Origin of the sequence: Nocardia beijingensis NBRC 16342 (assembly GCF_001612785.1) — a bacterium.
GTDB lineage: Bacteria > Actinomycetota > Actinomycetes > Mycobacteriales > Mycobacteriaceae > Nocardia > Nocardia beijingensis.
The window spans coordinates 1-97736 of sequence record NZ_BDBC01000014.1; the positions used below are offsets into that span (position 1 = coordinate 1).

The 97736-nt window shown below is 68.9% G+C and carries 82 protein-coding genes, 2 tRNA genes, 1 other RNA gene and 2 pseudogenes; 47 read left to right on the forward strand and 40 right to left on the reverse strand.

The features are described 5' to 3' along the window. The first annotated feature begins 721 nt into the window (after positions 1–721). Together bagA and bagB are read left to right on the forward strand one after the other, a co-directional pair. The gene (bagA, locus tag NB3_RS09315; RefSeq protein ID WP_067799633.1) at positions 722–1741 is read left to right on the forward strand and encodes an ATPase BagA; all 1020 of its coding nucleotides are present in this window, start codon (positions 722–724) and stop codon (positions 1739–1741) included. Between the two features lie 61 nt (positions 1742–1802). Further along, positions 1803–2942, forward strand: a complete 1140-nt coding sequence (bagB, locus tag NB3_RS09320; protein ID WP_067799637.1) for an ATPase BagB — start codon at positions 1803–1805, stop codon at positions 2940–2942. A 95-nt stretch (positions 2943–3037) separates the two neighbouring features. Here the strand turns inward: bagB and NB3_RS09325 are convergent, their stop codons facing one another. Then, complete coding sequence (locus NB3_RS09325) at positions 3038–3361, reverse strand: WhiB family transcriptional regulator (protein WP_014981178.1); 324 nt, start codon at positions 3359–3361, stop codon at positions 3038–3040. A gap of 367 nt (positions 3362–3728) precedes the next feature. On the opposite strand from NB3_RS09325, the gene NB3_RS09330 reads away from it, so the two are divergent. Beyond that, the gene (locus NB3_RS09330; RefSeq protein WP_067799640.1) at positions 3729–6095 is read left to right on the forward strand and encodes a penicillin-binding protein; all 2367 of its coding nucleotides are present in this window, start codon (positions 3729–3731) and stop codon (positions 6093–6095) included. Between the two features lie 58 nt (positions 6096–6153). On the opposite strand, the gene NB3_RS09335 is transcribed toward NB3_RS09330, so the two are convergent. Further along, on the reverse strand, positions 6154–6618 hold the full coding sequence (locus NB3_RS09335) for a GatB/YqeY domain-containing protein (RefSeq protein ID WP_067799643.1): 465 nt from the start codon (positions 6616–6618) through the stop codon (positions 6154–6156). A gap of 132 nt (positions 6619–6750) precedes the next feature. Between NB3_RS09335 and NB3_RS09340 the strand changes: the two genes are divergently transcribed. The 3 genes from NB3_RS09340 to NB3_RS09350 all read left to right on the forward strand — a co-directional run bounded on the left by NB3_RS09340 (position 6751) and on the right by NB3_RS09350 (position 9469). Next, positions 6751–7713 carry a metallophosphoesterase gene (locus tag NB3_RS09340; protein ID WP_067799647.1) on the forward strand — a complete coding sequence of 321 codons (963 nt, stop codon included), beginning with the start codon at positions 6751–6753 and terminating at the stop codon, positions 7711–7713. A gap of 530 nt (positions 7714–8243) precedes the next feature. Continuing rightward, on the forward strand, positions 8244–9335 hold the full coding sequence (locus NB3_RS09345) for a DUF8017 domain-containing protein (RefSeq protein ID WP_157111672.1): 1092 nt from the start codon (positions 8244–8246) through the stop codon (positions 9333–9335). A 60-nt stretch (positions 9336–9395) separates the two neighbouring features. Then, positions 9396–9469: transfer RNA gene (locus NB3_RS09350), tRNA-Pro, on the forward strand. 103 nt (positions 9470–9572) lie between these two features. On the opposite strand, the gene NB3_RS34935 is transcribed toward NB3_RS09350, so the two are convergent. After that, complete coding sequence (locus NB3_RS34935) at positions 9573–9746, reverse strand: hypothetical protein (protein WP_157111674.1); 174 nt, start codon at positions 9744–9746, stop codon at positions 9573–9575. A gap of 152 nt (positions 9747–9898) precedes the next feature. Between NB3_RS34935 and NB3_RS09355 the strand changes: the two genes are divergently transcribed. Next, positions 9899–10621, forward strand: a complete 723-nt coding sequence (locus tag NB3_RS09355) for an SDR family NAD(P)-dependent oxidoreductase (RefSeq protein WP_067799653.1) — start codon at positions 9899–9901, stop codon at positions 10619–10621. A gap of 54 nt (positions 10622–10675) precedes the next feature. Here the strand turns inward: NB3_RS09355 and NB3_RS09360 are convergent, their stop codons facing one another. Next, the gene (locus NB3_RS09360) at positions 10676–11134 is read right to left on the reverse strand and encodes a hypothetical protein (RefSeq protein WP_067799656.1); all 459 of its coding nucleotides are present in this window, start codon (positions 11132–11134) and stop codon (positions 10676–10678) included. A gap of 190 nt (positions 11135–11324) precedes the next feature. On the opposite strand from NB3_RS09360, the gene NB3_RS09365 reads away from it, so the two are divergent. The 4 genes from NB3_RS09365 to NB3_RS09380 all read left to right on the forward strand — a co-directional run bounded on the left by NB3_RS09365 (position 11325) and on the right by NB3_RS09380 (position 18769). Then, positions 11325–12032 (forward strand): GntR family transcriptional regulator, encoded by a 708-nt coding sequence (locus NB3_RS09365; RefSeq protein ID WP_067799659.1) that lies wholly within the window; start codon positions 11325–11327, stop codon positions 12030–12032. A gap of 12 nt (positions 12033–12044) precedes the next feature. Then, positions 12045–15656 carry an urea carboxylase gene (gene uca / locus NB3_RS09370; protein WP_067799662.1) on the forward strand — a complete coding sequence of 1204 codons (3612 nt, stop codon included), beginning with the start codon at positions 12045–12047 and terminating at the stop codon, positions 15654–15656. Further along, complete coding sequence (gene atzF / locus NB3_RS09375; RefSeq protein WP_067799665.1) at positions 15657–17378, forward strand: allophanate hydrolase; 1722 nt, start codon at positions 15657–15659, stop codon at positions 17376–17378. A 161-nt stretch (positions 17379–17539) separates the two neighbouring features. Continuing rightward, the gene (locus NB3_RS09380) at positions 17540–18769 is read left to right on the forward strand and encodes an FAD-dependent monooxygenase (protein WP_067799668.1); all 1230 of its coding nucleotides are present in this window, start codon (positions 17540–17542) and stop codon (positions 18767–18769) included. Positions 18770–18820: 51 nt separating this feature from the next. Here NB3_RS09380 and NB3_RS09385 read toward each other — a convergent pair whose 3' ends face one another. The 5 genes from NB3_RS09385 to NB3_RS09405 form a co-directional block, all read right to left on the reverse strand. Beyond that, positions 18821–19411, reverse strand: a complete 591-nt coding sequence (locus NB3_RS09385; protein ID WP_067799673.1) for a TetR/AcrR family transcriptional regulator — start codon at positions 19409–19411, stop codon at positions 18821–18823. A gap of 19 nt (positions 19412–19430) precedes the next feature. Continuing rightward, entirely contained in the window at positions 19431–20654 is a 1224-nt protein-coding gene (locus NB3_RS09390) for a cytochrome P450 (RefSeq protein ID WP_067799676.1), read from the reverse strand. 641 nt (positions 20655–21295) lie between these two features. Next, on the reverse strand, positions 21296–21547 hold the full coding sequence (locus NB3_RS09395) for a serine hydrolase (protein ID WP_067799679.1): 252 nt from the start codon (positions 21545–21547) through the stop codon (positions 21296–21298). Between the two features lie 163 nt (positions 21548–21710). Then, entirely contained in the window at positions 21711–23180 is a 1470-nt protein-coding gene (locus NB3_RS09400) for a catalase (RefSeq protein ID WP_067799682.1), read from the reverse strand. A gap of 62 nt (positions 23181–23242) precedes the next feature. Continuing rightward, positions 23243–23668 carry a Fur family transcriptional regulator gene (locus NB3_RS09405; RefSeq protein ID WP_067799685.1) on the reverse strand — a complete coding sequence of 142 codons (426 nt, stop codon included), beginning with the start codon at positions 23666–23668 and terminating at the stop codon, positions 23243–23245. 541 nt (positions 23669–24209) lie between these two features. On the opposite strand from NB3_RS09405, the gene NB3_RS09410 reads away from it, so the two are divergent. Next, entirely contained in the window at positions 24210–25448 is a 1239-nt protein-coding gene (locus tag NB3_RS09410; protein WP_067799687.1) for an APC family permease, read from the forward strand. A 527-nt stretch (positions 25449–25975) separates the two neighbouring features. Beyond that, entirely contained in the window at positions 25976–27325 is a 1350-nt protein-coding gene (locus NB3_RS09415; RefSeq protein ID WP_067799690.1) for a serine hydrolase domain-containing protein, read from the forward strand. Positions 27326–27332: 7 nt separating this feature from the next. Here NB3_RS09415 and NB3_RS09420 read toward each other — a convergent pair whose 3' ends face one another. From NB3_RS09420 to NB3_RS09435, 4 genes are all read right to left on the reverse strand, one after another. Further along, positions 27333–28250, reverse strand: a complete 918-nt coding sequence (locus NB3_RS09420) for an aminotransferase class IV (protein ID WP_067799693.1) — start codon at positions 28248–28250, stop codon at positions 27333–27335. A 62-nt stretch (positions 28251–28312) separates the two neighbouring features. Further along, entirely contained in the window at positions 28313–28570 is a 258-nt protein-coding gene (locus tag NB3_RS09425) for a Txe/YoeB family addiction module toxin (RefSeq protein WP_067799696.1), read from the reverse strand. Beyond that, positions 28567–28815 (reverse strand): type II toxin-antitoxin system Phd/YefM family antitoxin, encoded by a 249-nt coding sequence (locus NB3_RS09430; protein WP_067799699.1) that lies wholly within the window; start codon positions 28813–28815, stop codon positions 28567–28569. Before NB3_RS09430 ends, NB3_RS09425 begins: the two co-directional genes overlap by 4 nt. 66 nt (positions 28816–28881) lie before the next feature. After that, positions 28882–29304 (reverse strand): nuclear transport factor 2 family protein, encoded by a 423-nt coding sequence (locus NB3_RS09435; protein ID WP_067799702.1) that lies wholly within the window; start codon positions 29302–29304, stop codon positions 28882–28884. 108 nt (positions 29305–29412) lie between these two features. Here NB3_RS09435 and NB3_RS09440 point away from each other — a divergent pair, with 108 nt between their 5' ends. After that, on the forward strand, positions 29413–29949 hold the full coding sequence (locus NB3_RS09440; protein WP_067799704.1) for a TetR/AcrR family transcriptional regulator: 537 nt from the start codon (positions 29413–29415) through the stop codon (positions 29947–29949). A 189-nt stretch (positions 29950–30138) separates the two neighbouring features. Here NB3_RS09440 and NB3_RS09445 read toward each other — a convergent pair whose 3' ends face one another. Beyond that, positions 30139–31173 carry an aspartate-semialdehyde dehydrogenase gene (locus NB3_RS09445; protein WP_067799707.1) on the reverse strand — a complete coding sequence of 345 codons (1035 nt, stop codon included), beginning with the start codon at positions 31171–31173 and terminating at the stop codon, positions 30139–30141. Between the two features lie 3 nt (positions 31174–31176). Next, positions 31177–32442 (reverse strand): aspartate kinase, encoded by a 1266-nt coding sequence (locus NB3_RS09450; RefSeq protein ID WP_067799711.1) that lies wholly within the window; start codon positions 32440–32442, stop codon positions 31177–31179. Between the two features lie 163 nt (positions 32443–32605). Here NB3_RS09450 and NB3_RS09455 point away from each other — a divergent pair, with 163 nt between their 5' ends. Beyond that, complete coding sequence (locus NB3_RS09455) at positions 32606–33019, forward strand: secondary thiamine-phosphate synthase enzyme YjbQ (RefSeq protein WP_067799843.1); 414 nt, start codon at positions 32606–32608, stop codon at positions 33017–33019. 180 nt (positions 33020–33199) lie between these two features. Continuing rightward, complete coding sequence (locus NB3_RS09460; protein WP_067799714.1) at positions 33200–33391, forward strand: DUF1918 domain-containing protein; 192 nt, start codon at positions 33200–33202, stop codon at positions 33389–33391. 81 nt (positions 33392–33472) lie between these two features. Here NB3_RS09460 and NB3_RS09465 read toward each other — a convergent pair whose 3' ends face one another. Beyond that, entirely contained in the window at positions 33473–33865 is a 393-nt protein-coding gene (locus tag NB3_RS09465; RefSeq protein WP_169810664.1) for a sporulation protein, read from the reverse strand. 209 nt (positions 33866–34074) lie between these two features. On the opposite strand from NB3_RS09465, the gene NB3_RS09470 reads away from it, so the two are divergent. Continuing rightward, the gene (locus NB3_RS09470) at positions 34075–34533 is read left to right on the forward strand and encodes an SRPBCC family protein (protein WP_067799717.1); all 459 of its coding nucleotides are present in this window, start codon (positions 34075–34077) and stop codon (positions 34531–34533) included. Between the two features lie 86 nt (positions 34534–34619). Next, the gene (locus NB3_RS09475) at positions 34620–35831 is read left to right on the forward strand and encodes a low temperature requirement protein A (RefSeq protein ID WP_067799719.1); all 1212 of its coding nucleotides are present in this window, start codon (positions 34620–34622) and stop codon (positions 35829–35831) included. On the opposite strand, the gene NB3_RS09480 is transcribed toward NB3_RS09475, so the two are convergent. The 4 genes from NB3_RS09480 to NB3_RS09495 all read right to left on the reverse strand — a co-directional run bounded on the left by NB3_RS09480 (position 35809) and on the right by NB3_RS09495 (position 40944). Continuing rightward, positions 35809–36678, reverse strand: a complete 870-nt coding sequence (locus tag NB3_RS09480; RefSeq protein ID WP_244891826.1) for an ion transporter — start codon at positions 36676–36678, stop codon at positions 35809–35811. The two genes, NB3_RS09475 and NB3_RS09480, sit on opposite strands and share 23 nt — an antisense overlap. An 87-nt stretch (positions 36679–36765) precedes the next feature. Beyond that, complete coding sequence (locus tag NB3_RS09485) at positions 36766–38385, reverse strand: GMC oxidoreductase (RefSeq protein ID WP_067799722.1); 1620 nt, start codon at positions 38383–38385, stop codon at positions 36766–36768. A 76-nt stretch (positions 38386–38461) separates the two neighbouring features. Then, positions 38462–40081 (reverse strand): alpha/beta hydrolase, encoded by a 1620-nt coding sequence (locus tag NB3_RS09490; RefSeq protein ID WP_244891827.1) that lies wholly within the window; start codon positions 40079–40081, stop codon positions 38462–38464. A 95-nt stretch (positions 40082–40176) separates the two neighbouring features. Continuing rightward, positions 40177–40944, reverse strand: a complete 768-nt coding sequence (locus NB3_RS09495; protein WP_067799728.1) for a sulfite exporter TauE/SafE family protein — start codon at positions 40942–40944, stop codon at positions 40177–40179. Positions 40945–41213: 269 nt separating this feature from the next. Here NB3_RS09495 and leuA point away from each other — a divergent pair, with 269 nt between their 5' ends. Next, entirely contained in the window at positions 41214–43007 is a 1794-nt protein-coding gene (gene leuA, locus NB3_RS09500) for a 2-isopropylmalate synthase (protein WP_067799732.1), read from the forward strand. 352 nt (positions 43008–43359) lie between these two features. Next, entirely contained in the window at positions 43360–44886 is a 1527-nt protein-coding gene (locus NB3_RS09505; protein WP_371855891.1) for a MinD/ParA family ATP-binding protein, read from the forward strand. 24 nt (positions 44887–44910) lie between these two features. Here NB3_RS09505 and NB3_RS09510 read toward each other — a convergent pair whose 3' ends face one another. After that, a complete protein-coding gene (locus NB3_RS09510) occupies positions 44911–45840 on the reverse strand; it encodes a LysR family transcriptional regulator (protein WP_067799851.1) in 930 nt (309 codons plus the stop codon). A 110-nt stretch (positions 45841–45950) separates the two neighbouring features. On the opposite strand from NB3_RS09510, the gene NB3_RS09515 reads away from it, so the two are divergent. From NB3_RS09515 to NB3_RS09540, 7 genes are all read left to right on the forward strand, one after another. Continuing rightward, positions 45951–46892 carry an EamA family transporter gene (locus tag NB3_RS09515; RefSeq protein ID WP_067799738.1) on the forward strand — a complete coding sequence of 314 codons (942 nt, stop codon included), beginning with the start codon at positions 45951–45953 and terminating at the stop codon, positions 46890–46892. 143 nt (positions 46893–47035) lie between these two features. Then, positions 47036–48811, forward strand: a complete 1776-nt coding sequence (locus tag NB3_RS09520; RefSeq protein ID WP_067799741.1) for a hydroxysqualene dehydroxylase — start codon at positions 47036–47038, stop codon at positions 48809–48811. Positions 48812–48913: 102 nt separating this feature from the next. After that, entirely contained in the window at positions 48914–49147 is a 234-nt protein-coding gene (locus tag NB3_RS09525) for a hypothetical protein (protein ID WP_067799745.1), read from the forward strand. A 23-nt stretch (positions 49148–49170) separates the two neighbouring features. Beyond that, positions 49171–49605, forward strand: coding sequence for a hypothetical protein (locus tag NB3_RS34940; RefSeq protein WP_157111676.1), 435 nt, complete (start codon positions 49171–49173; stop codon positions 49603–49605). A gap of 235 nt (positions 49606–49840) precedes the next feature. Further along, a complete protein-coding gene (locus NB3_RS09530) occupies positions 49841–50479 on the forward strand; it encodes a pyridoxamine 5'-phosphate oxidase family protein (protein ID WP_067799748.1) in 639 nt (212 codons plus the stop codon). 65 nt (positions 50480–50544) lie between these two features. Beyond that, positions 50545–51783 (forward strand): Mur ligase family protein, encoded by a 1239-nt coding sequence (locus NB3_RS09535; protein WP_067799751.1) that lies wholly within the window; start codon positions 50545–50547, stop codon positions 51781–51783. After that, complete coding sequence (locus NB3_RS09540) at positions 51780–52490, forward strand: type 1 glutamine amidotransferase (protein ID WP_039794476.1); 711 nt, start codon at positions 51780–51782, stop codon at positions 52488–52490. The genes NB3_RS09535 and NB3_RS09540 overlap by 4 nt, the downstream gene beginning before the upstream one ends. Before the next feature lie 217 nt (positions 52491–52707). On the opposite strand, the gene NB3_RS09545 is transcribed toward NB3_RS09540, so the two are convergent. Further along, entirely contained in the window at positions 52708–53604 is an 897-nt protein-coding gene (locus NB3_RS09545) for a transglutaminase family protein (RefSeq protein ID WP_067799755.1), read from the reverse strand. Next, the gene (locus tag NB3_RS09550; RefSeq protein WP_067799853.1) at positions 53601–56606 is read right to left on the reverse strand and encodes a circularly permuted type 2 ATP-grasp protein; all 3006 of its coding nucleotides are present in this window, start codon (positions 56604–56606) and stop codon (positions 53601–53603) included. The genes NB3_RS09545 and NB3_RS09550 overlap by 4 nt, the downstream gene beginning before the upstream one ends. A gap of 278 nt (positions 56607–56884) precedes the next feature. Between NB3_RS09550 and NB3_RS09555 the strand changes: the two genes are divergently transcribed. Together NB3_RS09555 and NB3_RS09560 are read left to right on the forward strand one after the other, a co-directional pair. Next, on the forward strand, positions 56885–57091 hold the full coding sequence (locus NB3_RS09555) for a hypothetical protein (RefSeq protein ID WP_067799757.1): 207 nt from the start codon (positions 56885–56887) through the stop codon (positions 57089–57091). 21 nt (positions 57092–57112) lie between these two features. Continuing rightward, positions 57113–57757 carry a hypothetical protein gene (locus NB3_RS09560; RefSeq protein WP_067799760.1) on the forward strand — a complete coding sequence of 215 codons (645 nt, stop codon included), beginning with the start codon at positions 57113–57115 and terminating at the stop codon, positions 57755–57757. A 6-nt stretch (positions 57758–57763) separates the two neighbouring features. Here NB3_RS09560 and NB3_RS09565 read toward each other — a convergent pair whose 3' ends face one another. The 3 genes from NB3_RS09565 to NB3_RS09575 all read right to left on the reverse strand — a co-directional run bounded on the left by NB3_RS09565 (position 57764) and on the right by NB3_RS09575 (position 59400). Continuing rightward, entirely contained in the window at positions 57764–58381 is a 618-nt protein-coding gene (locus tag NB3_RS09565) for a LysE family translocator (RefSeq protein WP_067799764.1), read from the reverse strand. A 64-nt stretch (positions 58382–58445) separates the two neighbouring features. Further along, positions 58446–59054 (reverse strand): recombination mediator RecR, encoded by a 609-nt coding sequence (gene recR / locus NB3_RS09570; protein ID WP_067799767.1) that lies wholly within the window; start codon positions 59052–59054, stop codon positions 58446–58448. Between the two features lie 13 nt (positions 59055–59067). Then, positions 59068–59400, reverse strand: coding sequence for a YbaB/EbfC family nucleoid-associated protein (locus NB3_RS09575; RefSeq protein WP_067799770.1), 333 nt, complete (start codon positions 59398–59400; stop codon positions 59068–59070). 211 nt (positions 59401–59611) lie between these two features. Between NB3_RS09575 and NB3_RS09580 the strand changes: the two genes are divergently transcribed. From NB3_RS09580 to NB3_RS09590, 3 genes are read left to right on the forward strand one after another with little or no spacing between them, the layout of a single operon-like run. Continuing rightward, on the forward strand, positions 59612–60235 hold the full coding sequence (locus NB3_RS09580; protein ID WP_067799772.1) for a hypothetical protein: 624 nt from the start codon (positions 59612–59614) through the stop codon (positions 60233–60235). 50 nt (positions 60236–60285) lie between these two features. Beyond that, the gene (locus NB3_RS09585; protein WP_067799775.1) at positions 60286–61098 is read left to right on the forward strand and encodes a MerR family transcriptional regulator; all 813 of its coding nucleotides are present in this window, start codon (positions 60286–60288) and stop codon (positions 61096–61098) included. Between the two features lie 12 nt (positions 61099–61110). Beyond that, positions 61111–61458 (forward strand): VOC family protein, encoded by a 348-nt coding sequence (locus tag NB3_RS09590; RefSeq protein WP_067799777.1) that lies wholly within the window; start codon positions 61111–61113, stop codon positions 61456–61458. 55 nt (positions 61459–61513) lie between these two features. Here the strand turns inward: NB3_RS09590 and NB3_RS09595 are convergent, their stop codons facing one another. Next, positions 61514–61948: an SRPBCC family protein gene (locus tag NB3_RS09595; protein ID WP_067799780.1), complete on the reverse strand. Its 435-nt coding sequence runs from the start codon at positions 61946–61948 to the stop codon at positions 61514–61516. 206 nt (positions 61949–62154) lie between these two features. On the opposite strand from NB3_RS09595, the gene NB3_RS09600 reads away from it, so the two are divergent. Beyond that, positions 62155–63597 (forward strand): FAD-binding oxidoreductase, encoded by a 1443-nt coding sequence (locus NB3_RS09600; RefSeq protein ID WP_067799782.1) that lies wholly within the window; start codon positions 62155–62157, stop codon positions 63595–63597. Then, on the forward strand, positions 63594–64910 hold the full coding sequence (locus NB3_RS09605) for a class I SAM-dependent methyltransferase (RefSeq protein ID WP_067799785.1): 1317 nt from the start codon (positions 63594–63596) through the stop codon (positions 64908–64910). The genes NB3_RS09600 and NB3_RS09605 overlap by 4 nt, the downstream gene beginning before the upstream one ends. A gap of 10 nt (positions 64911–64920) precedes the next feature. Here NB3_RS09605 and NB3_RS09610 read toward each other — a convergent pair whose 3' ends face one another. Beyond that, positions 64921–68502 (reverse strand): serine/threonine-protein kinase, encoded by a 3582-nt coding sequence (locus NB3_RS09610; protein WP_067799787.1) that lies wholly within the window; start codon positions 68500–68502, stop codon positions 64921–64923. Between the two features lie 404 nt (positions 68503–68906). Between NB3_RS09610 and NB3_RS09615 the strand changes: the two genes are divergently transcribed. Further along, a complete protein-coding gene (locus NB3_RS09615) occupies positions 68907–69389 on the forward strand; it encodes a MarR family winged helix-turn-helix transcriptional regulator (RefSeq protein ID WP_244891829.1) in 483 nt (160 codons plus the stop codon). Here NB3_RS09615 and NB3_RS09620 read toward each other — a convergent pair. From NB3_RS09620 to NB3_RS34945, 4 genes and pseudogenes are all read right to left on the reverse strand, one after another. Then, on the reverse strand, positions 69386–70483 hold the full coding sequence (locus NB3_RS09620) for an esterase-like activity of phytase family protein (protein ID WP_067799790.1): 1098 nt from the start codon (positions 70481–70483) through the stop codon (positions 69386–69388). The two genes, NB3_RS09615 and NB3_RS09620, sit on opposite strands and share 4 nt — an antisense overlap. 113 nt (positions 70484–70596) lie before the next feature. Beyond that, positions 70597–72747, reverse strand: a complete 2151-nt coding sequence (locus NB3_RS09625; RefSeq protein ID WP_067799793.1) for a 3-hydroxyacyl-CoA dehydrogenase NAD-binding domain-containing protein — start codon at positions 72745–72747, stop codon at positions 70597–70599. Positions 72748–72787: 40 nt separating this feature from the next. Then, positions 72788–74002 (reverse strand): acetyl-CoA C-acetyltransferase, encoded by a 1215-nt coding sequence (locus NB3_RS09630; protein WP_067799796.1) that lies wholly within the window; start codon positions 74000–74002, stop codon positions 72788–72790. A 1923-nt stretch (positions 74003–75925) separates the two neighbouring features. Continuing rightward, positions 75926–77446 (reverse strand): annotated as a pseudogene (locus NB3_RS34945) (DNA polymerase III subunit gamma and tau); the annotation flags it as partial. Between the two features lie 407 nt (positions 77447–77853). Here NB3_RS34945 and NB3_RS09640 point away from each other — a divergent pair. The 4 genes from NB3_RS09640 to NB3_RS09655 all read left to right on the forward strand — a co-directional run bounded on the left by NB3_RS09640 (position 77854) and on the right by NB3_RS09655 (position 83129). Further along, positions 77854–78717 (forward strand): hypothetical protein, encoded by an 864-nt coding sequence (locus NB3_RS09640; protein WP_244891830.1) that lies wholly within the window; start codon positions 77854–77856, stop codon positions 78715–78717. A gap of 80 nt (positions 78718–78797) precedes the next feature. Continuing rightward, complete coding sequence (locus NB3_RS09645) at positions 78798–81044, forward strand: MMPL family transporter (protein ID WP_067799799.1); 2247 nt, start codon at positions 78798–78800, stop codon at positions 81042–81044. After that, positions 81041–81727, forward strand: a complete 687-nt coding sequence (locus tag NB3_RS09650; RefSeq protein ID WP_067799802.1) for a TetR/AcrR family transcriptional regulator — start codon at positions 81041–81043, stop codon at positions 81725–81727. The genes NB3_RS09645 and NB3_RS09650 overlap by 4 nt, the downstream gene beginning before the upstream one ends. Positions 81728–81812: 85 nt before the next feature. Continuing rightward, positions 81813–83129 (forward strand): ammonium transporter, encoded by a 1317-nt coding sequence (locus tag NB3_RS09655; RefSeq protein WP_067799805.1) that lies wholly within the window; start codon positions 81813–81815, stop codon positions 83127–83129. A 150-nt stretch (positions 83130–83279) separates the two neighbouring features. Here the strand turns inward: NB3_RS09655 and NB3_RS09660 are convergent, their stop codons facing one another. Beyond that, positions 83280–84131 carry a neutral zinc metallopeptidase gene (locus NB3_RS09660; RefSeq protein ID WP_244891831.1) on the reverse strand — a complete coding sequence of 284 codons (852 nt, stop codon included), beginning with the start codon at positions 84129–84131 and terminating at the stop codon, positions 83280–83282. Between the two features lie 352 nt (positions 84132–84483). Between NB3_RS09660 and NB3_RS09665 the strand changes: the two genes are divergently transcribed. Continuing rightward, a complete protein-coding gene (locus NB3_RS09665) occupies positions 84484–86115 on the forward strand; it encodes a DUF2207 family protein (protein ID WP_067799811.1) in 1632 nt (543 codons plus the stop codon). 61 nt (positions 86116–86176) lie between these two features. On the opposite strand, the gene NB3_RS09670 is transcribed toward NB3_RS09665, so the two are convergent. The 3 genes from NB3_RS09670 to NB3_RS09680 all read right to left on the reverse strand — a co-directional run bounded on the left by NB3_RS09670 (position 86177) and on the right by NB3_RS09680 (position 89205). Next, a complete protein-coding gene (locus NB3_RS09670) occupies positions 86177–87451 on the reverse strand; it encodes an ROK family transcriptional regulator (RefSeq protein ID WP_067799814.1) in 1275 nt (424 codons plus the stop codon). Positions 87452–87793: 342 nt separating this feature from the next. Further along, positions 87794–88504, reverse strand: coding sequence for a DUF8020 domain-containing protein (locus tag NB3_RS09675; RefSeq protein WP_067799816.1), 711 nt, complete (start codon positions 88502–88504; stop codon positions 87794–87796). Positions 88505–88629: 125 nt separating this feature from the next. Then, a complete protein-coding gene (locus NB3_RS09680) occupies positions 88630–89205 on the reverse strand; it encodes an HhH-GPD-type base excision DNA repair protein (protein WP_067799819.1) in 576 nt (191 codons plus the stop codon). 217 nt (positions 89206–89422) lie between these two features. On the opposite strand from NB3_RS09680, the gene NB3_RS09685 reads away from it, so the two are divergent. Both NB3_RS09685 and NB3_RS09690 read left to right on the forward strand, forming a co-directional pair. Then, positions 89423–90229, forward strand: coding sequence for a methyltransferase domain-containing protein (locus NB3_RS09685; protein WP_067799822.1), 807 nt, complete (start codon positions 89423–89425; stop codon positions 90227–90229). A gap of 8 nt (positions 90230–90237) precedes the next feature. Beyond that, entirely contained in the window at positions 90238–90678 is a 441-nt protein-coding gene (locus NB3_RS09690) for an SRPBCC family protein (RefSeq protein ID WP_067799825.1), read from the forward strand. A gap of 163 nt (positions 90679–90841) precedes the next feature. Here the strand turns inward: NB3_RS09690 and NB3_RS09695 are convergent, their stop codons facing one another. Both NB3_RS09695 and ffs read right to left on the reverse strand, forming a co-directional pair. After that, positions 90842–92131, reverse strand: coding sequence for an aspartate aminotransferase type Ic (locus NB3_RS09695; protein WP_067799828.1), 1290 nt, complete (start codon positions 92129–92131; stop codon positions 90842–90844). Positions 92132–92343: 212 nt separating this feature from the next. Continuing rightward, positions 92344–92438: signal recognition particle sRNA small type (ffs, locus tag NB3_RS09700), an RNA gene on the reverse strand. 127 nt (positions 92439–92565) lie between these two features. On the opposite strand from ffs, the gene NB3_RS09705 reads away from it, so the two are divergent. Both NB3_RS09705 and NB3_RS34950 read left to right on the forward strand, forming a co-directional pair. Continuing rightward, positions 92566–92653: transfer RNA gene (locus NB3_RS09705), tRNA-Ser, on the forward strand. A gap of 398 nt (positions 92654–93051) precedes the next feature. Next, complete coding sequence (locus NB3_RS34950) at positions 93052–93756, forward strand: hypothetical protein (RefSeq protein ID WP_157111678.1); 705 nt, start codon at positions 93052–93054, stop codon at positions 93754–93756. A gap of 124 nt (positions 93757–93880) precedes the next feature. Here NB3_RS34950 and cutA read toward each other — a convergent pair whose 3' ends face one another. Beyond that, positions 93881–94213 (reverse strand): divalent-cation tolerance protein CutA, encoded by a 333-nt coding sequence (gene cutA, locus NB3_RS09715; protein WP_067799835.1) that lies wholly within the window; start codon positions 94211–94213, stop codon positions 93881–93883. Between the two features lie 81 nt (positions 94214–94294). Between cutA and NB3_RS09720 the strand changes: the two genes are divergently transcribed. Then, on the forward strand, positions 94295–94909 hold the full coding sequence (locus NB3_RS09720; protein WP_244891832.1) for a type 2 periplasmic-binding domain-containing protein: 615 nt from the start codon (positions 94295–94297) through the stop codon (positions 94907–94909). Positions 94910–95009: 100 nt separating this feature from the next. Further along, entirely contained in the window at positions 95010–95648 is a 639-nt protein-coding gene (locus NB3_RS09725; protein ID WP_157111680.1) for a hypothetical protein, read from the forward strand. 11 nt (positions 95649–95659) lie between these two features. Here NB3_RS09725 and NB3_RS09730 read toward each other — a convergent pair whose 3' ends face one another. Continuing rightward, positions 95660–97159, reverse strand: a complete 1500-nt coding sequence (locus NB3_RS09730; RefSeq protein ID WP_244891835.1) for a WS/DGAT domain-containing protein — start codon at positions 97157–97159, stop codon at positions 95660–95662. A gap of 173 nt (positions 97160–97332) precedes the next feature. Between NB3_RS09730 and NB3_RS09735 the strand changes: the two are divergent. Beyond that, positions 97333–97736, forward strand: a pseudogene (locus NB3_RS09735) (cytochrome bc1 complex cytochrome b subunit); the annotation flags it as partial.

The following is a 97736-nucleotide window of genomic DNA, read 5'->3' on the forward strand; positions in this document are numbered from 1 at the left end:
CGCGTACGCGGCGGCCGCTCGAACGCGAGCCGGGCCGCGAACGGAACAGGCTCGGTCTCGCTTCGCTCGAAACCTGTGGTTGCGGTGCGCTGGGCACGTCGGACGGGAGTGCCCGCACCGGCATTTACCTCGCAGAGTGACTGGCTTCGGCTCTTCCAACGCGAACGGCGCATGCTCGGTCTCGCTTCGCTTGAAACCGGGAGTTGCGGTGCGCTGGGCACGTCGGCGGTAAACACTCGCATCGCGGTATGCGCGACCCGTGCTGGCGTACGGGCGGAACACCGGGCACGAACGCCTCTACCTCGCGCGGGGCTGGGTCCAGCTCTATCAGCGCGCGGCGCAGGACCGGCCTCGGTTCGCCCGAACCAGGGGTGGTGGAGCGCTCAGCACGCAGCCGGTGAACACTCGCCTGGCGGACCAACCGTTGTCCCGGCCTCCGCAGCCGCGGCAGTCGGGCGGATCCGACCGCATCGCGAACGAGCACGGTCGGTCTCGCCTGGCTCGGCGGCGTCGGATTGATCACTGGCTACCGCGCACGTTCACCCCGGGCGACTCCGTGGTTCGGTTGCTGATTTCGCCCGGTGATCGGGGGCTTCGGCGAGTGGGCTCGCAACTCGTCGCGGGGGTTGGGAACCGCTTGGGGATCAGCCCGTCTGGTACGGCCTGTGCCCGGCGGCGGCGAACCAGTTATAGGCTCGCGATCGTGGGAGTACCAACAGCAGTGCCGCTTTCGGAGGAGCCCGGAGTGGGCGCAAGGTGGCCGAAGCGCGCTGAACAGGCTCGTTTGCACTACGTCTCCGGCAAGGGAGGCACGGGCAAGTCGACGGTTGCCGCAGCGCTGGCGCTCGCCCTGGCCGCGGGCGGGCGCCGGGTGCTGTTGGTCGAGGTGGAGAGCAGGCAATCGATCGCTCAGCTGTTCGACCTGCCGCCGCTGCCGCCGACCGAGACACGGATCGCCACCGCGGACGGCGGCGGCGAGGTGGTGGCGCTGGCGCTGGACATCGAGCACGCCTTCCTCGAATACCTCGACATGTTCTACAACCTCGGCTTCGCCGGCCGCGCGATGCGCAGGATGGGCGCGATCGAGTTCGTCACCACGATCGCGCCGGGTCTGCGCGACGTCATCCTGACCGGCAAGATCAAGGAGTGCGCGGTCAGGGTGGACAAGTCCGGTAAACGCGTCTACGACGAGATCGTGGTCGACGCACCGCCCACCGGCCGGATCGCCGGCTTCCTCGACGTCACCAAGGCGATGGCCGAGGTGGCCAAGGGCGGGCCGATCGCCTCGCAGGCCGAGGGCGTCTCGCAGCTGCTGCACTCCGACCAGACGATGATCCACCTGGTCACGCTGCTCGAGGCGCTGCCGGTGCAGGAGACCGCCGACGCCGTCGCCGAACTCACCGCCGCTGACCTGCGCATCGGCACCGTCATCGTGAACCGGGCGACCGAGGGCCAGCTCCCGCCCGAGCTGCGCGCCAGGGCCGCTCAGGGCGATCTGGACGCCGACGCCATCCGCGCGGGCCTGGACGCCGCGGGGATCAGCTTGCCCGACAGCGAGTTCCAAGGGCTGCTCACCGAAACGATCGAGCACTCCGCCACTCTGCAAGCGCAGGACGACAGCGCCGAGGAACTGGCGAAGGTCGACATCTCCCGGCTCTACCTGCCCGCCCTTCCCGACGGGATGGACCTGGGCGGGCTGTACGAACTAGCCGAACACCTCACCGCACAGGGAGTCCGATGAGCGAGCGAACCATCGACACCGCCACGCCCGTGGCCCTGTCGGAGCCGAGCGAGGCGCGGGCATGAGCACGCAGGCCCATCCCGCGGCGGTCCCGCTGGATATCTCGGGGATCATCGCCGACCCGTCCGCACGCGTGGTGGTCTGCTGCGGCTCCGGCGGCGTCGGTAAGACGACCACCGCCGCCGCCATCGCGCTGCGCGCCGCCGAAGAGGGGCGCAAGGTCGTGGTGCTCACCATCGACCCGGCACGCAGGCTGGCTCAGTCACTGGGCGTCGCCGACCTCGGCAACAACCCGCAGCGGGTGGCGCTCGGTCCGGAAGCCAAGGGCGAACTGCACGCGATGATGCTCAACATGCGCCGCACGTTCGACGACATGGTGCTCGAGCACACCAGCGGGGAGAAAGCGGCGCAGATCTTCGCCAACCCCTTCTATCAGACGGTCGCCTCATCCTTCGGTGGCACACAGGAATACATGGCGATGGAGAAGCTGGGCCAGCTGGCCCACCGCGGCGAGTGGGACCTGATCGTGGTCGACACCCCGCCGTCGCGCAACGCCCTCGACTTCCTGGACGCTCCGAAGCGACTCGGCAACTTCCTCAACGGCCGGATGATCCGGGTGATCATGGCTCCCGGCCGTGGCGTGACCCGGTTGGTCACCGGCGCGATGAGCCTCGCGGTGCGCGGCGTGTCCACCGTCGTGGGGGGACAGATGCTCAAGGACGCGTCGAACTTCCTGCAATCCTTGGAGTCGCTGTTCGGCGGCTTCCAGGAGCGGGCCGAGCGGACCTTCGCGATGCTGTCGAAGCCGGGCACGCACTTCCTGGTGGTGGCCGCGCCGGAACCGGACGCGCTGCGGGAGGCGTCGTTCTTCGTCGACCGCCTCTCCACCGAACGCATGCCGCTGGCGGGGCTGGTGCTCAACCGCACCCATCCCGTGCTGAGCTCACTGCCCGCCGATCACGCGCTCACCGCCGCCGACCAGGTGGCGGACTCCGATCCGCTCACCGCGGCGGTGTTGCGGGTGCACGCCCGCCGGGTCGCCACCGACAAGCGCGAACAGCATCTGCTGCACCGCTTCACCGGAGCGCATCCGCGAGTGCCGATCGTGTCGGTCACCGCGCTTCCGTTCGAAGTGTCCGATCTCGACGCGCTGCGCGCCGTCGGGGATCAGCTGGCGGGCACGGCACGCGCGACTGCCTGATACTTAGGCGTATCCGCTATTGGTCGAACGGAAATAACAGTCCTGAAACGAAACTGAGCCCGCTTCCGCGGGCTCTGTTTCGAACGTCGCCGGGGCTACATCGCCACCTGATGCTGGCGCTGGGCCTGGAAGAAATCGGCCCACGAGGTCACTTCCGGATGCTGCTTCAACAGGGCGCGGCGCTGCCGTTCCGTCATGCCGCCCCACACACCGAACTCGACGCGATTGTCCAGCGCGTCGGCACCACACTGCATCAGCACCGGGCAGTGCCTGCAGATCGTCGCCGCTTTGCGCTGCGCCGCGCCGCGGACGAACAACTGATCGGGATCAACTTCCTTGCATCGGGCCTGGGCTACCCAGGCGATCCTCGCTTCGGCCTGCTCCACGTCCAATCGAGCGATGGGGGTTGTCATGTGCATTTGGTGTGCCCCTTTGCAGTCCGAACACCGGGTCAACGGCGCTCCAGAATCGCGTTGTCACCACGCAGCACCCAAACCCCGCTGCGAAGTGCACCACATTCCACTTTGAGTGTTAGCTCTATCACACTGGGTTCTCAATCTAGGTAAAGGTATGGCGCTTGCGCAAGACCACCTCGAGATTTTTTGGTACGTCCGTCCCTGCAAAGCCCGGCGCGCACAGGACGGGCAGGCAGATTGCGTGCGCGCCCTCTCGCGACACGCCGAGCACGATCGCGCGACACGCCCATTCCGGCTCGTGAACAACCAGTTCCGCGCTTCGGACAAATGCCGCCAAGAACGCCGGAATGGCAACCCGTAGTCTTGATTCGTGCCGATCACACATACGCTCGCGCGGCTGGCCGGTAGCTGCGTGCTGGCCTCCGTGCTCGTCGCCGGGTTGTTGTTCCCGCTCGCCGGCGGCTTCGGGTTCGTCTCCAACCGTGCCGCCGACGCCGTCGACAACGTCTCCTCGGAGCTGGTCGAGGGAACGGTGCCCGCGGTGTCGACCATGGTCGACGCGGCGGGCAATCCGATCGCCTGGCTATATGAGCAGCGCCGATTCGAGGTTCCGAGCGACCGGATCTCCAACGACATGAAACTGGCGATCGTGTCCATCGAGGACCGCCGCTTCGCCGAGCACGAGGGCGTCGACTGGCAGGGCACGCTACGCGCGTTTCTCACCAACTCCGCCAGCGGCGAGGTCCAGCAGGGCGCCTCGACGCTCGACCAGCAGTACGTGAAGAACTTCCAGCTGCTCGTGGTCGCCAAGACCGACGCCGAGCGCCGCGCCGCCATCGAGACCACTCCGGCCCGCAAGATCCGGGAGATCCGGATGGCGCTGACGCTGGACCGTGAGCTGACCAAGGACGAGATCCTCACCAGGTACCTCAACCTCGTCCCGTTCGGTAACTCGTCCTACGGCATCCAGGACGCGGCGAAGACCTACTTCGGCGTCGACGCGGCCGATCTGAACGTCTCCCAGGCCGCGATGCTCGCCGGCATGGTGCAGAGCTCCTCCAAACTGAACCCCTACACCAACCCCGACGGCGTGCTGGCCAGGCGCAACACGGTGCTGGACACGATGATCCAGAACATCCCCAGCCGCGCCGAAGAGTTCCGCGAGGCGAAGACCAAGCCGCTGGGCGTGCTGCCGGAGCCCAAGGGCCTGCCGCGCGGCTGCATCGCGGCCAACGACCGCGGTTTCTTCTGCGACTACGCGCTGCAGTACCTGGCCAACGCCGGCATCAGCCGCGAACAGATCGAGAAGGGCGGCTACCTGATCAAGACCACCCTCGATCCGGCCGTGCAGGACTCGGTGAAACACGCGGTGACCGACGCGGCGAACCCGAACCTGGACAACATCGCGGAAGTCATGTCCGTGGTGGGGCCCGGTCAGGACACCCATCCGGTGCTCGCGATGGCCAGCAGCCGCACCTACGGCCTGAACCGGGACGCGAACGAGACCGTGCAGCCGCAGCCGTACTCCATGGTCGGCGACGGCGCCGGGTCGATCTTCAAGATCTTCACCACCGCGGCGGCCATGGAGAAGGGGCTCGGCATCGACGCCCAGCTCGACGTGCCCGGCCGGTTCGAGGCGAAGGGCATGGGTAACGGCGGCGCCCGCGGATGTCCGCCCGCCACCTACTGCGTGGAGAACGCGGGCAAGTACAAGTCGCCCATGTCGGTGACCGAGGCGCTGGCGACCTCGCCGAACACCGCGTTCGTCAAGCTGATCCAGGCGGTCGGCGTCACCCCCACCGTCGACATGGCGGTGCGGCTCGGGATGCGCTCGTTCACCGAAGCGGGCACCTCCGGCCACGGCAATCAGAGCCTGGCCGACATGATCAAGGAACAGAACCTCGGCTCGTTCACCCTCGGTCCGGTCGCGATCAATCCGCTCGAGTTGTCCAACGTCGCCGCGACACTGGGCTCCGGCGGCCGGTGGTGCCCGCCGAACCCGATCAAGGAGGTCGTCGACCGCCAGGGCAAGCAGGTGCCGCTCACCCAGCAGGCCTGCGAACAAGTCGTCGAGCCCGGCCTGGCCAACACCTTGGCCAACGCCATGAGCAAGGACGACACCTCCGGCACGGCGGCGGGCGCGGCCCAGTCGGTGGGCTGGAACTACCCGATGTCGGGCAAGACCGGAACCACCGAGAGCCACCGCTCCTCGGCCTTCCTCGGTTTCACGAACGCTCTGGCCGCCGCGGTCTACGCCTACGGCGACAGCCCCACCCCAGGTGAGATCTGCTCGTTCCCGCTGCGCAACTGCGGCGACGGCAACCTGTTCGGCGGTAACGAACCCGCGCGCACCTGGTTCAACGCGATCAAACCGGTGATACCGCTGTTCCCGCCGCCCGGCTTGCCCCCGCTGGACAACAAGTACGTGCGCGGCGCGAACAACGCGCAGGTACCCGACGTCGTCGGCATGACACAGGGCGAGGCCACCGCGGCGCTGGTCGCCGCCGGCTTCCAGGTGTCGCCGGTGACCGGGGCCGGTGATCGCCCCAAGGGGACCGTCATGGGCACCGCGCCCAACGGGTCGGCGATCCCCGGCTCGGTGATCACGCTGTACATCAGCGACGGCACCGTCCGGGCCGCGCCGCCGCCGGGGCCGCCACCGCCGCCGCCGGGCATCCCGGGGCTGCCCGTGCCGCGGCTGCCACCGATCCCCATTCCGATCCCGATCCCACGCTGAGCAAGCAAAGGGGCCGCGAACCGTATGTACGGTTCGCGGCCCCTTTCGCGTCGCCGTTCTACAGCCGGGCCTTGACCGCGGCCGAGATACGCGAGCCGTCGGCCTTGCCCTGGGCCAGCGCGGTGGCGATCTTCATGACCTGCCCCATCTGGCGCATGCCGGGCCGCTCCCCGATCTCCTCGGCGACCTGCGCGATGGCGGTGTCGGCGAGATCGGCGACCTCGGCCTCGGTGAGCTGGGTCGGCAGGTACTCCTCGATGATCTGCGCCTCGGCGCGCTCGTTCGCCGCCAGTTCGCCGCGCCCGGCCTGCGTGTAGACCTCGGCGGATTCGCTGCGCTTCTTCGACTCCTTCTGCAGCACGGAGACGACTTCGGCGTCGGTGAGTTCACGAGCCTGCGTGCCGGCGACCTCGGCGTTCTGGATCGCCGACAGCAGCATCCGCAACGTGGAAAGGCGCAGCGTGTCCTTGGCTTTCATCGCGGCGGTGAGATCCGCGCGCAGCTGCGATTTGAGTTCCGACATGCCGCTCACGGTAGCCGCTGTGGCGCGGCGGTCCCACTACATTTGCCGCGCGGCCCGATTTCCCGCCGGAAAACGGGCGCCTGTGCGGAAACACACTCGGCGGTCCTGCGCGAGGTCACCTATGCTGGGCAAATGCCCGTGATCTCGACCTCTGCTGTACGCACGACCGCGCTGGGAGCCGCCGGGGCCGCGGTGGCCGGAATCGGCTACGCCTCGCTGGTCGAACGCAACGCCTTCGTCCTACGGGAGGCGACCATGCCCGTGCTGGCACCGGGGTCGTCGTCGCTGCGGGTGCTCCACATCAGTGATCTGCACATGACGCCGGGCCAGAAACTCAAGCAGCAATGGCTGCGGGAACTGGACCGGCTCGAGCCCGATCTGGTGATCAACACCGGCGACAATCTCTCGCACCAGAAGTCGGTGCCCGCGGTAGTCCAGGCCCTCGGCGGGTTGCTCTCTCGTCCGGGCCTTTTCGTTTTCGGCAGCAACGACTACTTCGCGCCGGTGGCGAAGAACCCGCTGAAGTACTTCAAGAAGGATCACCGCCGCACCTACGGAGCCCCGCTGCCGTGGAAGGACCTGCGCGCCGCCTTCACCGAGCGTGGCTGGCTCGATCTGACGCACGTGCGCCGCGACCTGGAAGTGGCGGGCATCCGCATCGCCACCGCCGGTGTCGACGATCCGCACTTGCAGCGCGACCGGTACGACACTGTCGCCGGCGCTCCGAACCCGTTGGCCGACCTGCGGCTCGGCCTCACCCACTCCCCCGAACCCCGGGTGCTGGACCGCTTCGCCGAGGACGGGTACGACCTGGTCCTCGCCGGGCACACGCACGGCGGCCAGTTGTGCCTCCCCGGCTACGGCGCCCTGGTCACCAACTGCGGGATCGACCGGTCCCGGGTGAAGGGGCCGTCGAAGTGGGGCGAGCACACCCGGTTGCACGTCTCCGCGGGTGTCGGCACCTCGCCGTGGGCGCCGTACCGATTCTGCTGCCGCCCGGAGGCGACCCTGTTGACGCTGGTGGCCGCGCCGCCGAAGCGTCCGGGAGCCGACACGGGCCGGGGAGTGTCGGCATCGGAGGCCGTCGCCCGCTAATGTCCCCTGCCGAGACGTGTGGCAGGTAGGGGACAACTGTGAGTGGATTCGACGACCGGCGCGGCCCGACTACTCCGGGACGGCCCGCCGGGCCGCCGACTCCTGGGCAACAATCCTTCCCCCCTTTACGTTCCGTCCCTACCCCGCCGGACGATGACGACGGCGCTCGGCCACCGCACGCCGGAGCGCATCCGGGCGGCACCGGCGAATCGGGACGCCCCTCCGGCACACCCTGGCAGCAGGGCGCTCGAAGCCGGTCTTCCGATCCGGCCCCTGGGCAGCGGCCTCCGGACTCGACCGAGAACGGCGCGATGCCCCCGTGGTGGCAGCCCGACCCGGCCACGCAGTGGCAGCCGTATCAAGAGCCGGCGCCAACGCTTCAGTGGCAACCCGGCTGGCAGAGCGACCCAGCCCTGGGCTGGTCCCCGGACAGCGGTTCACCGTCGGGCACGCGGGACGACCCCACCATGCTCGCCCCTTCGGCGGGCCGTCCCGCGCAACCCGGACCGCCGGGCCGCGATGATCCCACCATGCTGAGACAGACGCCTCCCGGGCAGTGGCCGCCACAAGCCCAGCCCGGCAGCGGCGGACGCAACGATCCGACCATGCTCGGTCAACCGCTGGGCGCGCTCGACCAGCCCGTCCCTTTCGACCGCGGGAGACCGGATCCACGACCGCCGCAAGGCGATTCGGCACCGACCTTGCTCGGCTACCCGAACGCCGATCGCTTCGGCCAACCCGCGCCGACCCCGCAATGGCAACCGGTCGGCGGGCCCGGACAGTACGGCACCGCGCCGGATGGCCGGTACCAGCCCGGCTACGGTCCACCGGCGGGCGGGCCGCCGCCGGACAGTCCCGGCGGGAGCGGCAACGGAAAGGTCTTCCTGTCGGCCGGACTGGCGGTGCTGCTGGTAGCCGGTCTCGTGGCCGGTGCGGTGGTCCTCAGCCGCATGAAGACGAACGATCCCGCGCAGCACACCGCGCCGTCGATGGTGAACGCACTCGGCACCACCACCGCGGGCGCGCCCGCCCGGACCACGACCAGATCCGCCCCGACGACCACCGCGCGGGGTTCCGGCGACAAGACTCCGGTCGTCCCCGGCTATCAGGTCGTCCGTGCGCCCGACAGCGGCGCCGCCTACGACGTGCCCGCCGACTGGACGGTCGCGCCGCCGGGCACCATCGGCGGCTTCGGCGAGCCACCGAACGCCGTCGCGGGTAAGGGCTTGGCCAGCGAGGGCAAGGGTTACTGCCCCGGCTCGACGCGGACCGTGGCCTTCCTGACCGGCTCGAACACTGCCGATCCGGGAAAGGCGGCCACCGAACTCGGCACGAGAACCGCCACGCTCGCCTACAAGGGGACGACCGGCGGCACACCCGGCCTGCCCATGCCGCTGGCGTCGCTGGACGGATCGCAGCACGGCATGTTCGTGGAGACCAAGGGCACCGTCTCCGACGCCAAGCCCGGCTGCGCGAAGGCGTACTCCATCTACACCGCCGCGTTCCCCAACGACCAGGGGAACTTCGTCATGGTGATCGCCGCAGACACCGGCGTCCCGCACGCGCTCGACGCCGAGACCGCCAAGCGCATCTTCACCAGCATCCGACCCCTCGAAGGCTGACTGACCTGCCGGTTTAACGTCTCGGGCACCCCTGTTGTAAGCTACTCCAGGTCCACTTCACGGGGTGTGGCGCAGCTTGGTAGCGCGCTTCGTTCGGGACGAAGAGGTCGCAGGTTCAAATCCTGTCACCCCGACTCGTGGTTGAGACGACGGGAAGGCCCCTGACCATTAGGAGTGGTCAGGGGCCTTCTCCGTTGCCAGGGACAGCCGGAGCGACGCCGATGCCAGTAGGCAGCATCAGCCCGGAATCAGCTCACCAGCACGCCGTCCAGCATCGTCGCTGTCGTCCATTGTCTTACGCACCGCGTCCCAATCCTCCACCCGTCGGACGTAGTACTGCATCGTCGTGGTGGCGTTCTCGTAGCCGAGCACGACCGCGATCTTGTGCGGCGGCATCCCCTCCTCATCCATCCACACCGCGCTAGCGGCCTGCGGCCATTGCGGTCCGCACTGTTGCCGACGAACTCGACACGTTGGTGGCAGGCCGATCGTAGGTTGGTCCGATCGCATGCGGGAATATCATCGCTAGAACCGATTTCCCGCAATCGACGAAAGGTCGGCAGATGAGCAAGCCCGTCGATAGCGTGCCCGCGGACAGACCACTGTCCGGGAAGACCGCGCTGGTCACGGCGGCCTACACCGGAATAGGCAGGTCGATCGCGAAAACGCTTGCCGCGCAAGGCGCCAAGGTCGTGGTGCAGCATCCGCACTTCCCCGAGCCCGCCGCGGAGGTCGTCAAGGAGATCACCGAGGCGGGTGGCACGGCGCTGGCGCTCGCGGCGGACATCGCCGATCACGACGAATACGAGGAGCTGGTGCAGGCGCTGCTCGAGGAAGGCGGCGGGTGGCACGTGCTGGTCAACACCGCCGCGGTGCCGGAGTCGGAACCGTTCCCGAAGCTCAGCTCGGAGGCGTTCGACAGCAATTTCGCGGCCACGGTGAAGGGCGTCTTCCACGGTCTGCAACTGGCTTTGCAGCACTTGGCCGACGAAGGCCGGGTCATCAACGTCTGCGATCCGGCCGCCCCGGGCAGCGCTGTGCACGACGCGACGCGCGGCGCGGTCGAACAACTCGGCCAAGCCGTTGCCCCGGACTTCACGCCCCGGCGGATCACCGTCAACACGGTCAGCTACGGCGCGGGGACGACCGACAACGCGGAGCTCGAGACCACACTCGCCTCGTTGCGGCCGACCGAGCCGGGCGCGGTGGTCGCCTATCTGGCCGGTGCCGCGGCGAGCACGGTGAACGCCCAGGTCATCCGGCTCGACGGCACGAGCGGCCGGTAGCGGGAGCGACTGCGACCGGCGCGCTCGCGGACGGCGAGCACGCCGGTCGGACACTCAGGCGGTGACCGTGGCGCCGTAGGAACTGAATCCGCGGCCGAGCGCCTGGCAGGTGAAGCTGCCGTGGAAGCCGACCTGGCACGTCGCCCCGGCGTGCTCGATGATCGGGCCCCACTGGCCGGAGCCGGTTTTCACGTCGTTGATGCTGGGATTGCCGCCCGGCAGGGTGTACGGCGTGCCCGGGTCGAAGGTGGGATGCGCGGGCAGCCAGGCCTGGTCGATCACGATCTCGTTGATCGTCACCGGCACCGGGATGTAGTTGCCGCCGACGTAGTAGCTCAGGTGCTGGGGATAGCCGAAATCGCATCCGAGGGAACCGTCCGCGAAAATCGCGCAGTTCGTGCTGCCCGCCGAGAAGTAGACCGTGCCGGTGTCGGCTTGGGCGCTACCGGCTGCCAACAGCGGCGCCATCGCGGCGGCGGCGAGTACTCCGGCGAACTTCGTGCTGCGCTTCATATCTTCTCCTCGATCTTCGCTGATGGACAACCGACTCGACGACTTTGTCGAGCCCGCGCGGGATTTCGTTTCGTCCCGACTACCCACCCAGCCGCCGAACATCGCGCCGACCGGCGTGGTGAGCAGACGCTAACGCGGCGATAACTTACGGTCACTCCACCGAAACGCGAGGTCAATAGCGTATACAGGCATGTCGACACGGATAGCGACCCTGGCCGACGCGGCGGGCAAACCCCTGCGCGACGTGGTATACGAGAAGCTGCGCGGCGAGCTCATGAACGGGGACATCAAGTTCGGGGAGCGCCTCACCGAGCCGAAACTGTCCACCCGCTTCGGCATCTCGCGCACGCCGATCCGCGAGGCGCTGACCGTGTTGTGCTCGGACGGACTGCTGCAACGTGAAGAATACGGGTTCAGTCCGGTCCGGCCGAGCATCCCGCTGATCCGCGACCTGTACGAGCTGCGCATCACCTTGGAGCTTGGCGGTCTACAGCGCGCGATGACCAATCCGGCGGTCACCCACGATCGGGCGCTGCTGGAGGCCGAGCGCGCCGCCTGGCTGGAATTGCGCGCCGACCCGCCGGAGCAGGAACCCGGCTTCGTGGTGCGCGACGAGGAATTCCACGTCGCCCTGCTGACCGCGGCGGGCAACACCGAGATGGTGCGCGCGCTCAAAGCGGTGAATTCCCGCATCCGCCACGTGCGCATGTACGACTTCATGGTCAACAACCGGATCGAGACCACCATCGCCGAGCATCTCGGCATTCTGGAAGCCGTTCTGGACGAGGATCTTCCGCTCGCCTACCGGCTGCTGCACACGCACATCGGTGAGTCGCTGGACGTGGTGCTCGAACGGGTCACCCGCGCGATCGCGGCGATGTCACTGGCCACGGATTAACAGGGAGCGGTAGTGAGTCTGCAATTCGATACGGTGCTCGTCGCCAATCGCGGCGAGATCGCCTGCCGCGTAATGCGCACCGCCCGGCGGCTCGGGCTGAAGACGGTGGCCGTGTACTCCGATGCCGATGTGGGCGCGGCGCACGTCGAAACGGCCGATGTCGCCGTGCGCCTGGGGCCCGGGCCCGCCGCGCAGTCCTACCTGCGCGCCGACGCGGTGGTGGAGGCGGCGCTGGCGACCGGAGCGGGAGCCGTTCATCCCGGCTACGGGTTTCTGTCGGAGAACGCGGATTTCGCCACGGCGGTCGAGAAGGCGGGCATCGCGTTCGTCGGGCCGACCGCCGAGCAACTGCGCGTCTTCGGTGACAAACACACCGCCCGTACGGCCGCCCGCGCGGTCGGCGTGCCGCTGATCCCTGGCTCCGGCCTGCTCGAATCGGCCGATCACGCCGTGGCGGAGGCGGAGCGGATCGGTTTCCCCGTGATGCTGAAGGCGGTCGGCGGCGGTGGCGGCATCGGCATGCAGGCTTGCTTCGGCCCGGACGAACTGCGCGCGGTCTACGAGCGGGTGCAACGTATCGCCGCGGCGAACTTCGGTTCGGCGGGCGTCTTCCTGGAACGTTTCGTCGCGCGAGCCAGGCACGTCGAGGTGCAGCTGTTCGGCGACGGCAACGGCCGCGTGGTCAGCCTCGGCACCAGGGACTGCTCGCTGCAACGCCGCAACCAGAAGGTGATCGAGGAGGCCCCGGCGCCGGGACTCACCGCGGAGCTGTCGCAGCACCTGCTGGCGGCGTCGCGGGAGCTGGCCCGCTCGGTCGGGTACCGCTCGGCCGGGACCGTGGAGTTCGTCTACGACACCGACAACGGAGCCGCGTCGTTCCTGGAGATGAACACGCGCTTGCAGGTCGAGCATCCGGTCACCGAGGCGATCACCGGTGTCGACCTGGTGGAGTGGATGCTGCGCCTGGCCGGCGGCGACACCTCGATGGTGGACGAGCAGCCCGAGACCGGACCGGCGATCACCGGCCACGCGGTGGAGGCGCGGGTCTACGCGGAAGACCCCGGCCACGATTACCGCCCGAGCGCGGGCCTGGTCACGGCCGCGCACTTTCCTGACGACGTCCGGGTCGACACGTGGATCGGCACCGGTTCGGAGGTCAGCTCGTATTACGACCCGCTGCTGGCGAAGGTGATCAGCAGCGGCGAGAACCGGGCCGACGCTTTCGCCGCACTGCGCACCGCACTCGGTGCGACCCGGATCTACGGCGTGCAGACGAATCTGCCGCAACTGCGCGAGGCCGCGGCCGACGGCCGTGTGTCGCGCGCCGAGCACACCACCACCACGCTGGCCGAGATCCGCCCGGTCGGCCGCCGCATCGACGTGCTGCGCGGCGGAACCATGACCACGGTGCAGGATCATCCGGGCCGGATCGGTCTGTGGGAGGTGGGCATTCCGCCGTCGGGTCCGATGGACGATCTCTCCTTCACCCTCGCCAACACCGCTGTCGGCAACCCGGTCGGCGTCCCTGCGCTCGAATGCACCTTGCAGGGCCCGCAGTTGCGCTTCTCCGACACCACGGTGGTGTGCGTGACCGGCGCTCCGGCTCCGGTGACCGTGGACGGCCTGCCGGTGGCGATGTGGGAGCCCGTCACCGTGGCCGCGGGCGCGGTGCTCGATATCGGCGCTCCGGCCGACACCGGCCTGCGCACCTATCTGGCGGTGCGCGGCGGCATCGACGCGCCGCTGTATCACGGCAGCGCGTCCACCTTCACCCTCGGCGGATTCGGCGGCGTGACCGGTAAGGCGGTGGCCACCGGCGACGTGCTCGGCATCGCCCCCGCGGACGCGGGCGCACTCGGCGCCCCCGCCGCGGTGCCGCCGGGCGACCGGCCGCAGTTCACCCACGAGTGGCAGCTCGCGGTCGGTGTCGGCCCGCAGACCTCGCCCGCATACTTCACCGACGCCGACATGGACCAGTTCTGCGCATACCCGTGGCGCGTCGGCAGCCACGCCAACCGCACCGGCATCCGGCTGGAGGGCCCGAAGCCGGCGTGGTCGCGCACCGACGGCGGCGATGCCGGGCTGCACCCGTCCAACCTGCACGACAACCCCTACAGCGTGGGCGCGTTGAACGTCTCCGGCGACACCCCGATCCTGCTCGGCCCCGACGGCCCCAGCCTCGGCGGGTTCGCCTGTCCGCTCACCGTGGTGTCCGCGCATCGCTGGCGGATGGGTCAGTTGCGTCCCGGCGACTCGGTGCGGTTCGTGCCGGTCGACGACGACAAGGCGGCCGAGTTGCGGGCGTCCAACGGCAGCCGCGTGCCGGATCTGGTGACCGATTCCCGCGCCGCCCGGCGCGATCGCGGCGTGCTCGGCGGCGTCGAGGCGTCACCGGACCGCCCGCGCGTGCGTTACCTGCGCGGCGGTGACGACAACGTGCTGGTCGAATACGGCGAGATGGTCCTCGATCTGGGGTTGCGTATGCGAGTGCACGCCCTCGCCGAAGCACTCGCGGCCGTCCGGTTGCCCGGCGTGCTCGACGTGACCCCTGGTGTGCGGTCCCTGCACGTCCACTTCGATCCCGAGGTGTTACCGCAGCACCGGTTGCTCGGCACTTTGACCGAACTCGAACTCGACCTGCCCGCGACGACCGACCTGGTGGTGCCCAGCCGCACCATCCGGCTGCCGCTGTCGTTCGACGACCCCTCCATCGCGGAAGCGATCGACCGCTACCGCAGCGGCGTGCGCGACACCGCGCCATGGCTGCCGTCGAACATCGAGTTCATCCGCCGCATCAACGGGCTCGACAGTGTGGACGATGTGCGGGCCACCGTCTTCGACGCCGAATATCTCGTGCTCGGCCTCGGAGACGTGTACCTCGGTGCGCCGCTGGCGGTTCCGCTTGACCCGCGACACCGCCTGGTCACCACCAAGTACAACCCGGCACGCACCTGGACCCCGTCCGACGCGGTCGGCATCGGCGGCAAGTACCTGTGCGTCTACGGGATGGCCTCCCCCGGCGGCTACCAGCTGATCGGCCGTACCGTGCCGATCTGGTCCAGCTACCGGCAGGCCGCGCCGTTCGAAGCGGGCACGCCCTGGCTGTTCCGGTTCTTCGATCGCATCGTGTGGGAACCGGTCGGCGCGGAGCAGTTGCTCGAACATCGTGCCGCGGCCGAGGCGGGCAGATTCGACGCCGAGGTGAGCGAGGGCAGTTTCGCGCTCGCCGACCATCTGCGGCTGCTGCGCACCGAGGCCGAGTCCATCGCCGAGTTCGAAACCAGGCAGGCCGTCGCGTTCGAGGCGGAGAAGGAGGCGTGGCGGGCGGCGGGCGAATTCGAACGCGGCACCGTCGCGCCCGTCGCCGCGCCGATCGACGATCCGCTGGCCGGGCTGCCCGCCGACGCGACGGTGGTGACCGCACCGATGATCGGCAATGTCTGGCGGGTGGAGGTCGCACCGGGGCAACGGGTCGAGGCCGATGCTCCGGTGGCCGTCCTGGAGGCGATGAAACTCGAACTACCCGTGCACAGCCCGCGCACGGGCACCGTGTTGAAGGTACTGACCACGCCCGGCGCCAAGGTGGAGCCGGGAACGCCCCTCGTAGTGATCGGAGTCGACTGAATGCCCCTCCTAGGCGACACGGCAGCCGACCCCGTCGAACGCGTCGCGGCCGCCTATCGGCGGATCGCCGAGGTCGATCGGCCGGAGGTGTGGATCACCCTGCGACCGGAAGCCGAGGTCGCCGCCGAAGCGGCCGCGCTCGCGGGCAGGCTCGCCGCCGGGGAGACCTTGCCGCTGGCCGGCGTCCTGGTGGCGGTGAAGGACAACATCGATGTGGCGGGGCTGCCGACCACCGCGGCCTGCCCGGAGTTCGCTTATCTGCCCGAGGCGACCGCGGCCGCGATCGAGCGATTGCTCGCGGCGGGAGCGCTGGTGCTGGGCAAGACGAACCTGGACCAGTTCGCCACGGGACTGGTCGGGACGCGCAGTCCGTACGGCGCGGTGCGCAACGCCCGCTACCCGGAACTGGTGTCGGGCGGGTCGAGTTCCGGTTCGGCGGTGGCGGTGGCGCTCGGCATCGCGGATATCGGAATCGGCACCGATACGGCCGGCTCCGGCCGGGTGCCCGCCGCACTGAACGGGATCGTCGGCATCAAAGCCACTCTCGGGGTGATCCCGGCGCACGGGACCGTGCCCGCCTGTGCGGACTACGACGCCGTGACGGTCTTCGCCGCCGACCTGGACTCGGCGGTTTCCGCGGCGGCGGTGATGGCGGGCCCTGAGCCGCGTGACCCGCGCAGCCGCACGTGGCCCGCCGATGTCCGGCTGGCCGCACCGCTCGCGCCGCGCATCGCCGTGCCGCGGCCCGAGGACCTCGTCGCGCTCAGCGATCCATACCGGGAAGCGTTCGCGCGCACGGTCGCCGTGGTCGCGGAGACGGGCGCGAAGACCGAGGAAATCGACGTTTCCGCCTTGCTCGACGCCGCGCTGTTGCTCTACGACGGCGCGCTCGTCGCCGAACGCCATGCCGCGGTGGGCGCGTTCCTGGACACCGCACCCGCCGGGGCCGATCCCACGGTCGCCGCCATCATCGGCGCCGCGCGGGAGAAGACCGGTCCGGCGTTCGCCGCCGACCTCGACCGGCTGGCCCGTGCCAAGGCGACGGCCGCCGAACTGCTGCACGGCTTCGACGCGCTGCTGTTGCCGACGACCACCGAGCATCCGAGCATCGCCGCGGTGCGGGCCGATCCGGTCGGCATCAACCGGCGGATGGGCACCTACACCAACTTCTGCAATCTGCTGGACATGGCGGCCGTCGCCGTGCCGGGCGCACCCACCGCCGACGGTGCTCCGTTCGGGGTCATGCTGGTCACCCCCGCCTTCGCCGATCAGGTGGCCGTCGATCTCGCCGCCCGTCTGCTCGGTCACGACAGCGCGCCGCTGCTCGTCGACCACGGCGCCGACCTGGCCGTCTTCGGTGCGCACCTGCGCGGGCAGCCACTGCACTGGCAGCTCGAACAACTGGGCGCGCGCTTCCTCGGCGAGATCAGGACGACCGACGCCTACCGACTGGCCGCGCTGGACACCACACCGCCGAAACCAGGACTGGTGCGGCACGGACCCGGCCGCGGCGCTCCGATCGAGGGAGAGCTTTTTCGCGTCGCCACGGCCGGGCTGGGTCGCTTCCTCGCCGAGCTGCCCGCTCCCATGGCGTTGACCAGCATCGAACTCGCCGATGGCCGCGAGGTCGTCGGGTTCGCCTGCACCTACGACGCCGCGAACGCCGCCACCGATATCACCCACCACGCGAGCTGGCGCAGATACCTCCAACATCGTTCCTAGCTCCTGCGATTCACCACCGAGCCCATGGCCGCGAGCACCCCTCGCCGCCATGGGCTTTCTCTTGCGAGCAGGTTTAGACATTTGTGCTAGACATTCGTACCACCGCATGTTAGACATATGTCTAAGACATTTGGTCAATCCAGTGGGAGTCGAGGGAAGTCATGAGCGCCAAGTCCGTAAGCCAGCTCCGCGTGCTCGTAGCAGGCGGCGGCATCGGCGGCAATGCCGTTGCGCTGCAACTGCTCCGGTCCGGCATCCGGGCCACCGTGGTCGAGCGCGCCGCCGCGCCTCGCCCCGGCGGACAGGCCGTCGACCTGCGCGGACCCAGCCGCGAGGTGGCCGAGCGGATGGGCATGATGCCGGGCATCCGGGAATATCAGCTCGACGAGCGCGGCATGAAGTACGTCGACGACGCGGGCCGTGAGATCCTCCGCATGTCCGCCGAACTCTTCGACGGCAAGGGCGCGGTCGCCGAAATCGAGATCACCCGAGGGGATCTCAACCAGGTGCTGCTCGACCTGCTCGACGCCGAGGGCGGCGTCGACTACCGCTACGGCGAGTGGATCACCGAGATCCGGCAGGACGGCACGGGCGTCGACGTGACCTTCGCCTCCGGCACGGCCGAGCGCTTCGACATCGTGATCGGCGCGGACGGACTGCACTCCGCCACCCGAAGGATGGTGTTCGGCCCCGAGGAGCAGTTCGCGACCTACCTCGGCGGATACATGTCGTTCTTCACGCTGCCGCGGCCGGAAGACCTCGAGCCGCACTGGTTCACGATGCACTCGCTGGTCGGGGGCACCGGCTTGGGCATGCGCCCCGACGCCGACCAGGCCACCTGCAAAGCGCTCGTCGTGCTGCGCGCGGCGGCGGACCCCGCGCTGCGCCGCGACGTCTCGGCACAGCAACAGTTCATCCGCGAGCGCCTGGCCGGCGGCGGCTGGGAGTCCGCTCGGATCGCGGCGGCGATGTCCGGCGCGCCCGATTTCTACTTCGACGAGTTGGCTCGCATCGACATGCCGAGCTGGGTCGAAGGCCGCGTGGTCCTGCTCGGCGACGCCGGATACTGCGGTTCCCCGCTCACGGGGCAGGGCACCGCGATGGCACTGGTGGGCGCGTACGTGCTCGCCGGTGAGCTCGCCGCGCACGCCGACGACCCCGGAATGGGTCTGGCCCGCTACGAAGAGGTGCTGCGCCCGTTCGTGCGCACGGCCCAGCAGTTGCAGCCGGGCGGCCTGAACGCCATGACGCCCAAGTCCCGCTTCGGTATCCGCGCGGGCCACGCCGTCAGCAAGTTGATGATGTCGAAGGCGATGCGACCGGTCATGCTGCGGATGCTGAGCAAGACCGAGACCTACGATCTGCCCGACTACTCGGCGGCGATCGTCTGAGCCCGTTGCGCACAAGTCGACCGGAGTCCGCGCGGCTCCGGTCGACCGGCGTCAGTCGATCACGGTCCGGTGGTCGAGCAGGAACGGCAGCACGAAGGTGCGCAGCATCCCGCGTTCCTCGTCTTCGCCCGCGCCGGGCAACGTCAGCAAGGACACCATCGCGCGCACCACCCAGTGGCCGACCCGCTTGGCCGCCACTGACGACAGCCCCGGTCGGAATCCGGCGACGAAGTCGGTGGCCAGCGCGTCGACCACACCCGGTGAATTCGCCAGCTGGGCCACGATTCCCGCGTTGGACGGTTCGAACCAGACCGCGAGATGCGGCGTCTTGCGCACCTCGGCCAGCAGCGCGGTCAACGTGTCGAGCAACTGCTCCCCCGGCTCCGCGTTCGCGGGCGCGGCCCGGTCCCGCCAGACGCGCTCCACCAGCTGCCGTGCCTCCCGGCCCGCGAACGCCACGTAGAGCGCCTGCCGGTTCTCGAAGTAGCGATACAGCGTCGCTCTGGAACACCCTGCGGCCTCGGCGACTTCGGCCATGCCGACCCCGCTGACGCCCTTGTCGATGAACAGCGCGCGCACCGCGTCGAGAATGCGCTCACCGGCCAGTTCGGCGCGGCCGTCGGCCAGCCAATCGCCACTCATGCCGTGTCCCTTTCCGTGCTCACGTCCCGCACCGGAACGGCACAGTAGTCGGCCTGCGGACGTACGGACCGCTCGCGTATTCGACCGCGTCGATGTCGACGACGTACTCCGGGAAGCGATCGAGCAACTCCTCGAGCGCGACCCGGGCTTGCATCCGCGCGGCCGCCGCGCCGAGACAGTGATGCGGCCCGTGCCCGAAGGTGAGGATGCGCTGCGGATTCCGCTCGATGTCCAGCTCGGCGGCATCGGGGCCGAACGCCCGCTCGTCGCGATTGGCCGACCCGAACACCAGCAGCACCTTCCGTCCCGCAGGCACCGTCTTCCCGGCCAGTTCCACGTCGCGCGTCGCGGTGCGGGCCAATCCCTGCACCGGCGCGGTGAGCCGGGCGAACTCCTCCACCGCGACGCGAATCCGGTCCGGTTCCGCGGCCAGCGCGGCGCGCTGGTCCGGGTGCTGTTGCAGCAGTTGGACGGCGCCGCCGAGCAGGCCCGTGGTGGTGTCGTTGCCGCCCGCGACCATGGTCCAGGTGTAGGCGAGGATCTGGATCAGCCCGCGCACGTCCGTGTCGTCGGCCGCCATCCCCGCCTGGACCAGTAGCGACACGGTGTCGTCCCCCGGGTCGGTCCGCCTGTGTTTGATCAGCTCGGCGAAGTACCCCATCATCTCCGCCGACGCCGCCTGCGCCTTGGTGTTCGTCCGGTCGATGCTGCCCGCGACGACGGCGTCGGTCCACCCGTCGAACCTCGCCCGATCCTGCTCCGGCACCCCGAGGTAGTGCGCCACCACCATGCTCGGCAGCGGCTTGAACAGTTGCTTGACGATGTCGCCGCCGCCGTCGGCCGCGATGGCGTCGAGCCGTTCGCGCACGAAGCGGCGCACGACCGGCTCCACGTCCTCGACTTGGCGCGGGGTGAATCCGCGAGCGACCAGTTTGCGGAAGTCGGTGTGCTGCGGCGGGTCCTGCATCACCAGCGGGGGGTTGTCGGTGAGGCCGAGTTCGTCGAGTTCGCCGTATTCCACCGTCAGCCCGTCGCGCGAGGAGAAGGTGTCGCTGTCCCGCGCCGCCGCGTAGACATGCTCGTGCCGGGTGAGCACCCAGTAGTCGTGCTCCGGTCGCGCCGCCGGTACGACGTGCTGCACCGGATCGTGCTCCCGCAGGGCCGCGTACATCTCCCACGGCGAGGCCCAGGTGGGGCCGGAGCGAAGTTCGAAGACCGGAGGCCGAAACGACGCATTCGTCATGTATCGACCGTAAGACAGATTAGCGAAACTGTCTAGAACAAGTTTCAGTTCGGCGGGCCGATCACCATGCCGACCAGCCCGGCCGCGTCCGCCTCGCGTCGAACCCGGCGCCGCACACTCGTGGGTTACCTTCGGCAGCGGCAACGCCGTCTTCGTTGCCGGTCAGCTCCAGGAAGAGCCAGCGCGAGCGACCGCTCCGCGTCCCGCGTCCGCCGGGCCGGCCACCCCTCGTAGACCGGCCCGGCGGACACCCACCCCCGAGGCCCGGCCTGTCACCCCTCGAGACAGGCCGTTTCTCGGTTCGCACCTCGCGGTGCTGGGTATGTCCCTCCCGCGAGACAAACAATGCAGGCACGGGCTTGGCGCGCTCTTAAGAACACCTTGCAAGATCGAAATCGCAGGTGAGCGGGATTCACCAGGTGGTGACCCGGCAAGCGCCTACCGCCCGGGGCCGGATCGCGGGATGATGGTCACGAGTGCGCCAAATGGATTGGGAGCGACGATGGAAACCGTGGTGGTCTGGATTCTGGCGACCCTGCTCTACTGGTGGGGCCTGCTGTAGGTGTCCGAACCTGGCCGCCTGACCCGGCCAGGTCTACTACAGGTCGTCGTTATTCGCTCACTTGTCTCGCGCCGACCGGTCAGCGGAGCCCGTCCAGGGCCATCCGCGTCACGTCCACCAGCAGATCGTTGTTCACCTCGGCATCGGCATCCGGCTTGCGACTCATGATCGCGATCACGATCGGCTCCCGGCCACCATCGGGCCAGACGATCGCGACGTCGTTGGCGCAGCCGTAGGAGCCGGTGCCCGTCTTGTCACCGGGGATCGCGGTGTTCAGTTCGGTCTCCCAGCGGTCGAGTCTGCTGGCCGGATCACCGAGCCTGCGGAGCAACCGGCCAGCAGCGCCAGTGCGGCCGCCGGCGCCACCCGGTAGTCACGTGTCAGCCGAGACATGCCCACACTCTGGCACCCGAGCACCTACCAGGCGAACAGTGGCGGCCGGACACGCCGAAGGCAGGTGCGCGATTCCGCGCACCTGCCTTCGAAGCGATCGATCAGCCCTGCGAGCTGTCGAGTCCGGCGCGCACGCCCTCCTCGACCCGCTTGCCCAGATCGGCGTCCACGTTCTTCCAGTACTGGAAGACCCGGCTCAGCACCGGCTCGCGGACACCGCCGAGCACGTGGCCGACGATGTTGTCCACCAAGCGTTCTCGCTGCGCGTCGTCGAGGACCTCGCGGACGAGGGTGCCCGCCTGGGTGAAGTCGCCGTCCTCGGCGTGCTGGACGTAGCCCGCGCGCACGATGGTCGGATCGAAGTCCCAGATGCCGCCGTCCGCCGCCGTTTCCGGGTCGGCGTGCGGTCCGCCGAACGAATTGGGCGCGTACACCGGCACATTCGGGTCGTTGTAGTGATACCGCATGGCGCCCTCCTTGGAGTAGGAGTTCACCTCCGCGGCCCTGGCCTGATTCGGCGGCAGCTGCGCGTAATTCGTGCCGATGCGGTAACGATGCGCGTCCGCGTAGGCGAAGACGCGGCCGAGCAGCATCTTGTCCGGCGAGAACCCGATGCCGGGAACGACGTTCGACGGCTCGAACGCGGCCTGCTCGATGTCGACGAAGTAGTTGCGCGGGTTGCGGTTCAGCGTCCACTTGCCGACCTCGATCAGGGGGTAGTCCTTGTGCGACCACACCTTGGTCAGGTCGAACGGATTGAATCGGTAGCCTTCCGCCTCCGCGACCGGCATGACCTGGACGTACACCGTCCAGCTCGGGTAGTCGCCGCGCTCGATCGCCTCCCACAGGTCCTTGCGGTGGTAATCGGCGTCCTCGCCGGCGATCCGGTCGGCCTCGGCCTGGGTCAGGAAGTCGATGCCCTGATCGGTCTTGAAGTGGTACTTGACCCAGAAGCGCTCACCCGTGGCGTTGATCCACTGGTAGGTGTGCGAACCGTAGCCGTTCATGTGCCGGTAGGTCTTCGGGATGCCGCGATCGCCCATCAACCAGGTCACCTGGTGCGCGGTCTCGGGACGCAGGGTCCAGAAATCCCACTGCATGTTGTGATCGCGAAGGCCGTTGCCTGGCAGGCGCTTCTGCGATCGGATGAAGTCGGGGAACTTGATCGGGTCCTTGATGAAGAAGATCGGCGTGTTGTTGCCGACGAGGTCGTAGTTGCCGTCCTCGGTGTAGAACTTCACCGCGAATCCGCGCGGGTCACGCCAGGTGTCCGGGCTGCCCTGCTCGCCGGCCACGGTGGAGAACCGCGCCAGCGATTCGGTGCGGGCACCGGGCTGGAACAGCTTCGCCTTGGTGTACTTGCTGACGTCGTTGGTCACGACGAGCTCACCGTATGCGCCGGAGCCCTTCGCGTGCACGATGCGTTCCGGCACCCGTTCGCGATTGAACTGGGCCAGCTTCTCGATGAGGTAGTGATCGTGCAGCAGGATCGGGCCCTGCCTGCCCGCGGTGAGCGATTCGTCGTCGCTCTCGACCGGGATGCCGGTGTTCGTGGTTGTCGGTTTGGTCATGGAAGACTCCTCGGCTGGTGAACATCGTTTCCCGGGTTGGGCTGCCCGGGGCGGGTGGACCGCTACTCGGAACGGCAGGTCGGGCACAGCCCCCAGAAGACGACCTCGGCTTCGTCGACCACGAATCCGTGCGCGTCCGACGGGTCGAGGCATGGGGCTCGGCCCACGGCGCAGTCGACGTCGACGACCGCACCGCAGCTTCGGCACACCAGATGGTGGTGGTTGTCACCGATCCGGGTTTCGTACAGCGCGGACGAACCCGCGGGCTCGATCCGCCGCAGGATCCCGGCGCGCACGCACGCGTGCAAGACGTCGTAGACGGCCTGCGTGGACACCGAGCCCAGCGCTTCCCGGACGGTGGCGGCCACCGTGTCGGCATCCGAATGCGGCCGCGCCGCGACCGCGTCCAGTACCGCGAGCCGCGGCGCGGTGACCCGCAAACCCGCTGCTCGCAGCCACTCACGTGAGGCAGTGCCGTTGGTGTGCATACTTCGATTCTGACGCTTTTCTGGAACTAGTCAAGAAAAGAGAGTGGAATCACTCCAGAAAACACCTCGATCCGCAACTGCCCGACGCGCCCCTTCCGCATGCGACCAGGTGCTATATGAAGTGGCGAGCGTCACAAATTCTCGGCGGAATAGCTTCCGGCAGCGCGTGGTTGAACCCCCTGTCGGCGTCCGGACAGCCCCGGGCCGCACCCTTCGTCGCTTCGAGCGACCACCCGCCGAGAGGCGCTTGTGGGACGTCGACACCCACCGCTGGCGTCCGGACAGCCCCGGGCCGCACCCTTTGTCGCTTCGAGCGACCACCCGCCGAGAGGCGCTTGTGGGACGTCGACGGCCCCGACACCAACCAGGTGTCCCAGCCAACAGCGCCGCCAGGTCATCCCGACCTGGCGGCGCTGTGTCGTCCACCGGCCCGCCCCGCGAGTGGCACATGGTTGTGAGGGCTTCTCGCGTTTCGCCGTAGCCGTGTGCCACTCGCGAAGTCGCGCTGCGGAGGCGGGGGTGGTGGGGAAGGATGCGGGGTATGGCGTCGGTGGATGGGGGGTTGCGGCGGCGGCTCGGGCTTGCCGATTCGGTGGTCATCGGGTTGGGGGCGATGGTGGGGGCGGGGATCTTCGCGGCGCTTGCGCCTGCGGCGGACGCGGCCGGGAGTTGGCTGCTGGTGGCGCTCGCGGTGGCGGCGGTGGTGGCGTATTGCAATGCGACGTCGTCGGCGCGGCTGGCGGCGCGATATCCGGTTTCCGGGGGCACGTATGTGTACGGGCGGGAGCGGCTCGGTCGTCTCTGGGGGTATCTCGCCGGATGGGGGTTCGTCGCGGGGAAGACGGCTTCATGCGCGGCGATGGCGCTGACGGTCGGTAGCTATGCCTGGCCCGAGCAGGCACACGCCGTGGCGGTGGCCGCCGTGGTGGCGATCACCGCGATCAATTACACGGGTGTACAGAAGTCGGCGTTCGCGACTCGGGTGCTCGTCGGCGTGGTGCTCGCGGTACTCGCCGCGGTGATCGTGATCGGGCTGCTCGGAACGCATTCGGCGGCAACCGCTCTGCCCGACCGGATCGGTCCGCGCGACGTGCTCACGGCGGCGGGACTGCTGTTCTTCGCGTTCGCGGGGTACGCGCGCATCGCCACGCTCGGCGAGGAGGTACTCGAACCACAGCGCACCATCCCCCGCGCCATCATGCTCGCGCTAGCGCTCGCACTCGCGGTCTACGCGCTGGTGGCGGTCGCGACGCTGAGCGTGCTCGGCTCCGCAGGACTGGCCGCTGCCACCGACCCGCTGGCGCGAATGGTCAGCGTGGCGGGCGTTCCCGCTGCCGCGCCGGTGGTGCGGATCAGCGCGGTGCTCGCGGCGGCCGGATCGCTGCTCGCCCTGCTCCTCGGCGTATCCCGCACGGTGCTGGCCATGGCGCGGGACCGCTATCTGCCCGGCGCGCTCGCCGCCGTGCATCCGCGGTTCGGGGTGCCGCACCGCGCCGAACTGGTGGTCGGCGGGATCGTCGCCGTGGTCGCCGCACTGTTCGATGTTCGCGCGGCCATCGGATTCTCCTCGTTCACGGTGCTGTTCTACTACTTGATCGCCAACATCTCCGCCGCCACACTGACCGCCGAGGAGAACCGGCCACCCCGGTGGATTCCCGTGGTCGGCGCGGTGGGGTGCGTCGTCGTCGCATTCGCCCTGCCGCTCGGCTCCGTACTCGCCGGACTCGGCGCGCTCGTCCTGGGGGCCGCGCTGTACGTGGTCGGTAAGCGCTACCGCTAAGCGGCCGGAGCCGTCCGCCCGGACCCCGTCCTAAGCCGATTCACCGCCTCTATTCAGCGCAGCGCCGCATGTGTTGGGTGAGCGCTACCCCTAGCGGCCGGAGCCGTCCCCCGCCCTCAGCCGATTCACAACCCCTCCGGCACAGCCCTGCATGTGCTGAGTGAGCACATTCGCCAGCGGCCGGAGCCGTCCGCCCGACGCCGTCTTCAGCCGATTCGCCGACCTCTACTCGGCGCCTCGGTGTAGACGGGGCCAGCGCGACCGCCGAAACGGTCGCGGCGGGGCAGGGTCGCGCTGCCTGCGTCCGGCTTGGCCCAACGGCCGATGATCCGACCGGAGAACCGACCGCGACAGTGGATGGGATAGACCACCGGACCGACGACAACTCCTCACGCCTGCTCGGTATCGGTGCCGCGCGGACCCCGCGAATGCCCGTGCCCGTTCCGCGCCTCGATGCGGGATATCAGACGTCCAGTTCCCCGCCTGTTTACCGCGTGGACAGGCGGGATGGCGCTAGCCTTTTGCACATGGGACGCTTCGGTGGATTCCTGGCGGGAATCGCGGCGGTTTCGCTGGTGGCGGGCAACCTTTTCGCCGGAAGCGCGGTCGCCGCTACCGGTGACGAGGCGCATTGCGCGGTCACCTCAGGGCGGGATCTGGAGCGGGCGGCGCCGGAGCAAGTCGGGTTGGATTCCGCGAAGCTGCGGGACGCGTTGACCTTCGCGAACAGTCGAAACCGTTTCAACGTCCAGGTGTTCCGGCACAACTGCCTCATCGGCGAAGGGCCGACGAACGACCAGACCGGCAACGTGGCGTGGAACATCTGGAGCGCGACCAAGAGCGTCGTCTCGCTGCTCGCGGGAATCGCCTGGGATCGTGGCGCACTCGATCTCCACGCGCCCATCGACCGCTATCTCCCGCCCGGGCTCGGTGATGCCCCGCACCGGTCGATCACCGTCGAGAATCTGCTCACCGAGACCTCTGGCATGCGGGTCGGGGTGCTGACCGAGGGCGTCACCGGCGTGATCCCGGTCGATCCGGACAGCGCGGTGCAGGCGCTGGGCGTGCCGCTGGACAATCCGCCGGGCACCGTCTTCTCCTACAGCCAGCGCAATGTCGACCTCTTGTCCTACGTGCTGGAGCTGGCCGTCGGCGAACCTCTGCAAGATTTCGCGCAGCGCGAATTGTTCGATCCGCTCGGGATCCCGCGCAGCGACTATTACTGGGCGCAGGACCGCTCCGGGCACACCTACGGCTACGCGCATCTGATGATCCCGCCGAACGATTTCGCGAAGCTCGGGCTCCTGGTGAGCAACAACGGGCGCTGGGGCGAACAGCAGATCGTCTCCCGCGACTACCTGCGCAAGGCGCGCACGCCCTCACCGACGAACTCGTGCTACGGGTACCTGTTCTGGCTCGGCGGCGGTTGCGCGGAGATCGCCGACTTCCTGCCCGACGACGTCTACGCGATGGCCGGACTCGGCATGCAGAACGTCTTCGTCATACCCAGCCTCGACCTCACGGTGGTGTGGACCGGGGTCTTCGGGAACGTCAGCAGCCAGGGTGTGTCCGGCGTCGTGCAGAACACCCAGGAATTGCCCTACGAGTTCTTCCGCAAGGTGTTCGACGCGTTCTACGACCGGCCGGTACCCGATCCCGGCCCGTATGTGGAGCCGCCGCTGCGGCTGGACCCACGCCGTTTCGTCGACACGGACATCCTGATCGCCGTGTTCGGCCTCGGTCCCGCCGCCTATCCGGGCTGCAACGTCTTCGCGTGCCTGAATCACCCGCTGGATCCGCCGTTCGCGGACACCCCGCCGGGTTGCGCCATCCTGGTCTGCCTCGGACCCGACCCGCGCACCCCGGCGATCCGCTGACCTGCCGCTACCGGGTCAGCTCCGTGACCCAGCCGTGCACGTCATCGGTGCGCAGCGCGGCATGATGGCGTTTGCGCAGCGCCTGGGAGATCGGGCCGGGGACGCCGTCGGCGACCAGGCGGCCGTCCACCTCGACGACCGGCGCGGCGCCGGACGACGTGCCGGTGACGAACACCTCGTCGGCGATGTACAGCTCGGTGAGATCGACGGTGCGTTCCACCACCGGAATCCCGTCTTCGGCCGCCAAGGTGAGAACGGTCCTGCGGTTGATGCCGTCGAGGATGTCGCAAGAGACGTCGGGCGTGATCAGCGTGCCGTTGCGGACGAGGAAGATGTTCGCGGCGCTGAGTTCGCAGACGTGCCCGTTGCCGTCGAGGAAGACGCAGTCGTCGTAGCCGCTGTCGATCGCGTCCTGCTTGGCCAGCACCGAGTTCACATACGCGCCGTTGACTTTCGCGCGAGAGGGGATCGCGTTGTCCGGAATGCGCCGCCACGGACTGGATTTCAGGCGCATGCCGTCCTGCGGGACGATGGGCACCGCGTCGTAGACGAACATGCTGACCCGAATGGCACAGCCGCGCACCCGCGTGCCCGGAATGGACTCGACCACGTGCACCGTCGCCCGCACGAAGACGTCCTCGCGCGGAGCGTTCGCCGCGACCAATTCCACGACGGCCGCACGGAACCGCGCGTAATCCCACTCGGCCGCGAACCGATCCATCCCGATGATCTTGCAGGACTCCTCGAGCCTGCGGAAATGGTCGTCCAAACGGAACGCCGTCCGCGCTGCCCCATCCACATGCACCGGGAAAACGGTGTAGACACTCAGTCCGTACAACACCGCCGACGATGCGACGCTCACCGTGGCCGCTTCGGCCGCGACGATCCGGTCGCCGAGATACACATGAGGATGAGGGTTCGCCATCGGCGCAGGCTAACAGCCGCGCCGCGCGACGAGCGAGGCCTTTTTCCGCGTGCGGCCCGCCGTCAGTCGTAGTGCTTTCCGACCTTGGCGATCCACACCGCATCGTCGACGACTCGATAGACGAGCCGATGCTCCTGCGTGAACCGGCGAGACCAGTACCCCGCCAAGTCGTGCTTCAAGGGCTCGGGCTTGCCGGTCCCTTCGAACGGATCGCACAGAATGGCTTTGATCAGCACATTGACCTTCTTCGATACGAGCCGGTCACGCTGCAGCCAGGCCGAGTATTCCTCCCATGCGGATTCGGAGCACACGACCTTCATTCGATGAGATCGCGTTCGACGCCGCCACCACCCTCGAGCTCTTGGATCGAGCGGCGTAGGCGCGCCCCGTCGCGTCCGCTCAACAGCTCCACGGTCGTCATCAGCGAGTCGTAGTCCTCCTTGGACATCAACACCGCGTTCCCCCCTTTCGACACGATCTCGATCGTGTCGTGATCCTCGTTGACCTTCCGCACCAGGGGAAACAGGTTCTTTCGCGCCTCGCTCGCCGTGATCGCCGAAGCCATGCTTCCTCCTAGCCAGTCGTACAACATATGGCACCACTCGACCGGCACACGCCCGCGGAGCGGAACTCAGCTCATGGCCAGGCGGGCGAAGCGGGCGGTGTCCATGTAGTCGCGGAAGAGCACCACTCGGCCGTCGCGGACCCGGACGACGTTGACCGACGTGCGTACCCGGGCGCGGCCGGAGCCGGGGACGGTCATGTCGACCTCGTTCTCCACGAGCAGCACTTCGGGGTCGGTGGTCTCGTAGACCCGGGGATGAATCGCGTGCACTTCGATTCCGGACAGGCCCGACCATCGTTGCGCCAAGTGCTCGCGGATCGCCTCCCTGCCTTCCAAACGGCTCGGAAGGCCAGGCACGGTGAACGGGATTTCGAAGACCGCGTCGGGCGCGAGCAGCGCGACGAACGCGTCGGCATCGCGTGCGCGCAGGTCGCCGAACAATCGCTCGACCAGCTCCCGCGGGCTCTCCACGGACGGACCATCAGCCATCGGACACCTCCAGATAAGCGGAACGCAAGACCCGCTTATCATCCGGAACGCTCGCCCCGCTTGTCAACAGTAGACTCCTGGCTCGTGACCGAACCCGAGCGCCGACCCATGCGCGCCGACGCTCGCCGTAACCGCGAGCGGGTTTTGGCAGCAGCGCAGGAAGCGTTCGCCGCCGAAGGGCTCTCGGTGCCGCTGGACGAGATCGCACGGCGGGCCGGTGTCGGCGCGGGCACCGTCTACCGGCACTTCCCCACGAAAGAAGCGCTGTTCGAGGCGGCGATCGTGGACCGCGTGGACCGGATCATCGCGCTGGCGCGGGAATCGGCCGACGCCGCGGAACCGGTGTCCGCGTTCTTCGACTTCCTGGCCGCGCTCGTGGCGGAGGGCAGCGTCAAGCGCGATCTCGCCGACGCCGTCGGCGGCCAGGACGCCCCCGCGTATCTGCGGCCCGTGCACGAACTCAACGCGGCCATCGGCACGCTGCTCACCCGCGCGCAGGAGGCGGGCGGCGTGCGCACCGACATCGAGGTCGATGACCTGATGCGCGTCATCAAAGGCGCGTTCCTCGCCACGCACGGCACCGCCACCCCCGCGCAGCGCGAGCGCACCTTCGCCGTCGTCTTCGACGGCCTGCGCGTCCGCTGATCCGTTCCAGAAGCGCCCGCCGAATCCGGCCGCGGATCGATCCCTCCGCCCGCTCAGCGCAGCGCGGTTATCAGCGATACGAAACCGACCGCCTCCATCGGCACCACCACCCATGCCCCGGACGCGGTCGCGAATACGAAAACGACGAACGGGCCGTGGAAGTCCACGGCCCGTTCGATCGAGGAAATCTCAGCGGTCGCTGAGCAGCACTTCGGCGATCTGAATGGTGTTCAGCGCGGCGCCCTTTCGCAGATTGTCACCCGAGATGAACAGCGCGAGCCCGCGGCCGTCCGGCACACCGGGGTCCTGGCGGATGCGGCCGACGAGCGAATCATCGATGCCTGCCGCGGCGAGCGGAGTCGGCACGTCGACCAACCGCACACCGGGAGCCTTGGCCAGGATCTCCTTGGCGTGTTCCACCGAGAGCGGCTCGGCGAACTCTGCGTTCACCGAGAGCGAGTGGCCGGTGAAGACCGGAACGCGCACGCAGGTGCCGCTCACCGCCAGATCCGGGATGCCGAGGATCTTGCGGCTCTCGTTGCGCAGCTTCTGGTCCTCGTCGGTCTCGCCGGAGCCGTCGTCGACCAGCGAACCCGCCAGCGGAAGCACGTTGAACGCGATGGGCGCGACGTACTTGCTCGGCGCGGGGAAGTCGACGGCGCGGCCGTCGTGGGTCAGCTTCTCGGCGTCGTCGATCACCGCGCGGGCCTGGCTTGCCAGCTCTTCGACACCGGCCAGGCCGCTGCCGGAGACCGCCTGGTAGCTGGAGACGATCAGGCGGCGCAGACCGGCGATATCGTGCAGCGGCTTGAGCACCGGCATGGCCGCCATCGTGGTGCAGTTCGGGTTGGCGATGATGCCTTTGGCCAGGTTGCGCGCCTGCTCCGGGTTGACCTCGCTGACCACCAGCGGGACATCGGGGTCCTTGCGCCAGGCCGAGGAGTTGTCGATCACCGTGACGCCCGCGGCGGCGAAGCGCGGCGCCTGCACCCGGGACATGGTGGCGCCCGCGGAGAACAACGCGATGTCCAAGCCGGACGGATCGGCGGTCTCGGTGTCCTCGACGACGATCTCGCGGCCGCGCCACGGCAGCGTCTTGCCCGCCGAGCGAGCCGAGGCGAAGAATCGCACCTCGTCGGCCGGGAAGTCGCGCTCCTCCAGCAGCTTCCGCATGACGGCGCCGACCTGCCCGGTCGCGCCGACGACTCCTACGCGAACTCCCATGACCTATCGCCCCGTTCCCGCGTGGACCACCGCGACCTCGTCGCCACCCAGATCGAACGCCTTGTGCAGCACCTTGACCGCCTCGTCCAGCTCGGTGTCCTTGACCAGCACGGAGATGCGGATCTCGGAGGTGGAGATGAGGTCGATGTTGACGCCCGCCTTGGCCAGCGCCTCACAGAAGGTCGCGGTGACGCCGGGGTGGCTCTTCATGCCGGCGCCGACCAGCGACACCTTGCCGATGTGGTCGTCGTAGAGCACCTGGGAGAAGCCGATCTCGGACTGGCGCTTGGTCAGCATCTCGACCGCGCGGGCGCCCTCGGTCTTCGGCAGCGTGAAGGTGATGTCGGTCTTGCCCGTCTCGATCTTCGAGATGTTCTGCAGGACCATGTCGATGTTGATCTCCGCGTCGGCCACGGCGCGGAACACTTTGGCGGCGTAGCCCGGTTCGTCCGGCAGCCCGACCACGGTCACCTTGGCCTCGCTGCGGTCGTGCGCGACGCCAGTGAGGATTGCTTGCTCCAAGGGGATGTCCTCCATCGATCCGTAAACGTAGGTGCCCTGCTTGTCGGTGTAGGACGAGCGCACGTGGACGGGCACGTTGTAGCGGCGGGCGTACTCCACACAGCGCAGCATCAGGACCTTGGCCCCGCAGGCCGCCAGCTCCAGCATCTCCTCGTAGGAGACCTGCTCGAGCCGCTGCGCGTCGGGCACGATCCGGGGGTCGGCGGTGAAGACGCCGTCCACGTCGGTGTAGATCTCGCAGACGTCCGCGTCCAGCGCGGCGGCCAGCGCGACCGCCGTGGTGTCCGAGCCGCCGCGACCGAGCGTGGTGACGTCCCTGCTGTCCTGGCTGACGCCCTGGAAGCCGGCGACCAGCACGACGAGGCCCTCGTCCAGCGCGGCGCGGACGCGACCGGGCGTGACGTCGATGATCTTCGCGTTGCCGTGCGCGCCCGTGGTGATCACGCCCGCCTGCGAGCCGGTGAACGAGCGGGCCTCCGCGCCCAGCGAGTGGATGGCCATGGCGACCAGCGCGTTGGAGATGCGCTCGCCCGAGGTGAGCAGCATGTCCATCTCGCGGGCCGGCGGCGACGGCGCCACCTGCTGAGCGAGGTCGAGCAGCTCGTCGGTGGTGTCGCCCATGGCGGAGCAGACGACCACCACGTCGTGGCCCTGCTTCTTGGTCTCCACGATCCGTTCAGCGACGCGCCGGATCCGCTCGGCGGTCGCCACCGAGGATCCTCCGTACTTCTGAACCACGAGAGCCACGACAGGGTCCTCCAAGATCGACAACAAACTGGTAACAGTCATTCAGGGTACCGGCCGGGGCCAGCGGTTTTGCCGCTACCTACCCGGCTTGTGGAAAAGCACACAGCGGCATCCGATCCCGATCGCGCCGCGCGGGCCGTGGCGGATGGGGGACGATGGGCGCATGAAGAGCACACTGCTGGAGGTGCGAACGGGCCACAGTGAAGTGGTACAGGACATCACGCCGCAGTGCGCGGCATTCGCGCGCGAAGCGGGCGGGGACGGGCTGCTGCACGTCTTCGTGCCGCATGCCACGGCGGGGATCGCGATCATGGAACTGGGCGCGCGCAGCGACGACGACCTGCTGGCCGCGCTGCGCGATCTGCTGCCCGCCGACGATCGGTGGCGGCACGCGCACGGCTCCCGTGGACACGGGCGCTCGCACGTGATGCCCGCGCTCATCCCGCCGTATGCCACCGTTCCCGTGCTCGGCGGGAAACTGACCCTCGGCACGTGGCAGTCGATCGCGCTGGTCGATCTGAATGTCGACAACCCGGACCGGCAGGTGCGGTTGTCCTTCCTCACCGACGCGAGCTGAGCCGGGCGACGAGAAGCCGGTCCCACCCCTCTGCCGCTGCCCGAGTGCTCACCGAGGAGCAGGGCGGGGAATTGATCGAAGTTCCGGCCGAGCGTGTGACCAGCGCGGACGAGTGGGACAGCGCCCGCGCGCCCGCCGCAGCGGTTGTGACGCGCACCACTGCCGTCCGATAATGGGGCGATGATCGCACATGTAGGAGATCGACTCTGCGTGCACGGACACGTGGTGGGAGAAGGGGATCACCTGGCCGAGATCATCGAGGTCCGCGGACCGGACGGGACGCCGCCCTACCTGGTGCGCTTCTCCGACGGTCACGAGTCGCTGGTGTATCCGGGGCCCGACGCGATCGTCGAGCCCGCCGCTTCGAAGTGAACGTCGCGCCGGGCCGAGCGGCGTGCGGCCTCGCCGCCGCTCGGCCCGGCGCTCATCGCTCGGAAACGACCGTAGCGCCGATCACCCGCTTCGCTGGAAACGGCGGGTCAGCGCGACGGCCAGGATGCCCGCGATCAGCACCTTGCCCGCCGTCTCGATGATCGCGTTGACGTCGACAGCCGGGTGCCAGGTCAGCCGGCCGTCGCGCAGCACGTAAGCGCCGACCGGCTTGGCGCCGATGCCGAAGGCCGCGCCTTCACCGGAGCCCTCCCCGTCCGCGCCGTTCCCGTTGCCACCGCCACCGCCACCGCCGCCACCGACCGACGCGGCGGGAATGACTATCGCCCCGCCCGCTTCGTAGGGGTCGCCGTAAACCCGGCGCACCGTCATCGCGTCCCGCGCCTGTGCCAGCAGTTCGGCGTATTTCATGACGTCCTCCCGCCCGTCCCGATGGCTCCGGATACCGGCGCCCATTCGGATCCGATGGTAGGCGCGCCGGCCCCTGCTCGGCCCCCATCCTTCCGGACGGAAGTTGTTCCCCTGTTTGCCGATCGCCGATCTCGGGCAGATAACGGCATGTTCTCCCGGTAACCGAGATGTGGTCTGGCACAGTCAGGTTGACGAACCGGACAAAACGCGGAGACAATCGGCCGACATGTCCATCCGGGGGTCGGAGGTATGCCATGCGCACCAAAACGGATATCCGATTCTTCGTCGACACCGATCCCGATCAGGTCATGGACGCACTGAAGGACGTGGAATCGCTTCCGGAATGGTCGTCCTCCTACAGCGACGTCCGGGTCGCGACCCGCGACGCACGGCGAAGGCCGCGGCGGGTCTTCCTCAAGGCGGAGCTACTCGGCAGTTCGGATCTGCAAGTGCTGGAATACGATTGGACCGACGACCGGTCCTCCTGGACCGTCGCCGACAGCACCAGGGGCGTGCGGGGCGGCGGTTTTTTCGAAGTGTCCGACACTGTCGACGGCACGCACGTCTGGTACCACGTCGAGCTCTATCTGCCGCTCCCGGTTCCCGGATTTCTGCTCAAGCGCACTTTCCGCAAGGCCAACGAGGTGGTCGTGGAGTGCTTCATTGATTTCGCCGAGCGGTTCCCGGAAACGGAGACCTATCTACCCGTCTAGCACCGACGGCTGCGCTCTGCGCGAAATCGGCCGCCCGGCCACGCGGCGGACCCGCGCGGAATCGGCCGGAGTGCGACGATGAGCGCATGATCGGTTCCAAACGGGTGCGGTTCCAGCCGATGGCGGAGGGCGCGTCGGTGACCCAGCTCGAGTTGTTCTTCGACCTGGTGCTCGTCTTCGCGTTCACCATGGTCACCGGCTTGGTCGCGGAGGAGACCAGCGCGAAGAACATGCTGCGCGGGCTGCTGGTGCTCGCGGTGATGTGGTGGCTGTGGATCGCCTACTCGTGGCTCGGGAACGTGGTCCGCGCCGACGAGGGCATCGCGCGAGTCGCGATGTTCGCGGCCATGGGCGGCGCTTTCCTGGCCGCGCTCACCATCCCGGAGGCGTTCGAGGATCTGGACGGAGGATGGTTCGGGCCGCTGGTCTTCGCGATCGCCTACCTGATCGTGCGGTTGGTGCATCTGGGGATGTTCTGGCTGGCCAGCGCCGAGGACCCGCAATTGCGCGGACAGCTGCTGCGCTGGGCGCTCGGTTCGATCACCCTCGGCACCACACTGCTGGTGATCGCCGCGCTGACCACCGGTCGGGTGCAGATCGCGCTGTGGATCGCCGCGATCGCGGGCGACTACCTGTGGACCCTGTTCGCGGGCACCGATTGGCGATTGAATTCGGCCAACCATTTCGTCGAGCGATACGGGCTGATCATCATCGTCGCGCTCGGTGAATCGATCGTCTCGATCGGCATCGGAGTGGCCGGCCTGCCGATCTCCTGGCCGATCGCGCTCGGTTCGCTGCTCGGCCTCGCCATTTCCGGCCTGCTGTGGTGGGCGTATTTCGACGTCGCGGCTCTCGCGGTGGAGCACGAACTAGTCCACGCCGAGGGCAGGCGGCAGATCAAGATCGCGCAGGCTTCCTACACCTTCTGGCATTTCCCGATGATCGCCGGGATCATCGCGCTGTCGCTCGGGCTGAAGAAGGTCCTCTACTACGTGGGGGATTCCTCGCACCACACGTTGCGGGACGCGTTGTACGGAATCCCGCTCTACGCGCTCTACGGCGGCGTCGTGCTGTATCTGATCGCGCTGGTGGGGTTCAAGCACTACGCCACGCGCACCGTCACGGTGGCGCGCGTCGTCGCCGTCGTGGTGCTGCTTGCGCTCATCCCGTTGGCCTGCGCCCTGCCCGCGCTGGCTTCGCTGGCCCTGCTGTGCGGCGTCCTGGTCGCGCTGATCGCTTGGGAGACCGTGCGTTTGGCGCAGCCGCGGGACGCGATCAGGCACGCGGTACCCGATTGAGATGATGCCGAACGCCGTGCTCGGCGCCTGTCGGCCCGTATGCGGACGGCGGCACCCGCACACCGTCGCGCACGGCGTCGCGGATCTGATCGATGTTCTCCCGTAGCAAGTCCGCGACGAGTTCGTCGGTGCGCGGATCCTCCAGTACCTGGAACACGATGCGGAACGTGGTGTCGGCGATCAGCCGGATGATCTCGTCGTGGAACGGGATGTAGCGCACCCGCCCCGCCTGCGGGTCCTTCTTGATCAACTCCAGGATCATCTCGTCCAGCTCGGCGCGGTTCTCCTCCAGGGCGGCCGCGATGTTGCGGGTGTAGTGGCCGGTGCGCAGCACCTCGGCCACCTCGTCCATCACCGCGATGGTCATCGGACGGCGGATGGTGTCGACGATGGTCGCCACGAACCGGTTCACCACCGCGGCGGTCACCCGGTCGCCGAACACCCGGTCGGCCACCCTGGCGAGCCTGCCAAGGATCACCACGATGCGCAGCAGCCGGAAGCCACGGAAGAACGGGCTGGTCACCGGGATCATGCCGATGATCTCGTACCAATATACGAACGGGAAGGTCCATGGCCAGCCCGCGCGACGCCAGCGCCACAGGAACTCGAGCGCGAAGACCGCGCACAACGACCAGTCGACCAGCATGATCGTGTGGTAGGTGTGCCCGGAGACCGGGAAGAACGTGATCCAGCTGACCAGCGCTACGGAGACGACAGCCAGCGCCAGCATCACGAAATCCGTCCACAGCATCGGCGGCTTGCGCGGATAGTCCTGCGGCTCGGGCGTTTCCCGCAGGCCGTATCGCTCGACGGATGAGCTGTCGATACCCGAGCTGGGAGCGGACACTGCGGATCCCTTCGACGCCGAACGGTGCCGCCGACATTAGTACGCGGAAAGCACGCTCGGCACGGATGGCGATGCCCCCGGAGGACTTCAGCGACCGGCGCGAACGATCGCCTCGATATTGCGCTCGGCCAGCGCCGCGATGGTCAGCGATGGGTTGACCGTTCCGGTGCTGCCTGGAATCGCCGCGCCGTCCATCACGTAGAGGCCGGGGTGCCCGTGCACCCGGCCGTAGCCGTCGGTGGCGCGTCCAAGCACCGCTCCGCCGAGCGGATGGGCGGTGAACAGCGCGTTCGCATCGTAGCCGAGGGCGCTGTACTCGACGAGGGCGTCGGCTCGCTCGGCGATCCGGTGATCGACGGCGCGCGCCGCCGCGACGGTCTCGTTCCGGTTCTCGACCGACCAGCTCAGCCCGACCCGGCCGGTGGCCCCGTCGTATCCGAACCGGGTGCGGGTCGGGTCGAGCACCATGCCGAGCGAGGCGAGCGCGCCGGTCTCGAACGGAATGCCGGGGATGTACCAGCTCTCCAGGGTCAGCGGCACCGCGGATTCGTCGAAGATCCGGCTCGCGCTCGGCACGCCCTGGCCCTGACCGGCCAGCGCGCTGGCGCCGCGGGCCAGGACCACGTCCCCGTTGGTGCCCCAGCCGTCGCCGATGTGTTCGTTCAGGTTCGGCAGCGCGCCGGTGGCCTGCGCGCGGACCAGCAGTTCGGAGCTGCCGATCGATCCGGCGCCGAGGAAAAGCCGGTCGCAGGTGAGGGTGCGGGTGGACAGCACGTCACCGGTCGGCGACAGCTTCGCCACGGTGACCGCGTAGCGGCCGCCGGATTCCTGCGCGATGGCGTCGACCCGGTGGCCGGGGAAGACGCCGCACCGGCCGGTGCCCTGCGCGTACGCCAGGTAGTTCTGATTCAGGTCGAACTTGGCGCCGTTGGAGTTGCCCAGGTTGCTCCGCGCGGCCGTCGCGGAAGGCCTCGACCCTCCGGCCAATTCGGCGCGCAGGATGTCCCAGTTGAAGATCGAGTCGTTGGCCTGCGGCTGGTAGCCCGCCTTGCGCACCTGGTCGTCCCAGGCGCGGGAATGCGCGAACGGCGCGGAGTTGTAGATGTCCGCCGGCATCGGGCTCAGCCGCAGCATCTCGCGCACGCGCGGGTAGTAGACGCGCTCCATCTCGCCGTAGTCGACGACGCCGCCGAAGACGTGGTCGAAGAAGCGGCGTTCCGGGGCGATCATGGCACCGCTGAAGATCACCGATCCGCCGCCGACGGCGGCCGCGCGCCAAACGTCGATGCCCGGGTATTCGGTGCAGTCCAGCACACCGCCGAAGCTGGCGAAATGCATCGGCACCTTGGTGACGCCGGTGAAGTTGGTGCGGTGCCAGAAGCCGCGGCCGTCGGGCAGGTCGTCGCCGGTGAAGATCTCCCGCCACGGGTCGTTCGGCCAGCGCGAACCGCGCTCGAGCACGGTGGTGGCGATACCTGCCTCGGCCAGGCGCAACGCGGATACGGCGGCGCCGAAGCCCGAGCCGATGACAATCGCGGGCGAGTGCTCCGGCGGGTCGGGAATCGGGGCGAAGATCTCCGGCACCCAGGCGCGGAACAGGGCCTCCCACATCGGATTCGCGGAGGCCGCGCCCGTCCCCGTCATCGTTCCCACAGCACCGAGCAGGGCGGCCGTGCCAGCCGCCTTGAACAAGGCACGTCTACGCACCGGTCACCTTCCATCATCAGGCTTAGCGTGCGCAGATTACCGGTATTCCCGATTTGTGAACAGATATCCGTTTCGGCTATCGCTCGAACGGCAGCTCGTCCGCGCGGCAGGTCGCGCCGGGGGCGGGTAGCTGTAAGTCGACGAGATAACGCTCCCGCAATTTCCGGGCACATTCGCTGAGCGGCGTGTGCCCGTACCCGCCCTCCACGACGACCAGCCGGGCGTTGACCAGTTCCTGCTGCGCGCGCCGCGCCGCGCCGAGCGGGGTGGCGGGGTCGAAGCGGTTGCCGATCAGCAGAGCGGGGGTGTCCGACCGCAGAATCCACGGCCCGGGGTACCGCTGGGCATATCCCTCCGGCGGGGACGGCCAAGCGGCGCACGCCTGGTGCAGCCAGAGCCAGAACGCGCCGTAAGTCGGGCTCACACTCTCCAGATCCCTTGCCATCGTGGGCCATTGGCCCGGATCGCGCGGAAAGGTGTTGTCCGCGCACGAGATCGCGGTGTACGAGTCGAGGAAATTGCCGGTTTGCGCGGTGGCCGCGAGAATCTCGCTCACCGCGGCGGGATTGCCCGCCGGACCGCGCTCCAGTTCCGCGAGCAGTGCGGCAAGGGCAGGCCAGCCCTTTTCCGGGTCGTACAGCAAGAGCGCCTGCGACGACAGCACCTCGGCGTAGGTGACGGTCCGCGCCCGTTCCCCCGTCCCCACGACCTGCGGCGCCTCGCGAAGCCGTCGCAGGAGGGCGTCATCACGCGCGCGGAGGTCCGCGGGGGCGACGGGATCGCCCGCCCCTGCGCGCACGACGACATCACCATGACCGCTCGACGTGGCGAAGGGACAGCGCTCCTGGCCCGCGGCCGCGCACAGCCGCAGGAATTCACCGAGCACTTCCTCGGTCCCGGCGGCGGTGGACTCGATGGCCCTTCGGGTGTCGTTGGTGTACGCGTCCGGGTCGATCACCGACGCCAGCGACAGCGCGCGCACCCGATCGCCGAACAGCGCGCCGTATACCTGACCCAGATAGCTCGCGTAGGAACCGCCCGTATACGTCAGCTGGGCGTCGCCGACGGCCCGGCGCAACAGGTCCAGATCGCGCGCCACGTCGACGGTGGTCAGGTGGCCGAGCAGAGCGCCGCCGTGCGCCGCGCAACCGGCGGCCAGCTCGCGGCTGGCCACGTCGGCCGCGCGCTCCTGCTCCGGGCCGACGGGCGGAAGCAACGCGCCGGACCAGAACCGCCGCTGCCGCTCGGCGTCCGCGAAACACCGCACCTGTCCGCTGCGGCCGACGCCGCGCTGGTCGAAGGTGACCACGTCGAAGCGGCGCGCCAGCTCGCCGCCGAGCAGTTCGCCCTCGGCCGCCCAGCGCAGTCCCGAATTCCCCGGACCGCCGGCGGCGGCGAACAGCGTGCCGATCCGCCGCTGCGGGTCGCCGGCCTGCTGACGCACCAGCGCCAGACCCAGGGTCGGCCCGTCGGGGTGCGCGTAGTCCACCGGCACCTGCGCGGTCGCGCACTCGAAACCGCGCAGTTCCGGCTCCGCGCACGTCGCCCAGTCCAGCCGGGGCGCAGGCACGGCGTCGGCTTGCGCGACCAGATCCGCGACCGCCGACTCGTGTCGGCTCGGCGGGCCGCCGCAGCCGCTCACCACGGGCAGCAGCGCGGCGAGCGCGGCGACGATGACGATCTTCCAGCTAGGCACGGCACTCATCCTGTGCCCCGCGCACGGTGGCCGTCGTCAGCCTGAGGACTGACATCCGACCCTGATATCTCGCGGCACGGGTCCGTCCGGCCTGCCTAAGACGTCACCAAGCGGATCACCGCGATGAGACCGACCACGACGATCACCGCGCGCAACAGGTTCGGCGGCATCCGCCTGCCCAGTCGCGCGCCGAGCTGCCCGCCGATGATCGAGCCGAGCGCGATCAGCACCACCGCCCGCCAGTCCACGTCCGCGACGACGATGAAGATCAGCGCGGAGACCGCGTTCACGATCAGGGCGAGCACGTTCTTCGCCCCGTTGAGCCGCTGGATGTCGTCGTGCACGAAAACGCCGAGCAACCCGATCAGCAGCACGCCTTGCGCCGCGCCGAAGTAGCCGCCGTACACACCGGCGGCGTAGACCGCGGTGAGCAGGATCGGTCCCCCGTGCTCCGGCACCGGCGCGCCGTCGTTCTCCCGGCGGCGCTTGACCCAGTTCGCGAGCCGTGGCTGCACGACGACCAGCACCAATGCCAGGATGATCAGGATGGGCACGATCGCCTTGAACGCTGCGGCGGGCAGCACCAGCAGCAGCACCGCGCCGGTGATGCCGCCGAGCAGCGACGCGGTGCCCAACCGCAGCAGCCGCCGGCGCTGGCCCGCCAGTTCGCGGCGGTATCCGTGCACACCGCTGATCGAGCCGGGAACCAGACCGATGGTGTTGGACACATTCGCGGTCACCGGCGGAAGGCCGAACGCGAGCAGAACCGGAAAGGTGATCAGGGTGCCGGAGCCGACGATCGTGTTGATGCCGCCCGCCCCGATGCCCGCACCGAAGACGGCCAGTTGCTCCAGCCAGGTCATTTGCCAATCCTTCTACGTCCCGTCGGACCCAGGGTCCGTACAAGCGTCGTTCACCGCCGGACGAACGGTAGCGGGGTCGTCGGATCACCCGACGACGGGACCTCCCTTCCCGGCGGTATGCCGGCACGGTAAACTCGCGGACATCATGCAGCGGGCACTTCTTCTCGACCGCCGCGACGGGGTCTGATCGGACCGGCTCCCGTCGCGGGGTTTCGCCGCGCCGGTCGACCAGCCCATTGGGAAAAACGACATCCTCGGGAGAACCGCCCATGTCCCCTGCTGACGCATTCGTATCAGGCGCGCGCACCATCACCGCGCCGAGCAAACCCGCCCCCGCCGACCAACCCGGTTGGAACAAGCAGAAGAACTCCTCGATGCCGACGTTCCGTTACCGGCCGTTCGCCGAGGAGGTCGAGCCGATCACGCTGCCCGACCGCACCTGGCCGGACAAGGTCATCGACCGGGCGCCTGCCTGGTGCGCGGTCGACCTGCGCGACGGCAATCAGGCGTTGATCGACCCGATGAGCCCGGCCCGCAAGCGCCGCATGTTCGACCTGCTGGTGCGGATGGGTTACAAGGAGATCGAGGTCGGCTTCCCCTCGGCCAGCCAGACCGATTTCGACTTCGTCCGCGAGATCATCGAGGACGGCGCGATCCCCGACGACGTGACCATCCAGGTGCTGACCCAGTGCCGCCCCGAGCTGATCGAGCGCACGTTCGAAGCCTGCGCGGGCGCGCAGAACGTCATCGTGCACTTCTACAACTCCACCTCCATCCTGCAACGCAAGGTGGTCTTCCGGGCCGACCGCGAAGCGGTCAAGAAGATCGCCACCGATGCCGCCGCGCTGTGCTTGGAGATCGAGCAGCGCTACCCGGACACCAACTGGCGTTACGAGTACAGCCCGGAGTCCTACACCGGCACGGAGCTGGAGTACGCCAAGGATGTGTGCGACGCGGTGTCGGCGATCATCGCCCCGACGCCGGAGAAGCCGCTGATCATCAACCTGCCCGCCACCGTGGAGATGGCGACTCCGAACGTCTACGCCGACTCCATCGAGTGGATGAGCCGCAACCTGGCCCGCCGCGACGCGATCGTGCTGTCGCTGCACCCGCACAACGACCGCGGCACCGCCGTGGCCGCCGCAGAACTGGGCTACCAGGCAGGCGCGGACCGGATCGAGGGCTGCCTGTTCGGCAACGGCGAGCGCACCGGCAACGTGTGCCTGGTCACGCTGGGGATGAACCTGTTTTCCCGCGGCGTCGATCCACAGATCAACTTCTCCGACATCGACGAGGTGCGCCGCACCGTCGAGTACTGCAACCAGCTGCCGGTGCACGAGCGGCACCCGTACGGCGGCGACCTGGTCTACACCGCGTTCTCCGGCAGCCATCAGGACGCGATCAACAAGGGCCTGGACGCGATGAAGGCCACGGCCGATGCCGCGGGGGCCGACGTAGACGACATCGTCTGGGAGGTGCCCTACCTGCCGATCGACCCGAAGGACGTCGGCCGCACCTACGAGGCGGTCATCCGGGTCAACTCGCAGTCCGGCAAGGGCGGCGTCGCCTACATCATGAAGACCGACCACGGGCTGGCGTTGCCGCGGCGGTTGCAGATCGAGTTCTCCCAGGCGATCCAGAAGATCACCGACGGCGAGGGCGGCGAGGTGACGCCCAAGGAGATGTGGGACGTCTTCCACGAGGAGTACTTGAGCCCGATCCGGCCGTTGGAGCGGATGCGCCAGAAGGTCACCGCGTCGGAGACCGACGGCGGGGTCGACTCGATCGTGGCCGTGGTGAAGGTCGACGGCGTCGAGCAGGAGATCACCGGCAAGGGCAACGGGCCGCTCGCCGCTTTCGTCGACGCGATCGCCGCGGTCGGCTTCGACGTCGAGGTCCTGGACTACTCCGAGCACGCCATGTCCGCGGGCGACGACGCGCAGGCCGCCGCCTATGTGGAGTGCGCGATCGGCGACAAAGTGGTCTGGGGCGTCGGCATCGCCACCTCGATCACGACCGCGTCGCTGCGCGCGGTGGTGTCGGCGGTGAACCGGGCGCACTGACAGCGCGTCTCGGCACGCATCCGGACGGGCGCCGCGCGGGTTCACCGCGCGGCGCCCGATCTCGCTGGCGCAGACCGTTTGTCACTCATCCGCCTCCCCATGCCCGGCATGCCTACCGCGACACGGGGTAGCGAACCCCGTGCTAGCGTTGGATTCGCACGCCAAGCGCCGAGCTCTCTGCTCGAACTCCCGAGCAGATGGGGGAACCGTGACAACAAACGACCACAATCCGACCTCTCCACCCTGGCTGCAGAGCCATTCCGTGGATACGGCCGAAGCCGGCGACGTGGAGTCATCGGCCGGCGACCCGTCGATCGAGCCCATCGGCGGCGCGGAAGCGAAGGAAACCGACGTGCAGGCCGGGGCGCCGCAGCCGGACGCCCACCTCGAACAGCAGGAGCCGCAAGGCTCGACGGAGCAGACCACGGCCTACCCGCAAGCCGCCGTACCGGCGCAGGCCTGGGCTCCCCCGCAGGCCGGACCGGCCGAGCCCTACGGTGCGTACGCCCCGCCGCCGCCCGGCGCGTATCCCCCTCCGTCACCCTTTCCCGGGGAGGCGTTCGCTCCCGGCGCATTTCAGCCACCGCAGGGCCACAGCGGTAGCCATCCGGTAGCCACCCCGCCGGAGCCCAACCCCGGTTACGGGGACTACCGCCAAGATATCGGCGGCGACGGCCTACCCAGGCACGCGCCAGTGGATTCCGCGCAGCCCGAACATCCTGCGCCGCAACCCGATCAGCCCAGCGGCCCCATCTACAGCTGGGCGCCGCCGCCTCCCCCGGTGACGCATCAGCCTCCGCCGCCGGCCTATCAACCGCCTCCGCCGCCGCTCGGGCAGCCGAGCTGGCAGGGCGGCCCCGGGCCGCATCAGTCCGCGCTGCCGTTCCAACCGCAGCATGTGCCGCAGCCCGGCCAGCCCGGACATTCGGTGAACGACCTGAATCTGCTCCGGCGCGCCCGCAGGGCGCCGCGCAGCGGGTGGCGCCGCGCGGTGCACAAGGTGTCCGGCGGCATGATCAACCCGGGCGAGTCGGCGGCCGACATCGTCTACCAGGACCTCGTCGACCGGGTGAACCAGCCCGTGCGCGGTGACTACCGGATCGCGATCCTGTCGCTCAAGGGCGGCGTCGGGAAGACCACCACCACGGTCGGTCTCGGCTCCACCTTCGCCTCGCATCGCGGCGACCGGGTGATCGCGATCGACGCCAACCCCGACCTCGGCACGCTCGCGCACCGGGTGCCGCGCCAGACTCGCTCCACCGTGCGCAACCTGCTCGAGGACCAGCACATCACCAGGTACTCCGACGTGCGGGCGCACACCTCGCAGGCGCCGAGCCGGTTGGAAGTGCTCGCCAGCGAACAGGATCCGGCGGTCTCCGAGGCGTTCAGCGAAGCGGACTACCGCAAGGCGATCGGCATTCTCCAGTCGTTCTACAACATCATCCTGACCGACTGCGGCACCGGCTTGATGCACTCCGCGATGGCGGGCGTGCTGGATATGGCGAGCTCGCTCGTGCTGGTCACCTCGCCTGCCATCGACGGCGCGCGCAGCGCGTCGGCCACGCTGGACTGGCTCGACCACCACGGCTACGGCAAGCTGGTGGAGCGAACCGTGGTGGTGGTGAACGCTTCCCGGCGCGGCGCGTCCACCGTCGACCTCGACCAGCTGCGCAAATTGTTCCTCGATCGCACCCGCGCGGTGCAGGTCGTGCCGTTCGACGATCACCTCGCCGAGGGCGCGGAGATCGATCTGGAACTGGTGAGCAAGCCGACGCGGCGGGCGCTGCTGGAGCTGGCGGCGATGGTCGCCGACGACTTCGGTTACGTCAGTTCGCAAGCCCAGCATCCCTACCGGCACCAGCCGCCGCCGGGATACTGATCGTCTCGGCGCCGCCGCATGGAGTCAGGTCCGTGCGGCGGCGCCGTTTTCGTGCGCGGAGTCGGCGGTCGCGAGCGCGGCGGCCGATTCGAACGCCGTGAGCACGGCCGCGATCGCGGGCCGGGCATCGGCCCTTGGCCTGGTCGCCAGTTCGTAGATCCGGGCGGCGCGCACGCCGGACAGCCGCAGCACCGTCAGGTCGGGATGGCCCACCGCGTAGCGGGGCATGAGCGCGACGCCGTAGCCGGTGGCGACCAGCGTCTCGATGACGCGGAAATCGTTGAGCCGCTGTGCGATACGCGGCTGCACGCCGGTCACCGTGGCGATCGAGCGCAACACGTCGTCGACGGGGAAGCCACCCCGCACACTGAGCCAGGTCTCGTCGGCCAGTTCCTCCGGCGCGACGGACGACCGGCCCGCGAGCCGATGCGTCGGCGCGGCGACCACATCGATCGGCTCGCGCATGAGCACCCGGGTGGTGACCCGCGGGTCGGCGATAGGCGCGGCGCGTTCGTCGCGATGGGTCAGCACCACGTCGTAGTCGGCGAGCAGTCGCGCCACTTCCGATGGCGGCACGTCCTCGTCCCGTGCGATCACCTCGACTCCGCTGTCCACCATGCCGGGCAGCACATGCGGGAGCAGCAACGCACCGCCCGAGGGGAACACCGCGACGCGGACCCGTCCGCGCGGCGATCCGCGATAGTGCGCCATCTCGGCGACCGCGCGGTCCATGGCGGCGAGCACTTCGTCCGCGCGCACCACCAAAGCGCGGCCGGCGTCGGTGAGCCGCACGCGTCTGCCGTCGGGTTCCAGCAAGGCGACGCCCGCCTCCCGCGCGAGCACCTTGAGCTGCTGGGAAACGGCGGAGGGCGTCATGGACATGGCCGCGGCGACGGCGGCGACCGTGCCGCGATCGGCCAGTTCACGCAGGACACGCAGGCGCTCCAGCGCCATGGGCGGGCCGGGCGCGACAGGTTCGGAGCCGAAGTTCATTAAGTGAATCTACATTATTGATACATAATTATTCGATTGTTCTGATTGTTAGCGGACCGCACGATGAAGGTGTGACCAACCGTGACCGTCTGCTCGGCCTGACCGTCGTCCTGCTCTGGGGATTGAACTTCCTCGCCATCCGCATCGGGCTCGACCACTTCCCCCCGTTCTTCTTCGCGGCACTTCGCTTCGCGGTGCTCGCCGTGCCCGCGCTGCTTTTCGTCCCCCGTCCCGCGGTACGAATGCGCTGGATCCTGCTGTACGGAACCGGTTTCGGCATCCTTCAGTTCGCGTTCCTGTTCACCGCGATGCGGGTGGGCATGCCGACCGGGCTCGCCTCGCTGGTGCTGCAATCCTCGGCGCCGTTCACCGTGCTGCTCGGCACGCTGCTGCTGGGCGAGCGGATGCGCCCGGCGCAGATCGCGGGCATCGCGGTCGCGGTGGCGGGCATGGCGGTGATCGGCTGGGACCGGCTCGCCCACGCCACCCTGCTACCGGTGCTGCTGACCCTGGCGGGCGGGCTGGGCTGGGCCTTCGGCAACATCGGTGCGCGTCTGGCCGGTACCGAGACCCCGGGCGTCAACCCGCTGCACCTCATGCTGTGGACCACCGCCATCCCGCCGGTGCCGCTGTTCGCGCTGTCGATGGTGATGGAGGGGCCGACTACCGGAGTGCGCGCTCTGGCCGAGGCGTTCACACCGGCGGGCCTGCCCGCTCTCCTCGCGCTCGCCTACATCGCCGTCCTGGCCACCGTGGTGGGCACAGGGTTGTGGACCTACCTGCTCGGTCGCTATCCGGCCGGGCTGGTCGCGCCGTTCTCCCTGCTCGTCCCCCTCGTCGGCATCGCGGCGGCGTGGGCTTTCCTCGGCGAGACCCCGGCCCCGTTGTCGCTGATCGGCGGGGTCGTGGTGCTGGCGGGAGCGTTCGCCGCCACGTCGAGCAGGCCACGCGCGAACGCCCAAGTCGAGATATCGGGAACCGCCGTGCCCGCGGGCGCCGGCCGCGCGGCCTGAGCGGTGGCGCCCGGTGTGCGCTCCGTCACGAGAATCGCATCCGCATCGCTCGCTGTACGGGGTCGGTGCGAATCGATCGGTTTGTCGCTCTACAGTAGTGCGCGGCGTGGAATTTGGTCCCGAGGCTAGGCAGCAAGCGGCGCATGGCAAACAATCAGTGGACCGTATCGCGAAGAGCACTGCTTCGTAACACGGTCGCGGCGGGGGTGGCTACGGCGGGGGTGCTGACGGCGGGTGCGCGCAGACCCACGCCGGCCAGGGCGAATCCCGGTGGCAAGACAGTCGCGGTACTCGGTGGCGGTGTCGCGGGCCTGACCGCGGCACACGAGCTGGCGGAACGCGGGTTCCGCGTCACCGTCTACGAGAAGCGGGCATGGGGCGGCAAAGCCCGCAGCGTCGGCGTGCCGGGCACCGGTACGGGAGGACGGCCGGATTTGCCCGGCGAGCACGGCTTCCGCTTCTTCCCCGGCTTCTATCAGCACATCCCTGACACTATGCGCCGAATTCCGTTCCCCGGCAACGCGAATGGCGTATGGGACAACCTCGTCGCGGTGCCGGAAGCACGCTTCGCCCGGCACGGCGGCGACGACTTCCGCGTCCCGCTCGGTCCGCGCTCCCGCGCCGAATTCTCCCCGGACAGTTTCCGCGAAACGCTCGGCGCGGCGCTGTCGACCGCTTTGAAGATGCCGCCCGCCGAGGGCGTCTACTTCGCCGAACGCCTGCTGGTCTTCAACACCAGTTGCGACGCCCGCCGCCTCGGCCAGTGGGAGCGCACCTCCTGGCACGATTTCGTCGGCGGCCACGCGCGCTCGCACGAGTTCCGCGCGCTGCTGTCGCGCACGCTGACCAGCATCATGGTCGCCGCGAAAGAGAACATCGCGAGCGTGCGCACCATCGGCACGATGGGCGAGCAGTTCCTCGGCAATCCCTTGGGGATCGGCAACGACGGCAGCTTGGACCGGGTGCTCAACGGCCCGACCAACGCGGTCTGGATCGAGCCGTGGACGCGGCTGATCCGGGAACTCGGAGCGGAGTTCGTGCTCGGCGCCGAAGTGCGCGAGCTCGAGGTGCGTGACCGCAGGATCGTCGCGGCGCGCGTCGTGGACGAGACCGGCGCGCAGCGCGCGATCGAGGCCGACTACTTCGTCGTCGCGTTGCCCGCGGAACGGGCGCGCACGCTGTGGTCGCCGCAAGTGCTCGCCGTCCAGCCCGAATTGGCCGGGATGGACAAGCTCTTCACCGACTGGATGAACGGCATCCAGTTCTATCTGCGCCGATCGGCCGACATCTCGCGCGGCCACACCGCCTACATCGACGCGCCGTGGTCGCTCACCTCGATCAGCCAGAACCAGCTGTGGCGCCGCAAGCTGACCGAGTTCGGCGACGGCGGTGTGCAGGACTGCCTTTCGGTGGACATCTCCGACTGGAACACTCCCGGCATCCTGTTCGGCAAACCCGCGAAGGAGTGCACCCACGAGGAGATCGCTCGCGAGGCGTGGGCGCAGATCAAAGCCCACCTGGACGATCGCGGCGAAGTGCTGGGCGACGCCGACCTGCACTCCTGGTTCCTCGATCCGGGCATCACCTGGCAGGAGGGCCAGCGGCGCAACGCCAACGCCGACCCGCTGCTGATCAACACCGCCGGATCGTGGGAGTACCGTCCGCAACCGCACGGCGCCCTGGAAAACCTGTTCCTGGCGGGCGATTACGTGCGCACGAACATCGACCTGGCGACCATGGAGGGCGCCAACGAGTCCGCCCGCGCCGCGGTGAACGCACTCCTGGACGTGGCCGGCTCGAACGCCGAGCGCTGCCGCACCTACACCCTCTACCGCGCCCCCGAACTGGAACCCCTGCGCCGGATCGACGCCGACCGCTTCGCAGCCGGGCTACCGAACATGTTCGACGTCCCGGTCTGAACCGCGAAGGATCCACGCGGCAGGGTGAAGGGTCCAGCGTCAGAAACGAGGCCTGTTCTTCGAGTCATTGCGCTGACCGCATCGAAAGGATAGTCTCTGACCATGCATGGGGAAGAGGGGGAACTTAAAACACGGGGAAAAATCTGGCGCTGGAACAGCAAGCGCGCGACCGGGATTGTCGAGTCGCTCACCGGAGATCACATCTGGTTCGGATTGGACTCGTTACGCGGTAGGGACTTCGACGACATCTCGATAGGAGACATCGTCGAGGTCGAGTACGAATTCGCCCAGCAAGACTCCCACACCCTACGCGCCGTAAGAATCGACTGGTTGTAGATCACGCTTCACCCGGGGGGATAATGAAGTTTTCTTTTGCGGCAGCCTTCGCCACAGCTGCGGTTCTGTGCATGCCGTGCCTCGCTGCTGCTGAACCCAATCCAGCAGACCTCGAATTCACAGCAAATTCCGCATATCGAGAGTATCAGAACAATATCGCAAAGTTCACTGGACAGGTGAACTACAGTTCGAACAATTTCGCATGGTCATTGAAGCTACTGCCCGCGACGCAAAGCGTTGTGTACGGCAATATGAGTTGCCGTACAACTATAGGCGGAATTTCCGGGTACTCCGACGATCATCCAGACATTCCGCGCGACTACCTCCTCCATTCCAGCGTAAAGATTGATCGAGGAAGATGGTACAAGCTGCGTAGTCGATGCGATTTCAAGGTGCTGACCGACACCGGAATGCAGCCGGGAAATGTGGAAACGGCTGTCGATTTTATCGCCAGGTGATCGAGCTGCCGACCTCGCGAGGAATATCCGAGTCGAACCGGCATAAGAGTGCGGACGTGCGACGCACCCACAGGCTGGAGGCCGTGCTGGGCGAATCCCTGCGCCGGATGGACGCCGACGCCGCCGGGCCGCCGACCATGTTCGACATCCCAGCGTGAACCAGTGTGACCGATCTCCCCCGTGGCGGAACCGAATTCGATCGCTATCGCATGGCCTACGGTGCTTGAATCGAAACATGCGCGAGAGCACCGCCAACGACATCACCGATCCGGCGGACCTGCGGGCACTGCTCGGCGAGGTGGCGCCACGCGTCGCCACCAAAGAGCGTCCCGTCCTGCACACCAGGGACCGGGAGTGGATCGCGCTGTCCCCGTTCCTGGTGATGAGCACCTGCGACGCGGACGGCAACTGTGACGCCTCGCCGAAAGGCGATCCGGCGGGATTCGTGCGGGTGCTCGACGACACCACCATCGCCATCCCGGAGCGCCCCGGTAACCGGCGCGCCGACGGCTACCTGAACATCCTGTCCAACCCGCATGTCGGCCTGCTGTTCGTGATCCCTGGCCGCCGCGAGACGCTGCGGATCAACGGCCGTGCCCGGCTGGTGCGCGACGCGCTGTACTTCGATGACATGGTGGTGCGCGGCCACCGCCCGATCCTCGTCGTCGAGGTGGAGATCGACCAGATCTTCTTCCACTGCGCCAAGGCGTTCATGCGCAGCCACCTCTGGGAGCCCGACCAGTGGCCGCAGGACACTTTGCCGAGCGCTGCCCGCCTGGTCAAAGAGGTGCAGACGAACGTGACCGAGTCGGTGGAGGAACTGGAGCGCTACTACGCGCGGGAGAACTACGCGGCCAAGCTCTACCGGGCGTGAGCCGCGTGGCCCACGCCACCCGACCGCCGCGCGCCCGGATCGCGCGGCGAACATAGACTCGCGGCGTGGCAGAACTATCGGTGCGCGGACGGCTAGCGCTGGCGGCGGCGGCCGCGGCGTCCTGGGCCTCGCAGAAGGCGGGTCGCGGCAAGGGCTCGATGATCGGCGGCCTGATCGCGTTGAAGATCGATCCGACCGTCATGGACCAGCTCGGGCAGCGGCGGCGCACCGTGCTGGTGACCGGCACGAACGGCAAGTCGACCACCACGCGGATGACCACCGCCGCGCTCAGCACCCTCGGCGCGGTCGCGACCCAGGCCGACGGCGCGAACATGGACGCGGGCATCGTCGCCGCGCTGAACGCGCACCGGCGCGCGCCGCTGGCCGCGATCGAGGTGGACGAACTGCATCTGCCGCACGTCACCGACTCGCTGAATCCCTCGGCGGTGGTGCTGCTGAACCTCAGCCGCGACCAGCTCGACCGGGTCGGCGAGATCAACATGATCGAGCGCAAGCTGCGCGCGGGCCTGGCCAAGCACCCGGCCACCGTTGTGGTCGCCAACTGCGACGACGTCCTGGTGACCTCCATCGCCTACGACCATCCCAACGTGGTGTGGGTCGCCGCGGGCAGCGGCTGGGCGATGGACGCCACCAGCTGCCCCCGCAGCGGCGAGCCGATCGTCTGGGAGGGCGCGCACTGGCGCAGCACCGGAGCGGATTTCCAGCGTCCCGAGCCCGATTGGTGGCTCGACGGGGACGACCTGGTCGGCCCGGAGGGCGAGCGCTTCCCGCTGCGGCTCGCGCTGCCGGGCCGCGCCAACCGCGGCAACGCCGCACAGGCGGTGGCCGCCGCCGTCGCGCTCGGCGCCGACCCGGAGCAGGCCGTCGCGGCCGCGGGCACGGTTCGCGAGATCGCGGGCCGCTACCGCACCGTGCAGGTCGGCGAGCACGACGCGCGGCTGCTGCTGGCCAAAAACCCGGCGGGATGGCAGGAGGCGCTGTCGATGATCGAGCCGACCTCGGCGGGCCTGGTGATCGCGGTGAACGGCCAGGTGCCCGACGGCGAGGACCTGTCCTGGCTGTGGGACGTGCGCTTCGAGCACTTCGAAGGCGTGCAGGTGGTTGCGGCGGGCGAACGCGCCACCGACCTCGCGGTGCGGCTGACCTACGCGGGCGTCGAGCACACCCTGGTGCCCGATCCGGTGCGCGCCATCGCGTCGTGCCCAGCGGGCCACGTGGAAGTGCTGGCCAACTACACCGCCTTCCGTGATCTCAACCGTGACCTCGAGGAGCGGGCCTCATGAGTGAATCGACCTTCCGCATCGGCTTGGTGCTGCCCGACGTGATGGGCACCTACGGCGACGGCGGCAACGCCCTCGTACTGCGCCAGCGGCTGCGCATGCGCGGCTACGACGCCGAGATCGTCGAGATCAACCTGTCGGAGCCGGTGCCGGATTCCCTGGACGTCTACACCCTGGGCGGCGCGGAGGACTCCGCACAGCGCCTGGCCACCCGGCACCTACAGCGCTACCCCGGATTGCAGCGCGCCGCCGGAAGGGGCGCTCCGGTGCTGGCGATCTGCGCGGCCATCCAGGTGCTCGGCCAGTGGTACGAGACCTCGGCGGGCGAGCGGGTCGACGGCGTCGGCCTCCTCGACGTCACCACCTCCCCGCAGCACAAACGCGCCATCGGCGAGGTGACGACCACACCGCTGCTCGACGGGCTCACCGCGGCGCTCACCGGCTTCGAAAACCACCGGGGCGGAACGAAACTCGGCGGCGACGCGCACGGCCTGGCCCGCGTCACCCGCGGCGTCGGCAACGGCGTCGGCGACGGGCTGGAAGGCGTCGTGCAGGGCTCGGTGATCGGCACCTACATGCACGGCCCTGCGCTGGCCCGCAACCCCGAACTCGCCGACTTGCTGCTGATGCGCGCCCTCGGTGTCACCGAACTGGCCCCCCTCGACCTACCCGAGGTCGACCAGCTCCGCCGGGAACGCCTGCGCGCTTGAACCGGCGGACACATCACCTGACCGCCTTCCGAACGCAAGGCGTGTGGCGGCCCTGAGTCGGATGGCTTCATCGCCCCGGCCGACGGGCGGAGTTCGAACCGATCCGCCGGAGGGCTGGTGGCTTCTGGGCACCGTCGAAGGCCGAGCCGTCATCGAACGCCTGTTTCCGGAGCCCGGCGAATAGCGCGCGCCACCGGTGGATCGCTGGTCGTGGCGCTCAGGCGTCCACCTCGGTGACGTCGACGGAGACGGTGATCGTGCTGTCCTTGGCGTCGGTGTAGATGATGCCGCGCAGCGGAGGGACGTCGGCGTAGTCGCGACCCCATGCCACGGTGATGTACCGCTCGTCGCCGAGTTGGTCGTTGGTGGGGTCGAGGTCGATCCACCGGCCCGAGCGGTCGGGTCCCGCGCCGGGCGTCCACACCGCCGCCCAGGCATGCGTGGCGTCGGCGCCGACCATCCGTTCCTTGCCCGGCGGCGGATCGGTGGCCAGATAGCCGGACACGTACCTGGCGGCGAGGCCGTGCGACCGCAGGCAGGCGACCGCGAGGCGCGCGAAGTCCTGACAGACGCCGGCGCGGGCCGCGAACACGTCGGCCACCCTGGTGGACACCGTCGTGGCGCCGGAACGGTAGGCGAAGTCGGTGTAGATCCGGGTGTTCAGCTCGGCAACCGCGTCCAGCAGCGGCCTGCCCGGCCGCAAGGATTCGGCCGCGTAAGCGACGATCTCGGATTTGATCTCCGCAGGATGCAGATCGAGGGCGAACTCCACGGCGAACGGCCCGTTCGCCCCCGTCGGGCGCGCGTGCTCCCACGGTCCGGCGGCCGGACCGGCGTCATCGCCGACGGGGATGTCCACTTCGACTACTGATTCGCCGACGACCGTCAGAGCGCGATGCTCGGTGGTGACGTGGAAATAGGACGTGATGTTGCCGTAGACATCGGCTCCGACCGACCGGTCCGATGGCGTGGGGTCGATCCGGATCTCGTGGGCGAGCAGTCGCTGGCCGGGCAGGTCGCGCGGCGTCAGGTACGCGCGCCCGTAGGAGTTGCCGACCTCGCGGGAGTACGAGTATTTGGTGCGATGCTCCACTCGGTAGCGCCGGCCGGTCATCCGACGACCTGCGCGCTGCCCCACAGCGGCTGGATGTCCACCGGCAGCGACAGCGTCGTGGTCTCGAAGGACTCGGATACCGCGCGCAGGCGCGAGTGCACTCCCTCCAGCAGCTCCGCCAGTTCGGTGCGCCGGTCGTCCGCGTCGGTGACCTCGAGGTCGTCGGGGTCGAGGCGGCGCAGCATGCGGCGCGCGTCCGCCAGCAGCCGCTGTGGACGCGACGAGCCGGACGCACCGGGCAGCGCCTGGAAATCGGCGTGCAGGCGGCCCAGCTGATAGGCCAGCGAGCGCGGATTGGCGGTGTCGAACAGCAGCAGCTCGGCGACGTTCGAGATCCGCACCGAATCCTGATGGCGCCGACGGTAACTCACCGACGACTCGGTGGCGCGCAACACCCATTCGGTGACCTCGCGCTCGATCTCGTCCGGGTACCGCTGGGTCAGCGCGGCCGACAGCAAGGCGGTCAGGGCGAGGCCGCGCTCGATCCGCTTACCGATGTCCCTGACGTGCCACCCGGTGTCGCGGATCAGCGACTCGCCGTCGATCCCGGACAGCGCGAGCAGCCCGGCCAGGGTGCGCGCATGCACGTCCGACAGCTCCGCCTCCTGATCGTCCACCGCGGCCGGGTAGCCGGCCAGCGCGCGTTCGACCGCGCCGAGGATCATCCAGGTGTCCACCGAGAGCTGGTCGCGCACGGCACGCGCGGCGCTGCCGTACCGATCGATCGCGAAGGCCAGTGATCCTGGCAGCTCCCGGTCGATCGTCAGCGCGACGAGGTAGTCATGGCCCGCGCGGGACGCGCCCGGCACCCGGTGTGCCCGCGGGGCGGTGTCCCGCGCCGCATCGGTCGTCTCGTCGTCCGGTCGTTCGGCGACGGCCTCCATACCGGCCGTAACCGGTTGTGGCACATCGGCCACGGCTTCGTCCCTGGTCACGGCGGAGCGGCGCTCGATACCGGAATCGACCGCACGCCGAGCGGGCTCGGTGGCGGGAACATCCTCGGCCGACCCGCGACCGGGAGACCACGACGCCGGGGCGCCCTCCGCGCGCTCGCCCGTACCTGGCAGCGCCGGTAGGGCATCGGAAGACCAGGCGTGCGAGCGCTCGTCCCCGTACTGCGTGACACCTCCATCGACGCCTGCCCCCGACGGAGCGAGCATGCCGCGATCGGCCGAACTCTGTTGCGGCGCTGGAGCTCTCACCTCGGCGCCGAAAAGTCCGTCGGTCGGAGCAGGGGTGGCGGTGGTCCGGCCGAGCGCGGCCAGGAGGATCGGCAACGCGCCAGCCCCCTCCAGCCACGGCCGATACCGGAACTCCTGGTAGCGCTCGTTGGTGGCGATGAGAAGCCGGGCGGTGTCCTCCGCGCGCTCGCCGTAGCGGCCGATCCAGAACAGATCGTTGAGCACGCGCGGAGAGCTGATCGCCGCGACGACCGGAGCGGTGCGCCGCAGCTCGCGCGGCGGCTCGGTGCTGATCGCGGCGGCGGCCGTCGGCGCGGCGCGCACCCAGATGTCCTTGGCGGCGACTTTGCGCGCGACACGGTCGGTCGCGCGCTGCCGCACCTGGCCGAGACCGCCGGACATCACGGTGTAGCCGCGCCGATGGGCGAGCGAGAACAAGCGCATGCCGACCGGGGCCGCGGCGAGACCGTCCGGCTCGCGGACGGCGGGCGCGACGGAGAACTGCGCCGGTTCCTGGCCCACCCATTGCCATCCGTGCGCACCGATGCGCGCCTTCAGCTCGTCGTGCTGCTGCCGACTGAGTTCGGGACCGAACAGCGTGGCGCCGTCGACCGCCGAACGGAGCACCAATTTGTCCAGATTCGCGATCAAATGCGCGCGCTCCCGGTCGTTGCCGCCCCAATACGACGGCGCGCTCTCCAGCAGCAGGTCCGCGCCGAGCAGCGCGCGAGAGAGGGCGGGCAGGAATCCGGTCAGCGCGGGATTCTCCAACAGTCCGCTGCCGAGCGTGTTCACCACCGTCACCGCGCCCCGGCGCAGCACTTCGACCAGCCCGACCACGCCGAGTCGCGAATCCGGCCGCAGGTCCAGCGGATCGGACAATTCGGCCTCCACCCGGCGCAGCACCACGTCAACCCGCTTCAGCGTGCCGAGCGAGCGCATCCACAGCGCGCCGTCGCGCACCACCAGATCCGCGCTCTCGACCAGCGGAAAGCCGAGGGTGGACGCGAGATACGCCTGATCGAACGCGGTCTCGGAATGCACGCCGGGGCTGAGCACGACGACCACCGGCTCGTCGTCGTCGGTCTGCGCGGATTCGATCAGCATCAGCCGCATCGCTCTGGCGAAGGGCGTCAGCGGACGGGGATTCGCGTGCTCGAACGCCTCCGGAATCGCGGTCGACACCACTCTGCGGTCGGCCAGCGCGTATCCGACGCCGGAGGGGGCCTGCGCCCAGTCGGCGAGAACGCGGAAGCGGCCGTCGCCCCAGCGGCTGAGATCGCAGGCGTGCAGGAACAGTTGGTGGCGCCCTGGGACGGTGATGCCGTGCGCGGCCCGCACGTATCCGCGATGGCCGAACACGACCTCGGGTACGAGCAGCCCCGAGGCGAGTGTCCTGCGCGGCCCGTAGATGTCGGTGAGCACCTCGTCGAGCAGGCGGGAACGCTGTTCCAGTCCGGCTTCCAATCGGGTCCAGTCGTCCGCGGCGACCGGCAGGGGAATCGGATCGAGGCGCCACGGCGCCGGCGTCGCGGATTCGGACGACGCCTCGAGGTAGCTGATGCCGTCGTCGTCGATCAGCCTGCGCACCCGGCTGTCCAGCCTGCCCAGGCCGTCCCCGCCGAGTTCGGCGAAGTCGGCAGACAGCTGCGACCACACCCGGCGCACCTTGCCGTCCACGTCGACCAGTTCGTCGTAATAGCCCGCGACGGGCGCGCCGCACTCGTCGTAGGCGGCGGTGGCCGCGGCCGCATCGCGGTAGCGCGCGACCTGTTCGCGCACCGTCGCCGCGGTCACCCGCCGCTCATCGCGCAACGTCACCGCGCCGACCTCACTTCCGCCGCCGTTCCGTGCCCAACGGTCGCCGAATGCTGTCCAGGCGGTCAGGACCGATCGCGCCCGGCGCACCGCAAGTGTGGGCTGTGCAGCCATTTTCGCATGTCACGCGCAGCGCGCCTGGCACATCGGCCGTGCGTCCAGGTCCGGTTGCACCATGTTTGCCCGATACCTGACGGTGCGACACACGGGCGCGGGTCCCACCGCGCGGGCCGCACCGGTGGTATCACCGAACGACGACAACGATCTCGTCAGGAGGTCATATGCGTAAATCCAACTGCTCTTCTTGCGAATCCGCGTTCGACCACTGCCACGGCACCCTGATCGTGCACGTGAGCCGGATCGCCGAATGCACCGACGAGCACTGTCTCGAACTCAGCCATGCCAGGCACGCCTTCGTCCTCGATTGCCGAGACCTCGCCGGCGGCTGCCGGTGCGGCGAGGACGAGACGGCCCGGCGCCGCGCCTGAACGGTTCCGTACTCTGGCCCGGTGAGCTATGACCACGTGTTGCTGCCGTCCGGAGTCGCGTCGTCGATCGCGGAGGTCGACGCCTACCTGAGCACCCAGCAGGGCGTCCCCGAGTCGGAGACGGTCGCGCGGATCGCCGCCGAACTGAACAGACGCAACGCGGAACTGCCCGAGGAGGACAACTTCCTCAGCACCGCGCCGGTCGGCGGCGCGGCCACCGGCGCGGCACTGCACGTGGCCTGCCCCTACGACGCGATCGGCTTCGTCCGGCACATGCTGTTCGAACTCGCCACACCGCTGAACTACGCCGTCTACGACCCGCAGCTGGCCTGGCTGATCGATCCCGCCGGGCATGTCAGGGCCATCGTCACCCACGGCGGCGCAGGCGAGTTCCCGTACCTGACCGAAGCGCTGGTCCAGCAATGGATTCCGGAGCTGAGTCCGCCCAACCCGTATCTCGTCGTCGAACGTGGCGAGCAGTTCTACATCCAGACCTACCGGGAGAACTCGGGCGCTTACACCGTGGAGTACCGGGACGGCTCCCCCGACAAGCATTTCGGCACCACGGTTTCCGACCCCGCCACCGTGGCCGCCCTCATCTGGGGCTGGGCCAATGACGACCGCTCCCGCTTCACCGGCCTACCCTGGGCGCGCATCGATCTCTGAACCCGGTCACTGGTTCTGGACGGCCAACCGGCCGGCGAGCGCGAGGAACGAAGCGCCGAATACCCTGCGCGTCCAGGTGACCACGGCGGGGCGGGAAACGACCTGATCGCGCACCGCGGCGGCGCACGCGCCGTACAGCGCGAACACCACCAAGGTGGCGAGCATGAAGATGCCGCTCGATTCGAGCATGCGGGCAAGCGCGTCCGGCGTCCCGGTGGGCACGAACTGCGGCAGGAACGCGAAGAAGAAGATGGTCAGCTTGGGGTTGAGCAGGTTCAGCAGCACCGCCGATGCGATCACCTTCCGCACCGAGGGCGCGGTGTGCTCCGTCTGCTCCGGCACGGCGAGCGCGCCTTTGTCCCGGAACGTGGTCCAAGCCATGTAGACCAGGTAAGCGACACCGAGGTATTTCAGCGTCTGGAACGCGACCGCGCTGGCGTTGAGCAGCGCGGCCAGACCCGTGACGGCGGCGACCAGGTGCGGGACGATGCCGAGCGTGCAGCCGAAGGCCGCGATCACCGCGGCCCGCGCACCGCGAGCCAGGCCCGCCGCCACAGTGAACAGCACGCCGGTGCCGGGAGTGGCGACGATGACGAGCGTCGTCAGCATGAATTCGATGCTCATCCCCGACACGGTAACGCATGCCCGGCGCGGCGCAATCCCCCGTGACGGGAGGCGATTTCGTGAGCTACAGCGCGCGGCGGCCGGACAGCGCGCGCCCGAGGGTCAGCTCGTCGGCGAACTCGAGGTCGCCGCCCATCGGCAGGCCAGAGGCCAGTCTGGTCACACTCAGACCGGGGAAGTCGCGCAGCATGCGGACCAGGTAGGTGGCGGTGGCCTCGCCCTCGGTGTTCGGGTCCGTCGCGATGATCACCTCGCTGACGTCGACGCCGTCCTCCTGGTTGCCGATGCGTGCCAGCAATTCCCGGATCCGCAGCTGGTCGGGGCCGATGCCGCTGAGCGGATCGAGCGCGCCACCGAGCACGTGATAGCGACCGCGGAACTCGCGGGTGCGCTCGATCGCCTGCACATCCTTGGGCTCCTCGACCACGCAGATCATGGTCCGGTCCCGGCGCGGGTCGGCGCAGATGCGGCACAGCTCGCCGTCGGAAACCGTCCCGCAGGTTACGCAGAACTGCACGCCGTCGCGCACCTTCTGCAGCGCGGCCTGCAGCCGATCGATCTCCGGCGGCTCCACTTGCAGCAGGTGGAAAGCGATGCGCTGCGCGCTCTTCGGACCGACGCCTGGCAGCTTGCCCAATTCGTCGATCAGATCCTGGACCGGACCCTCGTACAACTGCTACCTCGGCTCAGAAACCCGGCAGCGAACCGCCGCCGAAGCCACCGGACAGCGGTCCGAGCCGCTCGGCGGCGATGCGCTGGGCGTTGGCCATCGCGTCGTTGACCGCGCCGATGACCAGGTCCTGCAACGTCTCGACGTCGTCGGGGTCGACGGCCTTCGGATCGATGGTCAGCGACACCACCTCACCGCTCGCCTTGAGCCTGACCTGCACCAAGCCGCCGCCCGCCGTGCCGTCCACCTCGGTCGCCGCGATCTCGGCCTGCGCTTCCATCACCGCCTGCTGCATCTGCTGTGCCTGGGCGAGCAACTGTTGCATATCGAACTGGCCACCTGGCTGCACGGGAGAGTCCTCTCTGGAGAAGGTGTCACCGGCCAGCCTAGTCCTGCCGCGGCCGGTCCCCGGCGCGGCCCGACGGTCCCAGGTCCGCGGCGCAGGACGGATAACAGCGCGCATGGCGGATAACAGGTTGGGTAGTTCAGATCGAAACCGACCATGCGCGCCTTACCATCGACACCGAGTCGGAAAGCGGTGTGCAAATCTGGAGCCAACGATGATCGCAGTTCGTGCACGTTTCCTGAGCGCCCTGGTGCTCACGCTCGGTGTTCCCAGCATCTTTCTCGGCGCAGCGGCGTCGGCGGATACGGAGATCACCGACACGCCCGGCGTGATCGACGCGCAAGGAGCAGACACGCCCCAGACGACCCCGGCGGTCGCCGACTACGGGGGCGGCTGCGTCCTCTACCCGGACGACAAGGCCGCGACGCTCGATTCGCTGCGTTTCCGGTGCTCGCCGGAGCAGCAGGACGCGATCTTCCGCGCCGCACCGCTCGGCGCCGTTCCGGTCGGCGTGAAATCGGGCTGGGTCACTCGCCCGCCGGTCATGCAGGCCATCGCGCCCCCGCTGTGGATCGGCAAGACCTTCTACACCGGCCCGGACGGCGGCTTTCTGATGAACCGCCTCACCGGTGCGGGCTTCGAGGCCTGGGGCGCCGACGTCTACGTGGCGCCCGCCCTGACCGACGGACAGCCGACCTGGGCATTGAACTACGCGCCCTCGCCGACGCCGCAGGTCTACGACGAGATCCGGGAAGTCACTCCCGGTGTGTGGTTCGGCTACTCGTGGTGGCGCGGCGCCATCCAGACCACCCTGCTGCTGACCTTCGCGCTCGCCTGAACACCGGTGTCGTTTGACCCTCCAGCCACTGGAGGGTGTTGGCTGATGCCATGACGGCGACCGTCCCCATCGGGGAATTCTCCAGGCTGAGCAATCTCAGCGTGAAGACGTTGCGCTACTACCACGAGATCGGCCTGCTCGCTCCGGCCGGCATAGACGCGAGTTCGGGCTATCGGCGGTACGCGACGGCGCAGGTGACGCAGGCACAGTTGATCCGGCGGCTGCGCGAGCTGGACATGCCGGTTCCGGAGATCCGCGCCGTGCTGGCCGCGCCGGACGAGAACGCGCGGGACGCCACGCTGCGCGCGCATCTGGAGCGCATGGAGGCCGAGCTGGCTCGCACCCGCGCGGTCGTGGCCTCGTTGCGCGCGCTGCTGACGCCGACCGCTCCGATCACCGTGGAGTATCGCGTGGTCGCGGCATTCCCGGCGGCGGCGATCGGCGCGACGGTGGCGCGCGAGCACATCGGCGAGTGGTGCGCTTCGACGTTCCAGGCGTTGTACGAGGCACTGGCCGCCGCCAACATCGCGCCCGCAGGCGTCGGCGGCGCCACCTACGGCACCGATTTCTTCGAACAGGACGAAGGCGAGGTCGTCGCGTTCGTGCCGGTCGCCGACACCGGGGTGGCCCTACCCCCAGAGCTTTCGGCGATCGAGTTACCCGCGCGCCGTTTCGCCGTCGCCGTGCACGACGGCCCGTTCGTCGATTTCGACCGAACCTACGGCGCGCTCGGCAGTCACGTCGCCGAACACGATGTGGCGCTGCCGGAGCCGATTCGCGAGATGTACCTGCTCGGACCGGACGTGTCCGACGATCCCGCCACCTACCGGACCGAAGTGTGCTGGCCCATCGCCCAGCCGTGAAAGGAGATATCCATGACGCTCTCGATCGCCCACGTCACCATCGATTGTGAGGATGCGGGCGCGCTCGCCGCATTCTGGTCACGGTTGCTGGAAACGCCCGTCGATCCCGACCCCACCCCCGAGTTCGCCACCGTCGGCCGGACCGCGGGCGCCCCGACTCCGCTGATGTTCATCCGCGTGCCCGACAAGAACCCCGGCAAGAACGTCATCCACCTCGACCTGCTCGCTTCCGGCCGGGACGAGGTCGCACGCGCGATCGATCTGGGCGCGAAGCACGTCGCCGACTTCGACGAGTGGGGCATGAAGTGGACGACGCTGGCCGATCCCGAGGGGAACCTCTTCGACATCGCGGCCGAGTAGACCGCGAGCAGACCCGCGACGACGGCCCGAACGGACCGTCGTCGCGTCCGTCCGATCAGGCCAGTTCGCGCTGCAGGTTGGCGAGCACCTCGGCCTGGATCTTCTTCAGCCCGAGCGGCGCGAAGATGCCCTCGAAGATGCCCGCGATGCCGCCCGCGCCCTTCCAGGTGGTGCGCAGCGTGACCCGCGCGCCGGCGCCCTCCGGGGTGACGGTCCAGGTGTTCACCAAGGTGGAGTTCGAGTCACGCTCGGTGACAATGGAATCGGACACCGTGACGACCGCGTGCACGTTGCGCGAGCGCTTCTCGGTGGCCTGCAACGTCCACTCCGCTACGGTGCCCGCGCCCTTGCCGCCCTCGACCACCTTGTAGTCGCGGTAGTGCGAGGAGAGGATGCGCGGACGCACCGTGTCGTAGTCGGCGATGGCCTCCAGCGCACGCTGCGGATCCGCCGCCACGTCGATCGAACTACTGGCGCTGACCTGTCCCACGATGAACTCCTTGTCCGGATGCGGTGTCTCGACGGATCTCCATCCTGCCCTGCCCGCGCCGGAGCGAAGCGGCGAGGGCGCAGCGTGTGGCGAACTTCTCCGGACATTTCGGTATTCCCCTTCGCAACATATGCGTGACATTTCTCCACCACCCCGGCCTCGCGGTGGCCCCGCCGAATGGTCCGTACTAGCGTCGAGGGGTGGCAGTGAGTCTGTTGGGGAAGGCCGGACACGCGCCGGCCGCACGCGAATCAGGATTTGCCGCGCATCGAGCGGGCGTGGACCGCCTTCTGGCGAGTTACCGCGCCATACCCGAGCACGCCAACGTCCGTTTGGCCAAGAAGACCTCGAACCTTTTCCGCGCCAGGGCCGAGAACCCCGCGCCCGGCCTCGACGTCTCGGGGCTGACCAGGGTGATCGCGGTGGACCCTGTCGCGAGGACCGCCGACGTGGCAGGCATGACCACCTACGAGGAGTTGGTCGCCGCCACCCTTCCGTACGGGCTGGCGCCGCTGGTGGTTCCCCAGCTCAAGACCATCACGCTGGGCGGCGCGGTCACCGGCCTCGGCATCGAGTCCACGTCCTTCCGCAGTGGCCTGCCGCACGAGTCGGTGCTGGAGATGGACGTGCTGACCGGCGCGGGCGAGATCCTCACCGCCACGCCGGACAACGAACACGCCGATCTGTTCCGCGGCTTCCCGAATTCCTACGGCACGCTGGGCTACACGGTCCGGCTGAAGATCGAGCTGGAGGAGGTCGAGCCGTACGTCGCGCTGCGGCACCTGCGCTTCCGGGACCTGCGCGAACTGGAGGCCGCCCTCGCGACGATCGTGACCGATCGGGAACACGAGGGCGAACCCGTGGACTATCTCGACGGCGTCGTGTTCTCCGCCGAGGAAAGCTATCTGACGCTCGGCCGCCGGACCGGCGAACCGGGTCCGGTCAGCGACTACACCGGGATGGACATCTACTACCGGTCCATCCAGCATGACGGCGGCACGCCCAAGCGCGACCGCCTGACCATCCACGACTACCTGTGGCGCTGGGACACCGACTGGTTCTGGTGCTCGCGCGCCTTCGGCACGCAGAATCCGAAGATCCGCCGTTTCTGGCCGAAGCGCTACCGGCGCAGCAGCTTCTACTGGAAGCTGGTGGCGCTGGACCGCAAGTACGACATCGGCGACAAGCTGGAGGCCCGCAAGGGCAATCCACCGCGCGAGCGGGTCGTGCAGGACATCGAAGTGCCGGTGGAACGCACCGCCGACTTCGTGGAGTGGTTCCTGCGCGAGATCCCGATCGAGCCGATCTGGCTCTGCCCCCTGCGTTTGCGCGAGACCGGCGGCGCCGAACGCCCCGGTGGACGCGCGTGGCCGCTGTATCCCCTGGAACCGGGCCGAACCTACGTCAATGTCGGATTCTGGTCGGCCGTGCCCACCGTCCCCGGGCAGCAGGAGGGCGCGGCCAACCGCGCCATCGAACGGAAGGTGACCGAATTCGACGGTCACAAGTCGCTGTACTCGGATTCCTATTACGACAAGGATGAGTTCGCGGCACTCTACGGCGGAAACACCTACACCGAACTGAAGAAACGCTACGACCCGGACCAGCGCCTGCTGGATTTGTATTCGAAGGCGGTGCAACGCAGATGACGACATTCAAGGACCGTTCCGATGTCTTCGCCGATCTCGGGACCAAACTCAGCATTGCCGAGATCTTCGAGACCCTTGTCGAGGGCGAAGTCCCGATCCGGTTGACGGCCTACGACGGCAGCTCGACCGGCCCCGAGGACTCGCGGTTCGCCCTGGACATCCGGACCCCGCGCGGTATCAACTATCTGGCCACGGCCCCCGGCGACCTCGGCATGGCCCGCGCCTACATCTCGGGCGACATGACCGCCAGCGGCGTGCACCCTGGTGATCCGTACGAGATCCTGAAGGCGATGGACGGGTTGAAGTTCCGCCGTCCGTCCGCGCTGGCCCTGGTGACCATCGCGCGCTCGCTGGGCTGGGAGCGGCTCAAGCCGGTCGCCCCGCCGCCGCAGGAGACGCTGCCGCGCTGGCGGCGGATCGCTTTCGAGGGGCTGCGCCACTCCAAGACTCGCGACGCCGAAGCCATCCACCACCACTACGACGTGTCGAACACGTTCTACGAGTACGTGCTCGGCCCTTCGATGACCTACACCTGCGCGGCCTACGGCGACGAGAGCTGGACGCTCGAGCAGGCGCAGGAGAACAAGTACCGCCTGGTGTTCGAGAAACTCCGGTTGAAGGAGGGCGACCGGCTGCTCGACATCGGCTGCGGGTGGGGCGGCATGGTGCGCTACGCCGCCAAGCGCGGCGTCAAGGTGATCGGCGCGACGCTCTCGGCCGAGCAGGCGGACTGGGCGCAGAAGAAGATCGCCGAGGAGGGCCTGGCCGACCTGGCCGAGGTGCGGCACTCCGACTACCGCGACGTGCCGGAGGGCGAGTTCGACGCGGTGTCGTCGATCGGGCTCACCGAGCACATCGGGGTGCACAACTACCCGTACTACTTCGAGTTCATCAAGAACAAGCTGCGCGACGGCGGCCTGTTCCTGAACCACTGCATCACCCGTCCGGACAACACCCGCACCACCAAGGCGGGCGATTTCATCGACCGCTACGTGTTCCCCGACGGCGAGCTGATCGGTTCCGGCCGGATCATCTCCGAGATCCAGAACATCGGGCTCGAAGTGCTGCACGAGGAGAACCTGCGCGAGCACTACGCCCTGACCCTGCACGAATGGTGCAAGAACCTGGTCGCCAACTGGGACGCCTGCGTCGCCGAGGTCGGCGAGGGCACCGCGAAGGTGTGGGGCCTGTACATGGCAGGCTGCCGGCTCGGCTTCCAGCGCAACGTGGTGCAGCTGCATCAGGTGCTCGGCGTCAAAGTGCCCGCCGACGGCGACTGGACCGTGCCGCTGCGCCCGTGGTGGCAGCCGTAGCCCGGTTCGATCAGTAGATCTTGCTGCCCGCCTCGTTCAACAGTTCGTCCAGGAACGGGGCGGGCAGTTCGATGTCGCCGACCTGCGCCGAGGCGGGCAACTCGGTGCGCAGCACGCGCAGGATGCCGACCACGCCGGGGCCCGCGTCCAGCAGCGGCCTGGTCCAGCCGAGGTCGGCGCAGGTCGCGACCGCGGGCAGCAGCAGGTTGGTGGCCTCGCCCACCCAGCCCGCGGCGGCCAGGCATTCCGCGAGCAGCAGCGCGGCGTCCAATTGCGCTCGCGGGCGGTGCTTCTGGCGCGTGTGGTCGTAGAGCGCGCGTGCCCGGCGCACCGCGCGATCGTCGGAGCCGACCCGGTGGTCGGCGAGCAGCGCGCGGATGACGGCGAGTTCCTCGGCCTCCGCGGTGAGCAGGGTGGCGCCGGTCAGCCGGTGCGCCGCCTGCAACGGCGTCGACTCGCTGAGATCGGTGTACCGGCGATCCGCGGCCTCCAGCGGCAGCCCCAGGCGCAGCCGTTCGGCCCTGATGTGCGCGGACAACCGGGGCAGGCGGTTGTCGGCGGCGATGCGCGCGCCTTCGTCCAGCCGGGTGGCGGCGGTGAACAGGTCCCCGCGCACCGCCTTGACCCTGGCGCCGACGACGAAGGTGGAGATCAGGAAGTCCACCGGACCGACCCGGGTGACCAGCTGGTGGCTCTCGTCGAGCCGCCGGTCGGCGGTGTCCAGATCACCCGCGCGGTAGCTCATCTCACCGAGCAACGCGGCGGCCACGCGCACCCCGTGCGAGCGCGGTCCCGAGCGCTCGCGCGCGGAGTCCAACGCCTGCTGGAAACAGCGGGTGGCGGTGGCGACGTCGAGTTGTTCGTAAGCGGCCGCGCCCTGGCCGCAGCGGCCGAATACCAGGCCGAGCGAATCCTTCGAGCGTTCGTGATACTCCTCGGCCCATTCCTGGATCTTGCGCGCCCCCTCGAAGTCGAATTCGCACAGGCGAACGAAGGAGGTCAGGTTCGCGGCGGTCGAGACCGTCCACGCGGGCAGATCGTCCGGCTCCCGCAGACAGTCGGCGAGCCGGTCCAGCACGCCGTCGGTATGGTCGCGCGCGATCTGATCGGCGGCGGCGAGCACGGCGGCCTGGCAGCGCTGCACGCGCACATCGGCATCGCCGGTTGAGCCACGAGCCAGGATGTTCGACAGCCTGCCCAGCGCGTTGCGCGCCGCGCCGGACTGCTGGAGGTTGACGTTCGCCCGCGCCACCGCCATCAGCAACTTCGAGCGCGACGCCACCTGCTGCATCGGTAGTTTCGACACGCTGCCGAGCAGGGTGGCAAGGCGGGAACCGTCGATCAGATCCATCCCGCCGCCCTCGAGCAGGTCCAGCGCCATCTTCAGGTCGGTGGCCGCCAGCGCGTGGTCGACCGACTTGCGCAGCAGCTGGTGTTCGGCATACCAGCGCGAAGCCTTGCGGTGCAGCGACTTCAGCTTCCCGGGGTGGACGCGGTCGAGCCGGCTGCGCAGATGCTCGGCGAACAACGGCTGCATCCGGAACCACTCGGGGTCGTGCTCGATGCGCCTCAGGAACAGCTCACGCTGCTCGGCCTGCTCGAGCAGCTGTTCGGCGTCCGGCTCCCCGGACAACGCGGCGGCCAGCGAGCCGCACACCCGTTCGGTCACCGCGATCGACATCAGGAACTCGAGCATCTTCGGTTCCAAGGTGTCCAGCACGTTCTCCGCCAGGTATTCGCGGATGCCGTGGTTGCCCTCGGAGAGGGTGGCGATCAACTGAGCCGGGTCGGCGTTGCCGCGCAAGGACAGGCCGACCAGCTGGATGGCGGCCGGCCAGCCGTCGGTGGCGGTGTGGATCTCGGTGACCTGCTCGGGCGTGAGGTCGAATCCGTTGCGCTCCACGAGGATCTGGCGGGTCTCCGCATCGGTGAGGCGCAGCGCGGCCGAGCCGATCTCGACCAGTTCGTCGTGCACCCGCATGCGGCTGGTCGGCAGACCGGACTGCTCGCGGCTGGTCACCACGAAACGCAGGTGGTGGCAGCCGTTGTCCAGCAGGGCCTCCATCGCGCGATGCGCGCCCGCGTCGGTGATCCGCTGCCAGTCCTCGACGATCACCACGACCGTCTTGCCCGCCGCGTGGATCTCGTCGATGAGGGTGGGGATCACGAACGCGGCGGCGTCGGCGGGCCGCTCCTCCAGCACCTGGTCCAGCCCGGCGCCGACGTCGGGATGCACCCGGCGGATGGCCTGGATCAGATGGGCCAGCAGCCAGATCTCGTTGTCGTCGTCGCGGTCGATACCGATCCAGGCGACCGCGACATCGCCTTCGGTGAGTTCTGCGCGCCACTGCGCGGCCAGCGTGCTCTTGCCGAAGCCCGCGGGCGCGTGGATCACCGCCAGCCTGCGCCGCCCGCCGGCCCGCAGGACGTCCAGCAGCCGCGGCCGCGCTATCGGCTCGCGCGTGGGCGTGGGCGGACGGAACTTGGTCACAGCCGTCGGGGGCGCCGTCGGCACGGCCGTCGGATGCTGGGAGACGGCGGGCCGCAGCGTCAGCGGCCAGCTGCGCCGCGCGGTGACCGCTGGACGCGAGCCCGTCCACGCCATGGTCGGTTCGCCGACGGCGGCAGGCGTGGTCGGCTCCGGCTCCTGCGTGGTCTCCAGCAGCGCCATCTCGTCGGGCAACTGATCGTGGTCGCGCTGCACGGTGCGCAGCATCTCGCCGAACTCGTAGGCGCTGGCCGGGCGATCCCGCGGATTCGGCGACATGGCCTGTTCGATGACGGTGGCGACATCCGGCGGAATGTCCTGTTCCCGCAGATCGGGCACCGGCTGGGTGGTGATCCGCAGGAACTGCGCGACCACCCGTTCGCCCGCCTGCCGCTCGAAGGCCGCGTGCCCGGTGAGCAAGGCGAACAGCGTCGAACCGAGGCCGTAGACGTCGGAACGGATGGTCGGCTCGTCGCCCTTGAGGACCTCCGGCGCGGTGAACGCGGGCGAACCGGTGATCATGCTGCTGGACGTGCGGAAGCCGCCCGGGATGCGAGCGATGCCGAAATCCGTCAGCTGCGGCTCGCCGTAGCCGCTGAGCAGCACGTTGGCCGGTTTCACGTCGCGGTGCAGGATCCGGGCGCGGTGCGCGCTCTCGATGGCGCCGGCCAGCTTGACGCCGGCGCGCAGCGAGTCCGCCCAGGTCAACGGGCCTTGCTCGCGGATCAGCTTTTCCAGCGACCCATGCGTGCAGTACGGCATGACGATGAGCGGCATGCCGGTGGGCGTCACGTCCACCTGGAGGATGTCGACGATGTTCGGGTGGCCCGACAGCCTGCCCATGGCCTGTTCCTCGCGCAGGAACCGCTCGCGGCTCTCCTGGTCGATCTCCGATGGCAGCACCTTCACCGCGACCACGCGGTCCAACGCGGTCTGGACGCAGCGGTACACCACCCCGAATCCGCCGCGCCCGATCTCCACCGCACCGGACAGGCCCATCGCCTCCAGTTCGTCGGCGATGTCGACGGGCGTCTGCCGCTGCGTGTTCGCCTCGGCCGCAGGAGATTCCGGGCGCACCCGGCCCGAACGCGTCTGTGGATTCATGTGATCACCTCGAACACTCACATCGAATCGGCGACATCGGCGACCAACTCCGCGCCGACTGCCGGACGCCGGGTCCGACATACCTGCGCATACTCCAACGTAGCGCGGCCCGGTATCACGCGGGTGACGTTTCCGAACAGGTCGGGCGTGTTCCGAGTCCACGTGTTCCGCGCCGCGACGCGCTCCGATCGAAACCCGGTTGACCAGCGCGAAAAGGACTCTCCGGCGCACCTTTGACAGCGTTCGCCGGGGGTGTGACGACCACCACGTCGGATCTACCCGGGCGGATACCCGGAGCAGCGGCGGCCAACCGCGACCCGCCATGATAGATTGCTTCTTTGGAGAGCTTTCTTCTTTGATGAACTCTCTTCGTCAAAGACGACATTAGGTGTGGAGGAAATACCGTGTCAACACCTGAACCCGGCCAGGAGCCCGCAGGACGAGGACTCCGCTCGGACGCCAGCGAGGTCTACCGGCGTTATCTGAGCGCGGTCATGCTGCACGGACAAGCGGGGGCGCGGGCGGTCGATCTGGGCGCCACCGATCTCTACGCGCTCAATATCCTCGAACTCGCAGGACCGATGACGCCGGGCGAACTCGGCGCGCGCAGCGGCCTGACCACCGGCCCGACCACCCGGCTGATCGACCGCTTGGAGGACGCGGGCTACGTCCGCCGCGCACCCGTCCCTGGCGACCGCCGCAAGGTGATCGTCGAATTGATCGGCAAGCCCGCCGATCTCGACGAGGTGCTCGCCCCCGCACGGCAGCGCATCGGCGAGATCATCGGCGGCTACACGCCGGAACAGCGCGAGGTGTTGTTCGACTACTTCACCAGGGCGGCCGCCGCGTATCAGGCCGCCGCCGAGCAGCTGCGGCCGACGGATTAGCCGACCGCGAGGGCGATGAGCTGGGTGATCTGGCGACTGTCGAAATTGTCGTCGCTGACCAGCACCAAGGTCCGCTCGCCGGACGGCAGGCGCGGACCCCACGTCATGCCCTCGACATTGTCGACGGCGGGGAGCCCGACGTCGTCGAGATCCACCAGCAGCCGCTTGGCCGCCGGGCGCGCCGCACCGATCGGGGCATCGAGGATATTGGTCGCGGCGCTCAGGTCGGCCTCGTAGATCCGGATCTTGTTGGGCGTCCCCGGCGAGAAGGATCGTTCCAGCACAAGCACTTTCGCGGGGTCGAGCGGATCGGCGGCGAGGATGGAGGCGATCCCGTTCGATCCGCGGCCTGGCTCCGGCCGCGACTCGGCGAAGACCGGGTCCAGCGGATACGCGTACTGGGCCAGCACCGGCCCGGATCGAGCCTGGACGGTGATCCGCGTGAGCGACCCGCTCGTCGTGGTCGCCGCCGGCCCGTCCGTCAGCAGCGGCTCTTCGATAGCGGTCGCGAACAGCGCGCCGCCCGCGAGGAAGCTCGCGCCCTCCAGCGCCAGGTTCCGGCGCGGCCCTGAGCCGGGAAGCATCCGCTCGTTCTCCGGAATCGGCAGCTCCCGGGCGTAGGAGCCGTCCGGGTGCGCGATCCGCACCGACGGGTCCTGCAGCACGGCGCCATCCCGCTCGCCTTCTTGTGTCCAGTAGTAGTCGCCGGACCACGGGTCCACCCGGATCTCCTCCGGGTCCACCGACATCGGCGCGTAGGGCGCGCCCGCCGCGGTGAGCAGCGGCCTGGTGCCGGTGAACGTCACCGGCCCGACTCCGCCCTCGCCCACCTCGAAGCGCGCGGTGTAGTACCGCGCGGGGTTCTTGCTCGATCGGTCATCGCTGATCAGCACGAATTCGCCGGTACGCGGCGAGTAATCGATGCCGGACAGGCCCCCCACGGTGGTGCCGTCGAAGTCCAGACCGGAGGCGACGACTCGCTCGCCCAGCAAGCGCACCGACGGCGCTGCCACCGGATCGGCAGCCGCCACGGGGGCCGATGCGAGCGCGAGGGCGCAACTGGCGATCAGAACATGGCGACTACGTCTCGGCACGGCTGCCAACTTATCGCGCCAGACGCACCCGAAGGTGAACGGGCCGGAAAACGGCGGAAGCCCGCCACCGCGAAAAGCGATGGCGGGCTTCGCCGTTGCGTTGCTACGCGCGACTACTTGCGCAGCGAGGCCGGAACCTCGAAGCGCTCGCCGTAGGTCTTGGCGAGGTAGTCGGCACGCTCCACGAAGGCCTCCTGGCCACCGGGGTAACCGACGATGAACTGGTGCACACCACCGGTCCAGGCCGGGAAGCCGATGCCGAAGATCGAGCCGATGTTGGCGTCGGCGGTGGAGGTGAGCACGCCTTCGTCGAAGCACTTCTGGGTCTCGATCGCCTCCGCGAACAGCATGCGGTCGATCAGGTCCTGCAGCGGGACACCGAAGTCCGCCGTGGTCTTGAAGTGCTCACGCAGGCCCGGCCACAGACCGGTGCGCTTGCCGTTCTCGTCGTACTCGTAGAAGCCCGCCTTCTCCAGGCGGCCCGGACGGCCCTCGGACACCATGTAGTCGATGACGTCCTGCGCCGGGTGCCGCTTGACGCCCAGAGTGGTGTCGCCCGCCTGCGCGGCTTCCAGGGTCTCCTTGGCGATCTTCTGCATGAGCTTCATGTTCAGCTCGTCCGACAGCTGCAGCGGCGCGGCCGGGTAGCCCGCCTGCAGACCGGCCTGCTCGATGGTGGCGGGCTCGATGCCCTCCTTGAGCATGGCGATCGCCTCGTTGACGAAGGTGCCGATCACGCGGGAGGTGAAGAAGCCGCGGCTGTCGTTGACGACGATCGGGGTCTTCTTGATCGCGAGGGTGTAGTCGAACACCCTGGCCAGCGCCTCGTCCGAGGTCTTCTCACCCTTGATGATCTCCACCAGCGGCATCTTGTCGACCGGCGAGAAGAAGTGGATGCCGATGAAGTCCTCCTGGCGCTTCACGCCGGTCGCCAGACCGGTGATCGGCAGGGTGGAGGTGTTCGAGCCCAGCAGCGCGTCGGGGGTGACGATGTCCTCGATCTCCTGGAACACCTTGTGCTTGAGCTCGGTGTTCTCGAAGACGGCCTCGATGACGAAGTCGACGCCGGCGAAGTCGGCCGCGTCCGCGGTCGGCTTGATCCGGTCCAGCAGCGCCTTGGACTTCTCCTCGGTGGTCTTGCCCCGGGAGAGGGCCTTGGCCTCGATCTTCTCGGAGTAGTTCTTGCCGCGCTCGGCCGCCTCGATCGAGACGTCCTTCAGCACGACCTCGTAGCCCGCCTTCGCGGAGACGTACGCGATGCCCGCGCCCATCATGCCGGCGCCGAGCACGCCGACCTTCTTGATCTCCTTCTTCGGCACGTCCTTCGGACGCGAACCGCCGTTGTTGATCGTCTGCAGGTCGAAGAAGAACGCCTGGATCATGTTCTTCGCGACCGGGCCGGTGAGCAGGTGCACGAAGTAGCGGGACTCGATCAGCGACGCGTTGTCGATGTCGACCTGCGAGCCCTCGACCGCGGCGGACATGATCGCGCGCGGCGCGGGCATGTTCGCACCCTTGATCTGCTTGCGCAGGTTCGCGGGGAACGCGGGCAGGTTGGCCGCGAAGGCCGGGGAGGACGGGGTGCCGCCGGGGATCTTGAAGCCCTTCTTGTCCCAGGGCTGCACGCCGGCCTCGGGGTTGGCCTTGATCCACGCCTTGGCGGCGGGAACCAGCTCCTCGATCGAGCCGACCAGCTCGTCGATCAGGCCGATCTCCTTGGCCTTGGCCGGCTTGTTGCGCTGGCCCTGCAGCAGCACCTGCATCAGGGCGTTCTGCAGGCCCAGCATGCGCACGGTGCGGATGATGCCGCCGCCCGCGGGCAGCAGGCCGAGGGTGGCCTCGGGCAGACCGATCTGCGAACCGGGCACGTCCGCCGCGATGCGGTGGTGGGTGGCCAGCGCGATCTCCAGGCCGCCGCCGAGCGCCGCGCCGTTGATGGCGGCCACGACCGGCTTGCCGAGCTGCTCCAGGCGACGCAGGGCGCTCTTGATCTCGGTGAGCTCCTCCATCAGCGTCTGGGCGTCGTCCGGGCCGACCTTCATCATGTTCTTCAGGTCGCCGCCGGCGAAGAAAGTCTTCTTCGCCGAGGTCAGGACGACACCGGTGATGTTGTCCTTCTCCGCCTCCAGCCGGTCGACGGTGGCCGTCATCGACTTCTTGTACAGCTCGTTCATCGTGTTGGCGCCCTGGTTCGGGTCGTCCATCGTCAGCACGACGATGCCGTCCGAATCCTGCTCCCAACCGATCATGTTGGTTTCGCTCACAGCTCTGTGTCTCCTTGAATTCTCAGCTGTCGGTTGGGGCTCAGACCCGCTCGATGATGGTGGCCACGCCCATGCCGCCACCGATGCACAGGGTGATCAGCGCGTAGCGGCCGTTGCGGCGCTCCAGCTCGTCGACCATGGTGCCGGTGATCATCGCGCCGGTCGCGCCGAGCGGGTGGCCCATCGCGATGGCGCCGCCGTTGACGTTCAGCTTCTCGTCCGGGATGTTCAGGTCCTTCTGGAACTTCAGCACCACGGAGGCGAACGCCTCGTTGATCTCGACCAGGTCGATGTCGTCGAGGGTCAGGCCCGCCTTGGCCAGCACCTTCTTCGAGGCCGGGGTCGGGCCGGTCAGCATGATGGTGGAGTCGGCGCCGCTGGTGGCGGTCGCGACGACGCGCGCACGCGGGGTCAGGCCGGAGGCCTTGCCCGCCTCTTCCGAACCGACGAGCACGAGCGCGGCGCCGTCGACGATGCCGGAGCTGTTGCCGCCGTGGTGGACGTGGTTGATCTTCTCCACGAAGTGGAACTTCTGCAGCGCCACCGCGTCGAAGCCGCCCATCTCACCGATCACGGCGAAGGAGGGCTGCAGCTTGGCCAGATCCTCGGCGGTGGTGCCGGGGCGCATGTGCTCGTCCTTGTCCAGCACGACGATGCCGTTCTGGTCCTTGACCGGGACGATCGACTTGGCGAAGTAGCCGCCGGTGGTGGCCTTGGCGGCCAGCTCCTGCGAGCGCACCGCGTAGGCGTCGACGTCGTCGCGGCTGAAGCCCTCGATGGTGGCGATCAGGTCGGCGGAGACGCCCTGCGGGACGAAGTAGGTGTCGTAGTTGGTGGCCGGGTCCAGCGCCCACGCGCCGCCGTCGGAGCCCATCGGCACGCGCGACATGGACTCGACGCCACCGGCGATGACCAGGTCGTCGAAGCCGGAGCGCACCTTCTGGGCGGCGAGGTTGACCGCCTCGAGGCCGGAGGCGCAGAAGCGGTTGAGCTGGAAGCCGCCGACGGTGTCGGGCAGGCCGGCCACGGTGACCGCGGTACGGGCGATGTCCGCGCCCTGATCGCCGACCGGCGCCACCACGCCGAGGATCAGGTCGGAGATCCGGTCCTCGTCGAGGTTGGGGAAGCGGCCGCGCAGTTCCTGGATCAGACCAACAGTCAGGTCGATCGGCTTGACCGAGTGCAGCGAGCCGTTCTTCTTGCCACGGCCGCGCGGAGTGCGGATGGCCTCGTAAATGTAGGCCTCTGTGGTCATGGAGTGTTCCTTCCTCAATTGCGGCGGCCGGACGTTCGTCCGTCCGAGCGCTTCTGTGCGGTCGGCCGGTACGTTCGTCCGTCCGAGCGCTCCTATGCGGCGACACCGCGGGTGCGGTATGGCTGCGGCTGACCTCGCCGACCGGCCTTGCGGCCGCCCGTTCCTAACGCTGTACAAAACCAGGCAGGCAAGGACGGACGCACGGCCAGGTCGCCCGTACGCCTGGGCATACCATAGAACGTCGGCGTACCGAAGCTCCCGGCTACCCGTCCATACTACCGTGGAGTGCGAACTCCGGTTAACTTAACGTCGTGAGAGCGGTGGTTGTCAACCATCCAGCCGTGTGGCACCCAGCTCACTCTTCAGCAATTCGAGAGCGACCTCGTCCGGGTCGCGCCGGTCGCCGGGAGCCACCGGATCGGCCGCCGCGGCCATCATCTCCTGCTCCTCTTCCGGGGTGGAGGCGGGAATGACCCTGGCGCGGTCCCAGTCCTGGTCGGCCGCCGGGGCGTCCGCACTCGGCGCGGCGTCGTACCGCGGATAGTCCGCGGGCCCCGGGTCGTCGGGTAGGTCGGGGTAGTCGGGCGGCGGGATATCGTCGTCCGCCGGATACGGGCGCTGGTCGGAGCCGCCGGGCCGGGAACGCCCCGCGCCGCCCGCCTTGTCGGCGTTCGCGTTCTTCGCCTGGCTCGGGCGGGAGAAGCGCGGCGCGGGCGCGGCCGTGCCGCGGCTCGCCGCGTTGCCGGATTCACGTCCCGGCTGGTTGCCCGCCTGCCCGCGGGTCCGGTTCGCCGCCCCGCCCGAGCGCGGAGCCGCGGCGGGCCGTTGCGGCGCGCCGCCCGCCTCCCAGCGCACCTCGTGGTCGCGCCCGAGCACCGCCCGCACCGCCGACCGGACCGCCTCGAGATTGCGCGGATCGGACAGGCGCTGGGCCAGCGGCGCGTGCTGGTGGGCGAAGACGATCACCTCGCCCTCCACCCTGGCGACGGACGCACCGGCGAGCATCGCCTGCACGGCCGCACCGAATTCACGCACCTTGGCCCGAATATCCGCCCACGCGGCTTCCACTTCACGCAACAGATCACCGCTCGGCACGGCAGCGGGACCGACGGCAGGCTCCGGCGCGGACGTGGGGGCGGCCGGTGCGTCGGACCGATCTCGATCGGCCTGCCCGGCGACAGGGGTCCGGGCGGCGCCCTGATCGCGCCGGGCAGCGGCATCCCGCGCCGCACCGAAGTCGGCCACACCCTGATCGCGCCCGGCGGCCACATCCCGCCCCGCACCCGAATCGGTGCCACCGTGACCACTCCCCGCAGCCACATCTCGCCCCACGCTGGAGTCGGCCACCCCCAGATCGCGCCCAGCAGCCGCACCCCGCGCCGCACCGGAGTCGGCCACGCCCTGATCGCGCCCTGCGGCTACATCCCGCCCCGCACCCGAATCGGTGCCACCGTGACCACTCCCCGCAGCCACATCTCGCCCCACGCTGGAGTCGGCCACGCCCAGATCGCGCCCAACAGCCGCACTGGAGTCGGCGACACTGTGACTACGCCCAGCAGCCGGATCGGCGGTATGCGACGCCGCCTGCGCGCCCGCCGCCCGGGAACCCGTTGCTTGCGCCGACGGCCGCGCTGCGGCGTCGGAGGGGTGTTGCGCCGCAGCCGATTCGGGAGAACCTGCGCGGCTCGCCGCGTCACCGGTCGGCCCGGAAGGCACAGGCATGGAGCCCGGCAGGTCGGCCGACCCGACCGTCGAGGCACTCCGCTCAGCGGTCGCGCTCGACCCTTCCGCTGACATCCCCCCTGCCGACCCGCTCTCGGACAGCGCAGCAGACTCCGGTCGCAGAACCGGAACAGCCGGATCCGCGCCGCCTTCCGACTCCGCGGCCGACGCGATCGATACTTCGGAAAGCTCACCACCGGCAGGCATCGGCCGACTCGCGGATGCCCCACCACCGGCAGCCGGTCCGCTACCTGGCGCCGCCACACCGGAGCCTGCCGCGCCATCACCTGGCCCGTCACCGATCTGCGCTGAGCGCTCAGCGATCTCGGCCTCAGCGGACGATCCCGCAGCGGACACCGGCCCCTCGGGACCACCGCTCTGCGCCGGACCGTTCGCGGGAGCGGCGCCACCAGATCCAGCCGCGCCCTCCGAGCGGCCGCGGCTCTCACGGCGAATCGCGGCCAGCGCCTCCGCACCCCGGCGACGCGGCGGTTCCGACGGCGCACCGGCCACCGACGGCGGCACGGGAGCAGCCCCGGGCGCGGCCGAAGCCGGGGCGATGGAACCACCGGCCAGACCGCGCTCTAGCCGCTCCAGCCGTTGCAGGGTGGCGGATTCCGCGTCGGACACCGAGGGCAGCAGCATGCGCGCGCACACGACTTCGAGCAGCAGTCGTGGCGCCGTGGCGCCGCGCATCTCCCCGAGACCTTCGTGCAGCAGCTGGGCGTAACGGGTCAGCGTGGCCGAACCCAATCGCTCGGCTTGGTCGCGCATCCGGTCGAGCACGTCGCCTGGGCCGGTGACCAGGCCGCGGTCGGTGGCGTCGGGCACCGCACGCAGCAGGATCAGGTCGCGGAAGCGATCGAGCAGGTCGGCGGCGAAACGGCGCGGATCGTGACCGGCCTCCATCACCCGGTCGACGGTGCCGAACAACGCGGCGCCGTCGTAGGCGGCCAGCGCCTCGACCGCGTCATCGATCAGCGCCACGTCGGTCACGCCGAGCAGGGAGACCGCGCGGGCGTACGTGACACCCTCGGGGCCCGCGCCCGCGAGCAGTTGGTCCAGCACGCTCAGGCTGTCGCGCGGCGAACCGCCGCCCGCGCGAATCACCAAGGGGTACACCGCTTCTTCGACCGGCACGTGCTCCTGCTCGCAGATCCGTCCGAGCAGTCCGCGCATGGTGGCCGGCGGCAGCAGCCGGAACGGATAGTGATGCGTGCGCGAACGGATGGTCGGCAGCACCTTGTCGGGCTCGGTGGTCGCGAAGATGAAGATCAGGTGGGCAGGCGGCTCCTCGACGATCTTGAGCAGCGCGTTGAATCCCGCCGTGGTCACCATGTGCGCCTCGTCGACGATGAACACGCGGTACCTGGACTCCGCGGGCGCGTAGAAGGCGCGGTCGCGCAATTCCCTGGTGTCGTCGACGCCGCCGTGGCTCGCGGCGTCGAGTTCGATGACGTCCAGGTTGCCCGGGCCGCCCGGCCCGAGCGCCACGCACGACGGGCAGGTGCCGCACGGCGTCGAAGTGGGCCCGTCCACGCAGTTCAGCGAGCGGGCGAGGATGCGCGCGGAGGACGTCTTGCCGCAGCCGCGTGGACCGGAGAACAGATAGGCATGACTGATCCGCCCCGTGTCGAGCGCGGTGCTCAGCGGGTCGGTGACGTGCTCCTGACCCACCACCTCAGCGAACGTTGCCGGTCGGTACTTCCGGTACAGAGCCACGGCCAGAGGTTACCGGCGACCACCGACACGCACATGCCCGCCCTTCGCCCCGGTCAGCGGCCCGCGGACGGCCAAGAATGTGATGCAAGTCACAACCTACGCGCTGTCTTCTTCGGCGGCCGACTGGGACATGCCCAGCAGCAACCTTAGAGCTATCGCTCATGCTGCGTGAGCGAATACCGGACGCACCCGCCGCGGCATCCCGCCCGGGCCGGAAAAGATGGACTCACACCCCGATTTACCTCGACTTTTTGGAAATAACGAAACCGTCACCATGGGTGACATGGATGCAATCGTCTGGCTAACGTGGCAGACGGCAACTTCGGTAGCCAAACCTTCATCAGGTTGGTGACCCCGGCCGGTCCCTCATCCCGACCGGGGCACAACCAGCAAAGCTCGGCCCACGGGTGACCAGCGCCAATTCCCCCACTTACACCGGAGGATTGTCCACCGTGTCGTGTGACGACATCGCCGCCGCCTGGCTGTCCAGCACCGATTTCGCCGGCGACCGCTCCGCCGTCGCCCTCTTGAGCCGCGCCATCAGCCCCCAGGAGTTCGCGATCAAGCGCGACTCGCTGCCGGTGACCGCGGCCGCCGATCCCGCCACCGCCGCCGCCATCCTCGAACTCCTCGAACGCGGCCAGGTGCCGACCATGGCGGCGATCCGCACGCTGACCGCGCAGAACGAGATGCGCCGCGAGGCCGAGCGCATCGAACGTCTCGGCCGCCGCGCCCAGCGCAGCATCGACGACTTCGGCCGGGTGCTCGCCAAACTGGCGGACGCGCACTGGACCGCGCACGGCTACGGTCCCACCCGCCGCGACGTACTGTGCACCGAACAGATCATGACGCTGATCCGCACCCGCGTCGGCAATATCGCGCCGTCGGCGGTCAAACATCTCTGGCTCATCGAGCGGGCCCAGCGCGCGGGGTGGATCGCCTCCAACGCCAATCCCCGGTCCCTGTGCGCCGGGCGGCGTTTCTACGCCGCCCAGTACGGCAATCGGGTGTCGTTGCGCCCGGTGAACACCATCGGCACCGTGATCGCGACGTATCTCGCGGACTACCAGGCCGAACACGGCCGCCCGCCGCGCTGGTCGGTGGTCGCCCAGGAACTGCGGGACGACCGGGGCCGCCGGATCTTCCACAACACCGCCGACGCTCGCGCGCAGCAACTGTGGCTGACCACCGCGGAGTGGGTGGAGATGCACGACGACCTTCCGGTGCCCGGCCGCAGAGGCCTGCGGGCGATCCGCAAGTTCCGCGGCTAGTTTCAGGGCCCACCGTGGCGGTCGACACCTTAGGTTAACGGCGTTACTCTAACGTCGTTAACCTAGCGAGCGGAGCCGCGATGCTGACCCGGATGGCGCGATTCATCACCCGATCTCCGCGCGCCGTGCTGGCCGCGGCGCTCGCCGTCGCCGTGCTGTGCGGCGTCTTCGGCGCCACCGCGCCCGCGCACTTGAAGTCCGGCGGGTTCACCTCCGACGACGCCGAGTCCGCCCGCGTCGCCCAGCTGATCGCCGACAACTTCGCCGGCGCGGCGCCCAACTTCGTCCTGCTGGTCAGCTCGGACGCCGGGGCGGACGATCCGGCCACCAAGGCGGCGGGCGCGGGGCTGGCCGATGCGCTGAAATCCCGCACGGACGTGCGGGGCGTCCAGTCGTACTGGACCACGCCGCAGCCACTGGCGAACGCGTTGCGCAGCACCGACGGCAAGAGCGCCCTGGTGGTCGCCTTCATCGACGGCGACGAGACCCAGGTGCAGCAGACCGCGAGCGAACTGGAACGGCAGTTCGCGGGCGTCGCGAACGGCATCACGGTGCGGCAAGGCGGCATCGCCGCGATCTATCACGACGTCACCGAGCAGACCACCCGCGACCTCGCCCTCGCCGAGGGCGTCGCGGTGCCGCTGTCGATGATCGTGCTGATCCTGGTGTTCGGCAGCCTGGTCGCCGCGTCCCTCCCGCTGGCCATCGGGGTGTTCGCCATCCTGGCGACGCTGGCGCTGCTGCGCATGTTCACCCTGTTCACCGACGTCTCGATCTACGCGCTCAACATGACGACGGCGATGGGCCTCGCGCTGGCCATCGACTCCAGCCTGTTCATTGTCAGCCGTTTCCGGGAAGAACTCGCCAACGGCCTGGATCCGGCCGCTGCCACCATCCGGTCCGTGCAGACCGCGGGGCGCACCGTGCTGTTCTCCGCGCTCACCGTCGCGTTGTCGATGGCCGTGCTGAGCGTGTTCGACCTGTACTTCCTCAAGAGCTTCGCCTACGCGGGCGTCGCGGTGGTCGCCGCCGCCGCGATCGCGTCGATCGTGGTGCTGCCCGCGGCGTTGGTGCTGCTCGGCCCTCGGGTGAACGCACTCGACCTGCGGGCTCCGTTGCGTCGCCTGTTCGGTCGCGGCGCGCCCGCGCCCGGCCCGCAGGCGCCGGAGGACACCGGCTGGTACCGGCTGGCCGAATGGGTGATGCGGCACGCGGCGCCGGTCGCGGTCGCGATCATCGCGCTGCTGCTCGCGCTCGGCGCGCCGTTCCTTTCGGTGAAGTTCGGCTATCCCGACGACCGGGTGCTGCCGGACTCCGCCGCGAGCCGCCAGGTCGGCGACGCACTGCGGACCGAGTTTCCGCAGGCCGATCCGGTCGCGAGCACGACGATCGTGCTGGACGGCTATCGCGGCGACAGCGCGGCGCTCGGCGGATACGCCGCGGAACTGTCGAAAGTGCAGGGCGTGCCCGCGGTGCTGTCCGCCGCGGGCGTCTACGTGACCGGCGCGCGAGTCGCGCCGCCGCCGCCGGGAATGAGCAACGACACCGGGACCTACCTGAGCGTCGCGACCAAGCTCGATCCGTTCTCGCCCGCCGGTGACCGGCAGCTGAAAGCGATCCGGGCGATCCCGGCGCCGGGCGACGCGCTCTACGGCGGCGCCGCGGCGGCCAACGCCGACTCGCTGCAGGCGCTGGCCGCCCGGCTCCCGCTCGCCGCCGCCCTGATCGCGCTGGCGACGTTCGTCGTGCTGTTCCTGTTCACCGGCAGCGTCGTGCTGCCGATCAAAGCGCTCGTGCTGAACACGCTGTCCCTGGCCGCCGCGTTCGGCGCGATGGTGTGGGTGTTCCAGGAAGGCCACCTGTCCGGCCTGCTCGGTTTCACCGCGGTCGGCTACCTGGTGCCGACCATGCCCATCCTGATGTTCTGCCTGGCCTTCGGCCTGTCCATGGACTACGAGGTGTTCCTGCTGTCGCGGGTGCGCGAGGAGTGGCTGGCCACGCACGACAACACCCGCGCGGTCGCCATCGGCCTCGCCCGCACCGGCCGCATCTTCACCGCCGCCGCCGCGCTGATGGCCATCGTGCTCGGCGCTCTGGTCACAGCGAAGGTGTCGTTCATGCAGCTGCTCGGCCTCGGCCTCACGCTGACCGTGCTGGCCGACGCCACGCTCATCCGCGGCCTGCTCGCGCCCGCGCTCATGCGCCTGCTCGGACCGGCCAACTGGTGGGCGCCGGCCCCGCTGGCCCGGCTGCACGCCAAGATCGGGCTGACCGAAGGCGAGGAGGACGCCGCCGCACGCCCGCTGGAAACCGCGGGCCGCGCATGATCGGTGGCAGGCGTCCGCGGTCGCCCCGCGGTTCCGGAGCCGAGCTGCGCGAGGAGATCCTGCGGGCCACGGCCGAGCTGCTCACCAGGACCGGGCACGCAGAAGCCGTCTCGATCCGCGCGGTGAGCAAGCTGGTCGGGGTGAGCGCGCCCTCGATCTACCGGCACTTCGCCGACAAGGACGAACTCATCGATGCGGTCGTCGCCCAGGTCTTCGAAGACCTCGCCGACGCGATGCGGGCCGCCACCGACCCCGCGACCTCCCCGCTGACCCAGCTGCACGACCAAGGCATGGCCTATATCCGCTTCGCCCTCGAGCATCCCGAGCAATACCGGCTGGCGACCGCGCCCACCGAGACCGGAGGCGCGGTGGACCAGGTGCTCACCAGCGGGGCTTTCCAGCATTTCGCCGCCACCGTGCGCAAATGCATGGACGAGGGGACGATCGCGCCGCGCGACCCGCTGCCGATCGTGCTGGAACTGTGGTCGGTCGGCCACGGTATCGCCTCCCTCCTGCTCGCCAAACCCTTCCTGCCCTGGGGTGACGCGGAAGCGACCGCGTCACGCGTGATGGGCGCGGCATGCATCGGCTACACCGTGCTCGACCTGGTCGGCGCGGACCCGCCCACGCCGGACGCGGTGGCGGCGTGGCTGCGCGGTGTCCGCACCGACCGACCGTCCTGATGACCGTGTCTCGACCGATCGGCTGTCGGTCCGCGAGCGACCATTCGGTAACCTCGCAGCGCACGCGCGCCGAAGGAGTAACCCCGTGTCATCGACCATCGACCCCGCGGCCACCGCCTGGCTGCTGATCAGCACGGCGCTCGTCCTGCTGATGACCCCCGGCCTGGCCATCTTCTACGGCGGCATGGTGCGCTCGACCGGCGTGCTGAACATGCTGATGATGAACTTCATCGCGATTCCGCTCGTTACCGTGACCTGGCTACTTCTCGGCTACAGCCTCGCCTTCGGGGCCGACGCGGGCGGCGGCCTGATCGGCGGCCTCGATCACCTGGGCATGGCGGGCATCGATCCGGGTTCGGTGCACGGCTCGGTGCCGGAGCTGCTGTTCGTCACGTTCCAGCTCACCTTCGCCGTCCTCACCGCGGCGCTGGTCAGCGGCGCCATCGCCGACCGCGCCAAGTTCTCCGCCTGGATGATCTTCGTGCCGGTGTGGGCGCTGGCGGTGTACGCGCCGATCGCCCACTGGGTGTGGGGCCCGGACGGCTGGCTCGCGCGGTTCGGCGCGCTGGACTACGCGGGCGGCCTGGTGGTGGAGATCGCCTCCGGCGCGTCGGCGCTTGCCCTCGCGCTCGTGCTGGGCCCGCGCATCGGGTTCCGCACCGACGCGATGCGCCCGCACAATCTGCCCTTCGTGCTGCTCGGCGCCGGCCTGCTGTGGTTCGGCTGGTTCGGCTTCAACGCCGGTTCGGCGCTCGCGGCCAACGGCCTCGCCGCGGCCGTCTTCCTGAACACGCTGGTGGCGGGCTGCCTCGGCATGCTCGGCTGGCTCGCGGTGGAGCAGATCCGCGACGGCAGGCCGACCACCTTCGGCGCCGCCTCCGGCGTGGTGGCCGGGCTGGTCGCCATCACTCCCTCCTGCGGGTCGGTCAACACCCTCGGCGCGCTGCTGGTCGGGCTGGCCGCGGGCGTGGTCTGCTCGTTCGCCGTGGGCTGGAAGTTCAAGGCGGGTTACGACGATTCGCTCGACGTGGTGGGCGTGCACTTCGCGGGCGGTGTCGTCGGCACCGTGCTGATCGGCTTGCTCGCCACCGCGGTGATGACCGGCGGCGTCGACGGTCTGTTCTTCGGCGGTGGACTCGCCCAGCTGGGCAAGCAGCTGGTGGCGGTGCTGGTCGTCGCGGCCTACGCCTTCGGCGTCTCGTTCGCGCTCGGCAAGGGCATCGACCGGCTCGTCGGCTTCCGGGTCAGCAAAGAGGACGAGACCGCCGGAATCGACTTCGCCCTGCACGCCGAGACGGCGTATGCCGAAGGTGTGCACGGGCACGCGCCCCGCCGCCTCGGCGAAGGTCACCTCGGGCGTCCGCACACCGATCGCACGGTGGAGGACGATCCGAAATCCTGATCGGCGATCAGTACCCGAACCGGCGGCGCGATCACCTGTTCGCGGTGTGCCGCCTGATTCGCCGAAACGGTCGCCGATCCTCACCGCCGTTGTTGTTTCGTCGATCCGAGATGGTTCGTTCGGCCGCCAGGGGCTTTCGCGCGACTCGGGTCAGCTCACCGAACTCGCCGACGCGGTGAACGTATTGCACTGCGCCGCACGGTTGTTGTCCAAGCCCGCCTCGAACCACCGGCCGCCGTTCTCGGCGGACCCGTGGTCGCGCATGTCCCCGGCTTGGTCGCCGCGGCCGTAGGCGTCCTTGCGGGCCACGGTGAGCTGCGGATCGGTCAGCGAGCCGCCTTTCGACGACGAGGAGAGGTACATGCCGTCGAAACAGTTGGCCTGCAACTCGACTCGGCGAGACAGTTCCAACCCCTTGGCGGTGCGCGGCCCCGCGTCGGCCCGCTCGCTGTTGGCCTTACGCAGGATGCCGGACATCGCCTGCACGTGATGTCCGTACTCGTGCGCGAACACCGAGAGGTAGACCACCCAGTTGTCCCGGAAGTATTCCGTCTGCAACTGGCTGATCGGCATGTAGATGGTCTTGTTCGCCGGGCAGTAGAACGCGGCGAAATTGCTGGTCGAGCCGGTGCACGGCGTGGTGATGCCGGTCGTGGTCGCGCTGACGTTCAGCGCGGGCGGCTGGAACGGCAGATTCGCCTCGCGCAGCACGGGTTTCCACGCCGACTCCAGGCAGGACGCGGCGCTTTCGAAGAACTTGCGGGCGGCGTCGACCTGGGTGCCCCACGGCGAGTAATCACACCGCGCCGGGACGAGTGTCGCGCTCGGGTCGGTGAGCAGCGGGTTGGCGCCGGTTTCCGAAGGGCCGCTCGCGCCGTCCGGCTGGGCGTCGAACGTGAAGCTCGGCCGCGAGCCGGACGCGTCGCTGTCGCGCCCCACCGAGATCGCGTTGCGCACCAGCCCCGCCGCGACCAGGAACACGACGACGACCAGCAGCACCACCCATCCGCCACCGCCTCGTTTGCGCTGCGGGGGGTAGGGAGGCCGACCGGGCGGGCCATAGGGCATCGGCGGAGGGACCGGAGGGCTGTAACCCGGCGGCGGGCCGTAACCGGGCTGCGCATATCCCGGCGGCGGACGGTAGCCGGGCGGCGGGCCGTATCCAGGTGGCGGACCGTAACCGGGGCGCGGTCCATGGGGCGCACCGTGTCCCGGCGGCGGAGGGACCGGATGCCCCCGGTGCGGAACCGGTCCGTGTCCGTACGGTGGTTGTGTCACGCCCCCGTACCCCCTCGTCTCAGTGATCGCCGACAGCCGCTGACGCAGGATAGCAAGCTGTCTAGAGTAGGCAGCCATGCTGACTTTTCGGGGGGCCGCCCTAGGCGCGCTGCTTCTCGCCGTCGCGGCAATGTTCGTGGCGGCCCCGGTCGCCGAGGCCGAGCCCGCGCCCGACGGCGTGACCATCACCGCCGATCTGAAGCTGAATCGCGAGGGTGTCCTCGAAGTCGTCGAACAGATCGCGGTGCCGCCGGACGGATCGTTCCGGATGTCGCTTCCGTTGCGGCTAAAAGTGAGCGACGACGCGGAGCGCGTCTTCCGGGTCACCGATGTGAACACCGAAGGCCCCGGGACCGCCACCGTCGCGAACGACCAGTTCACCATCGAGGCGCGGCCGGGCACGTCCACCTTTCAGTACTCCGTGCAGAACACCGTCAGTGACGCGCCGGGCACTCAGGTGTTCCATTGGCTCGGCGTGCTCGGCGCCGACATCGCCTCCATCAGCGCCTCGCTGATCAGCCCGAGCTTCGAAATGGGCATCGTCGACTGCAAACTCGGTCCGCCCGGCAACACCCGGCCGTGCGCCGACGTGAAGATCGAGTCCGACGGCGTTCTCTTCCTCGAGCAGACCGACCTGCACAAGGGCGACGCGATCGACCTGACGCTGCAGTTGCCGCCCGGCACCGTGCCGAGCAACGCCGACGTGCGCGGCGGCGGCGACGCGGGCCCGTTCGCGATCACCGCGCCGGTGCTCGTGGCGTTCGGCGTGCTGCTGCTCGCGCTGGCGGGACTGGCCGCCTTCGTCCTGCGCGCCCGCCGTCAGGACGCGGCGATCGGCGGCGGTTCGGAGACCATCGATCCGCTGCTGCGCGAAGGCGATCGAGTGCAGTTCACCTCTCCCGATGGCGCGCTGCCCGGTGAGGCCGGTCTGTTGCTGGACGGGCACGTCGATCCGGTCGATATCGCCGCTACCGTGGTGGATCTCGCGGTGCGCCGGTACATCCGGATCACACCGCTCAGCGACAGCGACTGGCGGATCACCCGGGTCAATACGCCCGACGATCAGCTGCGCGACTACGAAAAGGCGGTCTACCAGGCGTTGCTGCCCGGTGGCGCCGATGCCGTGACACTGGGCGAGCTGCGCGCGCCTGGGCGGGTGGCCTCCGGTCCGGTCCGCGCCGCCTTGATCGCCGACGCCGTCGCCCGCGGCAACTTCCTCGATCGCCGCCGTCCCGGCCTCGCGGTGTGGCTCGGTGGGGTGCTGGTGGTCGCGGGCCTCGCGGTGACCGTCACGCTCGCGCTCACCTCCGGGCACGCCCTGGTCGGTGTCGCCATCGCGCTCGGCGGGGTCGCGACCCTGCTCGCACCGAAGTACCTGCCGGTGCGGACGACCAGCGGGCTGGAACTCGCCCGGCAGATCCGCGCGTTGCAGCGCGGCTTGGAAAACATTCGGCGCGAACAGATCCCGCCGATCGACCAGGAGACGGTGTTCTCCCGAGCCCTGCCGTTCACGGTGCTCGGCGCGCGTGCCGACAACTGGATCCGCGTCTTCCGCGACCTCGATCCCTCGGCCGACGCGCAGCCCGGCCTCTACTGGTTCGGCGGATTCGAACGCGACCGCAACCTGCAACGGTTCGCGAGCCACTTCCCGTTCTTCATCACCGCGTTGGAAGGCCTGTTCGCGACCGCGGGCGACCCGCATCGATAACGCCGCGGACGCACGAGAAGGGCGACCGGACAGCGCGTCCGGTCGCCCTTCGTCGTAGTGCTCAGTCGATCGACGCGGTGCGCCGGATCGCGGCCAGCGGATCAGCGTAGAGGACGCTCAGCGAGGTCACCACGGCGGCGTATTCCTGCACCTTGCCGCCGAATCCGCTGATGCGGATATCGGTAGGCGGCAGCGTCGAACCCTGGTTGAACGCCCGCGCCACATGCGCGACCGCCGGGCGGTAACCGGTGAAGGCCTGGCCGCCGAGGATGACCCGATCGGGGTTGAGCATGTCGCGCACCATCGCCACGGTGTGGCCGAGGATGGTGGCCCGCTCCGCGAGCAGCTCGCGGGCGGATTCCGAACCGGCCTCCGCGGCGCGGTACAGATCCGCGATGGTCGAGCCCGCGGTCCCGTTGTGGGCCGGGATGATGCCGCGGCCGACAGCCCTGGAGTGCAGCGACCGATCGCCGACGGTCACCTCCAAGCAGCCACGCCGTCCGCAGGTGCATTCCACGTCCGACCCCGTCGGCAGGTGCGCGATCGATCCGGGGCCGTTACTCGGCGTGTGCACGCGACCGTCCAAAGTCACCGCGATACCGGCGGTCTCACGCACGTAGAAGTACAGGCTGCTGCCCCGCTCGACGCGGGCTTGGTCCTTCGGCTCACCGGTGGGCAGCAACAGCTCCGAGCCCGCCATCGCCTCGACGTGCGGCGCGACCGAGACGGGCAACTCCAGCACCTCGCCGAGCACCGAACCGACCTGTGCGCCACGCCATTCCAGCTTCGGGTGGTCGACGACGCCGGTCAGCGGGTCGACCCGGCCACCGATCGCGACACCGGCCCACAGCGCCTTGCGCCGGTGCCAGCGCTGCAGGAACGCCTTCGCGCTGCGGGCGACGGTGACGGTGGCGAATTCCTGGCCGGTCTGCGGGGTGGCGATGGCAAGGCCGCCGAGGATGCGGCCGCGCAGATCGGCGGCGACGATCTTGGTGACCGCGGCGCCGATGTGGATGCCGATGGTCAGGTAGGCGTCGTGATCGATTTCGAAGGGGACGCGGGGGCGTCCGACCGCACCCGAGGCCGTCAGGTCGGGGCGTTCGCGCAGCAGGCCTGCCGCGAGCAGTGCGGACACCTGGCGGTTGACCGTGGCGATACTCAAACCCGTTGTGCGCGCGGCGTTGTCGCGAGAGACGGGACCACCGGTCGCGGCGCGCAGCACCGCGGCCGCCGGGTTGTCGCCGATGCGCAGTTCAGGGGCGACAACCGGGCGCTGGACGCGGGTACGGCTGCCCGCAACCCTGGAGACGGATCGTTCAAGGGTGGGAAGGGACATTGTGCAGATCCTTGCTGAAGTCCCGTAATCGAACGGGACGTGCCTACATGGGCGGCGAGGCAGCAAACGAGCAGGAAAGACAGCTCAGCTGCAGCAAGAGAGACGACACAGTTCGCGTGTCAACGGCAGCCGCAGACCCAGCGCGGCGGTCACGTAAGTGACGCGCAGGAGGTTCCATCGGCCGGCAGACATGTCATTTAAATTAACACCGATATCCATGACACACCAACCCTCGACGCGCCGTTGTGCGCACCCGCACATTGTTTTCCCAGGTCGCGAGGACACAAAAAGACCCCGCTCCCCCGGAACCCGGACGGAGCGGAGTCTTTTCACGCGGAAGGATTACTTCGGTGCGACGAACGGCTGATTGATCGTCGTGAAGTACTGGATCGCGGCGGCGATGGCGACCGGGGCGGTGACCAGGATCTGGCCCGCGAGGGTGCCGAGCGCGCCGACGGCGATGATGCCGCCGAGGCAGCCGATGGCCGCGGCCGGGATGAAGGCGCCGAACAGGCCGACGATCGCGGCGGAGGCGACGGTCGCGCCCGCGATGCCGCCGAGGACGCAGCCGACGGCGCCGCCAGCGATGCCGCCGACGAGCGTTCCGATGGTGGCTCCGGCGGCGATCGTGCTGGTCAGGCGGGTCCAAGCGGCGACCTCACGGTCGTACTCGGTCTTCCACGGCGCCTTGTCCTCGTAGGGAAGGGCGACCGGCTTGTAGACCGCGTGTTCCCGGTCGAACACGGGCGTCAGCGTCGCGGTGCGGCCGGAAACCGCTGCGGCGATCGGAAATTCGAAGTCCTCGAGCTGAAACCTCAGCGGCTGCGCCGCGAGGACGGTACCGTTGGAGGCCTTGACCTCCAGCACCTCGTTCTCGACCACCAGCGAGCCCGCGTCGATTTCGATGATCGACTGGGTATCGGTCGCGTGCGCGGTGAAATTGATCGCGCTTTCCGTACTTTCTTCCGCCGGGGCGGCGCCGGACGTACCAGCGGCCACTCCGGTCGCAATGGTCACCAGCGCCGCCACCACGGCGAGCTTCCTCATCCTCATGTCCTGCAATCCCTCATCTCAGGTGGAGCCGTACCAGCCAAAAGCATCGGGCAACGGCTCTGCGAGAACGAGGAAAAAACGCAGGGCGATTTCAAATAGGCAACCGGGGAGTTACGAGTACGGAACTACTTCGCTTTGGCCGCCGCTTTCGCCTGCTTCTTGAATTCCCTTACCTGCGCTAGGGATTCGGCGTCGGTGACGTCGGCAACCGAACGGCGCGAGCCCTCGTCGCCGTACGCGCCCGCCGCGGCGCGCCAGCCTTCCGGCCGCACGCCCCGCTGCTTGCCCAGGAGAGCCAGGAAGATCTTCGCCTTCTGCTCGCCGTAACCGGGCAGCTCCCGCAGGCGGCGCAGCACCTCTTTGCCGTCCGGGTCGCCCGCGGTCCAGATGTTCTCGGCCTTGCCGTCGTAGTGCTCGATGACGTAGCGGGCCAGCTCCTGCGCACGCCGGGCCATGGACCGGCCGTAGCGGTGGATCGCGGGCGGGGTCGCGGCGAGTTCCTCGAACTCCTGCGGATCGGCCTCGGCGATGCGCTGGATGTCGAACCCGCCCATCCGGTCGGCGATCTTCTTCGGGCCGCGGAAAGCGTGTTCCATCGGGTACTGCTGATCCAGCAGCATGCCGAGCAGCGTGGCGAAATGGTCCTCGGTCAACAGCTGGTCCGCTTCGGCGTCCTGCGCCAAGCACAGCGTGCGCGTCATGCCCTACCTCCTGCTCGGTGTGCTGGGACGGGTCGATCATCTCACCGGAGCCGACGGTGCGGCAGCACCCGGGTCGCCGCCGCCGCACCCGCGTAGTGACTCACCTCACAATGCCTACGCGCGGGTAGATGAGCTGCCGCGTAGGCTCCAGGCCATGCCTCAGACGACGGCGACACCCACCAAGACGACGCCAACGGCCAGGGATGGACACGGGCCCATGAACACCTACGCATTGCGCCCCGATCGATTCGACCGAGCAGGTCAGGACCAACTCGTCGACGTGCGCGACCTCCAGGCCGCGCTGCCAGGCATCCGCCGCTTGCGCACCTGGGCGCACGAAGCGCTCGCACTGCGGCCCGGCGAACACGCCGTCGACATCGGCTCCGGCACCGGGTCGGAGGTCATCACCTTCGCCGAAGCGGTCGGCCCGGACGGCAGCGCGGTCGGCGTCGAGCCGGACCCGCACCTGCTGGCCTCCGCCGAGCGCCGCGCCGCCCAAGCCGGCTCGACGGCCAGATTCCACTCCGGAGATGCCTACGGCGTGCCGTTCGGCGCGGACAGCTTCGACGCCGTCCTGTGCGAGCGCGTCTTCCAGCACCTCACCGCCCCGGCCCGCGCGGCCAACGAGATCGCGCGCGTGCTGCGGCCGGGTGGCCGCGTGGTCGTGGTGGACAGCGACTGGGACACCGCGATCGTGCATCCCGGCAACCGGCGAGTCGTCCGCGAGGTGATCGACACGCTCGTGTCGGCCACCACCAACCCGCTGTCCGGCCGTCGTCTGCCCGGTCTGCTCACCAAAGCGGGCCTTGTGGTCGACGACATCGGCTCGGAGGCTCTGGTGCAGGACCGCCGCGTCGGCGCGGGCTCGCTGATCACCAGGATCTCCGCGATGGCGGTCGCGCGCGGCACGATCACCGAGGCCGAGCGGGAGCAGCTGCTCGCCGACCTCGCGGCGGGCGCAGCCAGCGGCGACATCCATCTCTCGGTGACCATGTTCGCCGTCCTCGCGCACAAACCGCGCTGACCCGGCCCATGGCCGTCGACGTGCGCACCGACGTCGTGATCGACCGATCACGTGAGCTGGTCGCCGCGTATTCGGCCGATCCGGCGCACGCTCCCGCCTGGTACTCGCGCATCCACAGCGTCACCTGGGAAACGGAACCGCCGCTGCGCGTCGGCTCGCGGATGACGTTCGTCGCCCATTTCCTCGGCGGCAGGCTCACCTATACCTACGAGGTGGTCGACTACACGCCCTCCGTCCGGCTGGTGATGCGCACCGCGCAGGGGCCGTTTCCGATGGAGACCACCTACACCTGGGCCGATACGCCGGAGGGCGGTACCAGCATGACGCTGCGCAACCGCGGCGAGCCGAAGGGTTTCCGGAAGCTGGCCGCGCCTGTGCTGGAGGCGGCGATCCGGCGAGCGAACCGCGCGGATCTGGCTCGGCTGAAGGAACTGCTGGAGACCGGGTAGGGCGCTCCCGCGCAGGCAAGGGCGCGTCCGCCGGATGGTCCGCCGATACCGCCGACTGCGCGGCGCAGAGCCCGCCGTGTCGGCCGAGCCCGCGCCCATTCCACCCGCCATAGATAGACAGCGCCCGGCACGATTGCCGTGCCGGGCGGTCAGCGTTCCGGTCCTACTTGCCGAGCAGCTTCTCGGTGGCCGCCAGCAGCACGCAGGTGGCCAGGCCGTCCATCGCCTTCTCCAGCTCGGGCAGCTTCGGGAAGCTGGGCGCGATGCGGATGTTCTTGTCCTCGGGATCGTTCCGGTAGGGGAAGGCCGAACCGGCGGCGGTGAGCGCGATGCCCGCCTCCTTGGCGAGGGCGATCACCCGCGCCGCGGTGCCCTCGAGCACGTCCAGGCTGATGAAGTAGCCGCCCTTGGGCTCGGTCCAGGAGGCCACCTTGGACGCGCCGAGGCGGTCCTCGAGGATCTTCAGCACCAGGGCGAACTTCGGCTCCAGGATGGCGCGGTGCTTCTGCATGTGCGCGCGCACGCCGTCGGCGTCGCCGAAGAAGCGCAGGTGGCGCAGCTGGTTGATCTTGTCCGGACCGATGCTCTTCTTCGAGGCGTGGCTCAGGTACCAGTCCAGGTTCGCGGTGGACCCGCCGATGAAGCTCACGCCCGCGCCGGCGAAGGTGATCTTCGAGGTGGAGGCGAACACCAAGGGGCGGTTCGGGTTACCCGCGGCGGCGGCCAAGCCGAGCACGTCGATCACCGGGGCCGCCGTGTCGGTGAGCGGATGCACCGCGTACGCGTTGTCCCAGAACAGCCGGAAGTCGGGCGCCGCGGCCGGCATCGAGACGAGTTCGCGGACAACGTCTTCGGAGAAGACGACGCCGGTCGGGTTGGAGTAGTTCGGCACCGCCCACAGGCCCTTGATCTGCGGGTCGTTCGCCAGCAGCTCGGCGATGGCGTGGGTGTCGGGGCCGTCGTGCCGCATCGGGATCGGGATCATCTCGAAGCCGAGCGCCTCGGTGATCGCGAAGTGCCGGTCGTAGCCGGGGGCCGGGCACAGGAACTTCAGAGTGTCCTCGGCGGCCCAGCGACGCTCGGAATCATTGGTGCCGTACAGCATCGCGTAGGCGATCACGTCGTGCATCAGCTCGAGGCTGGCGTTGTTGCCCGCGAGCAGGTTGTCCACCGGGATGTTGAGCAGCTCGCCGAAGATGGCGCGCAGTTCCGGGAGGCCGTGCAGGCCACCGTAGTTACGGCAATCGGTGCCGGTGCCGTCGCGGAAATCACCGTCGCCGGGCAGGTTCAGCAGATCGGCGGACAGGTCGAGTTGCTCCGGCGAAGGTTTCCCCCGGGTCAGGTCCAGCGTCAGCTTCTCGGTCTTGAGCGTCGCGTAGTTCGCGGTCTGGGTGTCGTGCTCGAGCACGAGCTCCTCATGGCTCATCAAACCGATCTGCGTTTGCCGGGGCATCCTGGGCAGCCTTTCAAGCAGCGAAGGGACGATGGTTGGCCGGACCGATGTGCGGCGGCGACCGAACAGTTGTCCGTGCAGACGCACATGCATCCGCGGACGGTGTTCACGTTACCCGTGCGGCGCCCGGAATTGGAGGCGTTATCCGGGGATGGAATGTCGGCCGCTGCCCCACCGGCTCGACGAAGGCGAGCCGCCCCGCAAGGTCTTTGAAAGGGGGACCCCGCGCACCCGGCAGAGCCCGTTGACCCTTGCTGCCTTCCGGCCCTGGGGGGGTTCACAGGATGCGCGCCGCGCGGGATCCGTCGGCCAGTGTAGCGCCTCCTGCCCACAAACCCATCTTCCGGGTCCACCACCCCCGCCGACCAGGCACTTCACCCACGTCACCCCACCTATTTGGCGACCGGCCGGGGGCTACCGGTATGCTGCTCCACGGAGGATTCGCCTAGTGGCCTATGGCGCTCGCCTGGAACGCGGGTTGGGTTAACGCCCTCAGGGGTTCAAATCCCCTATCCTCCGCCACGAAAGGGCCGGGTCAGGAGTGGTTTTCCCACTCCCGACCCGGCCTTTTGGCAACAGTGGTCGACACAGCGCATTTCGGCGGACGCCGGTCCGCCGCGAGGACGATCCCACGGCCGACACCCGGAGAACACAAGAGCCGTCGCGGCAGCACTCCGATCGGACCGACACAAGACCGGGTACGGCCGGGCCGATCCGAGCCGCCGACCACCGGGCCGATGTGACTCGCAGCACTCGCACCGCCGGTCGGACAGCGGAGGGCCCACCAGGTCGACCCATTCCCGCGATTCTGCCGGATGATCAGCGATAAATAAGCAATAGACAAGATTGGGAAAGCGCGTTGCGGGTATGGCTCGCAACCGAGCATAAAGAGTCATTTCCTGCACTTGCTGGGAGTGAAAATGGCCCATGATCCAGCCTCTCGACCCGATCGAGACGAAACCGCAACGAATCCGCCGCCGCAACCCACGGCAGACCAGGATGAGACGGACTCGACGGCCACTCGACAGTTACCCGAGGACAGGAATGCGCGGACGGACACCACCACTCGAAGCGCGCGCTACGCCCTGGTCGCCGCTTTGTGCGCGGCACTGATTTCCAGCATCGTCTCAGCCACAGCGGCGGTGTACGTCAGTGTCAACTCCGCAGATCGCGAGGATCGGCTCACAACAGTGAAGTTCCTGCGAGAAGATCGCCAGAAGTCGTATCATGACTTCCTCGCGAACATGCTCGACTTCATAAACAAGTCCGGCGGAATGATAGGATATCTTCGAGGCGAGAATTTCGATGGCTTTCGCTCGGCAATAGTGGATTTCAACCACAGTGCAACCGAATTCATCGCTTCGATCGAAATCGCCATCATAACATCGACCGACAATATGGTCACAGTGCTACAAAAGTTCATGCCAGCTACCCAGGAATGGTTCGATCAGCACTGGGCGCCATTCATCGACAAACATTTGAAGGCGGGTCGGCAGCCCGCCACCGAAACGGATGAATGGAAAGGCGACCTCGCGGCCCTGCAGACCGCCTTCACGAACTTCACAACGCAACTAGACCGTCTCTCGACGGAGTTCATCGATCAGAGCCGCAAGGATCTCTACTAGCGACAACCTCTCCGTATCGTCCCGGTCTCCCTGTCGCATCCAAGGCTCGAACGACCGATGCGTCAACCCGCCGGAGTGCGTGGTGGTGCCCAGCTCTGGTCACGCGCTCGAGCAGTCAGGGTTCCTACTCCGACGCGTTTGTAGAGCGGGCCACCCAGCTCCCGTATTCCTCCGGGTACCACTCGATCGGTTGGCCCACCAACTCCGGGTTGTCCCATGGGTGCAGTTCTTTGATCCGTTCCGCGAGTTTGTCTCGCGCAGCGTCAGAGGTACGGAGTTCGACACGCCATTCATGTCCGTCGCCGAGTTCGCCGAGATGCCAGAACACCGACTTGATCGGCCCCGTGATGAACGCCCCGGCCGCCAACTGCTCGGACACCACGGCGCGAGCGATCTCTCGGGCCGCTTCCTCGGTCGGCGTGGTTGTCGTCACCGACCACACACTCGGGATTGCCATCGCGCCAGCCTAGCGAGGGGCACACGATAGGGCTTCATCATCCGATGCAGTTCGTCGCAGAGGACAAAATGGCAGATACCAGTGCCGAGCCTCGACGCGGTTCGGCATCAGCGCCAACCATGTCGCAAAGAGATCAGCGAAGGTATACAACCGCACGGGGCGGTTCGGAGCGGATGCGGCCGCTGGTTGCGGCGACAGCATAGGAGAGAACATCGCATGGTGCGGATCGGCGTCACGGGGCACATGAACATCACCGCGGCTACTGAACCGTTGGTGTACGACGCGGTGCGTTCGCTGCTGGACGTGCACGATCCAAGTGATCTGGTCGGGGTGAGTTGCATTGCGCGTGGCTCGGATTCCGTGTTCGCGCGGGCGGTGCTCGATGCAGGTGGGCGGCTGGAGGTGGTGTTGCCGTCCCGGAATTACCGGGAGCGGAAAGTTGAGCCGGATCACGCCGAGTTGTTCGACGAGCTGGTGAAGAACGCGGCCGAGGTGCGGGTGATGGATTTCGACGACGCGGGCCGTGACGCGTACGAAGCGGCCAACGATGCCGTGGTCGGGTCGGTCGATCGGCTGGTGGCCGTGTGGGATGGCGATGCCGGGCAGAAGGCGGGCACGGGGACGGTGGTGGAACTCGCGCGTCAACGTGGTGTGCCGGTCGATGTCGTGTGGCCGGAAGGCGCCGCGCGGGGCTGACGCCGGTCGACCGTCGGGATTTCCTCCCGAGTTGCCGGATGAGCCGGATTCGCTCGATCTGGGCTGTGCGACTTCCCATTCCGATGGAATGATCTTCTCCGTGACTCAGTGGCTTCCGCTCTTCGGTTCTCTCATCGTTGCCATTGCGGCATTGGTCGGCGTGCTGGTCAACAACCGCACGAACCGTGCGGCGCTCACCGCCGCGGACGAGCGGAACCGGGTCACGCTGGACGCGGCGCAGCGCAGCGTGGAGGCGACCAACGCGGCGGCCGAGCGGCGGGAGCACGACAAGTGGCGGCGGGAATCGGTGCTGACCGCGGTGTCGTCCGTGCTGTCCATCTCGAGCGACGTCCGCCAGCAGTTGCTGCACTGCGAGCACTGGGAGGCCGACGAACTGGACGACGTCGACGCGGAGATCCGGCAGCTCGTCACCGGCTCGCGTGGCTACATCAGCAACCTGCGCGTCCTGTCGCATCGCAAGATCCCCAATCGCTGCGAGGACCTGATGCGCACGCTCACCGCGGCGCTGAACATCAGTTTGCAGCGCCGCCGGATCGAATTCGACGGCGAGGCCACCGCCGAGGAGATCACCGAGATCCAGGCGCTGTGGTCGCGGGCGATCGAGAACACCGTCGAGGAGGAACGCTCGGTCATCAACGCCACCCGGCTCGAACTGGACATCAAGATCTCCGCCGAGGTGCACCAGGCCGCCCAGCAGCCCGCCCTCGCCCGTTCGTGACCGGCGGCTCGTCACACCGATGGCGACGCCGGAGCCGCCTCGACCAGCGCGCGGTGGACTTCGCACAAGGCGGCACGAAGGTGGGCGGCGTAGGCGTCCAGGTCGGGCAGCACGGCCGGGTCGGCGTGCAGCGAGATGGTGACGGTGTCGCCGATTCCGTGCACACCGTGGGTGAGATGCATGACCGAGCCGATGGCCGGGAACCCGGCCGTGAAACGCACGGCGCCGCCGCCGAAGGACAGATCGGCCGGGCCGCGGTCGACGCTGGAGACGACGGTGTGGCCCGCGATCGAGTCGGGGACGGTGTCGAGGGGGTAGCTGTCTACGTCCCGGCGCAGCAGCGGGGCCGGCATGGCCGCGGTGACCCGGTCCTGCGCGGACAGCAGGGGGTGCAGCGCGCGCACGCGCCGGTCGGCGAGCGCGGCGGCGATCTTGTCGGCGCGCAGGCGCGGATCGGGTTCGTCGACGAAGAGATCGACGCCGAGGCTGCGATAGTTGTTGCGCGGGCGGGCTGCCTCTGGAAGAGCCATCGGCACCTGCGCACCGAGCCGCTCCACCGGCTCGCCGCGCTCGGCCAGGTAGCAGGCGAGCGCCATCGACACCGCGGTCAGCACGACGACCGTGACGGTACGGCCGGGCGCCCGCACGTCAGCGGAGGGGAACACCAGCATGCGCGCTTCGTGTCGCGAGATGCCTTGCGCTGAAGCCTGATTCAGAACAGATGGCGGGAAACCCGTTGCGGGTGGCGGCACTTCGCCCGACGTGGTCGCATCCGCCAGTCGCTGCTGCGCGCGAAACGCCTGGTAGCCGCGCACAGCTGTGACAGCAATCCGAACCGGTGTGCGCAGTACGCCGATCGCCGAGTCCACCAGCACCCCAGCCGACGACCCGCCTGCCGAGAGCGCGTCGCCGATCGCCCGCCCACGTGCCGCGAAATCGCGCGTAGACGACCACCGCGTGGGACTTCTCCGCCGCGACCCGGGCCGGGCCGCGTCCGTCGAACCCGCCGCATCGGCCGCACCGTCGAGCACCGACTCCGTACGGTCGAGAGTCTCGGTGAACAGCGCCCGCGCGATCGCGGCGGCCCGCCGCCCATCGGCCAGCGCATGGGACATCTGCAGCACCACCACCAGCGCGGGCTCGCCTTCCAGCCCGGGTGCGTCAGCGATCGCACGGAACACGTGCAGCCGCCACGGGTGCACGGCGGCATCGACGCCGGTGCCGAGCAGGTTGCCGAGCGACTCCAGGAAGCATGACCAATTACGCTCCGCCAGTTCGTGTTCCACGAGTTGCTGGGCGCCGAATTCGCAGCGGGTCCAGCGCGGGTAATCGATGTCGGCGGGCAGTTCGCGCAGCCGGACCCGTAGGTCGGCGATCCGCGCGCTCCGTTCGGCGACGGCGGCGCGTAGTTCCTCCGTGGGACGGCCGCGATCGGCGAAGCAATACAACAGAAAGAGGTCGTTGCGCGTGCGTTCGGACAGCCAATACATCGTCGCGTCCTGCGGTGCCATCGCGCTCACGAGCAAAACGATATCGACTCGGATCCGATCGCGTCCGGCGGCCCGAGCAATGTGAATGATCTTGTTCCACAATTCCGTCCGGAAAACCCCATCGATTCCGGCACGCGGCTCTGCTACCGTCTGTAGTAGGAACGGATACCACTCACCCAGGCGGGGTGTCGGCCATGGCAATAGATCTAGCGCGCAAAATCGCCAACCAAGCCGATGAGGCGGACGAGCGGTACAAGGCCGCGGCGTTCGTGAAGCGGTCGATCAACAAGGTCTTCCCGACGCATTGGTCGTTCCTGCTCGGCGAGATCGCTCTCTACAGCTTCATCATCCTGCTGCTGTCGGGTGTCTACCTGACGCTGTTCTTCGACCCCTCCATGACGGAGGTCGTCTACAACGGCTCCTACCAGCCGATGCGCGGCGTGACCATGTCGCGCGCCTACGAGACGGCCCTGAATCTCTCCTTCGAAGTCCGCGGCGGCTTGTTCGTGCGACAAGTGCATCACTGGGCGGCGCTGCTGTTCGCGGTGTCGATCATCGTGCATCTGTTCCGGATCTTCTTCACCGGCGCGTTCCGGAA

Coding starts and splice junctions, on each gene's coding strand:
- NB3_RS09555 (WP_067799757.1), top strand. CDS start 56,885: ATGCGTAAATCCAACTGCTCTTCTTGCGAATCCGCGTTCGACCACTGC.
- bagB (WP_067799637.1), top strand. CDS start 1,803: ATGAGCACGCAGGCCCATCCCGCGGCGGTCCCGCTGGATATCTCGGGG.
- NB3_RS09690 (WP_067799825.1), top strand. CDS start 90,238: ATGGCCGTCGACGTGCGCACCGACGTCGTGATCGACCGATCACGTGAG.
- NB3_RS09465 (WP_169810664.1), bottom strand. CDS start 33,865: ATGGGCGCCGGTATCCGGAGCCATCGGGACGGGCGGGAGGACGTCATG.
- NB3_RS09630 (WP_067799796.1), bottom strand. CDS start 74,002: ATGACCACAGAGGCCTACATTTACGAGGCCATCCGCACTCCGCGCGGC.
- NB3_RS09510 (WP_067799851.1), bottom strand. CDS start 45,840: ATGGCGCTGGAGCGCCTGCGTGTCCTGCGTGAACTGGCCGATCGCGGC.
- NB3_RS09470 (WP_067799717.1), top strand. CDS start 34,075: ATGCGCACCAAAACGGATATCCGATTCTTCGTCGACACCGATCCCGAT.
- NB3_RS09590 (WP_067799777.1), top strand. CDS start 61,111: ATGACGCTCTCGATCGCCCACGTCACCATCGATTGTGAGGATGCGGGC.
- NB3_RS09680 (WP_067799819.1), bottom strand. CDS start 89,205: ATGACGCGCACGCTGTGCTTGGCGCAGGACGCCGAAGCGGACCAGCTG.
- NB3_RS09675 (WP_067799816.1), bottom strand. CDS start 88,504: ATGAGGATGAGGAAGCTCGCCGTGGTGGCGGCGCTGGTGACCATTGCG.
- NB3_RS09545 (WP_067799755.1), bottom strand. CDS start 53,604: ATGACCGGCCGGCGCTACCGAGTGGAGCATCGCACCAAATACTCGTAC.
- NB3_RS09665 (WP_067799811.1), top strand. CDS start 84,484: ATGCTGACTTTTCGGGGGGCCGCCCTAGGCGCGCTGCTTCTCGCCGTC.
- leuA (WP_067799732.1), top strand. CDS start 41,214: ATGTCCCCTGCTGACGCATTCGTATCAGGCGCGCGCACCATCACCGCG.
- NB3_RS34940 (WP_157111676.1), top strand. CDS start 49,171: ATGAAGTTTTCTTTTGCGGCAGCCTTCGCCACAGCTGCGGTTCTGTGC.
- NB3_RS09385 (WP_067799673.1), bottom strand. CDS start 19,411: ATGAGTGGCGATTGGCTGGCCGACGGCCGCGCCGAACTGGCCGGTGAG.
- cutA (WP_067799835.1), bottom strand. CDS start 94,213: ATGGCAATCCCGAGTGTGTGGTCGGTGACGACAACCACGCCGACCGAG.
- NB3_RS09420 (WP_067799693.1), bottom strand. CDS start 28,250: ATGGCGAACCCTCATCCTCATGTGTATCTCGGCGACCGGATCGTCGCG.
- NB3_RS09610 (WP_067799787.1), bottom strand. CDS start 68,502: ATGAATCCACAGACGCGTTCGGGCCGGGTGCGCCCGGAATCTCCTGCG.
- NB3_RS09335 (WP_067799643.1), bottom strand. CDS start 6,618: ATGTCGGAACTCAAATCGCAGCTGCGCGCGGATCTCACCGCCGCGATG.
- NB3_RS09365 (WP_067799659.1), top strand. CDS start 11,325: ATGTCGACACGGATAGCGACCCTGGCCGACGCGGCGGGCAAACCCCTG.
- NB3_RS09460 (WP_067799714.1), top strand. CDS start 33,200: ATGATCGCACATGTAGGAGATCGACTCTGCGTGCACGGACACGTGGTG.
- NB3_RS09475 (WP_067799719.1), top strand. CDS start 34,620: ATGATCGGTTCCAAACGGGTGCGGTTCCAGCCGATGGCGGAGGGCGCG.
- NB3_RS09650 (WP_067799802.1), top strand. CDS start 81,041: ATGATCGGTGGCAGGCGTCCGCGGTCGCCCCGCGGTTCCGGAGCCGAG.
- NB3_RS09340 (WP_067799647.1), top strand. CDS start 6,751: ATGCCCGTGATCTCGACCTCTGCTGTACGCACGACCGCGCTGGGAGCC.
- NB3_RS09580 (WP_067799772.1), top strand. CDS start 59,612: ATGATCGCAGTTCGTGCACGTTTCCTGAGCGCCCTGGTGCTCACGCTC.
- NB3_RS09730 (WP_244891835.1), bottom strand. CDS start 97,159: ATGGCACCGCAGGACGCGACGATGTATTGGCTGTCCGAACGCACGCGC.
- NB3_RS09415 (WP_067799690.1), top strand. CDS start 25,976: ATGGGACGCTTCGGTGGATTCCTGGCGGGAATCGCGGCGGTTTCGCTG.
- NB3_RS09410 (WP_067799687.1), top strand. CDS start 24,210: ATGGCGTCGGTGGATGGGGGGTTGCGGCGGCGGCTCGGGCTTGCCGAT.
- NB3_RS09445 (WP_067799707.1), bottom strand. CDS start 31,173: ATGGGAGTTCGCGTAGGAGTCGTCGGCGCGACCGGGCAGGTCGGCGCC.
- NB3_RS09425 (WP_067799696.1), bottom strand. CDS start 28,570: ATGAAGGTCGTGTGCTCCGAATCCGCATGGGAGGAATACTCGGCCTGG.
- NB3_RS09685 (WP_067799822.1), top strand. CDS start 89,423: ATGAACACCTACGCATTGCGCCCCGATCGATTCGACCGAGCAGGTCAG.
- NB3_RS09435 (WP_067799702.1), bottom strand. CDS start 29,304: ATGGCTGATGGTCCGTCCGTGGAGAGCCCGCGGGAGCTGGTCGAGCGA.
- NB3_RS09405 (WP_067799685.1), bottom strand. CDS start 23,668: ATGCACACCAACGGCACTGCCTCACGTGAGTGGCTGCGAGCAGCGGGT.
- NB3_RS09355 (WP_067799653.1), top strand. CDS start 9,899: ATGAGCAAGCCCGTCGATAGCGTGCCCGCGGACAGACCACTGTCCGGG.
- NB3_RS09585 (WP_067799775.1), top strand. CDS start 60,286: ATGACGGCGACCGTCCCCATCGGGGAATTCTCCAGGCTGAGCAATCTC.
- NB3_RS09400 (WP_067799682.1), bottom strand. CDS start 23,180: ATGACCAAACCGACAACCACGAACACCGGCATCCCGGTCGAGAGCGAC.
- NB3_RS09565 (WP_067799764.1), bottom strand. CDS start 58,381: ATGAGCATCGAATTCATGCTGACGACGCTCGTCATCGTCGCCACTCCC.
- NB3_RS09440 (WP_067799704.1), top strand. CDS start 29,413: ATGCGCGCCGACGCTCGCCGTAACCGCGAGCGGGTTTTGGCAGCAGCG.
- NB3_RS09360 (WP_067799656.1), bottom strand. CDS start 11,134: ATGAAGCGCAGCACGAAGTTCGCCGGAGTACTCGCCGCCGCCGCGATG.
- NB3_RS09520 (WP_067799741.1), top strand. CDS start 47,036: ATGGCAAACAATCAGTGGACCGTATCGCGAAGAGCACTGCTTCGTAAC.
- NB3_RS09430 (WP_067799699.1), bottom strand. CDS start 28,815: ATGGCTTCGGCGATCACGGCGAGCGAGGCGCGAAAGAACCTGTTTCCC.
- NB3_RS09380 (WP_067799668.1), top strand. CDS start 17,540: ATGAGCGCCAAGTCCGTAAGCCAGCTCCGCGTGCTCGTAGCAGGCGGC.
- NB3_RS09345 (WP_157111672.1), top strand. CDS start 8,244: ATGCTGAGACAGACGCCTCCCGGGCAGTGGCCGCCACAAGCCCAGCCC.
- NB3_RS09390 (WP_067799676.1), bottom strand. CDS start 20,654: ATGACGAATGCGTCGTTTCGGCCTCCGGTCTTCGAACTTCGCTCCGGC.
- NB3_RS09645 (WP_067799799.1), top strand. CDS start 78,798: ATGCTGACCCGGATGGCGCGATTCATCACCCGATCTCCGCGCGCCGTG.
- NB3_RS09605 (WP_067799785.1), top strand. CDS start 63,594: ATGACGACATTCAAGGACCGTTCCGATGTCTTCGCCGATCTCGGGACC.
- NB3_RS09495 (WP_067799728.1), bottom strand. CDS start 40,944: ATGACCTGGCTGGAGCAACTGGCCGTCTTCGGTGCGGGCATCGGGGCG.
- NB3_RS34935 (WP_157111674.1), bottom strand. CDS start 9,746: ATGGATGAGGAGGGGATGCCGCCGCACAAGATCGCGGTCGTGCTCGGC.
- NB3_RS09670 (WP_067799814.1), bottom strand. CDS start 87,451: ATGTCCCTTCCCACCCTTGAACGATCCGTCTCCAGGGTTGCGGGCAGC.
- NB3_RS34950 (WP_157111678.1), top strand. CDS start 93,052: ATGGCCCATGATCCAGCCTCTCGACCCGATCGAGACGAAACCGCAACG.
- NB3_RS09695 (WP_067799828.1), bottom strand. CDS start 92,131: ATGCCCCGGCAAACGCAGATCGGTTTGATGAGCCATGAGGAGCTCGTG.
- NB3_RS09325 (WP_014981178.1), bottom strand. CDS start 3,361: ATGCACATGACAACCCCCATCGCTCGATTGGACGTGGAGCAGGCCGAA.
- NB3_RS09540 (WP_039794476.1), top strand. CDS start 51,780: ATGAGTGAATCGACCTTCCGCATCGGCTTGGTGCTGCCCGACGTGATG.
- NB3_RS09525 (WP_067799745.1), top strand. CDS start 48,914: ATGCATGGGGAAGAGGGGGAACTTAAAACACGGGGAAAAATCTGGCGC.
- atzF (WP_067799665.1), top strand. CDS start 15,657: ATGCCCCTCCTAGGCGACACGGCAGCCGACCCCGTCGAACGCGTCGCG.
- NB3_RS09455 (WP_067799843.1), top strand. CDS start 32,606: ATGAAGAGCACACTGCTGGAGGTGCGAACGGGCCACAGTGAAGTGGTA.
- NB3_RS09530 (WP_067799748.1), top strand. CDS start 49,841: ATGCGCGAGAGCACCGCCAACGACATCACCGATCCGGCGGACCTGCGG.